Annotated in this window: 121 protein-coding genes and 1 tRNA gene (2 of these 122 running past the window's edge); 61 read left to right on the top strand and 61 right to left on the bottom strand. The window is 63.5% G+C overall.

All coding sequences use genetic code 11. The features are described 5' to 3' along the window. Together MAFF_RS13165 and MAFF_RS13170 are read right to left on the bottom strand one after the other, a co-directional pair. A protein-coding gene (locus MAFF_RS13165) for a zinc-binding dehydrogenase (RefSeq protein WP_044548315.1) crosses the window boundary here: on the bottom strand, positions 1-726 show its 5' portion. Its footprint begins 312 nt before the window's first position; only the first 726 of its 1,038 coding nucleotides appear in the window; its start codon is at positions 724-726; its stop codon lies off the left edge, out of view. A gap of 52 nt (positions 727-778) precedes the next feature. Beyond that, the gene (locus MAFF_RS13170) at positions 779-2,020 is read right to left on the bottom strand and encodes an acyl-CoA dehydrogenase (RefSeq protein ID WP_032931613.1); all 1,242 of its coding nucleotides are present in this window, start codon (positions 2,018-2,020) and stop codon (positions 779-781) included. A gap of 114 nt (positions 2,021-2,134) precedes the next feature. Between MAFF_RS13170 and MAFF_RS13175 the strand changes: the two genes are divergently transcribed. The 6 genes from MAFF_RS13175 (at position 2,135) to MAFF_RS13200 (ending at position 6,494) form a co-directional block, all read left to right on the top strand. After that, complete coding sequence (locus MAFF_RS13175; RefSeq protein ID WP_010911412.1) at positions 2,135-2,950, top strand: SDR family oxidoreductase; 816 nt, start codon at positions 2,135-2,137, stop codon at positions 2,948-2,950. Between the two features lie 39 nt (positions 2,951-2,989). Beyond that, entirely contained in the window at positions 2,990-3,475 is a 486-nt protein-coding gene (locus MAFF_RS13180; RefSeq protein WP_010911413.1) for a MaoC family dehydratase, read from the top strand. Then, positions 3,472-4,506 (top strand): phosphotransferase family protein, encoded by a 1,035-nt coding sequence (locus MAFF_RS13185; RefSeq protein WP_010911414.1) that lies wholly within the window; start codon positions 3,472-3,474, stop codon positions 4,504-4,506. The genes MAFF_RS13180 and MAFF_RS13185 overlap by 4 nt, the downstream gene beginning before the upstream one ends. Positions 4,507-4,518: 12 nt before the next feature. Continuing rightward, positions 4,519-5,295 (top strand): SDR family NAD(P)-dependent oxidoreductase, encoded by a 777-nt coding sequence (locus tag MAFF_RS13190; protein ID WP_010911415.1) that lies wholly within the window; start codon positions 4,519-4,521, stop codon positions 5,293-5,295. Positions 5,296-5,410: 115 nt separating this feature from the next. Continuing rightward, complete coding sequence (locus tag MAFF_RS13195) at positions 5,411-6,055, top strand: TetR/AcrR family transcriptional regulator (RefSeq protein ID WP_010911416.1); 645 nt, start codon at positions 5,411-5,413, stop codon at positions 6,053-6,055. A gap of 190 nt (positions 6,056-6,245) precedes the next feature. Continuing rightward, a complete protein-coding gene (locus MAFF_RS13200; RefSeq protein WP_010911417.1) occupies positions 6,246-6,494 on the top strand; it encodes a DUF680 domain-containing protein in 249 nt (82 codons plus the stop codon). A gap of 49 nt (positions 6,495-6,543) precedes the next feature. Here MAFF_RS13200 and MAFF_RS13205 read toward each other — a convergent pair whose 3' ends face one another. From MAFF_RS13205 to MAFF_RS13240, 8 genes are all read right to left on the bottom strand, one after another. Next, complete coding sequence (locus MAFF_RS13205; RefSeq protein ID WP_010911418.1) at positions 6,544-7,593, bottom strand: Gfo/Idh/MocA family protein; 1,050 nt, start codon at positions 7,591-7,593, stop codon at positions 6,544-6,546. Positions 7,594-7,609: 16 nt separating this feature from the next. Then, the gene (locus tag MAFF_RS13210; RefSeq protein ID WP_010911419.1) at positions 7,610-8,395 is read right to left on the bottom strand and encodes a ThuA domain-containing protein; all 786 of its coding nucleotides are present in this window, start codon (positions 8,393-8,395) and stop codon (positions 7,610-7,612) included. Positions 8,396-8,472: 77 nt separating this feature from the next. Further along, a complete protein-coding gene (locus MAFF_RS13215; protein WP_080511854.1) occupies positions 8,473-8,703 on the bottom strand; it encodes a hypothetical protein in 231 nt (76 codons plus the stop codon). Positions 8,704-8,762: 59 nt separating this feature from the next. Further along, positions 8,763-9,347 (bottom strand): sarcosine oxidase subunit gamma, encoded by a 585-nt coding sequence (locus MAFF_RS13220; protein WP_010911421.1) that lies wholly within the window; start codon positions 9,345-9,347, stop codon positions 8,763-8,765. Then, positions 9,340-12,333 carry a sarcosine oxidase subunit alpha gene (locus tag MAFF_RS13225; protein WP_010911422.1) on the bottom strand — a complete coding sequence of 998 codons (2,994 nt, stop codon included), beginning with the start codon at positions 12,331-12,333 and terminating at the stop codon, positions 9,340-9,342. The genes MAFF_RS13220 and MAFF_RS13225 overlap by 8 nt, the downstream gene beginning before the upstream one ends. After that, positions 12,330-12,626: a sarcosine oxidase subunit delta gene (locus MAFF_RS13230; RefSeq protein ID WP_010911423.1), complete on the bottom strand. Its 297-nt coding sequence runs from the start codon at positions 12,624-12,626 to the stop codon at positions 12,330-12,332. The genes MAFF_RS13225 and MAFF_RS13230 overlap by 4 nt, the downstream gene beginning before the upstream one ends. Before the next feature lie 11 nt (positions 12,627-12,637). Beyond that, positions 12,638-13,060 (bottom strand): hypothetical protein, encoded by a 423-nt coding sequence (locus MAFF_RS13235; RefSeq protein WP_010911424.1) that lies wholly within the window; start codon positions 13,058-13,060, stop codon positions 12,638-12,640. After that, positions 13,060-14,313 carry a sarcosine oxidase subunit beta gene (locus MAFF_RS13240; protein WP_010911425.1) on the bottom strand — a complete coding sequence of 418 codons (1,254 nt, stop codon included), beginning with the start codon at positions 14,311-14,313 and terminating at the stop codon, positions 13,060-13,062. The genes MAFF_RS13235 and MAFF_RS13240 overlap by 1 nt, the downstream gene beginning before the upstream one ends. Positions 14,314-14,528: 215 nt before the next feature. Here MAFF_RS13240 and MAFF_RS13245 point away from each other — a divergent pair, with 215 nt between their 5' ends. The 8 genes from MAFF_RS13245 (at position 14,529) to MAFF_RS13280 (ending at position 20,579) form a co-directional block, all read left to right on the top strand. After that, the gene (locus tag MAFF_RS13245) at positions 14,529-14,897 is read left to right on the top strand and encodes a DUF2568 domain-containing protein (protein ID WP_010911426.1); all 369 of its coding nucleotides are present in this window, start codon (positions 14,529-14,531) and stop codon (positions 14,895-14,897) included. 109 nt (positions 14,898-15,006) lie between these two features. Continuing rightward, complete coding sequence (locus MAFF_RS13250; RefSeq protein ID WP_044550890.1) at positions 15,007-15,777, top strand: SDR family oxidoreductase; 771 nt, start codon at positions 15,007-15,009, stop codon at positions 15,775-15,777. Positions 15,778-15,887: 110 nt separating this feature from the next. Further along, positions 15,888-16,274, top strand: a complete 387-nt coding sequence (locus MAFF_RS13255; protein WP_010911428.1) for an SET domain-containing protein — start codon at positions 15,888-15,890, stop codon at positions 16,272-16,274. A 176-nt stretch (positions 16,275-16,450) separates the two neighbouring features. Next, the gene (gene rpsU / locus MAFF_RS13260; protein WP_010911429.1) at positions 16,451-16,717 is read left to right on the top strand and encodes a 30S ribosomal protein S21; all 267 of its coding nucleotides are present in this window, start codon (positions 16,451-16,453) and stop codon (positions 16,715-16,717) included. A 143-nt stretch (positions 16,718-16,860) separates the two neighbouring features. Then, complete coding sequence (locus MAFF_RS13265) at positions 16,861-17,703, top strand: tetratricopeptide repeat protein (RefSeq protein ID WP_010911430.1); 843 nt, start codon at positions 16,861-16,863, stop codon at positions 17,701-17,703. 208 nt (positions 17,704-17,911) lie between these two features. Next, entirely contained in the window at positions 17,912-18,388 is a 477-nt protein-coding gene (locus tag MAFF_RS13270) for a DUF992 domain-containing protein (RefSeq protein WP_010911431.1), read from the top strand. 87 nt (positions 18,389-18,475) lie between these two features. Further along, a complete protein-coding gene (locus tag MAFF_RS13275) occupies positions 18,476-18,961 on the top strand; it encodes a DUF992 domain-containing protein (protein ID WP_032931626.1) in 486 nt (161 codons plus the stop codon). 181 nt (positions 18,962-19,142) lie between these two features. After that, complete coding sequence (locus MAFF_RS13280) at positions 19,143-20,579, top strand: MFS transporter (RefSeq protein ID WP_010911433.1); 1,437 nt, start codon at positions 19,143-19,145, stop codon at positions 20,577-20,579. 23 nt (positions 20,580-20,602) lie between these two features. Here MAFF_RS13280 and MAFF_RS13285 read toward each other — a convergent pair whose 3' ends face one another. From MAFF_RS13285 to kdpF, 7 genes are read right to left on the bottom strand one after another with little or no spacing between them, the layout of a single operon-like run. Then, positions 20,603-21,292, bottom strand: a complete 690-nt coding sequence (locus MAFF_RS13285) for a response regulator transcription factor (RefSeq protein ID WP_010911434.1) — start codon at positions 21,290-21,292, stop codon at positions 20,603-20,605. Further along, positions 21,289-24,012 (bottom strand): sensor histidine kinase, encoded by a 2,724-nt coding sequence (locus MAFF_RS13290; RefSeq protein WP_010911435.1) that lies wholly within the window; start codon positions 24,010-24,012, stop codon positions 21,289-21,291. The genes MAFF_RS13285 and MAFF_RS13290 overlap by 4 nt, the downstream gene beginning before the upstream one ends. Before the next feature lie 57 nt (positions 24,013-24,069). Then, positions 24,070-24,633 carry a potassium-transporting ATPase subunit KdpC gene (kdpC, locus tag MAFF_RS13295; protein WP_010911436.1) on the bottom strand — a complete coding sequence of 188 codons (564 nt, stop codon included), beginning with the start codon at positions 24,631-24,633 and terminating at the stop codon, positions 24,070-24,072. Positions 24,634-24,644: 11 nt separating this feature from the next. Next, positions 24,645-26,738 carry a potassium-transporting ATPase subunit KdpB gene (gene kdpB / locus MAFF_RS13300; protein ID WP_010911437.1) on the bottom strand — a complete coding sequence of 698 codons (2,094 nt, stop codon included), beginning with the start codon at positions 26,736-26,738 and terminating at the stop codon, positions 24,645-24,647. Continuing rightward, the gene (locus tag MAFF_RS13305; RefSeq protein ID WP_080511855.1) at positions 26,735-26,968 is read right to left on the bottom strand and encodes a hypothetical protein; all 234 of its coding nucleotides are present in this window, start codon (positions 26,966-26,968) and stop codon (positions 26,735-26,737) included. Before MAFF_RS13305 ends, kdpB begins: the two co-directional genes overlap by 4 nt. Continuing rightward, the gene (kdpA, locus tag MAFF_RS13310) at positions 26,952-28,655 is read right to left on the bottom strand and encodes a potassium-transporting ATPase subunit KdpA (RefSeq protein WP_010911438.1); all 1,704 of its coding nucleotides are present in this window, start codon (positions 28,653-28,655) and stop codon (positions 26,952-26,954) included. The genes MAFF_RS13305 and kdpA overlap by 17 nt, the downstream gene beginning before the upstream one ends. 20 nt (positions 28,656-28,675) lie before the next feature. Beyond that, a complete protein-coding gene (gene kdpF, locus MAFF_RS13315; RefSeq protein WP_019861144.1) occupies positions 28,676-28,765 on the bottom strand; it encodes a K(+)-transporting ATPase subunit F in 90 nt (29 codons plus the stop codon). 432 nt (positions 28,766-29,197) lie between these two features. On the opposite strand from kdpF, the gene MAFF_RS13320 reads away from it, so the two are divergent. Then, positions 29,198-29,695, top strand: coding sequence for a ferritin-like domain-containing protein (locus MAFF_RS13320; protein ID WP_032933756.1), 498 nt, complete (start codon positions 29,198-29,200; stop codon positions 29,693-29,695). Positions 29,696-29,869: 174 nt separating this feature from the next. Here the strand turns inward: MAFF_RS13320 and MAFF_RS13325 are convergent, their stop codons facing one another. After that, complete coding sequence (locus MAFF_RS13325) at positions 29,870-30,589, bottom strand: Crp/Fnr family transcriptional regulator (protein ID WP_032933757.1); 720 nt, start codon at positions 30,587-30,589, stop codon at positions 29,870-29,872. Between the two features lie 222 nt (positions 30,590-30,811). On the opposite strand from MAFF_RS13325, the gene MAFF_RS13330 reads away from it, so the two are divergent. Further along, on the top strand, positions 30,812-31,048 hold the full coding sequence (locus MAFF_RS13330) for a DUF6894 family protein (protein WP_010911441.1): 237 nt from the start codon (positions 30,812-30,814) through the stop codon (positions 31,046-31,048). Between the two features lie 151 nt (positions 31,049-31,199). After that, a complete protein-coding gene (locus tag MAFF_RS13335; RefSeq protein ID WP_010911442.1) occupies positions 31,200-31,397 on the top strand; it encodes a hypothetical protein in 198 nt (65 codons plus the stop codon). Positions 31,398-31,545: 148 nt separating this feature from the next. Here MAFF_RS13335 and MAFF_RS13340 read toward each other — a convergent pair whose 3' ends face one another. The 5 genes from MAFF_RS13340 to MAFF_RS13360 all read right to left on the bottom strand — a co-directional run bounded on the left by MAFF_RS13340 (position 31,546) and on the right by MAFF_RS13360 (position 34,203). Then, complete coding sequence (locus MAFF_RS13340) at positions 31,546-31,848, bottom strand: DUF982 domain-containing protein (RefSeq protein WP_010911443.1); 303 nt, start codon at positions 31,846-31,848, stop codon at positions 31,546-31,548. A gap of 212 nt (positions 31,849-32,060) precedes the next feature. Next, positions 32,061-33,320 carry an acyltransferase family protein gene (locus MAFF_RS13345; RefSeq protein WP_044548316.1) on the bottom strand — a complete coding sequence of 420 codons (1,260 nt, stop codon included), beginning with the start codon at positions 33,318-33,320 and terminating at the stop codon, positions 32,061-32,063. A 232-nt stretch (positions 33,321-33,552) separates the two neighbouring features. Next, positions 33,553-33,732: a hypothetical protein gene (locus MAFF_RS13350; RefSeq protein ID WP_010911445.1), complete on the bottom strand. Its 180-nt coding sequence runs from the start codon at positions 33,730-33,732 to the stop codon at positions 33,553-33,555. Positions 33,733-33,759: 27 nt separating this feature from the next. After that, positions 33,760-34,002 carry a hypothetical protein gene (locus MAFF_RS13355; protein ID WP_010911446.1) on the bottom strand — a complete coding sequence of 81 codons (243 nt, stop codon included), beginning with the start codon at positions 34,000-34,002 and terminating at the stop codon, positions 33,760-33,762. A gap of 111 nt (positions 34,003-34,113) precedes the next feature. Beyond that, a tRNA-Ser gene (locus tag MAFF_RS13360) sits at positions 34,114-34,203 on the bottom strand. A 367-nt stretch (positions 34,204-34,570) separates the two neighbouring features. Between MAFF_RS13360 and MAFF_RS13365 the strand changes: the two genes are divergently transcribed. The 4 genes from MAFF_RS13365 (at position 34,571) to MAFF_RS13380 (ending at position 37,503) form a co-directional block, all read left to right on the top strand. After that, positions 34,571-35,290 (top strand): hypothetical protein, encoded by a 720-nt coding sequence (locus MAFF_RS13365; RefSeq protein ID WP_244420784.1) that lies wholly within the window; start codon positions 34,571-34,573, stop codon positions 35,288-35,290. A 132-nt stretch (positions 35,291-35,422) separates the two neighbouring features. After that, positions 35,423-35,746, top strand: coding sequence for a hypothetical protein (locus MAFF_RS13370; protein WP_010911448.1), 324 nt, complete (start codon positions 35,423-35,425; stop codon positions 35,744-35,746). Between the two features lie 218 nt (positions 35,747-35,964). Further along, positions 35,965-36,954 carry a BMP family lipoprotein gene (locus tag MAFF_RS13375; RefSeq protein ID WP_010911449.1) on the top strand — a complete coding sequence of 330 codons (990 nt, stop codon included), beginning with the start codon at positions 35,965-35,967 and terminating at the stop codon, positions 36,952-36,954. An 87-nt stretch (positions 36,955-37,041) separates the two neighbouring features. Beyond that, a complete protein-coding gene (locus MAFF_RS13380) occupies positions 37,042-37,503 on the top strand; it encodes a GNAT family N-acetyltransferase (RefSeq protein WP_010911450.1) in 462 nt (153 codons plus the stop codon). Here the strand turns inward: MAFF_RS13380 and MAFF_RS13385 are convergent. Together MAFF_RS13385 and MAFF_RS13390 are read right to left on the bottom strand one after the other, a co-directional pair. Then, entirely contained in the window at positions 37,498-37,896 is a 399-nt protein-coding gene (locus MAFF_RS13385) for a hypothetical protein (protein WP_010911451.1), read from the bottom strand. The two genes, MAFF_RS13380 and MAFF_RS13385, sit on opposite strands and share 6 nt — an antisense overlap. Positions 37,897-37,918: 22 nt before the next feature. Continuing rightward, on the bottom strand, positions 37,919-38,125 hold the full coding sequence (locus MAFF_RS13390; protein ID WP_169627215.1) for a SlyX family protein: 207 nt from the start codon (positions 38,123-38,125) through the stop codon (positions 37,919-37,921). 218 nt (positions 38,126-38,343) lie between these two features. Between MAFF_RS13390 and MAFF_RS13395 the strand changes: the two genes are divergently transcribed. The 6 genes from MAFF_RS13395 to deoA all read left to right on the top strand — a co-directional run bounded on the left by MAFF_RS13395 (position 38,344) and on the right by deoA (position 44,705). Then, positions 38,344-39,876 (top strand): ABC transporter ATP-binding protein, encoded by a 1,533-nt coding sequence (locus tag MAFF_RS13395; RefSeq protein ID WP_010911453.1) that lies wholly within the window; start codon positions 38,344-38,346, stop codon positions 39,874-39,876. Next, positions 39,873-41,012, top strand: a complete 1,140-nt coding sequence (locus MAFF_RS13400; protein ID WP_032931644.1) for an ABC transporter permease — start codon at positions 39,873-39,875, stop codon at positions 41,010-41,012. Before MAFF_RS13395 ends, MAFF_RS13400 begins: the two co-directional genes overlap by 4 nt. Before the next feature lies 1 nt (position 41,013). After that, positions 41,014-41,985 carry an ABC transporter permease gene (locus tag MAFF_RS13405; protein ID WP_010911455.1) on the top strand — a complete coding sequence of 324 codons (972 nt, stop codon included), beginning with the start codon at positions 41,014-41,016 and terminating at the stop codon, positions 41,983-41,985. A gap of 168 nt (positions 41,986-42,153) precedes the next feature. Continuing rightward, positions 42,154-42,546 (top strand): cytidine deaminase, encoded by a 393-nt coding sequence (gene cdd, locus MAFF_RS13410; protein ID WP_010911456.1) that lies wholly within the window; start codon positions 42,154-42,156, stop codon positions 42,544-42,546. 30 nt (positions 42,547-42,576) lie between these two features. Continuing rightward, a complete protein-coding gene (locus tag MAFF_RS13415; RefSeq protein WP_010911457.1) occupies positions 42,577-43,386 on the top strand; it encodes a purine-nucleoside phosphorylase in 810 nt (269 codons plus the stop codon). Next, entirely contained in the window at positions 43,386-44,705 is a 1,320-nt protein-coding gene (deoA, locus tag MAFF_RS13420; RefSeq protein ID WP_010911458.1) for a thymidine phosphorylase, read from the top strand. Before MAFF_RS13415 ends, deoA begins: the two co-directional genes overlap by 1 nt. Here deoA and MAFF_RS13425 read toward each other — a convergent pair whose 3' ends face one another. The 3 genes from MAFF_RS13425 to MAFF_RS13435 all read right to left on the bottom strand — a co-directional run bounded on the left by MAFF_RS13425 (position 44,706) and on the right by MAFF_RS13435 (position 47,116). Continuing rightward, complete coding sequence (locus MAFF_RS13425) at positions 44,706-45,269, bottom strand: TIGR02281 family clan AA aspartic protease (RefSeq protein ID WP_010911459.1); 564 nt, start codon at positions 45,267-45,269, stop codon at positions 44,706-44,708. A 116-nt stretch (positions 45,270-45,385) separates the two neighbouring features. Beyond that, complete coding sequence (gene upp, locus MAFF_RS13430) at positions 45,386-46,015, bottom strand: uracil phosphoribosyltransferase (protein WP_010911460.1); 630 nt, start codon at positions 46,013-46,015, stop codon at positions 45,386-45,388. A 126-nt stretch (positions 46,016-46,141) separates the two neighbouring features. After that, the gene (locus MAFF_RS13435) at positions 46,142-47,116 is read right to left on the bottom strand and encodes an adenosine deaminase (protein ID WP_010911461.1); all 975 of its coding nucleotides are present in this window, start codon (positions 47,114-47,116) and stop codon (positions 46,142-46,144) included. A 134-nt stretch (positions 47,117-47,250) separates the two neighbouring features. On the opposite strand from MAFF_RS13435, the gene ubiE reads away from it, so the two are divergent. The 3 genes from ubiE to coaBC all read left to right on the top strand — a co-directional run bounded on the left by ubiE (position 47,251) and on the right by coaBC (position 51,230). Then, positions 47,251-48,027, top strand: coding sequence for a bifunctional demethylmenaquinone methyltransferase/2-methoxy-6-polyprenyl-1,4-benzoquinol methylase UbiE (gene ubiE, locus MAFF_RS13440; RefSeq protein ID WP_010911462.1), 777 nt, complete (start codon positions 47,251-47,253; stop codon positions 48,025-48,027). Positions 48,028-48,094: 67 nt separating this feature from the next. After that, positions 48,095-49,669 carry a 2-polyprenylphenol 6-hydroxylase gene (gene ubiB / locus MAFF_RS13445; RefSeq protein ID WP_010911463.1) on the top strand — a complete coding sequence of 525 codons (1,575 nt, stop codon included), beginning with the start codon at positions 48,095-48,097 and terminating at the stop codon, positions 49,667-49,669. A 91-nt stretch (positions 49,670-49,760) separates the two neighbouring features. Next, entirely contained in the window at positions 49,761-51,230 is a 1,470-nt protein-coding gene (gene coaBC / locus MAFF_RS13450) for a bifunctional phosphopantothenoylcysteine decarboxylase/phosphopantothenate--cysteine ligase CoaBC (RefSeq protein WP_044548317.1), read from the top strand. A 59-nt stretch (positions 51,231-51,289) separates the two neighbouring features. Here coaBC and MAFF_RS13455 read toward each other — a convergent pair whose 3' ends face one another. Continuing rightward, positions 51,290-51,868, bottom strand: a complete 579-nt coding sequence (locus MAFF_RS13455; protein ID WP_044550905.1) for an invasion associated locus B family protein — start codon at positions 51,866-51,868, stop codon at positions 51,290-51,292. Positions 51,869-52,158: 290 nt separating this feature from the next. Between MAFF_RS13455 and MAFF_RS13460 the strand changes: the two genes are divergently transcribed. The 3 genes from MAFF_RS13460 (at position 52,159) to MAFF_RS13470 (ending at position 56,037) form a co-directional block, all read left to right on the top strand. Then, positions 52,159-52,497 (top strand): hypothetical protein, encoded by a 339-nt coding sequence (locus MAFF_RS13460; RefSeq protein WP_010911466.1) that lies wholly within the window; start codon positions 52,159-52,161, stop codon positions 52,495-52,497. Between the two features lie 128 nt (positions 52,498-52,625). Continuing rightward, positions 52,626-53,102: an NUDIX hydrolase gene (locus MAFF_RS13465; protein WP_010911467.1), complete on the top strand. Its 477-nt coding sequence runs from the start codon at positions 52,626-52,628 to the stop codon at positions 53,100-53,102. A 460-nt stretch (positions 53,103-53,562) separates the two neighbouring features. Beyond that, entirely contained in the window at positions 53,563-56,037 is a 2,475-nt protein-coding gene (locus tag MAFF_RS13470; RefSeq protein WP_044548318.1) for an EAL domain-containing protein, read from the top strand. Between the two features lie 23 nt (positions 56,038-56,060). On the opposite strand, the gene MAFF_RS13475 is transcribed toward MAFF_RS13470, so the two are convergent. Next, positions 56,061-56,600 (bottom strand): GNAT family N-acetyltransferase, encoded by a 540-nt coding sequence (locus MAFF_RS13475; protein ID WP_010911469.1) that lies wholly within the window; start codon positions 56,598-56,600, stop codon positions 56,061-56,063. A gap of 125 nt (positions 56,601-56,725) precedes the next feature. After that, positions 56,726-56,956, bottom strand: coding sequence for a YdeI/OmpD-associated family protein (locus tag MAFF_RS13480; RefSeq protein ID WP_010911470.1), 231 nt, complete (start codon positions 56,954-56,956; stop codon positions 56,726-56,728). Between the two features lie 271 nt (positions 56,957-57,227). Between MAFF_RS13480 and MAFF_RS13485 the strand changes: the two genes are divergently transcribed. Continuing rightward, a complete protein-coding gene (locus tag MAFF_RS13485; protein ID WP_044548319.1) occupies positions 57,228-57,683 on the top strand; it encodes a DUF2214 family protein in 456 nt (151 codons plus the stop codon). On the opposite strand, the gene nth is transcribed toward MAFF_RS13485, so the two are convergent. Next, entirely contained in the window at positions 57,671-58,483 is an 813-nt protein-coding gene (gene nth / locus MAFF_RS13490) for an endonuclease III (protein WP_032931658.1), read from the bottom strand. The two genes, MAFF_RS13485 and nth, sit on opposite strands and share 13 nt — an antisense overlap. Before the next feature lie 22 nt (positions 58,484-58,505). On the opposite strand from nth, the gene MAFF_RS13495 reads away from it, so the two are divergent. After that, a complete protein-coding gene (locus tag MAFF_RS13495) occupies positions 58,506-59,000 on the top strand; it encodes a DUF2244 domain-containing protein (RefSeq protein ID WP_010911473.1) in 495 nt (164 codons plus the stop codon). A 2-nt stretch (positions 59,001-59,002) separates the two neighbouring features. Here the strand turns inward: MAFF_RS13495 and MAFF_RS13500 are convergent, their stop codons facing one another. After that, positions 59,003-59,818, bottom strand: coding sequence for a class I SAM-dependent methyltransferase (locus MAFF_RS13500; protein WP_010911474.1), 816 nt, complete (start codon positions 59,816-59,818; stop codon positions 59,003-59,005). A 115-nt stretch (positions 59,819-59,933) separates the two neighbouring features. On the opposite strand from MAFF_RS13500, the gene MAFF_RS13505 reads away from it, so the two are divergent. The 8 genes from MAFF_RS13505 (at position 59,934) to MAFF_RS13540 (ending at position 66,125) form a co-directional block, all read left to right on the top strand. Beyond that, positions 59,934-60,812 carry a methylated-DNA--[protein]-cysteine S-methyltransferase gene (locus MAFF_RS13505; protein WP_032931663.1) on the top strand — a complete coding sequence of 293 codons (879 nt, stop codon included), beginning with the start codon at positions 59,934-59,936 and terminating at the stop codon, positions 60,810-60,812. A gap of 219 nt (positions 60,813-61,031) precedes the next feature. Further along, entirely contained in the window at positions 61,032-61,502 is a 471-nt protein-coding gene (locus tag MAFF_RS13510) for a hypothetical protein (RefSeq protein ID WP_010911476.1), read from the top strand. 20 nt (positions 61,503-61,522) lie between these two features. Next, entirely contained in the window at positions 61,523-61,915 is a 393-nt protein-coding gene (locus tag MAFF_RS13515) for a hypothetical protein (RefSeq protein WP_032931664.1), read from the top strand. Then, positions 61,882-62,409 (top strand): hypothetical protein, encoded by a 528-nt coding sequence (locus MAFF_RS13520; protein WP_010911478.1) that lies wholly within the window; start codon positions 61,882-61,884, stop codon positions 62,407-62,409. The genes MAFF_RS13515 and MAFF_RS13520 overlap by 34 nt, the downstream gene beginning before the upstream one ends. After that, a complete protein-coding gene (locus MAFF_RS13525) occupies positions 62,384-62,866 on the top strand; it encodes a hypothetical protein (protein ID WP_010911479.1) in 483 nt (160 codons plus the stop codon). Before MAFF_RS13520 ends, MAFF_RS13525 begins: the two co-directional genes overlap by 26 nt. A gap of 184 nt (positions 62,867-63,050) precedes the next feature. Next, entirely contained in the window at positions 63,051-63,971 is a 921-nt protein-coding gene (locus tag MAFF_RS13530) for a ribokinase (protein ID WP_010911480.1), read from the top strand. Next, complete coding sequence (locus MAFF_RS13535; protein ID WP_044548320.1) at positions 63,958-65,403, top strand: amidase; 1,446 nt, start codon at positions 63,958-63,960, stop codon at positions 65,401-65,403. Before MAFF_RS13530 ends, MAFF_RS13535 begins: the two co-directional genes overlap by 14 nt. A 107-nt stretch (positions 65,404-65,510) precedes the next feature. After that, positions 65,511-66,125 carry a LysE family translocator gene (locus MAFF_RS13540; RefSeq protein ID WP_010911482.1) on the top strand — a complete coding sequence of 205 codons (615 nt, stop codon included), beginning with the start codon at positions 65,511-65,513 and terminating at the stop codon, positions 66,123-66,125. Positions 66,126-66,292: 167 nt separating this feature from the next. On the opposite strand, the gene MAFF_RS13545 is transcribed toward MAFF_RS13540, so the two are convergent. Further along, positions 66,293-67,234: a nucleoside hydrolase gene (locus MAFF_RS13545; protein WP_010911483.1), complete on the bottom strand. Its 942-nt coding sequence runs from the start codon at positions 67,232-67,234 to the stop codon at positions 66,293-66,295. 254 nt (positions 67,235-67,488) lie between these two features. Here MAFF_RS13545 and MAFF_RS13550 point away from each other — a divergent pair, with 254 nt between their 5' ends. Together MAFF_RS13550 and MAFF_RS13555 are read left to right on the top strand one after the other, a co-directional pair. Continuing rightward, positions 67,489-67,914: an Hsp20 family protein gene (locus MAFF_RS13550; RefSeq protein WP_032931669.1), complete on the top strand. Its 426-nt coding sequence runs from the start codon at positions 67,489-67,491 to the stop codon at positions 67,912-67,914. A 64-nt stretch (positions 67,915-67,978) separates the two neighbouring features. After that, the gene (locus MAFF_RS13555; protein ID WP_032920755.1) at positions 67,979-68,236 is read left to right on the top strand and encodes a DUF1150 family protein; all 258 of its coding nucleotides are present in this window, start codon (positions 67,979-67,981) and stop codon (positions 68,234-68,236) included. 70 nt (positions 68,237-68,306) lie between these two features. Here the strand turns inward: MAFF_RS13555 and ptsN are convergent, their stop codons facing one another. The 6 genes from ptsN to lptC all read right to left on the bottom strand — a co-directional run bounded on the left by ptsN (position 68,307) and on the right by lptC (position 73,579). Then, positions 68,307-68,771, bottom strand: a complete 465-nt coding sequence (gene ptsN, locus MAFF_RS13560) for a PTS IIA-like nitrogen regulatory protein PtsN (RefSeq protein WP_010911486.1) — start codon at positions 68,769-68,771, stop codon at positions 68,307-68,309. Between the two features lie 58 nt (positions 68,772-68,829). Then, positions 68,830-69,414 (bottom strand): ribosome hibernation-promoting factor, HPF/YfiA family, encoded by a 585-nt coding sequence (hpf, locus tag MAFF_RS13565; protein WP_010911487.1) that lies wholly within the window; start codon positions 69,412-69,414, stop codon positions 68,830-68,832. 266 nt (positions 69,415-69,680) lie between these two features. Next, positions 69,681-71,207 (bottom strand): RNA polymerase factor sigma-54, encoded by a 1,527-nt coding sequence (rpoN, locus tag MAFF_RS13570; RefSeq protein ID WP_010911488.1) that lies wholly within the window; start codon positions 71,205-71,207, stop codon positions 69,681-69,683. 254 nt (positions 71,208-71,461) lie between these two features. Then, on the bottom strand, positions 71,462-72,280 hold the full coding sequence (gene lptB / locus MAFF_RS13575) for an LPS export ABC transporter ATP-binding protein (RefSeq protein WP_010911489.1): 819 nt from the start codon (positions 72,278-72,280) through the stop codon (positions 71,462-71,464). Beyond that, complete coding sequence (locus MAFF_RS13580) at positions 72,280-72,879, bottom strand: LptA/OstA family protein (RefSeq protein WP_010911490.1); 600 nt, start codon at positions 72,877-72,879, stop codon at positions 72,280-72,282. The genes lptB and MAFF_RS13580 overlap by 1 nt, the downstream gene beginning before the upstream one ends. Further along, the gene (gene lptC, locus MAFF_RS13585) at positions 72,866-73,579 is read right to left on the bottom strand and encodes an LPS export ABC transporter periplasmic protein LptC (RefSeq protein ID WP_010911491.1); all 714 of its coding nucleotides are present in this window, start codon (positions 73,577-73,579) and stop codon (positions 72,866-72,868) included. Before lptC ends, MAFF_RS13580 begins: the two co-directional genes overlap by 14 nt. 359 nt (positions 73,580-73,938) lie before the next feature. Between lptC and sppA the strand changes: the two genes are divergently transcribed. The 4 genes from sppA to MAFF_RS13605 all read left to right on the top strand — a co-directional run bounded on the left by sppA (position 73,939) and on the right by MAFF_RS13605 (position 76,667). Then, positions 73,939-74,895, top strand: a complete 957-nt coding sequence (sppA, locus tag MAFF_RS13590) for a signal peptide peptidase SppA (protein WP_010911492.1) — start codon at positions 73,939-73,941, stop codon at positions 74,893-74,895. 80 nt (positions 74,896-74,975) lie between these two features. Continuing rightward, the gene (locus tag MAFF_RS13595; RefSeq protein WP_006200394.1) at positions 74,976-75,260 is read left to right on the top strand and encodes an integration host factor subunit beta; all 285 of its coding nucleotides are present in this window, start codon (positions 74,976-74,978) and stop codon (positions 75,258-75,260) included. Between the two features lie 36 nt (positions 75,261-75,296). Then, positions 75,297-75,665 (top strand): DUF1049 domain-containing protein, encoded by a 369-nt coding sequence (locus MAFF_RS13600; RefSeq protein WP_010911493.1) that lies wholly within the window; start codon positions 75,297-75,299, stop codon positions 75,663-75,665. A gap of 36 nt (positions 75,666-75,701) precedes the next feature. After that, positions 75,702-76,667, top strand: a complete 966-nt coding sequence (locus MAFF_RS13605) for an ornithine cyclodeaminase family protein (protein WP_010911494.1) — start codon at positions 75,702-75,704, stop codon at positions 76,665-76,667. Positions 76,668-76,706: 39 nt separating this feature from the next. Here MAFF_RS13605 and MAFF_RS13610 read toward each other — a convergent pair whose 3' ends face one another. The 3 genes from MAFF_RS13610 to MAFF_RS13620 form a co-directional block, all read right to left on the bottom strand. After that, on the bottom strand, positions 76,707-77,105 hold the full coding sequence (locus tag MAFF_RS13610; RefSeq protein WP_010911496.1) for an EVE domain-containing protein: 399 nt from the start codon (positions 77,103-77,105) through the stop codon (positions 76,707-76,709). Then, positions 77,102-77,497, bottom strand: coding sequence for a VOC family protein (locus MAFF_RS13615; protein WP_010911497.1), 396 nt, complete (start codon positions 77,495-77,497; stop codon positions 77,102-77,104). The genes MAFF_RS13610 and MAFF_RS13615 overlap by 4 nt, the downstream gene beginning before the upstream one ends. Before the next feature lie 77 nt (positions 77,498-77,574). After that, complete coding sequence (locus MAFF_RS13620) at positions 77,575-78,264, bottom strand: helix-turn-helix transcriptional regulator (protein ID WP_010911498.1); 690 nt, start codon at positions 78,262-78,264, stop codon at positions 77,575-77,577. A 135-nt stretch (positions 78,265-78,399) separates the two neighbouring features. Between MAFF_RS13620 and MAFF_RS13625 the strand changes: the two genes are divergently transcribed. From MAFF_RS13625 to MAFF_RS13655, 7 genes are all read left to right on the top strand, one after another. Beyond that, positions 78,400-79,479 carry a class I SAM-dependent rRNA methyltransferase gene (locus MAFF_RS13625; protein WP_044548321.1) on the top strand — a complete coding sequence of 360 codons (1,080 nt, stop codon included), beginning with the start codon at positions 78,400-78,402 and terminating at the stop codon, positions 79,477-79,479. Then, positions 79,480-80,337, top strand: a complete 858-nt coding sequence (locus MAFF_RS13630; RefSeq protein WP_032931675.1) for a TrmH family RNA methyltransferase — start codon at positions 79,480-79,482, stop codon at positions 80,335-80,337. It abuts the gene before it with no gap. 13 nt (positions 80,338-80,350) lie between these two features. Continuing rightward, positions 80,351-80,857, top strand: a complete 507-nt coding sequence (gene lspA / locus MAFF_RS13635; RefSeq protein WP_010911501.1) for a signal peptidase II — start codon at positions 80,351-80,353, stop codon at positions 80,855-80,857. Between the two features lie 57 nt (positions 80,858-80,914). Continuing rightward, the gene (locus MAFF_RS13640) at positions 80,915-81,904 is read left to right on the top strand and encodes an MDR family oxidoreductase (RefSeq protein WP_010911502.1); all 990 of its coding nucleotides are present in this window, start codon (positions 80,915-80,917) and stop codon (positions 81,902-81,904) included. A 145-nt stretch (positions 81,905-82,049) separates the two neighbouring features. Then, the gene (locus MAFF_RS13645; protein ID WP_010911503.1) at positions 82,050-84,332 is read left to right on the top strand and encodes a PAS domain-containing hybrid sensor histidine kinase/response regulator; all 2,283 of its coding nucleotides are present in this window, start codon (positions 82,050-82,052) and stop codon (positions 84,330-84,332) included. A gap of 287 nt (positions 84,333-84,619) precedes the next feature. After that, a complete protein-coding gene (locus MAFF_RS13650) occupies positions 84,620-85,495 on the top strand; it encodes a GNAT family N-acetyltransferase (protein WP_010911504.1) in 876 nt (291 codons plus the stop codon). Between the two features lie 4 nt (positions 85,496-85,499). Beyond that, complete coding sequence (locus MAFF_RS13655; protein WP_010911505.1) at positions 85,500-85,901, top strand: MmcQ/YjbR family DNA-binding protein; 402 nt, start codon at positions 85,500-85,502, stop codon at positions 85,899-85,901. Here the strand turns inward: MAFF_RS13655 and MAFF_RS13660 are convergent. Next, the gene (locus MAFF_RS13660; RefSeq protein ID WP_044550909.1) at positions 85,859-86,491 is read right to left on the bottom strand and encodes a trimeric intracellular cation channel family protein; all 633 of its coding nucleotides are present in this window, start codon (positions 86,489-86,491) and stop codon (positions 85,859-85,861) included. The two genes, MAFF_RS13655 and MAFF_RS13660, sit on opposite strands and share 43 nt — an antisense overlap. A 118-nt stretch (positions 86,492-86,609) precedes the next feature. Then, positions 86,610-87,242: a nucleotide exchange factor GrpE gene (gene grpE / locus MAFF_RS13665; RefSeq protein ID WP_010911507.1), complete on the bottom strand. Its 633-nt coding sequence runs from the start codon at positions 87,240-87,242 to the stop codon at positions 86,610-86,612. A 238-nt stretch (positions 87,243-87,480) separates the two neighbouring features. On the opposite strand from grpE, the gene MAFF_RS13670 reads away from it, so the two are divergent. After that, positions 87,481-87,681: a hypothetical protein gene (locus MAFF_RS13670; protein WP_010911508.1), complete on the top strand. Its 201-nt coding sequence runs from the start codon at positions 87,481-87,483 to the stop codon at positions 87,679-87,681. 89 nt (positions 87,682-87,770) lie between these two features. Beyond that, positions 87,771-88,793 carry a fatty acid desaturase gene (locus MAFF_RS13675; RefSeq protein ID WP_010911509.1) on the top strand — a complete coding sequence of 341 codons (1,023 nt, stop codon included), beginning with the start codon at positions 87,771-87,773 and terminating at the stop codon, positions 88,791-88,793. A 171-nt stretch (positions 88,794-88,964) separates the two neighbouring features. Here the strand turns inward: MAFF_RS13675 and MAFF_RS13680 are convergent, their stop codons facing one another. The 7 genes from MAFF_RS13680 to cysG all read right to left on the bottom strand — a co-directional run bounded on the left by MAFF_RS13680 (position 88,965) and on the right by cysG (position 96,311). Next, entirely contained in the window at positions 88,965-89,585 is a 621-nt protein-coding gene (locus tag MAFF_RS13680; RefSeq protein WP_010911510.1) for a DJ-1/PfpI family protein, read from the bottom strand. 184 nt (positions 89,586-89,769) lie between these two features. Continuing rightward, positions 89,770-91,377 (bottom strand): GMC family oxidoreductase, encoded by a 1,608-nt coding sequence (locus MAFF_RS13685; RefSeq protein ID WP_010911511.1) that lies wholly within the window; start codon positions 91,375-91,377, stop codon positions 89,770-89,772. A gap of 95 nt (positions 91,378-91,472) precedes the next feature. Then, positions 91,473-92,003: a DUF934 domain-containing protein gene (locus tag MAFF_RS13690; RefSeq protein ID WP_010911512.1), complete on the bottom strand. Its 531-nt coding sequence runs from the start codon at positions 92,001-92,003 to the stop codon at positions 91,473-91,475. Positions 92,004-92,114: 111 nt separating this feature from the next. Beyond that, on the bottom strand, positions 92,115-92,879 hold the full coding sequence (locus MAFF_RS13695) for a phosphoadenylyl-sulfate reductase (protein ID WP_010911513.1): 765 nt from the start codon (positions 92,877-92,879) through the stop codon (positions 92,115-92,117). Beyond that, positions 92,854-94,524, bottom strand: a complete 1,671-nt coding sequence (locus MAFF_RS13700) for a nitrite/sulfite reductase (protein ID WP_010911514.1) — start codon at positions 94,522-94,524, stop codon at positions 92,854-92,856. Before MAFF_RS13700 ends, MAFF_RS13695 begins: the two co-directional genes overlap by 26 nt. A 45-nt stretch (positions 94,525-94,569) precedes the next feature. Next, positions 94,570-94,863 carry a DUF2849 domain-containing protein gene (locus MAFF_RS13705; RefSeq protein ID WP_010911515.1) on the bottom strand — a complete coding sequence of 98 codons (294 nt, stop codon included), beginning with the start codon at positions 94,861-94,863 and terminating at the stop codon, positions 94,570-94,572. After that, a complete protein-coding gene (gene cysG, locus MAFF_RS13710) occupies positions 94,860-96,311 on the bottom strand; it encodes a siroheme synthase CysG (RefSeq protein WP_010911516.1) in 1,452 nt (483 codons plus the stop codon). The genes MAFF_RS13705 and cysG overlap by 4 nt, the downstream gene beginning before the upstream one ends. Before the next feature lie 385 nt (positions 96,312-96,696). On the opposite strand from cysG, the gene MAFF_RS13715 reads away from it, so the two are divergent. Both MAFF_RS13715 and MAFF_RS13720 read left to right on the top strand, forming a co-directional pair. Next, the gene (locus MAFF_RS13715; RefSeq protein ID WP_010911517.1) at positions 96,697-97,146 is read left to right on the top strand and encodes a host attachment protein; all 450 of its coding nucleotides are present in this window, start codon (positions 96,697-96,699) and stop codon (positions 97,144-97,146) included. 210 nt (positions 97,147-97,356) lie between these two features. Continuing rightward, positions 97,357-99,141, top strand: coding sequence for a cation:proton antiporter (locus MAFF_RS13720; protein ID WP_010911518.1), 1,785 nt, complete (start codon positions 97,357-97,359; stop codon positions 99,139-99,141). On the opposite strand, the gene MAFF_RS13725 is transcribed toward MAFF_RS13720, so the two are convergent. Further along, positions 99,142-99,948 carry an AraC family transcriptional regulator gene (locus tag MAFF_RS13725; protein WP_010911519.1) on the bottom strand — a complete coding sequence of 269 codons (807 nt, stop codon included), beginning with the start codon at positions 99,946-99,948 and terminating at the stop codon, positions 99,142-99,144. Positions 99,949-100,049: 101 nt separating this feature from the next. Between MAFF_RS13725 and MAFF_RS13730 the strand changes: the two genes are divergently transcribed. Next, a complete protein-coding gene (locus tag MAFF_RS13730) occupies positions 100,050-100,970 on the top strand; it encodes a zinc-binding dehydrogenase (protein WP_010911520.1) in 921 nt (306 codons plus the stop codon). Positions 100,971-100,995: 25 nt separating this feature from the next. Here the strand turns inward: MAFF_RS13730 and MAFF_RS13735 are convergent, their stop codons facing one another. From MAFF_RS13735 to MAFF_RS13770, 8 genes are all read right to left on the bottom strand, one after another. Next, positions 100,996-101,748: an SDR family NAD(P)-dependent oxidoreductase gene (locus MAFF_RS13735; protein ID WP_010911521.1), complete on the bottom strand. Its 753-nt coding sequence runs from the start codon at positions 101,746-101,748 to the stop codon at positions 100,996-100,998. A gap of 90 nt (positions 101,749-101,838) precedes the next feature. Then, positions 101,839-104,106 (bottom strand): transglycosylase domain-containing protein, encoded by a 2,268-nt coding sequence (locus MAFF_RS13740; protein ID WP_010911522.1) that lies wholly within the window; start codon positions 104,104-104,106, stop codon positions 101,839-101,841. A 94-nt stretch (positions 104,107-104,200) separates the two neighbouring features. After that, positions 104,201-104,389: a hypothetical protein gene (locus MAFF_RS13745; protein ID WP_010911523.1), complete on the bottom strand. Its 189-nt coding sequence runs from the start codon at positions 104,387-104,389 to the stop codon at positions 104,201-104,203. 25 nt (positions 104,390-104,414) lie between these two features. Next, positions 104,415-105,482 (bottom strand): cyclic nucleotide-gated potassium channel, encoded by a 1,068-nt coding sequence (locus tag MAFF_RS13750; RefSeq protein WP_010911524.1) that lies wholly within the window; start codon positions 105,480-105,482, stop codon positions 104,415-104,417. A gap of 182 nt (positions 105,483-105,664) precedes the next feature. Further along, positions 105,665-106,735: an adenylate/guanylate cyclase domain-containing protein gene (locus tag MAFF_RS13755; protein WP_010911525.1), complete on the bottom strand. Its 1,071-nt coding sequence runs from the start codon at positions 106,733-106,735 to the stop codon at positions 105,665-105,667. A 3-nt stretch (positions 106,736-106,738) separates the two neighbouring features. Beyond that, a complete protein-coding gene (locus tag MAFF_RS13760) occupies positions 106,739-107,233 on the bottom strand; it encodes a Rab family GTPase (protein WP_032933769.1) in 495 nt (164 codons plus the stop codon). 11 nt (positions 107,234-107,244) lie between these two features. Further along, a complete protein-coding gene (locus MAFF_RS13765) occupies positions 107,245-110,310 on the bottom strand; it encodes an OmpA family protein (RefSeq protein ID WP_044548322.1) in 3,066 nt (1,021 codons plus the stop codon). 7 nt (positions 110,311-110,317) lie between these two features. Beyond that, positions 110,318-110,350: the end of a hypothetical protein gene (locus tag MAFF_RS13770; RefSeq protein WP_032933771.1), read on the bottom strand. The gene runs 633 nt beyond the window's last position; 33 of the gene's 666 nt are visible here — the last part of the coding sequence; its start codon lies off the right edge, out of view; its stop codon occupies positions 110,318-110,320.

The raw sequence follows: 110,350 nt of genomic DNA on the forward strand, positions 1-110,350 counted from the left end.
GGCCAGCGGCCCGGTGACCGCATCGAGGAAGATGCGCGGTTGCTCCGCCTTCATCACCTCGCGCAGCGTGGCCTCGAAATCCGGCGCTTTCTCGTTGAGCACATGGGCAGCGCCAATGTCCTTCAGCAGCGCGATCTGCTCATCGCGGCGCACGGTGACGATAGGCCGGAACCCTTCTTCCTTGGCCAGGCCGATGATCAGCTTGCAAAGCTGGCTGGCGCCGGCGGTCATGACGAAGGCCTTTTCGCCCTCCTGCTTGACGATGTCGAACATGGCGATCGCGGTAAGCGGATTGACGATCATCGCAGCGCCGTCTTCGTCGCGCACCGTGTCGAGCAGCGGAATGCAGGCCGCCGCTTCGGCGACGGCATATTCAGCCCACGAGCCCCAGTTGCTGAGGCCGGTGGCGAAAGCAACGCGCTTACCGACGAGGCTCTTGGCATAGGGCTCGTCACCGCCGGCGACGATCGTGCCGACCCCCTCGAAGCCGGCCGGCCGGCCCTTGACGCGCGGCTGGCCGTACTGACCCTTGATGAAGGCGACATCGGATGGGTTGATAGAGGCCAGGTTGACCTTGATCAGCACCTGGCTCGGTCCGGGCGCCGGCACCGCGATGCGGCCCTGCTCGAGATAGGGCTCCATCGCCTCGAGCGCACTGCCGCTCGGCGTCTTGGTGTAGCCGTCGCCGACCAGGAGCAACGCCTTCATTTCGGAGGGAATGGTCATCGGTGACACTCCTTGGTTGTCGACAGAAGGCTCATGGTAGAGCCGCGGCTGCTCAGAGCTTCTCCTGCGTGTACTTCTTCAGCTCCGTCCGCGCCACCTGCCGGCGATGCACGGCGTCCGGCCCGTCGGCGAGGCGCAATGTCCTCAGATGCGTCCACGACCGCGCCAGCGGCGTGTCCTGGCTGATGCCTTGCGCGCCGAACATCTGCACCGCCTCGTCGGTGATCCTCAACGCGACGCGCGGCGCGATGACCTTGATCTGGCTGATCCAGGGCGCGGCGGCGCGCGCATCGCCCTGGTCGATCATCCACGCCGCCTTGAGGCAGAGCAGCCGGGCCATCTCGATCTCCATGCGGCATTCGGCGATGATGTCGAAATTGGCGCCGAGTTTGGCCAGCTTCTGGCCGAAGGCCTCACGGCGCACGGAGCGCTGGCACAGCATCTCCAGCGCCATCTCGGCCTGACCGATGGCGCGCATGCAGTGATGTATGCGGCCGGGACCGAGCCGCCCTTGCGCGATCTCGAACCCCCTGCCCTCGCCGAGGATCAGGTTCGAGGCGGGCACACGCACATTGTCGAAGCGCAGGTGCATATGGCCATGCGGCGCGTCGTCGTCGCCGTAAACCTGCATGGCGCGGAGCTTGGTCACGCCTTTCGTGTCGGAAGGCACCAGGATCATCGAATGGCGGCGGTGCTGCGGCTCGCCGTCGCCGCCGGTCCGCACCATGACGATGTAGATGGCGCAGCGCGGGTCGCCGGCCCCCGAGGCCCACCATTTCTCGCCATTGAGCACATAATCGTCGCCCTGCCGCTCGCAGCGCATCCCAATGTTGGTGGCGTCGGACGAGGCGACATCAGGCTCGGTCATCAGATAGGCCGAGCGGATTTTTCCATCCAAAAGCGGCTCGAGCCACTCCTTCTTGTGGTCGGCCGAGCCGTAACGCTCCAGCACCTCCATATTGCCGGTGTCGGGCGCCGAGCAGTTGAAGGTTTCGGCGCCGAGATGCGCCTTGCCCATCTCCTCCGCCAGATAGGCGTATTCGACGGTGGACAGGCCGTAGCCGCGTTCGGAGCCGGTCAGCCAGAAATTCCACAGACCGCGCTCCCTGGCGGTCTTCTTCAGCCCTTCGAGGATTTCACTCTGGCGTGGGCTGTACACCCAGCGGTCGCCCGCCTTGCCCACCTCGCCCAGGAATTCCTTGTCGAGCGGCATGATCTCGTCACGTACCATGGCCGCGACGCGCGCGTGGATCGGCTTCAGCCGCTCGGTCATGCCGAGATTCATCTCCGTCATCGGTCGCTAACCCTTCATAGAGGCCCGGCAATTTACCCGTGGCAAGGATGACCGTACTTCGGATAGCCTTGTCAACGCGAACTCTTTGCCCAGGGCAAGGCGCGGAGGATTGGAATGGCCTATCTGGACGAGCTGTTTTCGGTGGCCGGCAAGACCGCGCTGGTGACGGGCGCGGCGACCGGTATCGGCCGCATGGCGGCGGCAGCGCTGGTCAAGGCCGGCGCCAGCGTCATGATCGCTTCGCGCAAGGGCGAGGATTGCATCAAGGTCGCCAATGCGTTCAACGGGCTCGGCGCCCCTGGCCGGGCCGAGGGCTTTGCCGGCGACGTCTCCAGCGAGGCCGGCATCGCGGCACTCGTCGCCGAGGTCAAGGCGCGGACCGGCAAACTCGGCATCCTGATCAACAATGCCGGCGTTTCCTGGGGCGCGCCGCTGGAGAGTTTTCCCTATTCGGCATGGGCCAAGGTGCTCGGCGTCAATGTCACAGCCGTCTTCCACCTGACCCGCGAATTGCTGCCGCTGCTTGAAGCCGCGGCAAGCGACGCCGATCCGGCCCGGGTGATCAATCTGGGTTCGGTGATGGGGACGCAGCCATTGGCCGACGACGCCTATTCCTACACGGCCTCCAAGGCCGCGGTGCATCATCTGACGCGCACGCTCGCGCTCGAATTCGCCGCCCGCCGCATCACCGTCAACGCCTTTGCCCCCGGCCCTTTCCAAAGCCGCATGACGGCCTTTGCCACGGGTACGGATGAACAGGCCAAACATGTCGGCGGCCATGTTCCGATCGGCCGTATCGGCGCACCGGATGACATTGCCGGCGCAACGCTCTATTTGTGCAGCCGTGCAGGCAGCTATGTCACCGGCGCCATCCTGCCGATAGACGGCGGACAGTCGGTGCAGCATGGCTTGACCTTGTTCAAGGAATGACATTTTCCGGCCGTAGAAGCCGGAGGTGAACTGGAGGACATGAGCGTGGAACCGATCAGTCTCGATGTGCTTCTGGCCAGTGTCGGCAAGGAGGTTGGCGTTTCGCCGTGGCGGGTGGTGACGCAGCGCATGATCGACCAGTTCGCCGACGCCACCGACGACCACCAGTTCATCCACTGCGATCCCGAGCGGGCCAAGCGCGAGACGCCGTTTGGCGGCACCATCGCACATGGTTTCCTGTCGCTGTCGCTGCTCTCGGCAATGACCTTCGAGACCATGCCGCCGCTGGAAAACAGCAAGATGGGCGTCAACCACGGCTTCGATTCGCTGCGCTTCCTGGCCCCGGTGAAGACCGGCGCGCGCATCCGCACCCGTTTCGTGTTGGCCGATGTCAAGGTGAGACCCTCGGGCTGGGTGCAGACGGCGCACGACGTGACGATCGAGATCGAGGGCTCGAAGAAACCGGCCCTGACTGCCCGCTGGCTGACGCTGACGCTGATCGAACGCCAGCCCGAGACCGCATGAACGACCCCAACGCGCTCGACCAGGCAGCGCTTGCGCCTTACCTCGAGGCGGAAATCCCCGGGTTTTCCGGGCTTGCTTCCATCGAAAAATTCAAATCCGGCCAGTCCAACCCGACCTATCTCATCACGGCGGCCAGCGGTCGCTATGTGCTGCGCGCCAAGCCACCCGGGCAATTGCTGAAATCGGCGCATCAGGTCGACCGCGAATTCCGCGTAATGAAGGCGCTTGCCGGCAACGCCGTTCCGGTGCCCGAAATGCTGCACCTGTCGGCCGAGGACTCGCCGATCGGCCGCATGTTCTATGTCATGGATTTCCTCGACGGCCGTATCTTCTGGGATCCGGCATTGCCCGAGGCACGTGACAACGATGAACGCGCCGCCATCTACGACGCCATGAACGGCACGCTCGCGGCCCTGCACGATGTCGACGTCGACGCGGTGGGTCTTTCCGATTTCGGCCGGCCAGGCAACTATTTCGAACGGCAGCTGGCACGCTGGACCAGCCAGTATCGTGCTTCGGAAACCGGCGCCATTGCCGACATGGACCGACTGATCGCCTGGCTGGAAACGCACCGGCCCGCCGATGATGGCCTGATATCGCTGGTGCATGGCGACTACCGGCTGGACAATCTGATCTTCGCGCCAGACCAGCCAAAGGTCATCGCGGTGCTCGACTGGGAACTGTCGACATCGGGCCATCCCTTCGCCGACATCGCCTATCAATGCATGCAATGGCGCCTGCCGCATGCTTCCGGCTTTCGTGGCCTCGGCGGCATCGACCGCGCCGCGCTCGGCCTGCCTTCCGAGGAAGACTATGTCGCTGCCTATTGCCGGCGGCGCGGGCTCGGCGGCATCGGCAACTGGACGTTCTTCCTTGCCTTCTCCTTCTTCCGCTTGGCGGCGATCTGCCAGGGCGTCTACAAGCGCGCGCTGGACGGCAATGCCTCCAATCCCGAAAAGGCCAGGACCTATGGCGAGGCGGTGAAACTGCTTTCGCACCTCGCCGCCAGACTGATCGACACGCGGACATGACGGGGAGCCATAATGGGCCGCTTTGACGGAGCAACCGTGCTGATCACAGGTGCCGCCGGGGGGCTCGGCCGGGGTGCCGCGAAAGGCTTTGCCAGCGAGGGCGCGCGGCTGGTGCTGTCGGACATCGACGAAAAGGCGCTCGCCGATCTTGCCGCAACGCTGCCGGCCGAAACGGCGATCCTGGCCGGCAACGTAGCCGACGAAAAACTGTCCGAGGATCTGGTCAGGCTGGCGGTCGAAAAATTCGGCCGGCTGGATGTCACCGTCAACAATGCCGGCATCGTCCAGAGTTTCGTGCGCCTGCCGCAGGTTCCTTCGGACGAGGCGCGCCGCGTGCTTGAGATCGACCTGCTTGGCGTCTTCTATGCCATGAAGCACCAGATCCCGCAGATGGAGCGGCAGTTCAGGGCTACGGCCAAGGGCGGCGCCATCGTCAACATCGCCTCGGTTGCCGGACTGGTCGGCGCGCCGAAACTCTCGGTTTATGCCGCCGCCAAGCATGGCGTCGTCGGGCTGACCAAATCGGCGGCCGCCGAATATGCAACCAAGGGTGTGCGCATCAACGCCATCTGTCCGGCTCACACCAGGACGGCAATGGTGGACAGTTTCGTGCGCGCCTCCGGTGCGCCGGAGGCAGAGGCGTTGGCCGAACTGACACGCGGTGTGCCGATGAAACGCGTGGCGGAAGTCGACGAAATCACCACCGCCATCCTGTTCGCCGCCGACCCGGCCAACTCCTTCATGACCGGCCATGCGCTGGCCGTCGACGGCGGCGTCGGCGCCATCTGACCGCCGCGATCCTACCATGCCGTTTGGGAACTTCCCGTGCCCTTGTCCGTTTCCGTACAGCGTATATAATTTAGCCAGATACAACCACCCCCGTCACCCACCGAAAGGCACGGGCTTGCCGCCGAGCGTCCAGAAACGCCGCGAAAAACAGAAGGCCGAACTGCGTTCCGAGCTGGTCGCGGCCGCGCATAAGCTCGTCCAGGAAGAAGGTTATGAGGGCCTGACCATCCGCAAGCTGGCCAAGCGGGTCGGCTATGCGCCGATGTCGGTCTATTCTTATTTTGCCGACAAGCAGGACATCCTGTTCGCGCTGGCCGAAGACGCTTTCGAAACGCTTGCCCGCCGGATCGAAGAGCATCCGTCCGACGATCCGGTCGAGGCCTTGCAGGCGGTGATGACCGAATATGCCGCCTTCGGCCTCGGCAATCCCAATGAGTACCGCACCGTCTTCATGACCGAGAAGACCAGGCCGCCGGAAGGCCAGAGTTTTCAAGAAATGCACGAAGCCAACCCGGCGATGAAAGCGCTGATCACCCGCGTCGAGGCCTGCGTCGCCGCCGGAAAATTGCACGGCGATCCGCGCGCCATAGCCACCATGCTGTGGGCGGTCGGCCACGGCACAATCTCGCTGCTGATCACCTTTCCGTTCTACCCCTTCGGCGACCCGAATGCTTTCGTGAAACGTATGTGCGATTTTACGCTTGCCACACTCAGCACGCAGACGGTGCCGCCGCTGACCGACACACCGGTCAACTCCTGAACGCCAACTCCTTTTCGTTCACATGCCCCTCGCTACCTTCCCCCGGCCAAATCTGGGGCGAATTTCTTGGTTAACAAAAATCTACCGTACGCGTACGATTTCGGCTTGAACTTCGCGATTGGCGGACGTATTTGTACGTAGCACCGTACATGTACGGAAAGAATTCACCCGTCGAAAACGGAGACTGACGATGAAAAAGACACTCCTCACCCTCGCCGCCGTGCTGGCACTTTCCGGTTCGGCCTTCGCCGCAAGCGCCACCCAGCCGGTCAAGCATCAGCCGGCCGCTGCCTGCGTCGACACCAAGACCCATGTGAAGCTCGATTGCGCCTCAACCGGCTCGGTCGAGAAGAAGGGCACCACGGAAAACACCGCTGAAGGCAAAGGCCCGCGCCTTGGCATCAGCATCAATCCGTGGATCGTGCCGAGCGCACTCTAGGAAATTCAGAAAGCCAGTTCTGGCCGGCAGGAGCCGGCCAGGTGAGATGTCAGCCCATCGAGATCGGCAGCCTGCTCGCCGAACTCTCGAAGGCAGCGTCGATCAGCTTCTGCATGTCGGCGGCACGCCGGAAGGACGGATCGCCATTCTGCCCGGCATCCAGCGCGTCGACAAAACGCCGGGCGTTGCGCTTGACATCCGGCAGGGCCAGCTCTCGCCAGAGCTGAACATCGACGTCCTCTCCCAGGCACGCCGACAGCCGCGCTGCCTTGCCATCGGTTTCGACCTTGAGCGCGCCCTTGGTGCCATGCAGCGCCAGCGACAGGTCATTGCCATGGCCGGTTGTGTAGCGGCTCGCCATGATCGTCGCCAGCGCGCCGGATGCCAGCCGTGCCGTCATCGCCACACTGTCATTGGCGTCCAGCACATAGTCGCCGATCCGGTTGCCTTCGGCCTTCGGGAACGTCACCAGATCGGCGTGCAGGCCGACAATATCCTGGGCGGCGCCATAGGTGGCGAAGTCCAGGATATGGATGCCGACATCGCCCAGAACCCCGGTCGACCCGTGCCGGGTCGACAATCGCCACAGCCATTTGTCCTCGACGCGCCAGTCACCCCAGGACTTGCTGACCAGCCAGCTCTGCTTGTAGCTCGCCTCGACATGGCGCAATTCGCCGATCGCTCCCGCCAACACCAGACGCCGTGCTTCCTGGATCGCCGGTGAATTGCGGTAGGTGAGATTGACCATGTTGACGAGGCCGGCGGCCTCGGCGGCCTCGGTCATGGCAAGCGCATCGGCATGGTTCGGTGCCAGCGGCTTTTCGCAAAAGACATGTTTTCCCGCAGCCAGCAGCGCCAGCGTCGTCGCCTTGTGCACTCCGTCCGGAGTGGCGTTGATGGCGGCGTCGAAATCGCCCCAGGCGATCGCCGCTTCAAGGCTCTCGAAGGAAGCGCCGATCTCGTTGGCAGCGGCAAACGCCGCCGCGCGGCCAGGCAGTTGATCGACACAGGCGACAATGCTGCAGCCAGGAACCTTTGCGAACTCTTCGATATGATGTCCGGCGATCCAGCCGGTGCCGAGCAAGAGCAGGCGATGCATCAGATCAGGTCCCCCATCAACTCAACCCCTTGTCGCCATCGGCATGTAGGCGCAGGCCCTTCTGAACGATCTTTTCCTTGGCCTTGTCCGTCGGCACGTTCGGCGCATTGGTGATGCCCGACCATGCGGGCGCGGGATTGAGCGCCCAGTGCACGGCATTGCGCAGCACCTGCTGCACACCCTCATTGTGATAGATCGGATAGGTCTCGTGGCCGGGCGAGAAATAGAAGATGCGGCCCGCGCCGCGCTGGTAGGTCAGCCCCGAGCGGAACACCTCGCCGCCCTCGTACCAGGAGACGAACACCGTCTCCATCGGCTCCGGCACCGCGAAGGGCTCGCCATACATTTCCGTCTCGCCGATCTCCAGGCATTCGCCGATGCCTTGCGCGATCGGGTGGCCGCGGTTGATCGCCCAGACCCGCTCGCGCTCGCCCGCCTCGCGCCACTTTAGCGAGCAGGGCGTGCCCATCAGCCGCTTGAAGATCTTCGAGTAGTGGCCGGAATGCAGCACGATCAGCCCCATGCCTTCCCAGACCCGCTTCTGCACGCGCTCGACGATCTCGTCCTTGACCTCGCCGTGTGCGGCGTGGCCCCACCACAAAAGCACGTCGGTGGCGGCCAGGCGCTTCTCGCTCAGGCCGTGCTCGGGTTCCTGCAAGGTGGCGGTGGTCGCCTCGATGCCCTTGTCCTGGTTGAGCGCGGCCGCGATCGTACCATGCATGGTCAAGGGATAGAGGTCGCGGACGGCGGCATTGGTCTGTTCATGGACATTCTCGCCCCAGACAACAGCTTTTATCGGCATTTTTCCTCCTCCAAAGCGCTTTGAATACCCCAACTGGCGATAGCTTGGAAAGATGTCTTCGACCAAATTGCGGAAAATCAGGGCTTGCGGGATTTTCGCCCGGGCACGGTCTTGGCCTTGCCGGGCTTGGCCGGCGCGCCGGGGATCGCCGAACTGGTGATCGACACAGGATCGCTGGCCGGGAACGTGTCCTCCAGGCCTTCCTCAAGTTCCTCTTCGGCGCTCGACGCTTCGTGTTGCTCGTGCTCGAGCGAGCGGACGGCCGAGGTCTTTTTGAGTGGCAACTTCGGCGCGGACTTCGACGGCATCGACACTTCTCCCTCGACCTGTTGCCGCACAACGAACGTGGGCGGCAAAACGTTCCGGGTCAGCCAGCCGCGTCGCGGGCTCCCTCGGACAGGAAAGTAAAGACATAGTCCGAGAACGAACGCCAGCACTCGACCCGGAAGGCGTCGTCAGCCGTGCGCAACAGCACGATCTCGGCCTTGCCGAGGATGGTGCGCGAAGCCGCGCCCACCGGGAAGGCGTCGAGCGACAGGTCCTGCGGGCAGCCCGAATTGATCGTGGCTTCGGCCGCCGGACCGGTGACGGAGATCGCGATGTTACGATGCGAGATGCCGACGGCCGAATGCAGCGCGGTAACCTCTGCGCAATCGGCGAGCGGATCGTTTCCGCCCTCGTCGATGACAAGCCACTCGTCGGGGCCGAGCCACAGAGCAGTACGCCCTCCCTTCGACGCCGAAGTCTTCGGCTTGTTCGGCAAGGCCAGGCGAAGCGCCTTGGAAAGCGCCGTTACCGAAGCCTCCGGCGCGCGCAGCGAGATGCGCTCGGCTGGCGGCAGCACTTCAACCTTCACGCTGGTCGCCGTCGTACTGCGTCCAGCCAATGCCGGACGGCGGTCGACCGAAGGCGATGCGGCCGTTTCCGTCTTCTTTGCAGCAGCCTTAGCCATTGAGGCGGCCTCCCGTCTCGTCGAAGAACACCATGCCGGTAACCTCCACTTCGATCACTCCGTCCGGCATCGGCACATAGAGCGTGTCGCCCATCCGGTCGCGGCCGCCGGCGACTAGCGCCAACGCGATCGAACGGCCACAATTCTGCGACCAGTAGCTGGACGTCACGTGGCCGATCATCTTCATCGGGATTGCCTGCTTCGGATCCTCGACGATCTGCGCGCCTTCCTCCAGCACCACCTTGGGATCCCTGGTCTTAAGACCGACCAGTTGCTTGCGGCCCTTGGCGACCAGGTCCGACCGCGCCATGCCGCGGATGCCGACGAAGTCGGTCTTCTTCTTGCCAACCGCCCAGTCGAGACCGGCGTCGTTTGGCGTCACCGTGCCGTCCGTATCCTGGCCGACGATGATGTAGCCCTTTTCGGCGCGCAGCACGTGCATGGACTCCGTGCCATAGGCGGTGGCGCCATGCTTCTGTCCTTCGGCCCACAGCGCTTCCCAGACGGCCTGGCCGTAATCGGCCGGCACGTTGACCTCGAATCCCCGCTCGCCGGTGAACGACATGCGGAACAGCCTTGTCGGCACGCCGCAGATCTTGCCTTCGCGCACCGACATATGCGGCAGCGCCTCGTCGGACATGTCGATGCCTTCGACCAGCGGCGCGATGATATCGCGCGATTTCGGCCCCTGCACGGCGATGACCGCCCACTGCTCGGTGATCGAGGTCAGCCAGACATTCAGATGCGGGAACTCGGTCTGGAGATAGTCTTCCATATGGTTCATGACACGCGGCGCGCCGCCCGTCGTCGTCGTCACATGGAAGCGGTCCGGCGCCAGCCGGCCGACGACGCCGTCATCATAGATGAAGCCGTCTTCGCGCAGCATGATGCCGTAGCGGCAGCGGCCGGGCTCCAGCTTCTCCCACGGATTGGTGTAGAGCAGTTCCATGAACTTGGCCGCATCCGGCCCGACCACCTCGATCTTGCCGAGCGTCGAGGCATCGAACAGGCCAGCTGTCGTACGGACCGCGACGCATTCGCGGTCGACCGCGGCATGCATATCCTCGCCGGCTTTCGGGAAGTACCAGGCGCGCTTCCACTGGCCGACATCCTCGAAGACCGCGCCTTGCACTTCGGCCCACGGATGCGTCGCCGTCTTGCGCGTCGGGTCGAACAGCGGCCCGCGCGCATGGCTGACGATCGCCCCGAAGGTGACCGGCGTATAGGGCGCGCGGAAGGTCGTCAGGCCGACCTCGGGGATCGGCTTGCCCAGCGTTTCCGCGGCAATCGCCAGGCCGTGCATGTTGGAGGTCTTGCCCTGGTCGGTCGCCATGCCGTTGGTGGTGAAGCGCTTGACGTGCTCGATCGAGCGCATGCCTTCATGCACCGCCTGGCGGATATCCTTGGCGGTGACGTCGTTCTGGAAATCGACGAAGGCCTTCACGGTGGTGTCCGGGCCGGCGCCGGGCGCGGCGCCCAGCATGCCGCGCGACCAGCTTTCTGAGGCATCGACCTTCGGCTTCACACCCTTGGCAGTCTTCGCGCCGGAATCCTTGGCTGCCTTGGCGCCAGCCGCATAGGCTTCGTCCACTGTCGCCGCCAGCCCGTCGGTGCCGTTGCAGGCGCCCACCGAAACGCAATCCTGCGCATAGGTGCCGGGCACGAAGCGCTTGGTCTCGTCATTGAAGGCGACCTTGCCGCGCGACTGCGAGAACAGATGCACCGACGGTGTCCAGCCGGCCGACATCAGGATCGCGTCGACGGAAATGGTGCGCTCGCCGCCACCATTCTTCGGCTGCACGGTCATCGAGGACACGCGCAATTTGCCGCCGGCGCGGATCACCGCGCGGCCGAAATTGATTTCGATGCCGAGCGCCCGCGCCTCGTCGATCACCGGACCGGTCGGGTTGTCGCGCAGATCAACGATCGCCTCGATGTTGACGCCGGCCTTCTTCAGGTCGATCGCCGCGGCATAGGCCGAGTCATTGGCGGTGTAGACGCCGACATTCCTGCCGACCGCGACGCCATAATGGTTGAGGAAGGTACGCGCCGCGCCCGCCAGCATGATGCCCGGCCGATCATTGTTGGCGAACACCATGTGGCGCTCGATGGCGCCGGAGGCCAGCACCACGCGCTTGGCGCGTACTTGCCAAAGCCGCTCGCGCGGCAAGTCGTGGCCGGGGGCCTTCAAATGGTCGCTGACGCGCTCGACCAGGCCAACGAAATTCTGCGCGTAATAGCCGAAGGCCGTGGTGCGCGAGAGCACACGGACATTGTCCATGGCTGTGAGCTTCGCGATCGCCGCTTGCGCCCAGACGAAACCATCCTGGCCGTCGATTTTCGCCCCCGTCTCGAAACGCAAGCTGCCGCCGAACTCGGCCTGCTCGTCGGCGAGGATGACGCGCACGCCGCTCTCGGCCGCCGCCAATGCCGCCGCGATGCCGGCGGCACCGCCGCCCAGCACCAGCACGTCGCAATGCGCGTAGCGCGACGAATAATGGTCGGGATCGGGCTTGTCGGGCGAAACGCCAAGGCCGGCGGCTTCACGGATCTTCGGCTCGTAAAGGCTCTTCCAGGCTGCCTTCGGCCACATGAAGGTCTTGTAGTAGAAGCCGGCCGAAAACATCGGCGATGCCAGGTCGTTGACCGCGCCGACGTCGAAGGACAGCGACGGCCAGCGGTTCTGCGAATTGGCGGCGAGCCCGTCATAGAGCTCCTGCACGGTGGCGCGCACATTCGGTGTCTTGCGCGCGTCGTCACGCACGATCTGCACCAGCGCATTGGGTTCTTCCGCGCCCGCCGACAGGAAGCCGCGCGGCCGGTGGTACTTGAAGGAACGGCCGACCAGATGCACGCCATTGGCAAGCAGTGCGGAGGCCAGCGTGTCGCCCTCGATGCCGGTATAGGACTGGCCGTCGAAGCTGAACCGCGCGGTCTTGGCCTGGCTGAGGCGACCGGCTCTCGGGATGCGGAACGCGCCGCTCATTTGGCAACTCCCGGCAGCTTGGCGGGTTTGGGTTCGCCGGCCTTGTAGGTCATGACGAACTTGTCGGTGACGGTGTCGCGCACCGCATTGAAGAAGCGCGCGCAGCCATGCATGTGCCGCCAGCGCTCATAGATGGTGCCCTTGGGATTGGAGCGGATGAAGAAGAACTTTTCGAAGTCGTCGTCGCTCTCGCCCGCAATGTTGGCCGAGCGCGCAATATGCGCCTCGCCGGCGTTGCGGAATTCGAGCTCCGGGCGCTCTTCCTCGCAATAGGGGCAGCGGATGAGAAGCATTCTGTTTGTTCCTACAATTCGCCGTGGCCGACGCGGGCGCCGGGGGGTTGGTCGCAAAGCTTCTGGCCCATGGTCACAAACGGCGCAACGAGCCGCAGCCGCTCCTCGACGCCAGCGGAATCGCGAAACAAGGCGCGGTTGGCCATGTTGCCGAGCGTCAACTGCATCGGGTCGGTCGTGACGATGACGCCACGCGGTTTGAAATCCTCATCTTCGTCCTGGCCTTTCGGCCGGCTTTCGAAGAACATCACAACCTTCTGGCCGCCGCCCCACACGCAGGCGAGCATTCCCTCGTCGACCGAAAACGGCCATCCAGCCTCGTTGCCGGCGCGTGTGATCGGCTGCAGCCGCACCTCTTCAGCCGACGGCATGTGGAACATGCCTTGTTCCCCCGCCAGCATCAGCGGCATCGCGACAGCCATCTGCGCCATCATCAGTGCGCCACTGCCGCCGCCGCCGCCTCGTCGATCAGCCGGCCGGTGCGGAAGCGTTCGATGGTGAAGGGCGCGTTGATCGGATGCGGATCGTCCCTGGCGATGGTGTGGGCAAAGACATGGCCCGAACCCGGCGTCGCCTTGAAGCCGCCCGTACCCCAGCCGCAATTGACGTAGAGGCCGGGCACCGGCGTCTTGGCCAGGATCGGCGAGCGGTCGGGCGTCACGTCGACGATGCCGCCCCAGGAGCGCAGCATCTTCATGCGCGTGAAGATCGGGAACATCTCGCAGATGGCGTCCAGCGTATGCTGCAGAATGTGCAAGCCACCGGTCTGCGAATAGGAGACATACTGATCGGTGCCGGCGCCGATCACCAGCTCGCCCTTGTCGGACTGCGAGATATAGGCGTGCACCGTGTTGGACATGACCACACATGGCACCACCGGCTTGACCGGCTCCGACACCAGCGCCTGCAGCGGATAGCTTTCCAGCGGCATGCGCACGCCGGCCATGTTCATGATGACCGAGGAATGGCCGGCGGCAACCACGCCGACCTTCTTGGCGCCGATGAAGCCGCGCGTCGTGTCGACGCCCATGACCGCACCATTGGCCGCCCGCTTGACGCCGGTGACCTCGCAATTCTGGATGATGTGGACGCCGCGCGCCGAGGCGCCGCGCGCATAGCCCCAGGCCACAGCATCGTGGCGCGCCGTGCCGCCGCGGCGCTGCAGCGCCGCACCGACGACGGGATAGCGTGCATCCCTGGAGACGTTGAGCGGCGGGCAGAATTCTTTGGCCTGCTCCGGCGACAGCCATTCATTGTCGATGCCGTTCAGCCGGTTGGCGTGGACATGGCGCTTCAGCACCTGGATGTCATGCACATTGTGGGCAAGCATCATGACGCCGCGCGCCGAATACATGACGTTGTAATTGAGCTCCTGGGAGAGCCCATCCCACAGCTTCAGCGCATGGTCGTAAATGCCGGCGCTCTCGTCATAGAGATAGTTGGAGCGGATGATGGTGGTGTTGCGGCCGGTGTTGCCGCCGCCCAGCCAGCCCTTTTCCAGCACCGCGACATTGGTGATGCCATGCACCGTGGCAAGATAATAGGCGGTGGCCAGGCCATGGCCACCGGCGCCGACGATGATGACGTCGTATTCCTTCTTGGGCTCAGGCGAGGACCATTGTTCCTCCCAGCCCTTGTGGCCGCGCATGGCCTCGCGGGCGATGGCGAATACCGAATATTTTTTCAACGTCCCAGCCTCGCGCCAACAGATCTCGCGGATTGCAGCCGGGCTTTTGTTCGGCCCGGCGCGCGAGGTGTATCACTAGCGAAACAGCGCTTCCACCCTTGCGCTGTTTGCGACGGCGCTTGCCGTTTTGCGCCACGACGAAAAAGACCCACGTCGGCTGGCTGCCGTGGTTACATTCAGCCACATTGTCCGTCGCGCGATTCTGGAGGACGGAAATGGGTAATGCCTGGTGGAATCTGACACTGCGCTTCCTGCTGGAGCTTGCCGCCCTGCTCGGTCTCGGCATTGCCGGCTGGCACTTCTCCGAAGGGTGGTGGCGCTGGGTCCTCGCCTTGGCCTTGCCGCTCGTCGCGGCCGTGCTGTGGGGCACTTTCGCGGTGCTCAACGACCCAAGCCGGTCGGGCCGCGCACCGGTGCCGGTTCCGGGTACGGTGCGGCTGGCGCTCGAACTGGTCATCCTGTTCGGCGGCGCTGCCGGATTCTATGCCGCGGGTCACACGACCGCGGGCATCGTCATGGCGCTGCTCATCGCCATCAGCTACGCATTTTCGCTCGACCGGCTGGGTTGGCTGCTGAAGCAATAGTTCAGGACGACGCGGCCTTCGCAGGTATCGGGTGGTTCCTCGCCGCTCCATCTGCGACCAAGCATCCCGATTGCCGGCGAGACCGGCGCGAAAAACAGGGATGCAAAAAATGCTCGCACTCGCCAACAAGATCGCCATCGTCACCGGCGCCAGTTCCGGCATCGGCCGCGCCACGGCGAAACTCTTCGCCGAGGAAGGGGCCAGGGTCGTCGTCGCCGCCCGCCGTCAGGCCGAACTCGATACGCTTGTCGCCGAGATATCGGACGCGGAAGGCACGGCCGTCGCGCTTGCCGGCGACGTCAGGGACGAAGCCTATGCGAAGGCCCTTGTCGATCTGGCGGTCGAAAGCTTCGGCGGCCTCGACGTCGCCTTCAACAATGCCGGCGCCGTCGGCCAGATGGGGCCGATCTCAGGCCTGTCACTGGAGGGATGGCGCGAAACCCTCGACACCAACCTCACCAGTGCGTTTCTCGGCGCGAAATACCAGGTGCCGGCGATGATCGAGCGAGGCGGCGGCTCCCTGATCTTCACTTCCACCTTCGTCGGCCACACCATCGGCATGCCAGGCATGACCAGCTATGCCGCAAGCAAGGCCGGCCTGATCGGGTTGACGCAGGTGCTGGCCGCAGAACACGGCCCCCAGGGCGTGCGGGTCAACGCGCTGCTGCCCGGCGGCACTGACACACCTGCAAGCATCACCAACGCGCCGGATGCCGGACCGGAAGTGCTGGCTTTTGTCCAAGCCCTGCATGCGCTGAAGCGCATGGCGCAGCCGGAGGAGATTGCCCGCTCGGCGCTTTATCTCGCCTCCGATGCCTCGAGCTTCACAACGGGAACCGCGCTGTTCGCCGATGGCGGCGTCTCGATCAACCGGACGTGAAGGTTTTTTGCGGCGAACAGACCGGTTCGCCGCTTTGACGCAGGCAGCCGGTCTTGCTTTTTCCGCGCGATTTGGCGATTCCGTTCCCTGTCGAAACGGGTCCCGAAACCATGATGCTGATCCGAACCTATGTGGCCGCGAGCGCGATCGAGGGCGTTGGCATGTTCGCCGCCGAGCCGATCCGGAAAGGCGCCTCGATCTGGCGGCTTAACCCGGATTTCGACCGGCTGATCCCGATGGACGAATACGAGGCCGCACCCCAGCCTCTGAAGGAATTGCTCGACCGTTATGCCTATCCGAGCCCGGATAGGCCGGGCTTCATGGTCTATGAGGTCGACAATGGCCGCTTCATGAACCATTCGGCGACGCCGAATACCGACTTTTCGCAATATGGCGGCGCGACAGCGACCCGCGACATCGCCGCCGGCGAAGAGATCACTTGTGACTACGGCGAATTCTTCGAGGATTTCGAGCGGCTGCACCTGGCCACGGCGTAGTTGGCGCCCTATGTCGGAGCGACAGTGGCAATTTGGCTGTTGTCTTGCATTTCGACTGTGGACAGCGCGGCCTGATTCTGCTATCAGCCGCCACAATTCGTGGTGTCGACCGCCGCGGAGGCTAGTGGCTATGGCTACTTGCCTGTTGATATCAAACCCGAAAGACAGGATTGCCCGTGCAGGTACTCGTCCGCGACAATAACGTTGATCAGGCGCTTCGCGCGCTCAAGAAGAAGATGCAGCGCGAAGGCATTTTCCGCGAAATGAAGATGCGCGGTCACTACGAGAAGCCGTCCGAGAAGCGCGCCCGCGAAAAGGCCGAGGCCGTGCGCCGCGCCCGCAAGTTGGCCCGCAAGCGCGCCCAGCGCGAAGGCCTGCTGCCGATGACGCCGCGTCCGGTGGCTGCCGGTGGTGCTGCTGGCGCAGCGCGTCCGCCGCGCTGATATCGCCAATATTTCGTCCTTTTCGAAGGATACCAAGGTGGCGCGATGCGGAATCGCCGCCACCTTTTTATTTTGATTGTGACCCGGCCCGGAGGGGGGATCCGGACCTGAGCGACGCGGCTTGAAGTGAGGACAGGGCAGACATGAACGCAATGAGCGTGGAGCGCGGGACCGCATTGCGTGGTTTCGCCCTGACGGCAGCCCTGCTTTCCGGATTGTTGCTGGCCGGCTGCCAGACATCAGGCCCGACCGGCGAGTTCAACAACATCGACAAGGCGCAGGGGTCGAGCGAGAACATTTCCTCGCTGTCCGCAGTCATCCAGCGCAATCCCCAGGATCCCGAAGGCTACAATGTGCGCGGCTCGGCCTATGGCCGCGGCGGCCAGTATCAGGCGGCGCTCAAGGACTTCAACCAGGCCATCCAGCTCAATCCGAATTTCTACCAGGCCTATTCCAACCGCGCGCTCATCCAGCGCTTCCTCGGCAATCAGGCGGCCGCGCTCGGCGACTATAACAAGTCGATCCAGATCAACGGCAATTATGACGCCGCCTATATCGGCCGCGGCAATCTCTACCGCAAGGCGGGCCGCACCCAGGACGCCTTCAACGACTTCCAGAAGGCGATCCAGCTCGACACGACGGACGCTCGCGCCTACCACAATCGCGGCCTGATCTATCAGAGCCAGGGCCAGCACAAATTCGCCATCGAGGATTTCTCGACCGCCATCTCGCTGGCGCCGGATGCAGCCGAGCCCTACAACGGCCGTGGCCTTTCCTATCTGGCGACGGGCGACGAGGACAACGCCTTCTCCGACTTCAACATGGCCATCAAGCTCGACGGCCAGAACGCTGAGGCCTGGGCCAATCAGGCGCTCATCTACGAGCGGCGCGGCGACAAGGCGAAGGCCGCGAAATCCTATAAGGAAGCCGTCCGCCTCAACCCCAATTACCAGCCTGCCAAGGACGGCCTCGCCCGCGTCAGCTGATATCAGCTTTAGCAGATCCGGCTAAGCATTGTGGGGACGTTGGCGTGTCCGAAAGGACACGCAGCGCCGAAGATCGCCACCGATCCGGCAACCGCGCGTTAACCCCTGCAGCAAGCCGTTAACCCTTGCCTTGTTCGCGCCAAGTTTTCAGCGGAACGGTCTGGTCACTCAAGCCGTTATTCCCAGCGATTTGCGAAAGGACCCTCCCATGATCAAGAAACTCGTCTGCGCCGCTGCCCTTGCAACGACCGTGTTCGCTGCCGCCCCGGCCAGCGCCGGCAGGCTGCAGCTCGGCACGCTCGACTGCACCATCGACGGCGGCACCGCCTACATCGTCGCCTCCAACAAGGGCGTGTCCTGCGTGTTCCGTCCCTACCACCATGGCCCGTCGGAGATTTACACCGGCGTCATCTCCAAGATCGGTGTCGATGTCGGCCAGACGCATCAGGGCCAGCTCGTCTGGGCGGTTCTTGCCGCGACCCGTGACCGCGACGCGGGCGACCTTGCCGGCAGCTACTATGGCGTCAACGCCGAGGCGAGCGTCGTCACCGGCGGCGGCGCCAACGTGCTGGTCGGCGGCTTCGACAGCGCCTTCGTGCTGCAGCCGCTCAGCGTCCAGGCGCAGACCGGCGTCAATCTCGCCGTGGCCGTGACCTCGCTTCAGCTGATCCATTCGCTGAAGTGATCGAACGGAGCCACGCTCTCCTCTCTACCTTGCGGCGCGGAACCATATAGGATGGTTCCGCGCCGTTTGATTTTTGAGGGGGACGCCATGCCGAAGACAGCCATCGCCGCTGCCATGATTGCACTCGTGCTCAGCGCGACACAGACGCAGGCGCAGGACCGAGGCATCGAAGTCGGTACCCTTGAATGCGCCATAGGCGGCGGCACCGGCTTCATCTTCGGCTCGACCAAGGATCTGAGCTGCACCTTCACCCCGACCGACAAGAGCTTCGCGCCGGAAGCCTATTTCGGCGCCGTCAACAAATACGGCCTCGATATCGGCACGACCAAGCAGGCGGTGATGCGCTGGCTGGTGCTGACGCCGCTGAAGAACATCTACGCGCCGGGTGCGTTGGCGGGCGACTATATCGGTGCCAGCGCCGAAGTGACGGCGGCCGTCGGCGCCGGCGCCAATCTCCTGGTCGGCGGCTCCTCGCAGGCTTTCACCCTCCAGCCGCTCAGCCTGCAGACGCAGACCGGCATCAATCTCGCCATCGGCGTCAGCCAGTTCCAGCTGCGCAGCACCGAGAATTGACCTCTTGAAAAAACCGCTTGAGCTCAACCGCGGTTGAGGTCCTACAAGCCCAGCCCGACCGGACCGGCACCCCGATGGGCACGCTATCCGGCGCTATTGCCGCGCATGGTCCTGCCGGAAAGCCTTGTTGGCTTCTGGTGCCGTGCGCCGGCATCGAGATATGCAGAAGCATGGGATGGACATGACTGAAATCAGCACAAACAGGGTCGACTGGCGGGCATTGTGGGCGAGCGGCGACCTGGCGCGCTTCTGCTTCATCAGCCTCGGCATCCTGCTGCACGCCACCAACGAGACGATGGTTGCGACCGTCATGCCGGCCATGGTCGGTGAACTGGCCGGGGTGCAACTCGTCGGCTGGTCATTGGCGATCTACGAGCTCGGCGCCATCGTCGCCGGTGCCGCCGCCGGGCGGCTGGTGAGCTATGTGGCGCTGCGCACCAATATGGTGGTCGCGGCCCTGCTCTACGCGGCCGGTGCGCTGATCTGCGCCACCTCGCCTTCCATGCAGTTGTTCCTCGCCGGCCGGCTGATCGAGGGACTGGGCGGTGGCGCGCTGGTGTCGCTCGCCTTCGTCTCGGTCGAGCGGCTGTTTTCGCGCGCCATCTGGCCGCAGCTCTTCGGCATCATGTCGGCGATCTGGGGCGTCGCGGCGTTCAGCGGCCCGTTGCTGGGCGCGCTCATGACCGAATTCCTGTCGTGGCGCTGGGCCTTCGGCGTCTTCACCCTCGGCGGCGCCACCATGGCGCTGGCCAGCTTCCTCGTGCTCAACACGCCGGAGGCGAAGAAACCCAGCACGAGCGCCGGCAGGACCCCGCCTTTCCCCTTCGCCGCCCTTGCCTGCCTTGCCGTCGCCGTGGTGCTGATCGCCTCGGCCGGCGTCGACATCGCCTTGCTGCGCTCTTCGCTGCTGATCGTGCTGGGCCTCGCCGGGCTCGCGCTGTTCTTCTATATCGACGCGCTAAGGCCGCGCTCGCGACTATTTCCGGCGCGGCTGTTTTCGTGGCGCACGCCGGTCGGCGCCGGGATGACAATGGTCGCCGCCTTTTCCGTCGCGACCTGTTCCTTCGGCGTCTACGGGCCGCTGCTTTTGACCAGCCTGCACGACATTCCGCTGCTGACCACCGGCTATATCATCGCCGCCGAATCGATCGCCTGGTCGATCCTGTCGATCCTCGTCGCCAACGCGCCGCCGCAACGTGAACGGCTGATCATTGTCACCGGTGCGCTCATGATCGCGGCGGGCATCGCCGGCTTTGCCTATACGATACCCCTGGGCTCCATCCCGCTGATCCTGATATGCGCCTTGCTCCAGGGCGGCGGCTTCGGCATTGCCTGGCCGTTCCTGACCCGCGTCATCGTCGCCTCCGCTCCGGATGACGAGCAGACCATTGCTTCCGCTGCGGTGCCGACCATGCAGCGCATCGGCTATGCCGTTGGTGCCGCCCTCGCCGGCATCGTCGCCAATGCCAGCGGTTTTTCGCAAGGGCTGAACCATGACGCGGCGGCCAATGTCGCGAGCTGGCTGTTCCTTGCCTTCGTCCCGCTTGGCATCCTCGGCTGTCTCGCCGCCTTGCGGACGTCGGCGGCCGCAAACCGGCCGCTGGAAGCCATCGGCTGACAAGAGTTCAATCGAGCGCTGTCTCAGTCGACACGCAGCCGATAGCCGACACCGGTCTCGGTAGTGATGTAGCGTGGCTGGTCGGGGGTCTTCTCGATCTTCTGCCGGAGCTGCCTGACATAGACCCGCAGATACTGCACGTCGGTCGAATCATCCCAGATCTGCTTCAGGATGAAATGGTGGGTCAGCACCTTGCCGGCATGCTGCACCAGGATGCGCAATATGTCGTATTCCTTCGGCGAGAGTTTTATCTCCTTGCCCTCGACCTTGACGATGCGCTTGACCAGATCGACGCTGAGATCGCCGCTCTGGAAGACAGGCTTTTCGCCCTGTTGCTGGAACTTGTGCCGCAACGCCACGCGGATGCGCGCCACCAGTTCGTTCATGCCGAACGGCTTGGTGACATAATCGTCGGCACCGAGCTCGAGCGCATTGACGATGCCGGCCTCGTCGGTGCGGCTGGAGAGGATGACGACGGGAATGTCGAGACCCTCGTCCCGCCATTTGCGCAGGAGCTCATGGCCGCCCATGCCCGGCAGGCCGAGATCGAGCAGCACCAGATCCGGCTTTTCCTGTTCCATCAGCTCGATCGCCACCTTGGCGTTCGGCGCCTCGCTGATCGCATAGCCCTGGCTGCCAAGGCCGACCCGAAGCAGCTTGCGGATCGGCGGCTCGTCATCGACAACCAATATCCTGACATTCGAGTTTGTCATGAAGGCCGATCCATGCTGGTCTCTTCGCCGCGATCGGGCGCTTCGGTCGGCACCGGCATCCTGATGGTGAACGCGGCACCGGGGCGGTCGGTCCGGTTGGCGGCCGAGATGGTGCCGCCCATCGATTCGACAAAGCCGCGGCAGATCGACAGGCCAAGGCCGGTGCCGGCGCGCACCTGATCGCCCTTGCGCACCCGGTAAAACGTGTCGAACACACGTTCCAAATCATGCGACGGAATGCCCGGCCCCTCATCCATGATCTGCACGATGACGGATCCATTATCGGCCCATCCCTGCAGGCGGATCGTCGAGCCGGGCGGCGAATATTTCGACGCATTGTCGAGAAGGTTGAACAGAACCTGCTCGAACAGCACGGGATCGAGCTTCAGCATCGGCAGGTCGGGCGGAATATCGACCTCGATCTTGTGTTCGCTGGTGATCTTGCGGGCGCGGTTGAGCGCCGTGCCGACAATATCGCCGACATAATGCAGAGCATAGTTCGGCTCCATTGCCCCGGACTCGATCTTGGTCATGTCGAGCAGATTGGCGATGAAGCGGTTCAGCCGTTCCGATTCGTCGATCACCGTCGACAAAAGCTCCGCCCGGTCCTGCTCGGGCAGATCCGGCGCGAATTCCTTGAGCGTGCCGGCCGCTCCCATGATGGCCGAGAGCGGCGTTTTCAGATCATGCGAAATCGAGGTCAGCAGGGCCGAGCGCAGCCGGTCGGCTTCGGCAGCAAGCTTGGCGCGGTCGACATCGGCGACCAATTGGATGCGCTCGATCGCCACCGCCGCCTGGTCGGCCAGCGCGTCGAGCAGACGCTGCTGCTCAGGCGTCAGCAGCGGGCCTTGCTTGTCATTGTCGAGGCCGATGACACCGATCGCCGTGCGCCCTGTCCGCAAAGGCAGGTAGAGACGCTTGGCGCCGGGCAGCGTATCGGCGCCGCGCCCGGCGGCGCGGTTGTGTTCCCAGGCCCAGCGGGCGGCGGCAATGTCGGCCTCGGCCAGCGTATCGTCGGGCGGATAGCCTGCCTTGACGGTGATGGTGCCGTCTTCGGGCAGAAGCAACACCACGCGCAGCTTCAGCATCGAGGCGATCTGGAAGGCGGTGGCCCACAGCACATCGTCGAGCGTGCCGGCGCCGGCGAGCTTCTTGGAGAAGAGATAGATGTCCTCGGTGGCCCGTGCCCGCGAGCGGGCGGCGACGGCCTGGCGCTGCATGCGCGCGGCGAGATTGCTGGCGATCACCGCCACGGCAAGGAAGACGGCGAGCGCCACGATGCTCTCGGGGTCCCGGATCGTCAGCGTGTAGCGCGGCTCGAGAAAGAAATAGTTGAAGGCAAGGGCGCTGAGGAAGCACGCATAGAGCGCCGGCCAAAGGCCGCCGGCCACCGCCGATGTCAGCACCGCCAGGAGGAAGACGATCGCCAGATTGCGAACGTCGAGAAACTGGTCGAGGACGGCGCTGAGGGCCAATGAGCCCGCGACATAGGTGGTGGCGAGCAGATAGGGCCAGATCTGGAACTGCTTCTGCTCGGCCGCCGCCTTGACCCTTCTCGAGGCCGCCTCGGCATCCCGCTCGGTTCCAGAAATGACGTGGACACTGATGTCGCCGGCATTGCGGATCAGATCATAGGTGAGCGAGCCCTCGATCAGTTCGCGCCAGCGCGATCGGGTCGGCCGGCCGACCACGATATGGGTGAAATTGTTCGCCGTCGCATGGCGCACAATGTCCTGCGCGACGCTCTGGCCGGGAATGGTCGTCACCTCGGCGCCGAGCTGCTCGGCAAGGCGCATCAGCGCGGCGAGCCGGTCCTTGTCTTCCTCGGACATGCCAGCCGAGCGCGGCGTATCGACATGCAGCGCCGTCCATGGCGCGCGAAGCCGGTCGGCCAGCCTGCGTGCGTAGCGGATGCGGGCCGCACCGCCTGGACGCGCGTCGACGCAGACGAGCACCCTCTCGCCCGCGGCCCATGGACCCTGGATAGCGTGGGACTGCATGTGATTGAGCAATTGCTCGTCGACACGCTGGGCGGTGCGGCGCAGCGCCAGTTCGCGCAGCGCCGTCAGATTGCCCGACGAGAAATAGTTCTCGATGGCGCGCTGCGCCGTGTTGGGGAAATAGACCTTTCCCTCTTCCAGCCGCTTGATCAGGTCGTCGGGCGTCAGGTCGATGATTTCGACGTCGTCGGCCTGGTCGATGATCGAATCGGGAACCGTCTCGCGCACCCTGACCCGCGTGATCTGCGCGACGACATCGTTCAGGCTTTCGACATGCTGGATGTTGAGCGTCGTGTAGACGTCGATGCCGCGCGCCAGGATCTCCTGGACGTCGAGATAACGCTTGGGGTGGCGGCTGCCGGGCGCGTTGGTGTGGGCGAGTTCGTCGACCAGGACCAGTGCGGGGCGCCGGGCAAGGATGGCGTCGATGTCCATCTCCTCGAGGACGCGCCCCTTGTAGTCGACCTTGCGGCGGGGGATGACCTCATAGCCCTCGACCAGCGCCTGTGTTTCCCGGCGGCCATGCGTCTCGACGACGCCGATCACCACGTCGATGCCGTCGGCCAGCCTGGCACGGCCCGACATCAGCATTTCGTAGGTCTTGCCGACACCGGGCGCGGCGCCGAGGAATATCCGCAAACGGCCGCGTCCCTCCCGCTCGGCATGCTCGAGCAGCGCGTCGGGGGAAGGTCGGTTTTCGTTGCTTCTGTCGTCCGGCATCGGGATCGATCATGGAGAGGTCCGGGGATGCTGTCGATCCCCGGCCCTCGCCATCACCTATTTGGCGGCGTCCAGCGCCAGGTTGAGCGCCAGCACGTTGACAACAGGCTCTCCCATGAAGCCGAGTTCCCTGCCCTCGACCTGGCCGTCGACAAGTGCCTTGACCTTGGCCTCGTCGATGCCCCTGGCCTTGGCGACGCGCGGAACCTGGAAATAGGCGGCCTCCGGGCTGATCTGCGGATCGAGACCGCTGCCCGACGTCGTCACCAGGTCCATCGGCACGGGCTGGTTCGGATTCTCCGCCTTCAGCTTCTCGGCACCGCCCTTGATGCGCTCGATCAGCTTCGGGTTGGTCGGGCCGAGATTGGAACCGCCGGAGGCGCCAGCGTCATAGCCGTTGCCGGCGGCCGAAGGCCTGCCATGGAAATACTTGTCGCTGGCGAAGGCCTGGCCGATCAGTTCGGAGCCGATGACCTTGCCGTCCTTCTCGATCAGGCTGCCATTGGCCTGACGTGGGAACAGCGCCTGCGCTATGCCGGTCATTCCCAGGGGATAGACCAGGCCGGTCAGCACGGTGAAGAAGACGATCATGACGATCGCGGGTCTGATTTGCTTGAGCATCGGAATGATCCTTATGCAAGGCCAAGGGCCGTGACGGCCATGTCGATTATCTTGATGCCGACGAACGGCACGATGATGCCACCCAGGCCGTAGACGAGTAGGTTGCGGCTGAGCAGCGCACCGGCGCCGATCGCCCGGTATTTGACGCCGCGCAGCGACAGCGGGATCAGCGCGATGATAATCAGCGCGTTGAAGATGATGGCCGACAGGATGGCGCTCTGCGGCGTCGCCAGATGCATGATGTTGAGCGCCTGCAGCGGACCGGTGGACTGGCCCGGCGCGACGTAGAAGACGGCGAACATGGCCGGGATGATGGCGAAATACTTGGCCACGTCATTGGCGATCGAGAAGGTGGTCAGCGAGCCGCGCGTCATCAGCAGCGCCTTGCCGATCTCGACGATCTCGATGAGCTTGGTCGGGTCGCTGTCGAGGTCAACCATGTTGCCGGCTTCACGCGCGGCGACCGTGCCGGTGTTCATGGCGACGCCGACATCGGCCTGCGCGAGCGCCGGCGCATCGTTGGTGCCGTCGCCGCACATGGCGACCAGCTTGCCCTTGGCCTGCTCGTCGCGGATCAGCTTGAGCTTGTCCTCGGGCGTGGCCTGGGCCAGGAAGTCGTCGACGCCAGCTTCCGCCGCGATGGCGGCCGCCGTCATCGGGTTGTCGCCGGTGATCATCACCGTGCGGATGCCCATCTTGCGCAGCTCGGCGAAACGCTCGCGGATGCCGCCCTTGACGATGTCCTTGAGGTGGACGACGCCGAGCAGCCGCCCGTCGCGCTCGACCGCCAGTGGCGTGCCGCCGGACTTGGCGACCTCGTCGGCGATCGCCTGCAGATCCCTTATCGTGTCGCTGTTCGGCCGCGTCGCGTGGCTGGCCACTGTCGACTGGTTGACATGGGCGAGCACCGAATCGACGGCGCCCTTGCGCACCGAGGAGCCGTCGATGTCGACGCCGCTCATGCGGGTCTGCGCGGTGAAAGGCACAAAGGTGGCGTGCAATGTCGCCATGTCGCGGGCGCGGATGCCGTATTTCTCCTTGGCCAGGACGACGATCGAACGGCCCTCCGGCGTTTCGTCGGCAAGCGAGGCGAGCTGCGCCGCGTCGGCCAGTTCCTGTTCGGTAACGCCCTTGACCGGCCGGAAATCGGTGGCCTGGCGGTTGCCGAGCGTGATGGTGCCGGTCTTGTCGAGCAGCAGCGTGTCGACGTCGCCGGCGGCCTCGACGGCACGGCCCGACATGGCCAGCACATTGAAGCGCACCAGGCGGTCCATGCCGGCGATGCCGATGGCCGACAGCAGCGCGCCGATGGTGGTCGGGATCAGGGTGACGAACAGGGCGACGAGTACGGTCACCGAGATGTAGCCGCCGGAATAGGACGCAAAGCTCGGAATGGTGGCCGTGGCCAGCACGAAGATCAGCGTCATGCCGACGAGCAGGATGTTAAGCGCGATCTCGTTCGGCGTCTTCTGGCGCTCGGCGCCCTCGACGAGCGAAATCATGCGGTCGAGGAAAGTGTGGCCGGCGGCGGCGGTGATGCGTACGCGGATCCAGTCGGACAGCACCTGCGTGCCGCCGGTCACCGCCGAGCGGTCGCCGCCGGATTCGCGGATCACCGGCGCGGATTCGCCTGTTATTGCCGCCTCGTTGACCGAAGCCACGCCCTCCACCACCTCGCCGTCGGACGGGATGATGTCGCCGGCTTCGACCAGGACGATGTCGCCGACCTTCAGGCTGGTGCCGGGCACGAGCTTGAACTTGCTCCTGTCCTCGCCGGCCAGGAGCTTGGCCTGGGTCTCGGTGCGCGCCTTGCGCAGCGAATCCGCCTGCGCCTTGCCGCGCCCCTCGGCGACGGCCTCGGCGAAATTGGCGAACAGCACCGTGAACCACAGCCAGATGATGATCTGCAATGTGAAGCGCAGGTCGCCGCCGCCGGTGATGAGGTCCCTGAGGAACAGTACCGACGTCAGCGCCGAGACGATGGCGACGACGAACATCACCGGATTGCGGGCCAGCGTGCGCGGGTCGAGTTTGCGGAAGGCACCGCCAAAGGCGGGCCACAGGATGCGGGCATCCATGATCGCGCTTGATTTTAACTGGCTCATTTTGAAGCTCCGGCTTCAGAGTTGTTGGGCGGCACCGGGTGATTGGATGCCGAAAAGGGTGGGCCGTAGACCAGCAGCCAGATCACGATCATGACTGCCGCAATGCCCAGGAATGTGGACACGGTGGGGAAGGGAGGAGGCTTTGCCTCCCCCTCGTTGCCGGCCGGCGGCCGGGCCTTGCGACGCTTGCTGCTGAACAAGGGCATGGCGGCCTCAGAAGGTTTGCCCATGGATCATCGCCAGGTGCTCGATGATCGGCCCGACGGCGAGCGCCGGGAAGAAGGTCAGGCCACCGACGATCACGATGACGCCGATCAGCAGGCCGACGAACAGCGGCCCATCGGTCGGGAAGGTGCCGGCCGAAGCCGGCACGGTCTTCTTCGCCGCCAGCGAGCCGGCGATGGCGAGCGCCGGGATGATGACCAGGAAGCGGCCCATCAACATGCCGATGCCGATGGTGATGTTGTACCAGGGCGTATTGCCGCTGAGGCCGCCAAAGGCCGAACCGTTGTTCGCCGCCGCCGAAGTGTAGGCATAGAGCACCTCGGAGAAGCCATGCGGACCGCCATTGGCAATCGAGGCCACGGCGCTCGGCAGGACGACGGCGATCGCCGTGAAGATCAGCATGGCAAGCGGCAGGCACAGGATAGCCAGCATCGCCATCTTGACCTCCTTGGCCTCGATCTTCTTGCCGAGATATTCGGGCGTGCGGCCAACCATCAGGCCGGCGACGAAGACGGCGACGACGATGAACATCAGGATGCCGTAGAAGCCAGCGCCAACGCCGCCGACGATAACCTCGCCAAGCTGCATGTTGATCAGCGGGATCATGCCGCCGAGCGCGGTGAAGCTGTCATGCATGGCGTTGACCGCACCGCAGGAAGCGGCCGTCGTGATGACGGCGAACAGCGCCGACAGAGCGATGCCGAAGCGGGTTTCCTTGCCTTCCATGTTGCCGCCGTCGAGGCCCAGCGCATGGACCAGCGGATTGCCCGCGGCCTCCGCCCAGTAGCAGACGGCGACGCCGGCGATGAACAGCGCGCCCATCGATGCCAGGATCGCCCAGCCCTGGCGCTGGTTCCCGACCATGCGGCCGAAGACGTTGGTCAGCGCGGCACCCAGCGCGAAGATCGTCACCATCTGGATCAGGTTGGAGATAGCGTCGGGATTTTCGAACGGATGCGCGGCATTGGCATTGAAGAAGCCGCCGCCATTGGTGCCGAGCATCTTGATGGCCACCTGCGAGGCGACCGGGCCGAGCGCGATGGTCTGCTTGGCGCCTTCCAGCGTGGTGGCGTCGACATAAGGCCCAAGCGTCTGCGGTATGCCGAGCCAGACATAGACCAGGGTGAGCACGATACAGAGCGGCAGGAGCACGTAGAGCGTGCAGCGGGTCATATCGACCCAAAAATTGCCGATCGATTTGCCCGAGGCGCGGGCAAAACCGCGGATCAGTGCGATGGCGATGGCGATGCCGGTGGCCGCCGAAACGAAATTCTGGACGGTCAGCCCGGCCATCTGCAGGAGATAGGACATCGTGCTCTCGCCGCCGTAGTTCTGCCAGTTGGTGTTGGTCACGAAACTGGCGGCGGTGTTGAAGGCGAGCGCCGGGTCGACCGCGCCCATGCCGGCGGGATTGTAGGGCAGACTGCCCTGCAGGCGCTGCAGGGCATAAAGCACCAGGAACCCGGCAAGGTTGAACAGCAGCAAAGCCACCGCATAGGCGGTCCAGTGCTGTTCCTCGCGTTCACTGGTGCCGCAAATGCGGTAGAGCCCGCGCTCGAGCGGGCCGAAGATCGGTGAAAGCGGCGTGCGATCGCCGTTGAAGACGCGATGCATGTAGAAGCCCAGCGGCTTCGTCAGCAAACCGATGATCCCGCAGAAGACAAGGATCTGTATCCAACCGTTCAGTGTCATGGCTGTGGCTTTCCGTGCCTTCAGAAGCGTTCTGGACGAACGAGGGCGTATGTGAGGTAGGCAAGCAGGAACAAGGTCACGCCGCCGCCGAGGATGTAATCGAAAAGCATGGTGCGATCCCTTAACTCAAATTCTGTCGCAGGCTTTGACGTAGGCCAAGGACAGGACAAAAAACAAAACCCCTACCCCGAGAACAATGACGTCCATTGTGCTTGTTCCTTACTTCAATCTTTCTACCGGGAACCTGCTGTAGGCAGGCCGGTAATATATGAAAACGGCGCGCTACATTCCGATTGGCGGCGTCCGACGTTTTTCCCATGCGAAATATGGACCCGATCGCCATAAAGGTTCGAGACGGCGCGGGGCGGAAAGAAATAGGAATTTCATAAAGGTTTTTGCCGGCCCGTCCGTGTCGGAGGAGATGGTGTCTCGATGAGGATTTGTCGGGTTGGATCGCTGGACCGCGCTGTGCGGCGCGGATGGAACGAATCATCCTGCGGGAGATTGTCGACCTGAGGGTTCACGCATCAGAGGATATGACGATGGCAAAGCAGAAAATGCTCGACGACCTGTTTCACGACACGCTGAAGGACATCTATTTCGCCGAAAAGAAGATATTGGCGACACTGCCGAAAATGGCCAAGGCCGCGCAAAGCGCCGAGCTGAAGGCCGCCTTCGAAAAGCACCGCACCGAGACCGAGGGCCACGTCGCCAGGCTGGAGAAAGTCTTCGGCGTGATCGGCAAGAAGCCGGTCGGCAAGACCTGTGCGGCCATCATGGGCATCACCGAGGAAGGCGCCGAGATCATGGAGGAGTACAAGGGATCTCCCGCGCTCGATGCCGGTCTGCTGGCCGCCGCGCAGGCGGTCGAGCACTACGAGATCTCACGCTATGGCACGCTGAGGACATGGGCCGGTGAACTCGGCCTGAACGAAGCCGTGACGCTTCTCGAAGCAACGCTGAAGGAAGAGAAGGCCACGGACGAGGCCCTGACCAAGATCGCTGAGACGGCGGTCAACGTAGCAGCCGAAGCAGCATAAATCCGCAAGATCGGAGAACGCACTGATCGGCCCAAGGCGTGTCGAGATTCAGGTCAGGTCGCGGCGAAAACGATGGCTTTCGAGAACCGGAGCGGAGCGTACTTAAGTACGTGAGCACCGGAAGCGCAGAAAGCTATCGTTTGCAGGCCGACCTCACCTGAATATCGATACACCTTAGCGCGGCTCCCGCATCATGCTGAGATAGGTGGGATCGAACTCGGCGATTTCCTGCAGCCGGTGCCAATCCAGAATGGTCACCGTGTGGTTTGCCCAGCTGACGACTCCGACCTTGCGCAAGGCGCCGATAACCCGGTTCATGTGCACCACCGACAGGCCCAGCACATCGGCCAGTTCAGCCTGCGAGAGCGGCAGGTGAAAGCTCATGCCGTTGGTCCGCTGCACCACCTGCAGCCGCACGAAGAGTTCACAGACGAGATGGGCCAGATGCGAGGTCTTGGACCGCCGCCCCATGGCGACGATCCACTCGCGATGGATGGCGCCGTCGACCAGCGTGTCCAGCCACAACAACCGGGTCAGGTGCGGCGCCTGCTCGGTGATGGTGCGAAGCCGGCTATGGTCCGCGAACATGACATGACAGGGCGACAGAGCGACGATGCCGTGATCCATGGTCTTCAGCAGGAAAGCGTGGAGATCGACGAAATCGCCGGACACCTGCAATGAGGTGAACTGCCGGCCGCCATTCTCCAGCACCTTGTAGCGCGCCGCCAGCCCGTCGAGGATCAGCGTCGAATAAGTCGGCCGCGACCCCGATGCGACGATGTCCTGGCCGGTGGCGAAATGCCTCTCGAACGTCATGGCGCCGGCCAGCAGCGCCTTCTCGGCGTCCGACAGGGCGTCATGCTGTCCCAGGTTCAGATAGAGGGATTCAAGCACCGCAATCTCCGGCGAAAGGGCTTTGGCAGCCGATCGCCATCTTATTCTGTCGGAAGCAAAGGCGGCTTCGGCTGCCCTAAGCCTTTCGCCGCTGATAGGCATTAACATTTGTTAAGGCCTGCTTGTTCCACGGCAAATGCCACCTCTGATGGAACAACTGGCTGGTCCGCGAATTGTCGGTCGAATATCTCGCCATTTCATCAGTCTGAGGTTCAGCCCATCATGCCTCGATATTATCTTGACCTCTACAATGGCGACGGTCTGACGGTCGATGATGACGGTCAGGTCTTCGAGACGCGCGAACGCATGCGGCGCGAGGCGATCCGTATTCTGCCTGACATCGTACGCGACGAGATCATCGAAAACGACCACACCGCCATCACTGTGAAGGTACGCGACGAGGACGGACACCAGGTATTCGAGGCATCGCTCGTCATCTCGTCAGGTTGGTGTGACTGATATCGCTCTATCCGGGCATCGATGACAAAAGTTTTCCGACCATCATTTGTAATCGCCGCCCCCGCCGCAACGCTGCACCATGGGGGCCGGAAGATGATGGAGGCGGCGATTGTTCCCAACCAACGCCGTCTCGGAATGGAGTTAGCAGCACATGGTCCGTGCAAAAGTCGACACCCAGCGTGACGAGCGCGCCAAGCGTGAATCGCAGATCGTGATCGATGCCGAGCGGGCGGCCCGCGAGGCAAAGACAGCAAGGCTGAGAGAGCTGCGCCTCGCAGCGCAGTCATCGCAAGAGCCCGATCCGACAATGCCCAAGCCGACGCGTCGGCGCGCGCCTTCGAAAGGTTGATCGCCCACAACCGCTGGGCAAACATCGTCGGTAGATGACAGCGATCCTTGCAATCTTCGTGCAATAAGCGAAAGCCCGGCTCGGGAGGGCCAAGCCGGGCTTTCGGTGGTGGCGGCGTTAGCCGCCACGACGGGAGGTGGCCTCAAACTCAGGCGGCGTAGCCGCCATAGCCGCGCGCGACGGCGCGCGCCACGATGACCGGCTCGATCTCGGGCCAGAGGATGCCGGTTGCTTGTGCGAATTCGACCAGCGCATGGCGCGCCTCATCCCGGGTGATACAGCCTTCCAGCGCAAGGCCGCACGCCTCGACGGCATTGCGATGGAGCGGGCCACGGCGCGAGGTCGTCCAATCGGTCAGGAAATCGTGCATTTCGGCCAGCGAGGCAATCTCGCGCTTGAAGCCGAGGCCGACAGTCAGTGCGACCGGTGAATGAAACAGCTTGTCGTGCATGAAGCAGGCTCCTGATTATAGCAGCGCCAGGAGAAATATCCGGGCTGGTCCACGGACGGGACGCCGTGAAACGCGCTGCGGGCCAAGAGGTTCCGGGCCGGGAGCTTTTATGTGAAATGCGGCGGTCGCGCTCTGATCGCCATGCCCGCACAACCCCCCATCTTTCACGCCAGCCCAGGCCGATCAGGTCGAGCGTTCGAATGGCCCGGAAATCATCGCTCCTGGGCGGTGTGCGCGGCCTGCAGACTGTCTTGTGGAACGTCCCGGATGCGCCAGGCCTGCGCTGCGTCAGCGGATGTCGTCTCACGCACCTCGCGCTGCGTCGACAAGCGAAGAACTGCCGCAAGACGGTTTCCCAGCGAGACGCCGGGCTTTTCAACAACAAGGTGCGCGACCAGCGCCATGAGGACCAGAAGCACCATCGCAATCAAAATCACGAGCCAATATTGGGCGGCGTTGTCCATGGCGAAGGTCCGTAGCGGCGCGATGGAGAATATCGAGACGAAGGCAAGCCCCTGCAAGAGATAGATACCAAAGCTGATCTCGCCCAGCCGCACCGAGCGGGAGGTCGTCAGGAGACCAAAGAAATCAGCGCCCGTCACGACCAGGAAGAAGCTGGCAATGCACAGCAGCATCGGCCCCGGCGCGTAGGCGGTCTTGTAGATGGCAAAGATACACACCAGCATCGCCAGGGCGACGGCGGACAAGGCGTGCCGGTGCCACTTCACCACCAGGCCGTTTGCTTCAAGCGTCGCGCACAACATTCCGCCCGCGAAAAGTCCGAGATAGCCGTAGGCGGTGCTGCCTCCGCTCACTGACATGAGGATTGAAAAAGCCAGGAGAACGGCTGGCAAGCCTATGCGGGCCACCGGATGTCGGCTGAATATCGCCGCGATCGGCAGGCTGAAGTACAACAGCCATTCATAGGGCAAGGTCCAGGTTACACAGGCCAATACGCAGATGCGGGAACTCGAAAGCGGGACGTAGCCGAAGACACCGAACAGCAGATTGAAAAATGCCCGCTCGTAAGTGGCGAAGGCCGAATAGTCGATCCCGCCGTCGGCGACCTCCAAAGCCATCGCTGTGCCGACGGCCACAACATAGAGCGGCCCGATCCTGAAAGCCCGCTTGAGCAACAGGGTCGGAAAATCCACGGAGGATTTTGCCGACAGCAGTTTCCCCCAGAACAGATAGGCGGAGATGATGAAGAACAGAGACACTCCCACCTGTCCCAGTGGGCCATAGAAATCCGAAGGCGGATGCTTCCATGCGCCGGTCGCCAGCATTTCATGGTAGATGACGGCGTGGTGAAGCGCGACGGCAAGCGCCAGATAGCCTCGCATTCCGTCTATTGCCCGCACCCTGGCGGAGTTCGTTTCGAAACCTACCCTCTGAAACAGCGGCATGCCCGCCAGCGGCCAAAGCAGCGCGACGACCACAAACGCGGGCCAGATGTCATAAAGTCCAACCACGATAGCTCCGAGCCGATGCGCACGGCACGCTTGAGTCGCCTTGTTGGACTATGCAACCTTGCCCAGAGCCCGCACAAGCGCCCGCCACCATCCGCCTGACGCTTTCCGGCGGGCGGCAACTATCTCTGGCCTTCCTGGCGGAAGCCTTCAAGCGTATGCACGACAACCGGGATCGGCAATTGTGGAAGCGTTGGCCGGTCGCGCTGTCGCCGATCACACGTGACGGTAGGCCCTATCGCCGGACCAACGCGTTTGCTTCGGCCAACGTGGCCAGCATTTGCTCGACGTTCTGCGCCGAGGCGTCCGTGCGCTCGATATGCCGCATCACTTGCTGCGTCAGCATCGCAAGCCTTGCAGCGCGATAGACGTCGCCGTGTCTCGCGGTTTCCATATCGAAGGTCGCGATCATCATGGCCGACAATCCCAAAACTATGGTGCGCTAGAACTCGCTGGCAGCTCGTGGATCGATCTTCGTCAGGCGCTCTCTGGCCTCGATGACACGCCGCTGAGCGGCCCTTATCCTGCCGCAGAGCGCAATATTGATTCCGACTCCGCAATCTTCGTCCAGCATTTCCTTGGCGCGCCTGAGAGTGACCTCCGCCCGCTGTCTGGCCTTGGCCAGTTCCAAGATCATAAGATCGGCCATCGCACCGCGTCCGTTGTGCTCCAGAGTGTACATCATGAAGTGCTAACTCATGACGGAGCGGATCGTTCCCCTGAGGCCCGGGGATACCCTCGAGGTTGCAAGCCCTTGGATCGCTTGTGGTTGAGATCAAATCAGCGATTGGAACGCTGGCGGAGAGAGCGGGATTCGAACCCGCGTTACGGTCTCCCGTAAACACACTTTCCAGGCGTGCGCCTTCAACCACTCGGCCACCTCTCCGTCCGTGCCTTCGCGCCGGCCGGTTTCGCCGCGCGGGTTGGGGAGATGCATCTCCTTGGGGCTGCGGCGCGGAATGTCCGCGCCATGGACGCCGCCCAACCAGCGGACATCCTTCCCCGGCACCTGAGCCGTCGAAGCAACAGGCGCGGGGCTCATCTAGTCGATCCCGCGCCGAATGCCAAGCCATAAGCGCAGTCTATTCGCTTTGCCGGCCACATGGCGGTTCGCGAGGCCGCCGTCGCACCCGTTTGCGGGGCGCCGGCGCCGAATGATGTGCACAGACCAGGCCGCAAGACCCGCCGCGCTTGACTTCGCCGCCGGCCGCCTGTCGAGTGAGGCAGAGGCTTTGCGGGGGCATCGTCCGGCCATGACATCGAGCAGCGAACAACCGGACAATGGGCAGGCGCCGGCCAGCCGCCCGGGTGGCGACCTTTTTTACGTCCCGGTCGGCTGGCTCATCTTCGTCATGGCCTGGTCGGTCTATGGCCTGGCGTCGGCATGGTGGCTGGTCGGCAATTCCAGCCTGCCGGACAAGATCTTCTATTTCCTCATTGGCGGGCTCGTCGCCAATGTCATTACGATCCTTTGGGGGCTTTACCTGCTCGGCCTCGCCTTCGGCCGCTCGGGGCGTTTCCCCCGCCATTTCACCATCTGGCAGATCGCCACCATCGTCTGGGTGCTGGCGAGACAGGCCTATGTGCTGACCGTGCCGGAATTCGTCTTCTCCGCCAGGAGCCTCGGCATCACCGCCATCGAGATCGGCATCGGCCTGCTTTGCATCTACCTGCTGCGCCCCGGCTCCGGCGCCGGGACCGTCTACGCCAGGCCGCAAACCGAAGCGCCGTCGGTCTTCGTTTCCATCATCGCCGCCTTGCTCGGCATCATTCTCGGCGCCGTCATCGGTGCCCTGGTCGGCTTCTTCGCCGGCTCGGTGATCGCCGATGTCGCAAAGGTGAGCTGCTTCGAAGGCGGCTGCGGCTACTTCGCCGCCTTCATCGGCCTGGCCGGGCTGGTGGTCGGCGCCATTGGCGGCGGGATTCTCGCCGTCTGGCTCGTCCATCGGCGCAGGCGCAGGCCTGTGGCATAAGGACAGAAAAGCGCGGGCCTTCAAATTCGCGTATCGCGGTTGCGGGCAGGCCAGACAAATTCTATTTCTCGTTCGGGACACGTGCCGGAGATCCCTTGGGAAGCATCCAGGATCGGCCGGGGGAGAGCCTAGATGTTTCGCTTCATTTTCCGCCTTGCCGCGATGGTCGCGCTGTCGGTCTCCGTCATCATGGCGGTGATCGACACGACGCGCACGGTGGCGGCTTCGGCGCTTGTGCTGACCCCGCTCAATGTCAGCTGGCTGGCGGTCTCGCCGGACACGCGGGCGGCCTTCGAAACCTTCGTCCGCGCCAAGGCCAGTCCGCTTTTGTGGGATGGCGTCATCGCCTGGGTACTCGACCAGCCGGGATTTGCCGTCTTCGCGGTGCTGGCCTTCCTGCTCTACGCCATCGGCTACAGGCGCCAGCGGCGCACCGGCCAATTCGCCGCCAACTGATCGGCAAGGGTCGACAGGCAAGGATCGAGCTGGGCGCAGCCTGCCCGTGGCACGCTTTTCCAAAAGGTCAAAATTCCGCGTGAATTTTGTTTCGGGCCGTGCCAGATTGCCGCCGAGCGGGAGGGGAATACACTCCTGGCTGACGTCGCATGCCGGCCGCAGAACCGGGCAGGCAGGCGGGGCGTAACGGAAAAAATAACCGACAGGGTGTGGATCACATGAAACGTATCGTTCTCGGCCTCCTGGCCGCAACCGCAATGGTTCTTCCGGCTTTCGCCGCGGATGTCCAGCCGGCCATCCTCTATGATCTGGGCGGCAAGTTCGACAAATCCTTCAACGAGGCTGCCTTCCATGGCGCCGAGAAGTTCAAGACCGAGACCGGCACGCCCTATGTCGAGTTCGAAGTGTCCAACGCCTCGCAGCGCGAGCAGGCGCTGCGCCGCTTCGCCGAGGACGGCCACAACCCGATCGTCATGGCCGGCTTCGCCTGGGAGGATGCGCTGAAGAAGGTCGCGGCCGAATATCCCGATCTCAACTTCGCCATCATCGACGATGCCGTCGACCTGCCCAACGTCCGCTCGCTGGTGTTCAAGGAGAATGAAGGCTCCTACCTCGTCGGCATCATGGCCGCGATGGCATCGAAGTCGAAGAAGGTCTCCTTCATCGGCGGCATGGACATCCCGCTGATCCGCAAGTTCGAATGCGGCTATGTCGGCGGCGCCAAGTCGGCCGGCGCGACCGACGTCATCCAGAATATGACCGGCGACACCCCGGCTGCCTGGAACGATCCGGCCAAGGGCGGCGAAATCGCCAAGACGCAGATCGACCAGGGCTCCGACGTGGTCTACGCCGCGGCCGGCGGCACCGGCGTCGGTGTGCTGCAGGCGGCGGCTGATGCCGGCAAGCTCGGCATTGGCGTCGATTCCAACCAGAATGGCCTGCAGCCCGGCAAGGTGCTGACCTCGATGATGAAGCGCGTCGACGTTGCCGTCTACACCGCCTTCATGGATGGCAAGAACGGCACCTTCAAGGGTGGCGTCGAGAATCTCGGCCTCAAGGAAGGCGGCGTCGACTACGCCATGGACGACAACAACAAGGCACTGGTGACCGACGAGATGAAGGCTGCCGTGGAAAAGGCCAAGGCCGACATCATCGCCGGCAAGATCCAGGTGCACGACTACACGACCGACAACGCCTGCCCGTATTGATCGGAAGATACTGATTTGCGAACCGCCGGGCCTTGTCCCGGCGGTTTTGTTTTTGGAAGACTCTGACGGACGAGCACCGAGGCTGGAGTGACGCCGATCATTGAACCGATGACCGAATGCGACGTCGAGGCGGTGGCACGATTGCGCGTTGCCGCCTTTTTCGAGGGCAGCGCAAGGACGCCGGACGAGGACGCCGCCGGTTTACGCACGCTGCTGGCAGGCGACGGCTTCGAAACGGCGCTGGTGGCCCGGATCGACGACATATCGGTCGGTACATGCCTGCTGGTTCGCCACGAATTGGAACCGGCGCACGACCTCACGCCATGGCTGGCCGGCCTGGTCGTCGATCGCAACCACCGCAATAAAGGGATCGGCCGTGCACTGGTCGCGGCCGTCGAAGCCCATGCGGCGTCGATAGGCGTGGAGAGGCTCTACCTCTATACCTGGGAAGCGCGTGATTTCTATACCGGGCTCGGCTGGGTGGTCGTCGAGCAGTTCGAGCAGGACGGCCACCCGATGCTGTTGGTGGCGCGCGAGCTCCGGCTATAGCCGACCCACGAGATAGCCAAGCGCGAAGACCGCAATCAGCACAATGGCGACGACAAATCCGCGCCGGCCGCCAAGTGAATGCACGCCAACACCGTATGGTGACCGGGACAGGCTTCGGATCACCGTTCGCGGTTTGGCATCATTGCCGAGCCCAACGCTGCGCATCTGTGGCAACTCGGCGAGGCGTTGCGTCACCAGCGCCCAATGATTAGCAGGCACGGCAGGTTTTTCGGCGCGGTCGAAAACATGCATGCGTTCGGCAAGCTGCAGCACCGCGTCGCGGAAGGCAGGGTCTATCTCCAGATCGCGCTCGGCCCGTTCGCGATCGGTATCGTTCATCAGGCCGAGCACGTAGTCGCCGGCTCGCGCGATACGATCCCTTTCACCGACCATGGCTTGTACCCTCCCCTCGTCCTCACCAATGCGGCGGCTTGGTCACCGGCACGTCGGGCGCCGCCTGCTCCTCCAGCGCCAGGAAGCGATCGGTCAGCGCGTCGAGCTTGCGCTGCATGCGCTCGATCACCGTCCACTGCTCGGCGATCTGTCCCGACAGTTCCTCGATGGTCCTTTCCTGCTCGGCGGCGCGGATTTCGAGCGTCGTCAGCCGGTCGGCGGGCATGATCATTCGCAGTCCCTGATCTTGCACCACAATGCCTTGCGTCGTGATGCGAATTTCGACGCCGTCATATTAGCGAATATGAAGCCTGCGGACACGTTGGAAATTGACAAGCGCACCGGGATTTGCCGAGAGTGGATACTGCTCCGGCCAATTGGCACGGGCGGGGCGTCATGCTAGGCATTTTGACCAAGCGATAAAAAAATAAGAGTGGGACTGGCTGCATGGCGCAAGCCGCAATCGAACTGATCGGCATCAACAAGAGTTTTGGCGCCGTGCGCGCCAACCGCGACATCAATCTGGAGATCGCGCGCGGCACCATCCACGGCATCGTCGGCGAGAACGGCGCCGGCAAGTCGACGCTGATGTCGATCCTCTACGGCTTCTACCAGGCCGACAGCGGCGAAATCCGCGTCGGCGGCAAGCCGGCATCGATCAAGACCCCCAATGACGCGATCGCGCTCGGCATCGGCATGGTGCACCAGCATTTCATGCTGGTCGACAATTTCTCGGTGCTGGAAAACATCATTCTCGGCGCCGAAAGCGATGCCCTCTTGAAAAGCAGCATCGCCAAGGCGCGCTCGGAACTCGAGCGGCTGGAGCGCGAATACGGGCTCGAAGTCGACCCCGACGCCATCATCGAGGAATTGCCGGTCGGCCTGCAGCAGCGTGTCGAAATCCTCAAGGCGCTCTATCGCGGCGCCGAGATCCTCATTCTCGACGAGCCGACAGGCGTCTTGACGCCGGCCGAGGCCGACCACCTTTTCCGCATCCTCAAGCAATTGAAGGAACAGGGAAAGACGGTGGTGCTGATCACCCACAAGCTGCGCGAGATCATGGCCATCACCGACAATGTCTCGGTCATGCGCCAGGGCACGATGGTGGCGACGCGCGAAACCAGCAAGACGACGGTGGGAGAACTGGCCGAACTGATGGTCGGGCGCCGGGTGCTCCTGAGGGTCGAAAAGGGCGAAGCGGAAGCCGGCGCCGTCAAGCTCGCGGTCAAGAACCTGACAGTGAAGGATTCGCGTGGCGTCACCATGGTCGACGACATCTCCTTCGACCTGCGCGCCGGCGAGATCGTCGGCATCGCTGGCGTCGCCGGCAACGGCCAATCCGAACTGCTCGAGGCGATTTCCGGCATCAGGCATGCCGTTTCAGGCTCGGTCATGCTCGACGGCAAGCCGATCGACCTCACGGGTGCCGCCGATCCGGGCGAATTGCGCGACCGAGGGCTGGCGCACGTGCCGGAGGACCGGCACCATGTCGGGCTGGTGCTGGCTTTCGAGGAGAACGAGAATTCCATCCTCGGCTATCACGACGACCCCCGCTATCTCAAAGGGCCATTCCTCAACGTCGATGCCATCATGGCCGACGCCAAGGACAAGATCGAGAAATACGATATCCGGCCCGGCAATCCGCGCCTGAAGACGGCGAACTTCTCCGGCGGCAACCAGCAGAAAATCGTGCTGGCGCGGGAGATGGAGCAGGATCCAGGCGTGCTGATCGTCGGCCAGCCGACGCGCGGCGTCGATGTCGGCGCCATCGAATTCATCCACAAGCGCCTGATCGCCATGCGCGACCAGGGCAAGGCCGTGCTGGTGGTCTCGGTCGAGCTCGACGAGATCCGCTCGCTCTCCGACCGCATCCTGGTGATGTTTGCCGGCCGCATCGTCGGTGAGCGCGGTCCGGAAGCGACCGAGGGCGAGCTTGGCCTGCTGATGGCCGGCGTCGAGCGCCAGGAGGCAGCACTTTGAGCACGCCATACGCCAAACTGCCGGCCTGGGCCGATTATGGGCTGATCCCGCTGATCAACCTGGCGGTGGCCTTCATCGTCGCCGGCTTCGTCGTGCTCCTGGTCGGCGAGAACCCGTTCCGCGCCGCCGTCATCCTGGTCGAGGGCGCCTTCGGCAAGGGGACCGGCATCGCCTTCACCCTCTTCTATGCCACCACCTTCATCTTCACCGGCCTTTCGGTGGCGGTGGCGGCGCATTGCGGCCTGTTCAACATCGGTACCGAGGGACAGGCCTATATTGCGGGCCTGGGCATCGCCATCATCTGCCTGTCGTTCGACAGCGTGCTGCCCTGGTGGCTGACATTTCCGATGGCAATAGTCGCTTCGGCGCTTGTGGGCGCCTTGTGGGCGCTCATCCCCGCCTATCTGCAGGCCAAGCGCGGCTCGCACATCGTCATCACCACCATCATGTTCAACTTCATCGCCGCCTCGATCATGGTCTATCTGCTGGTCGGACCGCTGAAGCCGGCGGGCTCGCAGGCACCGCAGACCCGCAACTTCCTTGCCGGCGCCGAGCTGCCGAAACTCAACTGGATCATCGAACTGTTCGGCGCCAAGATCCGCTCGGCGCCGCTCAACGTCACCTTCTTGCTGGCGCTGCTCATGGCCTTCCTGGTCTGGCTGCTGATCTGGCGCACCAAGCTCGGCTATGAGATGCGCACCTATGGCCACAGCCCCAAGGCGGCGCGCTATGCCGGCATTTCGGAAACCCGCATCATCATCACCGCGATGATGATCTCGGGCGCGCTCGCCGGCATGATGGCGCTCAATCCGGTGATGGGCGACCAGCACAATGTCGCGATCGACTTCGTCTCCGGCGCCGGCTTCGTCGGCATCGCCGTGGCGCTGATGGGGCGCCTGCATCCGGTCGGCATCGTGCTGGCGGCGGTCCTGTTCGGCATGCTCTATCAGGGCGGCGCCGAACTCGCCTTCGAAATGCCGGCCATCAGCCGCGACATGATCGTCATCATCCAGGGCCTGGTGATCCTGTTCGCCGGCGCGCTCGAACACATGTTCAGGCCTTACATCCAGGCGCTGTTCGCCTCGTTCAGTCCGCGGTCGGTCGGCATGGAAGCGGTCAAGGGAAAGGGCGCCTGACATGGATGTCTTTATCGCCATCGTGCAGATACTCGACTCGACCATCCGCCTGTCGGTGCCACTGCTGCTCGCCTGCCTCGCCGGCCTCTTTTCCGAACGTTCCGGCATCTTCGACATCGGGCTGGAAGGCAAGATGCTGGTTGGCGCCTTCGCCGGTGCCGCCGCTGCTTCCGTGTTCCATTCGGCCTTTATCGGCCTCGGCATGGCGATCCTGATCTCGGTCGCCTTCGCCATGGTGCACGGCTTCGCCTCGATCACCCACCGCGGCAACCAGATCGTTTCCGGCGTGGCGATCAATTTTATCGCCGCCGGATCGACCATCATCCTCGGTCAGGCCTGGTTCCAGCAGGGCGGGCGCACGCCGGCGCTGCAGCCGGGCGAACGGTTCGACGCGATTGTCTGGCCCGGCGCCGAGGCGGTCAGGGACGTGCCGATCATCGGGCCGATCTATGCGGAGCTGATCTCGGGCCATTCGCTGCTGGTCTACCTCGCCTTCCTGATGGTGCCGTTCACCTGGTGGGTGCTGTTCCGCACCCGCTTCGGCCTCAGATTGCGCGCCGTCGGCGAGAACCCGGCCGCCGTCGACACCGCCGGCATTTCGGTCGCCTGGCTTCGCTACCGGGCGCTGATCTGCACCGGCATCCTCACCGGCGTCGCCGGCGCCTATCTGTCGATGGTGCAGAATGGCGGCTTCGTGAAGGACATGACCGCCGGCAAGGGCTATATCGCGCTGGCAGCACTGATCTTCGCCAAGTGGAAGCCCGTCAACGCCATGTTCGCCTGCCTGCTGTTCGGTTTCCTCGACGCGGCGGCGATCCGTCTGCAGGGCTCACCGCTGCCGATCATCGGCAAGGTGCCGGTGCAATTCATGCAGGCCTTGCCCTATATCCTCACCGTCATCCTGCTCGCCGGCTTCATCGGCAAGGCCATCCCGCCGCGAGCCGGCGGCGTGCCCTACGTCAAGGAACGCTGATGCATGTCGCCCAAAAGTGACCTCGGTTTTGGGAGAACGACATGCATAAAACAAAGAGTTAAAGCGCGTCGCCTGAATCCGTTTCGACGCGACGCGCTTTAAGGGCCGACGGCCCGGCGCGTGCCTCGCGCCGGGTTTTGGACACGATCATCGGAGAGAACAACAGAAATGTCGCATGATCTGTTCGAAGCGGCCAGGACCGCCATGGCCAAGGCCTATGCGCCCTACTCGAAATTTCCGGTGGGCGCCGCCTTGCGCACCGAGGACGGACGCGTCTTCACCGGTGCCAACATCGAAGTCGCCTCCTATCCTGAAGGCTGGTGCGCCGAGACCACCGCGCTCGGCCACTACATCATGGGCGGCGGCGGCAAGATCGTCGAAATCGCTGTCCTTGCCGAACGCATGGCCAAATGCTCGCCTTGCGGCGGCTGCCGCCAGCGGCTGGCCGAATTCTGCCAACCGGACACGAAACTCTACCTCTGCGACAATACGGGCGTGGCCGAGACCGTAACCATGGGCGACATGCTGCCCTATGGTTTCCGCGGCGACATCCTGAAATGAGGAATTGGCTCAAATGAAGAGTGGGCTGCAATGACCGAAAAGGCGGTGGACCATCTGATCGAAAGGCTGGACGGCCTGGCGCCGTCGACGGCGCTGGTGCTGGGGTCGGGCCTCGGCGTCCTTGTCGACCGGATCGAGCACCCGATCCGCGTCCCCTATGCCGACCTGCCCGGGTTCCCCCGGAGCGGCGTCAGCGGCCATGCCGGCGAAGTGGTGGCGGGCCTGTTTGGCGGAAAGCCGGTGCTGATGCTGTCCGGCCGCGCCCATTATTACGAGCATGGCAACGCGGCGGCGATGCGCCCGGTGCTGGAAGTGCTCGCCGGCATCGGCATCACCAAACTGATCCTCACCAACGCCGCCGGTTCGGTCGACCCGGACATGCCGCCGGGCTCGGTGATGATGCTCACCGACCATATCAATTTCTCCGGCAGCAATCCGCTGATCGGCGAGCCCAGCGACCGCCGCTTCGTCGGCCTGACCGAAGCCTATGATGCCGGCATCCGCAAGGCGATCGAGCGCGCCGCCAAGGCGACCGGTACCGCGCTGCACAAGGGCGTCTATATGTGGTTTTCCGGCCCGTGTTTCGAAACGCCGGCCGAAATCCGCATGGCGCGCGTCATGGGCGCCAACGCCGTCGGCATGTCGACCGTGCCGGAAGTCATTCTTGCCCGCTTCCTTGGCCTGCGCGTCGCCGCCTGTTCGGTCATCACCAATCTGGCGGCCGGCATGACCGGAGCCGAGCTTTCGCATCAGGAGACCAAGGACATGGCGCCAGTCGGCGGGTCGCGGCTGGCAACGGTCCTGCACAGAGTGTTCCGCGACGGACTGCTGGAGAGCTGATGCTTCCGCAGGAAATCATCCGCCACAAGCGAGACGGCCACAGGCTCTCGGCCGGTGAAATCGCTGCCTTCATCGGCGGCGTTACCTCGGGCGCCGTCACCGACGGCCAGGCCGCGGCTTTCGCCATGGCGGTGTTCTTCAACGGCATGAATCGCGACGAGGCCGTGGCGTTGACGCTGGCCATGCGCGATTCCGGCGACGTGCTCGACTGGTCGGACCTGCCCGGCCCGGTCACCGACAAACATTCGACCGGCGGCGTCGGCGACAATGTCTCGCTGATGCTGGCGCCGATCGTCGCCGCCTGCGGCGCCTATGTGCCGATGATCTCAGGCCGTGGCCTTGGCCATACCGGCGGCACGCTGGACAAGATGGATGCGATCCCCGGCTACATCAGCCAGCCCGATATCGCGTTGTTTCGCCAGGCGGTGCTGGAAACCGGCTGCGCCATCATCGGCCAGACCGCCGATCTGGCGCCCGCCGACCGCCGTCTCTATGCCATCCGCGACGTCACCGGCACCGTGGAATCGGTGCCGCTGATCACTGCCTCGATCCTGTCGAAGAAGCTGGCCGCCGGACTGGGCTCGCTGGTGCTCGACGTCAAGGTCGGCAATGGCGCCTTCATGGAGAGGTCGCGCGACGCGACCGCGCTCGCCAACAGTCTCGTCGAGGTCGCCAGTGGCGCCGGACTGAAGGTCTCGGCACTGATCACCGGCATGAACGAACCGCTGGCCTCGGCCGCCGGCAATGCCGTCGAGGTGCACAACGCCGTCGATTTCCTGACCGGCCGCCTGCGCGACCGACGGCTGGAGGACGTGACGCTGGCGCTGGCCGCCGAAATGCTGCAGTCGACGGGACTGGTGTCGTCCAACCAGGACGGCTTGCGGCGCGCCACCGAGACGCTCACCAGCGGCCGCGCCGCGGCCACTTTCGCACGTATGGTGGCGGTGCTTGGCGGCCCCGCCGATTTCATCGAGAAGCCGGAAAAATATTTGGCCGTGGCGCCAACGGAATTCGCGGTCAGGGCGACGACGGACGGCTTCGTCACCGGCATCGCCACGCGCGACATCGGCCTTGCGGTGGTCGGCCTGGGCGGCGGGCGCACGAGGCCTGACGACAAGATCGACCCCAGCGTCGGTATCACCCGGCTGCTGCCCATAGGCGCGGAAGTCCATGCCGGAGACGCGCTGGCACTGGTCCACGCCCGCTCACCCGCCGATGCCGAGGCGGCGGCCGCGACTGTGGTTTCGGCCTATGCGATCGGCGCCTCGAAACCAGCGGCGGACAAAACCGTCATGCGGCGGATCCTGCCGCGCGGTTGATTACTGGACGAGCAGCAGCGTACCGTTTTCGGCCTGATATTTGCCGAGCCGGTTGAGAAAGCTCATGCCGATCAGGTTGGTGCTGAGCGCCTTGTCGTCAAGCACGATGGCCTGCACGTCGTCGACACTGATGCTGCCGATCTGCAGCCGGTCGATCGTCACCACGGCCGCCTTGATCGAGCCGTTGGCGGTGTTGACCTCATGGCTGAAATCGGACGGATTGAGCGACAGCCCGATCCTGCGTGCCGTCGACGTATTGACCGCGACCAGCGTCGCGCCGGTGTCGATCATCCCGTCGACCTGACGGCCGTTGAGTTTGAAGGTGGTCGAGAAATGTCCGCGCCCGTCCGCTGTGACGGCGACCTTGCGGCCGGTCGGCAGCGGCGCGGCCGGTCTGTCGGGAACCGACGCCAGGCTGACCTGCGGTTGTGCCTCGACCTCGGGCTTGGCCGTCACCGTCGATTTCAGCAGGTTTTCGAATATCTGCGGATTCGACTGATAGATGACCGGGATCGATGCCGATGTCCCGGCAAAGACGCTGAGGATGAGAAGCTTGCGCAGCATGGATCGGCCTTTGTGAGAGCCGATTCATTATCGCCGGATGGTGTTCGCCGCTTTAACGGGCGCCGAAACCATGTCTTTGCGTAAACGCTTGGTAAATCGTACCAGGCAACCTGTTACTACTTCGTCCCGTACATGCGGTCGCCGGCGTCACCAAGGCCGGGCATGATGTAGCCCTTCTCGTTGAGCTGGCGGTCGATGGACGCGGTGAAGACCGGAACGTCCGGATGCGCCTTGGTGAAGCGCTCGATGCCTTCGGGTGCCGCCAAAAGGCAGAGGAAGCGGATATTTGTGGCGCCGCGCCCTTTCAGCTTGTCGATCGCCGCGATCGCCGAATTGGCGGTCGCCAGCATCGGGTCGACGACGATCACCAGCCGGTCGGCGAGATCGCTCGGCGCCTTGAAGAAATATTCGACCGCTTCCAGCGTCTCGTGGTCGCGATAGAGGCCGATATGGGCGACGCGCGCCGCCGGCACCAGGTCGAGCAGGCCTTCCAGCAGACCGTTGCCGGCGCGCAGCACCGAAGCAAACACCAGCTTCTTGCCCTCCAGCGTCGGCGCTTCCATGGTCTCGATCGGCGTTTCGATGGTTGTTGTCGTCAGCTCGAGATTGCGCGTGACCTCGTAGCCGAGCAGCAGCGATATCTCGCGCAACAGCCGCCTGAAACCGGCCGTGGACGTCTCCTTCTTGCGCATGATGGTCAGCTTGTGCTGGACAAGCGGATGGTCGACGACGGTGACGCCCTTCATGATGTTCTCCTGATGCGTGTCGCCCGGCGCGCGGACGCGCTTCAGGCAGCTGGAACGACCCTAGCGACTATGGACCGGCCAAGGAACCGCTTGGCCGCCATCGACCACAGCTTTGTCGGAAGAAAATCAGCGCGCCGCGCCGTTCAGCCGGGCAAGAAGTGCCGCCTTGGTCTTCCTGTCGACAAAGGCGGCTTCGATGGCGGTTCTGGTGACGGCGGCAAGCGCCTTTTCGTTCATCGCAAAATGCTCCGCCGCGATATCGTATTCGCGCTTCAGCGAGGTCCAGAAATAGGGCGGGTCGTCGGAGTTGAGCGTCACCTTGCAGCCGGCGGCCTGCAAGGCCGGGAGCGGATGGTCGGCAAAACTGTCGAACACCTTGAGCGCGATGTTGGAGCCGGGGCAGCACTCCAGAACGATGCCTTCGTCGGCGATGCGGCGGACAAGGTCCGGGTTCTCGATGGCGCGCACGCCGTGGCCGATGCGCGAGGGGCGGATATGGTCAAGCGCCGCCTGGACAGTCTCCCAGCCCGTCAGTTCGCCGGCATGGATGGTGATGCCGAGCCCGGCCTCTCGCGCGATCTCGAAAGCCCTGACATAGTCCTCCATCTCACCCACGCGCTCGTCGCCGGCAACGCCGAAGCCAGTGACCAGCGGATTGCCGCAGCGCGCCGCGAAGCGCGCCGCCCGTTCGATCGATTCCACGCCGACATGGCGCACGCCGGTGACGATCATGCGGCCCTCTATGCCGGTCTTGGCCTTGGCGCGCAGCATGCCTTCGCCCAGCGCATCGGTATAGGCCTTGGGCGAGAGCCCGGCTTTCGTCGCATGGTCCGGCGAGGTGAAGACTTCGGAATAGATGGCGCCATCGCGGGCAAGGCTGGTCAGGTAGTGATCGGCCAGCCGGGCGTAATCCTCTTCGGTGCGGAACAGTTCGGCGGAAAAATCGTAAGCCGCGAGAAAGGACGTAAAATCGTGCCAGACGAAGGAACCGTTTTGGATATAGGGCGCGGTGTCCTTGCCGTATTTCTGCGCCTGGCGGATGACGAGTTCGGGCGCCGCTGCCCCTTCAATGTGGCAGTGCAGTTCCGCTTTCAAAGGCATTCAAACATCCCGTCGGTCAGTCCAGGTCTTGAAAACCCACCACCTGGAAGCGCGGCTGAACACCGCGCCTTAAACAATAGCGCCCACAGCATCGATCGGCTATGGTCCCGCCGGTTTTATGACGGATCAAAAAAATGTCAGTTGAGAGAACCACGGCCGCGGGCGGCATGGAAACCTCCTATGGTTTCAAGCGTGTGGGGGAAGGCGAGAAGCAGTCCCTGGTCAACGATGTTTTCCACAAGGTCGCCAACCGCTACGACCTGATGAACGACCTGATGTCGGCCGGCCTGCATCGGCTGTGGAAGGATGCCATGGTCACCTGGCTCAACCCGCCGAAGCGGCCGGGCTGGAAGGTCCTGGACGTGGCCGGCGGCACCGGCGATATCGCCTTCCGCATCGTCGACGCCAGCCACGGCAATGCGCATGCCACGGTGCTCGACATCAACGGCTCGATGCTGGGTGTCGGCCGCGATCGGGCGCAAAAGAAGGGCCTGTCCGGCAACACCGATTTCGTCGAGGCCAATGCCGAGGAACTGCCCTTTGCCGATGCTACCTTCGACGCCTACACCATCGCTTTCGGCATCCGCAACGTGCCACGCATCGATGTCGCGCTCAGCGAGGCGTTTCGCGTGCTGAAGCCGGGTGGCCGGTTCCTGTGCCTGGAATTTTCCGAGGTCGAGATGCCGCTGCTCGACAAGGCCTATGAAGCCTGGTCGTTCAACGCCATCCCCAAGATCGGCAAGATGGTCACCGGCGACGGCGAGCCCTATTCCTATCTGGTTGAATCGATCGCGAAATTCCCCAACCAGCAGAATTTCGCGGCGATGATTTCCCGCGCCGGTTTCGACCGCGTTTCCTTCCGCAATTATTCCGGCGGTATTGCCGCGCTTCATTCGGGCTGGAAGCTTTGAGGCTGGCCCGCATTTCTCATCCCCGATATGGCTCATGCCGGTCGCGAGAACCGGCCTGGGTGCGGCCATGAGCAGCGTCGGCGCTGGTTTCAGGCTCGCGCGGGCCGGCTGGGTGCTGGTGCGCGAGGGCGTTATCGCCGCCCTACCGGGCGAGGAACTGTCCGGTCTGCCGAAATTCGGCTGGCAACTGGCGCGGCTGTTCACCCGCCGCCGCGCGCTCGCCTATCAGCGCAGCGACCGGCTGGCCAAGGCCGTGGTCCGGCTCGGCCCGTCCTATGTCAAGCTCGGCCAGTTCCTGGCAACACGGCCCGACGTCGTCGGCAACGACATGGCGCTCGATCTCGCCATGTTGCAGGACAAGATGCACACCTTCCCGAAGGCCGAGGCTGTCGCGGCCATCGAAGCCTCGCTCGGGCGCAAGGTGCGCGATCTCTACGCGGAGTTCGGCGACCCGGTCGCCGCCGCTTCCATCGCCCAGGTCCATGCCGCCGAAGCCATCCATGATGGCGTTGCCACCAAGGTCGCGGTGAAGGTCATCCGGCCCGGTGTGCGCCGCCGGTTCTTCCAGGATCTCGAAAGCTATTTCCTCGCCGCCCGCCTGCAGGAGAAGTACATCCCGTCCTCGCGCCGGCTGCGGCCTGTCGAGGTGACCGAGACGCTGGCGCAGACCACCAAGATCGAGATGGATTTGCGCCTCGAGGCGGCGGCACTCTCCGAACTTGGTGAGAACACCAAGGACGATCCGGGCTTCCGCGTGCCATCCGTCGACTGGGAACGCACCGGCCGCGACGTGCTGACCATGGAATGGGTCGACGGCGTCAAGATGAACAACATCGCCGGCCTGGAGGAGGCCGGCCATGATCTGAAGGCGATCGCCGCCAATCTCATCCAGTCGTTCCTGCGCCATACGCTGCGTGACGGTTTCTTCCACGCCGACATGCACCCCGGAAACCTGTTCGTCGAAGCCAACGGCACCATCGTCGCCGTCGATCTCGGCATTGCCGGACGTCTCGGCAAGAAGGAGCGCCGCTTCCTCGCCGAAATCCTCTACGGCTTCATCACGCGCGACTATCTGCGCGTCGCCGAAGTGCATTTCGAGGCCGGCTACGTGCCGCGCCAGCACAATGTCGCGGCCTTCGCGCAGGCGATTCGCGCCATCGGCGAGCCGATTCACGGCCAGCCAGCCGAGACCATTTCCATGGCCAAGCTCCTGACGCTGCTGTTCGAGGTGACCGAACTCTTCGACATGGCGACACGGCCGGAGCTGATCCTGCTGCAGAAGACCATGGTCGTGGTCGAAGGCGTGGCGCGCACGCTCGATCCAGCCTTCAACATGTGGAAGACCGCCGAGCCGGTGGTCGGCGGCTGGATCGCCGGAAACCTTGGCCCGCGCATCATGATGATCGATGCGCGCGACGGTGCCAAGGCGCTGCTGACGCTGGCCCGCCAGGCGCCGGAGCTTGCCGCGCGCACCGACCGGCTGTCGCGCGAGATCGACCTGATGGCCGAGCACGGCCTGCGTTTCGACGAGACCACGGCGCGTGCCATCGGCAAGGCCGAGGCGCGCTACAGCCGCTCCGGCCGCGTCGCGCTGTGGGTGATCGCATTGACGCTGGTCTATATCGCCTGGAAGATTCTCTAGGCCTGGAAATCGAAGCTCGAGCTGACAACTTGCGGCGAGTTGATTGCATTGCTATCATTGCTATCGGTCAGCATGAGCAAAGTGCAATCACATGGCAAGCATCACGATCCGCAACCTTGACGATGAGGTCAAGGAGTTGCTGCGCCGGCTGGCGGCGGAAAACAACCGCTCCATGGAAGAACAGGCGCGGGTGATGATCCGGGCCGCTGTCGACGGCCAGATCGGGCCCGGCCGCATCGACCAGATCGAAAAGACCTTGCGCGAACTGACCAGCACGCACAATGCGGCGACCCCGGTTGCGACCCCTGCAGGCAGGACCCTTCCGCAGGGTACGCTTTCCGGCAAGCGCATCCTGCTCATCATCGGCGGCGGCATCGCCGCCTACAAGGCGCTCGACCTGATCCGCCGGTTGCGCGAGCGCGGTGCGGCGGTGCGGGTGGTGATGACAGCGGCTGCACGGGAATTCGTCACCACCCTGTCGGTAGGCGCGCTGTCGACCGACCACGTCTTCACCGAACTGTTCGACCGCAATGACGAGCATGATGTCGGCCATATCAGGCTGTCGCGCGAGGCTGATCTTCTGGTCGTGGCGCCCGCCACCGCCGATCTGATGGCCAAGCTCGCCAACGGCCATGCCAACGATCTCGCCTCCACCGTGCTGCTGGCCACCGACAAGCCGGTGCTGATGGCGCCGGCGATGAATCCGAAAATGTGGTCGCATGCCGCGACCCGCCGCAACCGTGCGACCTTGGGCAAGGACGGCGTCACTTTCGTCGGCCCGGCCAGGGGCGAGATGGCCGAAAGCAATGAGGCAGGCGAAGGCCGCATGGCCGAACCGCTGGAGATCGTCGCCGCGGTCGAGGCGCGGCTCGATGCCGGCCCCAGGCCGTTGGCAGGGCGCAAGATCATCGTCACCTCCGGCCCGACGCACGAACCGATCGACCCGGTGCGCTATATCGCCAACCGTTCCTCCGGCAAGCAGGGCCATGCCATCGCCGCGGCGTTGGCGAGGCTTGGCGCCGATGTGCACCTCGTCTCCGGTCCTGTAAGCATCGCCGACCCAGCCGGTGTGAAGACCATTCATGTCGAGCGCGCGCAAGAGATGCGCGATGCGGTTGAACAGCTTCTGCCCGCCGACGCCGCGGTGTTCGTCGCCGCCGTCGCCGACTGGCGCAGCGAGAATTCGGCCGACGAGAAGATCAAGAAGGTGGCGGGTGAAGGACCGCCAGTGCTGCGCATGATCGAGAACCCCGACATCCTTGCCGGCGTCGGCCATCACAGCCAGCGGCCCGGCTTGGTCGTCGGCTTCGCCGCCGAGACGCAGGATCTTTTGCGCAACGCCCAGGCCAAGCTCGCGAAGAAAGGCGCCGACCTGATCGTCGCCAACGATGTGTCGCACGAAAGCGGCATCGGCCCTTCAGGCGTCATGGGCGGCGATCGCAACCGGGTGCGGATCGTGTCGAAGGCCGGCGTCGAGGAATGGCCTGAGATGACCAAGGACGAGGTGGCGGCGCGGCTCGCCACCTTCATTGCCGAGCGGCTGAAAACGATCGTCGTTTGAACTGTATTGGACGCGCGGTGCCAGTTGGGCGCCGCGCGTCAAATTCCGGCCTCAGGCCGTCAGTTGGACAAAAGTTCCGCCGTGCGGGCGAGCGCGCCACCGAAGCCGTTGAGCGGAATGGAGAAGCTCACCGCTTGCCCGGTATCGGCCGCGAAGGCGTCGATCTTCAACGTGGTGCCGTTCTTGAGCAGCGGCGTGACATTGGCGTCGAACGCCACCGGCACCAGGCAGCCGACGACTTGGCAAGTGTTGAACGCCAGGCTGCCGTCCAGCTTCTGGTCGTCAATGGTTAGGGTGACGCCCTTGGCGAGCGCCAGCCCGAATGGCAAGGCAAGGGTGCCGGTGGCACCTTCGCCCGTCTTGCTCGACAGTTCGATCGCCAGCAGCCGCTGGTTGCTTTGCTTGTTGAACTGCTGGTGCGACAGGCTGCAGACCTTGTTCGTGCCCGATATCTGGCAATTGACCGTCCAGTCGCCATGGGTTTCGGACAAGGCCGATGCCCCGCCGGGCAGTTGCGGCGCATCAGCCGCGGCGGGCGGCGCCGCCACCTTGTCGCCCTTGGTCTGCGCGGCCATCGCCGGCACACCGGCGATACAGGCCACAGCCAGCATCGCAACCAAATGCGCGTATTTCCTCATCAAGACCTCTCCCGCCCGGCTCCGTCTCGAGCCAGCCTGGAAACTGACCGTGAGAGACGCGCTGACTGCATTCTGTTTGACCGTTTCCCCGAAGGCGCCGTTGTACCTGACGAACATGCCGACGCCACTGACGCCATTCAGCTCGAGGCCGGCGCCGACCCGATAGAGCGGCGAATCGATCGCTTCCGTCAAGTGCAATGCGAGGTTGCCGGGCAGATTCTCTACCGCCGCGAAGCGGTGACCGATGGACCAGCCATGGCATCGCCAGACAAACACCCTATATTGCGGAAATGAACAGGATTTTTCGCAGGAATGCGCCAATGTTGGCGCGTCGACTATCGATGAGATTTGCATCGGCGGTGCTGGCCACGACTCTTGTGGCCGGCTTTGCGCTGCCCGCTTCCGCGCAAGTGGCCAATCCCGCGATCAACAGCAACACGCTGATCCAGCAGAACGATCTGCAGGCCTTGCAGAGCCGCATCCAGCGGCAGCAATTCCAGCAGCAGCAACAGCAGTATCGCGACCAGGACCGCGTGATCGTCCAGCAGCCACCGCCGGTCGTGCCGCAAGTCAGGTCGGGCTGCCAGACGCGGATAATCGGCACCACCGCCGTCAGCACCTGCCGCTGACTGCCGGCCCGCTCTTTTATTTAGCCGACTTACATGATAGGCACCTTCTGGTGCCCCTGCGGCAGTTTGGGTTTTGCAAAGGCGCCGCATCGCGATATGGGGGCACTGCACCCGACTGGATTTGACGAATGGCAGCCACCAAGAAGAAGGCCGTGCGCAAGGCTAAGAAAGGCGAGCGGATCCGCCAGGTGGCGGCGATCCCCTTTCGGTTGACCGCGGGTGGGAATTTCGAGGTGATGCTGGTCACGTCGAGGACGACGAGACGCTTCATCGTCCCCAAGGGATGGCCGATGAAAGGCAAGAGCGGACGCAAGGCAGCCACCATCGAGGCTATGGAAGAAGCCGGCGTGCTTGGCAAGACCCTGAAGCAGCCTGCCGGCACCTATTCCTACTGGAAGCGGCTGACCAACCGCTTTATCCGTGTCGACGTCATCGTCTATCTGCTTGAGGTGACCGAGGAATTGGCCAACTGGCAGGAAGCCAAGCGGCGGCAGCGGGCCTGGCTGGCGCCGGCCGACGCGGCGATGTTGATCGACGAACCTGATCTTTCGACGCTGGTTGAGACCTTGACGCTTCCCCAGTCTGCGCCGACTGGCGCGGCCTGATGCAATTCCTCAGGCGCGCGTACCGCCCTCTTCGGGAAGAGGGCGCACCGGCGTGCCGGTATAGGCCCACAACCATTTGCGCGGCAGCGGCCCGCGCTGCCCGCGCTACCCGCGCCTTCGGCGAGGATGCCTTGATGCTTGAACAGGCAAGTCTTGCGGCGGAGGCGCCGCCCTAACCCGCGCGGTTACAGGTCCGAACAGGGCCGACAAGCTTCGAATACAAACTGATTCAACTTGAAGCAGTCACTTGACGTTGCGTAATATTCAGCCACCCAAATCAAGAAAAGGCCTCATAGAGAACGGAACTATTTATTTGCTGTTAAGTCCCTCGTGATACCCGGTTGTTGTCGCCATTTGCGACATAAGGGGAAGAAAGTCGTCTCAACCGACGGGTGAAACAGTCGGACAGGCGCGCTGACAGGATCATGGCACGTCCGTGAATTCGAAGAAGCCGTCATCGATGGAAGTCAGCCCCCGCCTTCTCGGGCTCGTCTGGCCGTTCATCGCCGTCGTCCTCATCCAGGCGCTGGTCGCCAGCCTCAGCCTGTACACGCTTTCGGCGGTTCGCGCCTATGTCGGTGGGGAAAGCCAGTGGTCCAAGGGGCAAAAGCACGCCATTTATTTCCTCAGCCTCTATGCGGACACCGGCAATGAGGAGTTCTTCACCGAGTATCGCGAAGCGATCGCCGTTCCGCTGGCCGACCGCTCGGCCCGCCTGGCGCTCGAGCAGCCCGAGCCCGATACAGAGGCAGCGCGCGCAGGCTTCCTGCAAGGTAGAAACCACCCGGACGACGTCGCCGGGTTGATCTGGCTGTTCCATAATTTCCGGAACTTCAGCTATCTCGATACCGCTATTCGGCACTGGGCGGCAGCCGACACGATGATCCTCGCCATCCAGCGGCTCGGCGACACGATGCATGCGACGCTGGGCAAGGGGCCGGCGTCGACGGCCGAGATCAGCACCTGGAAGGCGGAAATTCATCGGCTCGATCGTCAGGTCACCCCATTGTCCAAGGCCTTCTCGGACAGCCTCGGCGAGGGATCGCGCTTCATCCGGATGCTGCTTACCTTTGCCAATCTCGTCACCGCCGCCTTGTTGATCCTGCTTGCCGTGTTGCGCACGCGCAAGCTCCTGGCGCAGCGCCAGGCCTTCCAGCTGGCGCTGAATGCCGAGCGCGAGCGCGCCCAGATCACACTGGCTTCGATCGGCCAGGCCGTCATCAGCACCGGCCGTGACGGGCGGCTCGACTACATGAACGCGGTCGCCGAGAAGCTGCTGGCCTGCCCGTTCGGCGCTACCAGGGGCAAGCCGATCGCATCGCTCTTTCGCCTGGTCGACAAGGACACCGGCGTTGAAGAAACGCAGTTGGTCGGGCGTCTGCTGGCCGGCGAAGCGCGCCGTTCCAGCGCCCGTCCGCAATTGCTCCAGCGGCCTGACGGCTCCGTTGTTCCAGTCGCGCTGACCGGCGCCCCGCTGCTCGTTTCCGGTGATGTCGTCGGCGCCGTGCTCGCCTTCCACGACATGACGCGCGAAGAGGATTACATCGAGCGGCTTTCGTGGCAGGCTTCGCATGATGCGTTGACCGGGCTCGCCGACCGGCGCGATTTCGAAAGCCGGCTGGAAAGGACCATCGTCGAATTGCGGGGCCAGCCCCGGCAGCACGCCTTGATGTATCTCGATCTCGATCAGTTCAAGCTGGTCAACGATACGTGCGGCCATGCGGCGGGCGACCAGTTGCTGCGCCAGATCTCGGCGCTGCTGACCTGCGAATTGCGGCCGGGCGACGTGCTGGCACGATTGGGCGGCGATGAGTTCGGCGTGCTGCTCGTCGATTGTGAAGCCGACGAAGCATGCGACATCGCCGAACGGCTGCGCGCGGCGGTGCAGAACCTGCATTTCGTCTGGGATGGTAGGCCGCTCAACACCAGCGTCAGTGTCGGCATGGTGGAGATCGCCAATGCGCAGGTGACGATCGAGGAAACGCTGCGGGCCGCCGACGTCGCCTGCTACATGGCCAAGGAAAAGGGCCGCAACCGCGTCCAGATTCACAGCGACTGCGACGTGGACTTGCGCGAGCGTTTCGGCGAGATGGCCTGGGTGCAGCGCCTGCACGCCGCGCTGGAGCAAAACCGTTTCCGGCTTCATGCGCAGGAGATCTGGCCGCTCAACGACGACATCGTCGAGGCGGGAGCGCATATAGAGATCCTGTTGCGGCTGACCGACGAAGACGGCAGCTTCGTCACCCCACAGAGTTTCATTCCAGCGGCCGAGCGCTATGGCCTGATGCCATCGATCGACCGCTGGGTGGTGCGTAACACCTTCCGCATCCTGGCCGCCCGGCAGGCCGATCCGCGCACATCGCCGATCACAACTTGCGCCATCAATCTTTCGGGCGCGACTTTTGGTGACGAGAGCTTTCTCGGCTTCCTGAGCGAACAGTTCCTCATCCACGGCATTTCGCCTGCCATGATCTGCCTGGAGATCACAGAAACCAGCGCTATCGCCAATCTCACCAGTGCCATGCGCTTCATTGCCGATCTGCGCGGGCTGGGCTGCCGCTTCGCGCTCGACGATTTCGGCTCCGGCATGTCGTCCTTCGGGTATCTGAAGCACCTGCCGGTCGACTACCTCAAGATCGACGGCAGCTTCGTCAAGGACATGCTGGACGACCGCATCGACCGCGCCATGGTCGAGATGATCCACCACATCGGCAAGGTCATGGGCAAGCTTACCATCGCCGAGTTCGTCGAGAGCGACGGTATCGCCGCCGCTCTGAAGACCATCGGCGTCGACTATGCCCAGGGCTATGGGATCGCCAGACCGACGCCGTTCGATGCCTCGACGGTGCTGCTAGGCCGGGGCGTCACGCCGGCCGCCGAAAGCGTCGATCCATGGGCCGATCTGGCGCGGAAGCTGCGCCGTAAGGCGGGCTAGTCTAGGGGAGTTGCAATCCCGGTTCAGGACAGCCGCTCCAGCAGCACGGTCGGGGCGTCGTGATAGGTGGTCCGCAACACCTCGCGATAACCGACCTTGCCAGCGACGTTCAACGAGGCGGTATTCTCGGGATCAATGATGCAGACGGTTTTCACCCGTCCGAAGGTTTCTTCGCCCCAGGCCAGCACACGGCCGACGACCTCTGTGGCAAGACCTACCCCATGCACGGCCGGCGCCAGTGCCCATCCGGCCTCGGGAATGCCTTCGATCGAAGGTTCCATGTCGCGCTTCAGATCGTGAAACCCGGCCTCGCCGACGAAGCGGCCCGTCGCCTTCTCCTCGATCGCCCAGAAGCCGTAGCCGAGCAGCGACCACAGGCCGGCATGACGCAGGAAGCGCATCCAGCTTTCCTCGCGCGTGCGCGGCTTGCCGCCGATGAAGCGGGTGACGGCCGGGTCGGCCCACATCGTTGAATAGGCGTCGAAATCCGCCAGCCGGTGTGCCCGCAGAATGGTTCGCTGCGTCTCGATGACAGGGGCGACGGTCACTTGGCGGTTGTTCATGGGATTTGCCTCGCTGCAGGTGCCCGCGCTTAGCAAATCGGTCCTGCGGTGCAAGGGCCAGTTGAAGACGCGCCATCATCCAGAACCGCAGTGTGCAAGGTTCTGCAGCAGCCCGTAGCAGATCTTCAGCCGCGCCAAACCATGTTCATGTAGACGCCGCCACGTTGCAATTCGTCCAGCATCTGGTCGAGCCGCTTCTGCCTTGTGTCCGGGCGCTTGGCGCGGGCAATCCAGCCGAGATAGTCGTTCTTCTGGTAGTCCGGCCGGGCCTCATAAGCCGTTGTCAGGCCACGCTCCACCAGGGCGGCGTGGATCAGGTCAGGCATCGGATTAAGGGGGCGTTTCAGTCTGGTCATGCTTGCAAACCTAGAGCAATTCCAGGAAAAGTGTGAGCGGCTTTCCGTCCGGAATTGCGTCAAAACAAAGAGTTAGAGTGGTTCGCCGTTTCCATGAAACGGTGAAACGCTCTAACGTGCCCGGATCGGGCGTCGACGCAACCTGTGGTTAGGGACCAGCTTTCTATGGGAATTCTGCCCGACGGTGTTATTTTCCCGGCAGGCTGATTCAGCACATTTGCGGCGCGACCTTTTCAGACGCGGGGCTGGTGCTCAAACCCAGGGAAAAAGTATGGACACGACCGACCTTGTGCTTGCCATTGTCCATCATCTGCTGGTGTTTTCCCTGGCAGGAATCATCGGCGCCGAATTCGTGCTGATCCGCGGCGACCTGCCCGCCGTAACCCTCAAGCGGCTCGCCGGCATCGACCGCCACTATGGCATCATCGCCTCACTCATCATCATCGTCGGCATCGCCCGTGTCTTCTGGAGCCTCAAGGGATGGGAGTTCTACGTTTACAACTGGATGTTCTGGGCCAAGATGGCGGCATTCGGCATCGTCGGCCTGCTGTCGATCATCCCGACCGTGCGCTTCATTTCCTGGAACCGGCAGGCCGGCGCCAATCCCTCCTTCTCCGTGCCGGCGGGCGAACTGGCCTCGGTGAAGACCTATATCCGCGCCGAGGCGCTCGTCTTCCTGCTGATCCCGGTTTTCGCGGCGGCGATGGCGCGCGGCTACGGTATCTGATCGCCAACGGCCACGGCTTCAAGCGGAGCGATCGGCACCAGCGGCGCTGGAATGCTGCTCGTCTTCTCCTCAGCCTTACAGATGTCAGCGATGACGCAGGCCGGGCAATCCGGCTTGCGTGCCTTGCAGACATAACGGCCATGCAGGATCAGCCAGTGATGCGCATGGCGCATATATTCGTCCGGGATGATCTTCAGCAGCCCTTGCTCGACCTGTTCGGGCGTCTTGCCGGGCGCCAGGCCGAGCCGGTTGCCGATCCGAAAGATGTGCGTGTCGACTGCCATCGTATGCTGGCCGAAGGCCATGTTCAGCACGACATTGGCGGTCTTGCGCCCGACGCCAGGCAGCTTGACCAGCTCGTCACGACCGTCAGGCACCACGCCGCCATGATCGCGGATCAGCGCTTCCGACAGCGCGATGACGTTCTTGGCTTTGTTGCGCCACAGGCCGATGGTCCTGATATAGTCGCCGACCTTGGCCTCACCCAGCGCCAGCATCTTCCGCGGCGTATCAGCGACCTTGAATAGCGCGCGCGTCGCCTTGTTGACGCCGGCGTCCGTCGCCTGTGCCGAAAGCACCACCGCCACCAGCAGCGTGAAGGCGTTGACGTGTTCGAGCTCGCCCTTCGGCTCCGGCCGCTGGACCGAAAAACGGCGGAAGATCTCGTGCACCTCCGCCGGACTGTAGCGCGGAGTCCGCCGCACCGGCCGTGGGCGCGGCTTGGCGTTCGAGCCGTCGCGTCGTCCGGCCGGTAGGTCTTTTTCGGGCATGGAAGAATCTTTGGACTTGGGGCTCGCCATTTCCCTCCTATAATATCCCGTCATGAGCGACACAAACGCCTCGTTCCAGGCTGACGAGCCCTTCTTTCACGCATTGCTGACCCCACACCGGTCGCTGGGCAGGAAGGGCTTCCTGGTCCTGATGGGCGCGCTGTCGTTCGGCTGGCTGGGGACCGGCGCGTTCTTCCTGTCGCGCGGCGCCTGGCCGGTATTCGGCTTCTTCGGCCTTGACGTGGTCGCCGTCTACATCGCCTTCCGCGCCAACTACCGCGCCGCCCGCGCCCGCGAAGAGGTGTCGGTCTCGCGTACCACCCTCGACATCCGCAAGACGGCCCCTTCGGGAAAATCGGAGGCCCACCGCTTCAACCCGTTCTGGGCACGGTTTTCGGTCGCTCGTCACGCCGAGATCGGCATCACCAGAATGACGGTTGAAGGCCAAGGCCAGAACGTGCCGATCGGCGGTTTTCTCGATCCCGAGTCCCGCGAGAGTTTTGCGACGGCTTTTTCACGCGCGCTGGCGACCGCCAAGGCGCGCTGAATCTAGAATCGATAGCGCAGAAGCCTGCCGACCTTGCGCAGCGCCGGAATGTGTTTCCACAGGCGAACGAAGAGTTTGGCCGACCAGCCCATGCGGGCGGCGTGTTCGGGCATGTAGGCGGAAATATCCTCGACGAACCGCAGTTTCGGAACCGCCAGTTCCAGCTCGTGCGGATCGTCGATCGCCCAGTGAACCTCGGCGCCCGTCGCCTTGATGGTCGGACTGAGACGAAGCAGCGTCAGGCCGAAACGGCTGTAGGCGTCGAACATCAGCTCGCCGCCGGCAAGATGCGAGACAAGCCGCGAAACCAGGCGCAGCCCTTCGTCGGCGGGAAGATAGGGTGTCAACCCTTCCGCCACCACCATGGCCGGGCGGTTGCGGGGCACTTCGGCCAGCCAGCCGGGCTCGGTCACCGACGAAGCGATGAGATGATAATGGTCGCGGGGCGGGTAAAGCTTTCGCCTGAGTTCGATGACCTGGGGATAGTCGGCATCGAACCAGTCCACGCCTGGTGGCGGATCGACACGGAAGACGCGCGTGTCGAGCCCGCAGCCCAGATGCAGCACGATGGCGCCGGGATTTCTGGCCAGAAAATCCTCGACACGAACGTCCAGTGTCTTGGCCCGGATCGCCAGGCCGATGCCGAGATTCTCGTCGACCTTGAGCCTGGAGAAGTCATAGTCGATCTTACGCACCGCCTCGTCGGCGAAATGATCCCCAAGCAGCGAATGGGGCAGCCGGCTCTCCAGCGCCTTGCCATAGAGCGTCATCAGCAAGGTTTCTTTTGCCCCGGTCAGATGCACTTTCTCGCCAGTCATGAGCGACTCCTGGGCAAGAAGCCCGAGTCTATCTGGGTATGCGCGGCAAGAAGGCAAGTTTCGGGTGGCGATCGGCGCCCCAAGGGGCGATATTCCTGGCCAAGGAGACAGTTCGATGAGCACACAGACAGCCGTCCTCAAGAAGGACATCACGCCGCAAGGCAGCGACTACGAGATCGTGCGCCGCGCCATCGAGAAGATCAGCCTCGACTATCGCGACCAGCCTTCGCTCGAGGAGCTTGCCGAGGAGGTCGGCGAGACGCCGACCGGCCTGCAGAAACTGTTCACCCGCTGGGCCGGCCTGTCGCCGAAAGCCTTCCTGCAGGCGGTGACGCTCGACCATGCGCGCCGGCTGCTGGACTCCGGCATGCCGCTGCTCGAAACCTCGTTCGAACTGGGCATGTCCGGTCCCGGTCGGCTGCATGATCTGTTCGTCACCCACGAGGCAATGTCGCCGGGCGACTACAAGACGCGCGGCGCCGGCCTCACCATCCGCTACGGCTACCATGCCTCGCCTTTCGGCACCGCCCTGATCATGGCCACCGACCGTGGGCTTGCCGGCCTCGCTTTCAGCGACCCCGGCGAGGAGCGCGCCGCCTTCGCCGACATGTCCAGCCGCTGGCCGAACGCCATCTATGTCGAGGACCTGGCCGCGACCGGTCCTTACGCCGCGCGCATCTTCGACCCGACGCTGTGGCGCCCCGACCAGCCGCTGCATGTCGTCATGATCGGCACCGACTTCCAGGTTCGCGTCTGGGAGGCGCTGCTGCAAATCCCGATGGGCAAGGCCCGCACCTATTCCTCGATCGCCGCCAGCATCGGCGCGCCAAGCGCCAGCCGCGCGGTCGGCGCCGCCAATGGCGCCAACCCGCTTTCCTTCGTGGTGCCTTGCCATCGCGCTATCGGCAAGTCCGGCGACCTCACCGGCTACCACTGGGGCCTGACCCGCAAGCGCGCCATCCTCGGCTGGGAGGCGGGCCAAGTGTCGTCATAAATATCGTTTTTCCAGTTTCCGGCGAAGAAATTTACAGATCTTGATTATCGAAAAGTATTACTTGGACTTTATCCGAAATTCAGGGCACAACCGAGGACAACCTTTGGTTTTTTGTAAGGCGTTATTTCTGCGAATTATTTAAGTTTACGCTAAATTAACCACGATGAAGCGATCATGACTCCTGTTAATTCGGGCGATCCGACTTAATAGGAGGCCTCTATGAAGTTGTTTCGCACCGCCTTGGGTGCAGCCTTGCTGGGCGCATGTCTGGGCCAGCCTGCATTGGCTACGACGCAAAATGTCATTTTCAATGGCACGATCTCCCCGACCTGCACGCTTGTCATTGCCACCAATGGCACGATGACGGTCAGTCCCGACCTTCAGACCCTCAGCTCCCACAACAGCGGCGGCTCGGCCGGAACCGTCACGCTGACGACGACAGGCGGCGTGTCGCTGAGCGTCGATCCGGTTACCACCACGACGGTGCCGTCGGCCGACACGACATCGACCACCTGGACGCCAACCTACTCTTCCGCCGGTGCCCATTCCATCGTCGAGACCGGCTCGGCGACCGCCATCAGCACACCTGGCGCCGACGTTGTCTCGGTCCATCTCGCCGGCACCAAGGGCGGCAGCAACCGCTTCGCCAACGGAAACTATCAGGCAACGGTAACGCTGCGCTGCGAGTAGCGCCCGGGAAGGAGGCATCCTTGACACTTTTTCGAACCCTGGCGACGGCGCTGGCTGTCGGCCTGATCCCCGTTGCCGCAGCGGCCCAGTCGATGTCGCCGATGCGCGGCGAGATCAACAGCTTCACCGACGTCTTCGCGGTCCGCGTATACCCGGCCAATCCATACGACCAGAAGATCAAGGTCGAAATCCACGTCTACGATCAGGATTTCCAGCCGGTGGACGCCAGGATCTCTCCGAGCGTGTTCCAGCTGGGTTCCCAGGCTTCCCGTCCTGTCCTTGTGGTCGTGCCCTTCGGCGGCGCCGCCGAGCGTAAAGTGCGTATCTGTACCGAAAGCATCCCCTTCCCCAATCAACAGACGCAGATAAGGGCACAGATATGCGGAAAGTTCTTTGGACACCGCAAGTCCTGACGCTGGCACTCGCGGCTGCAGTGATAAGCACCGCTCCAACCCAGGCCCAGGACCAGATCTACAATCTCAACCAGAACGAGAACGGCTTCAATTTGCCCGGTGTCACCTTGCCCCAGGGCCAGGACGAGGTTCATGCCGCGGACGGCACCACTTGCCGCTCCGCCGTTTCCGGTTCCGGTGCCTATGTCGATCTCGGCGTTATCAGGGGCAACAACCAGACAGATAATGGCGTCGCCACCTACGGCCGGGTGGTGATCCCGATCGGGCGTACGCCGAAGCGTCTCGACTGCAGCCGGCTATATGAACTGGAGGTCCAGCGCCTGCAGATGGAGCTGAAACTGCTCAAAATGGGTCTCGGCGGCGACGGCACGACGGGGAGCGTGGCCGCCAGCGCTGCCGCTCCCGCCGCCGCGACCGCATCACCCGGATGGGCCAATGAAGGCTGGACCATCAGGACCGGAAACAGCGATGGCAAGAAAAAGAAGAAGAAATAGCCGCGCGCTGCTTACGATGGCAGCCCTTGCCGGCTTCAGCCAGCCCGCGCCGGCGGCAATCATCGGCACTTGCACCATCATGGTCGGGGCATCGGGAACGATGACCGCAAATCCCGGCCTCAACGTGTTCGGCTCCAAGCAGGCCGGCGGATCGAGCGCGGGCGCCACCATCACCGCCAGCTCGCTGCTTTGCACCCTGCTCAACCTGCTCGATTGTTATTCCGTTTCCGCACCGGCGCCCGCATCGTTCTCGTCGGCGCCAAGCGGCGGCGGCACCAATGTCAACTTCAGCACCGTCTACCGCCTCGACGGCACCGGCGTCGACACCTCCGGAAGCGTGCCGCAGCGCGTCGTCAACGGCACCCACACTATCCAGGTTGACCTCACCGCCACCAAATCATCTGGCATCTTTCCGGCCGGCAACTACCAGGGCACGGTCACCGTGCGCTGCGAGTGAGGCGACAAATCGCCTTTTGATAGCCACATGGTCTGGCAACTCATCGCATGACGCGCTAGCTTCCCGCGCAATCGGGGTGACGGCGCATTCATATTGATGCACCAGCTCCGCCATCTTCGATCCACATCGTGCTTTCCGAAAGTCGATCCTGATTTCCGGCCAGCGCTGGCAGGGAGGTACTTTCTTGATAGTCGTCGTCGGCTCGATCAATCTCGACCTTATCGCCAAAGTCGACCGCTTGCCGAGCCCCGGCGAAACGGTGAGGGGTTCCGGTTTCTCCACGGCGCCCGGCGGCAAGGGCGCCAACCAGGCGCTGGCCGCCGCGCGCGCCGGTGTCCCGGTGCGCATGGTCGGCGCCGTCGGCAAGGACAGTTTCGCCGGCGAGGCGCTGGCATTGCTGCGCGAGGCCAAGGTCGACCTGTCGGGCGTGGCGGAAACCTTTGCCTCGACCGGAACGGCACTGATCATGGTCGGTGACGACGGCGAGAACATCATCGCCGTGGTTTCCGGCGCCAATGCGTCCGTGGTGACCGGCGACCTCTCCAAGGCCTTCCTGAAAAAGGGCGACGTCGTGCTGCTTCAGCACGAGATCCCGCTGGCGACCGTCGATGCGGCACTCGACCAGGCACGCGCGGCCGGCGCCATCACCGTGCTCAACACCGCTCCTTTCCAGGGCGACGCGACGGCTTTCCTCGGCAAGGCCGATTATGTCGTCGCCAACGAGACCGAGTTCGACCTCTATGGCGAGGCGCTGGCGCTGAACGGCCGCGACCGTGCGGCACGCATGCGCGACTTCGCCGCGAAAACCGGCCGCAGCATCGTCGTCACCCTCGGCGGCGACGGCGTCATGGCGGCGACGCCGAGCGATTTCCTGACCGTTGCGGCCATGAAGATCACGCCTGTCGACACGGTCGGCGCCGGCGACACCTTCTGCGGCTACTTCGCTGCCGGCCTGTCGTCCGGCCTTGCGCTCGACCAAGCGCTGGCGCGCGCCGGTGCGGCAGGCTCGCTCGCATGCCTGAAGCCTGGCGCCCAGCCGGCGATCCCGCTGGCCAAGGATGTCGATCAAGCCTTGCAGGAAGTCAGCAGAAATGATGCGCCCTGAGACCAAGCATGCCGTGCCGCGGGCCGGCGATGTCTGCCGCCTGTCCGCCGTCGAGCTGGCCGGCGCCATTCGCCGCAAGAAACTGTCCGTGCGCGAGGTGGTGACGGCCTTCCTCGACCGCATCGAAACGGTCAACCCGCTGGTCAACGCCATCGTCTCGTTGCGCGAGCGCGGCGATATCCTGCGCGAGGCCGATGCAGCCGATGCCAGGCAAGCGAGTGAAACCGGGAAGCTCTTCGGCCTGCCGATCGCCATCAAGGACCTCGCCTCGACGACCGGGCTCAGGACCTCCTTCGGCTCGCCGATCTTCGCCGATTTCGTGCCGCAGGAAGACGATTTCTTCGTCGAGCGCATCCGCAACGCCGGCGCCATCATCATCGGCAAGACCAATGTCCCCGAATTCGGGTTGGGATCCAACACCTACAACAATGTCTTCGGGCCGACGCTGAACGCTTTCGATCCGGCGCTCACCGCCGGCGGCTCGAGCGGCGGCGCGGCGGTGGCGCTGGCGCTCGACATGGTCCCCGTCGCCGATGGCAGCGACTTCGGCGGCTCGCTGCGCAATCCGGCAGGCTGGAACAATGTCTACGGTTTCCGGCCGTCGCAAGGGCTTGTTCCCGCCGGACCCGATCTTGAGGTCTTCCATGCGCAGATGGGCATCGAGGGTCCGATGGGCCGCAATGTCGCCGACATGGCGCTGCTGCTCGACGTACAGGCGGGCTACCATCCGCAGGCGCCGCTGTCCTATGAGAAACCGGGCTCGTTCCTCGAAGGGCTTGCACCGCCCTCGACCGGCGGCCGCGTCGCCTGGCTCGGCGACCTCGGCGGCCATCTGCCGATCGAAGCGGGCATTCTCGATCTGTGCCAGGCGGCACTCGGCCGGTTCTCGGACCAGTCCTTCGCGGTTGAACCCTTGCTCCCGGATTTCGACTTCGAAGCGCTCTGGCAAGCCTTCGTGACGCTGCGCCAGGCCAGCAGCGGCTGCGCCCTCAAGGTCCATTACGACGACCCTTCCAGGCGTGGCATGCTGAAGCCGGAAGCCATATGGGAAATCGAGAACGCCATGCGGCTGACGGCGCCGCAGATCCGCGCGGCGTCGGTCGTGCGCACCTCCTGGCATCGGATGCTGCTGTCGATCTTCGACCGCTTCGACCTCATAGCCCTGCCCACCGCGCAGGTCTTCCCCTTCGAAGTCGGCATGCACTGGCCAAGCGAGGTCGCTGGACGGCCGATGGACAGCTATCACCGCTGGATGCAGGTTTCAGCCTTCGCCACGCTTGGCGGCTGCCCGGCGGTCAACGTACCGGTCGGCTTCGACGACAAGGGCCGGCCAATGGGCATGCAGCTGATCGGCCGGCCGCGTGGCGACCTCGCGGTGCTACGGGCGGCGACCGCCTATGAGGCGACACTGCCCTGGCAGGCCGGCGCCTGACGCGCGCGCAACGGCGCGGTGTTTCGCGTCTGGCTTGCGCAGAGGCTACCACCATGCATTGATTGTCCCCTGCCACGCCGCATTGGCGGGACTCCAAGGGAAAAACCATGTCGCTGGAACTCTATGCCGCTTATGTTCTCGCCTGCATCGTCATCATCCTGGTGCCGGGACCGACGGTCACACTGATCATCGCCAACAGCATCCGCCACGGAACCCGCGCCGGCCTCGCCAATGTCGCCGGCACGCAGGCCGGGCTTGCCATCATGATCGCCATTGTCGGCATCGGCCTCAACACGCTGATCGCGGGCATGGGCCACTGGTTTGAATGGGTCAGGCTGATCGGCGCCGCCTATCTGATCTGGATGGGCGTGCAGATGTTCCGCTCCAAGGGCACGCTGAATGCCGACGGAACCGCTAGGAAGCCGCGCGGCGGCTTCTTCCTGCAGGGCCTGCTGGTGGCGCTGAGCAATCCCAAGACCCTGGTGTTCTTCGGCGCCTTCTTCCCGCAGTTCATCGCGCCGCAAGGCAACTATTCGCTGCAAATCGTCGTCATGGGCCTGACCGCCATGATCTTCGCCGCCATGTCGGATTCGACCTACGCGCTCGCCGCCGGCCGCGCCGGACGCCTGCTGTCGGCCAGCCGCATCAAGCTCATGTCCAGGATCAGCGGCAGCTTCTTGGTCGGTGGCGGCCTGTGGCTGGCGTTTTCGAGGTCGAAGTAACGCCTCTTCCTTCTCCCCTTGCGGGAGAAGGAAGATCGGCGCGCAGCGCCGAGACGGATGAGGGGAGCGTGACGGAGTGAGGCGTTGGCGTTCCCTGGATCACCCCTCATCCGACCTCGCTTCGCGAGGCCACCTTCTCCCGCAAGGGGAGAAGGTAAAAAGACCCCCTAAAGCCGCCCCAGCCTCTCCACCAGCAACGCGAAGAAGCCGTCATGGTCGATTTCGCGCATCACCATGGCGTTCTTTTCCCGCTTGGTGACACCCCACCAGTCGATCACGGTCATGCCCATGGTCAGTTCCGAGGCGGTCTCAACGCTGACATTGCAGTTGCGGCCCTTGAACAGCTCCGGCTTCAGGAGATAGGCGATGACGCAGGGGTCGTGCAGCGGGCCGCCATCGGTGCCGTATTTGCCCTCGTCGTAGCGCTCGAAGAATTCCAGCATCTCGGCGGTCGCGATACCGACCTTGGTGCCGAGCGCGCGGAAGGCCTGCGTGCGCTTGGTGGTGGTCAACGCCTTGTGGGTGACGTCGAGTGGCATCATCACGATCGGGATGCCGGACTTGAACACCAGATCGGCGGCCTGCGGATCGACATAAATGTTGAATTCGGCCGCGGGCGTGACGTTGCCGCCCTCGAAGAAACCGCCGCCCATCAGCACGATTTCCTTGATGCGCGGCGCGATCCGTGGTTCGCGGATCAGCGCCAGTGCGATGTTGGTCAGCGGCCCGAGCGGGCAGAGCGTAATGGTACCGCTCTCCTCCTTCATCAGCGTCTCGACGATGAAGTCGACGGCATACTGCTCCTGCAGTTTCATCGTCGGTTCGGGCAGCTGTGGGCCGTTGAGGCCGGTCTTGCCATGCACTTCCTCTGCGGTGACCAGTGTGCGCGCCAGGGGGCGGATGGCACCGGCATAGACTTTCATTTCTGGCCGGCCGGCCAGTTCGCAAATCTTGCGGGCATTCTTTTCGGTAAGCTTCAGCGGCACGTTGCCGGCAACGGCGGTGATGCCGACGATCTCCAGTTCGCTGCTGCCGAGCGCCAAGAGAATGGCGACGGCATCATCCTGGCCGGGATCGGTGTCGATGATGATCTTGCGTGGTTGGGGCATTTCAATTCCTTGTTTGGGGCCGTGAACTCACCGGATCGATCGCACGCCTGAAGGACGACCGCAGCGCTTCTCCTTGCATCCGCGCGTCGTTTCAAGCGCCATGTCGATTATTCCTGTGAGTCCAAGGCCTGGTCTTTTTGGGCGGGTCTTGTGGTGGCTTGAACTTGGTCGCGGGGCGGACCATATCAAGACCATCGGGAAAAATGCCATCCGGGTTTTTCCAGTTTATGTCGCTCTTGAGAGGACAGTGTAACATGAGCCGAATGACGCCTTTCTCCAGCCCGCTTCTCCTTGGTTTCGACGCCATGGAAAAGACCTTGGAGCGCCTGGCGAAGTCCGGTGACAGCTACCCTCCCTATAACATCGAGCGCCTCGGCGGTGCCGACGGCAAGGCCGAAAGGCTGCGCATCACGCTCGCTGTCGCCGGTTTCGCCGAAAGCGATCTCGATGTGACAACGGAGGAAAACCAGCTGGTCGTGCGCGGCCGTCAGACCGACGACACCGAGCGCGAATTCCTTCATCGCGGCATCGCCGCGCGCCAGTTCCAGCGCTGTTTCGTGCTGGCCGACGGCATGCGCGTGATCGCGGCGGAGCTGAAGAACGGCCTTTTGTCGATCGACCTCGATCGGCCGGAGTCCGAGCGGCTGGTACGGAAAATAAATATATCGGTGAAAGACTGATCTTTACCGATGGCTCTCATGCGGGATGGCCTTGAGCGGCGTCCTCGCGCCAAGGAGGCTTGAAATGACCAGAACTGACGAGAATATCACCATGACCAGCGGTGAATTCGCCCATCTGGGCGAAGGCTCGGTCGCTTATCTGCGCAAGGTCTCGAGCGATGAATTGCTCGGCCGCTTCCCCAACATCGGTGAAATTGCGCCCGGCCTGGAATTGTGGGCGCTGTTTGCCGCCAATGGCCAGCCGATCCTGCTTTCCGACGCGCGTGACCGCGCATTGGCCGGCGCCATGGAAAACGACCTGACCACCGTCGCCATTCACTAAAGCGACCGGTTGGCTGAAACGAAAAGGGCCGCTTGCGGCGGCCCTTGGCAGTCTTTCTCAAAATCCAACTTCAGGCGGCGTGCGAGGCCTGCGTGTCCGACAGCAGCGCGTGGATCGCCGTGGCGTCGCGCGTCCCCCTGATCTTGGCCACCGTGTCAGCGTCGCGCAGCACGCGTGCGATGCGCGACAAGGCCTTCAGATGATCGGCGCCCGCCCCTTCCGGCGCCAGGAGCAGAAACACCAGATCGACAGGCTGGTCGTCCAGCGACTCGAAATCGACCGGTGTTTCCAGCCGGGCGAAAACACCGGCGATGCGCTTCACGCCGGCGAGCTTGCCATGCGGAATGGCGATGCCATTGCCGACGCCCGTCGAGCCCAGCCGCTCACGCTGCAGGATGGTGTCGAACACTTCCCTCTCCGGAATGCCCGAAATCGCCGCCGCCCGCTCGGAAAGCAATTGCAGAAGCTGCTTTTTGGAGTTCGCCTTCAACGCCGGCAAAATCGCCGGAACGCTGATAAGATCGCTCAGATCCATGCTTGAAAATCCCTTGTTCGCCTGCCGTCGCCAGTCCCCACCCCTCGTGCGGCTGGCTTTATCCCTGTGCGACCTTGGTCGTGGACGGGTCGATCCAGCCAATGTTTCCGTCGGGCCGGCGATAGACGATATTGAGATGATCGGTTCCGGCGTTGCGGAAAACGAACACCGGACTGTCCTTGGTATCGAGCTCGATGACCGCGGAGGCCACCGACATGGTCTTCAGCGTCATGGTCGATTCGGCAACGATGGCCGGCGCGAAATCCTCCGGGATCTCCTCGTCGTCATCGGCGAGCGGCGCCATCACCGTATAGGCGATGTCGGTCAAATCGCCGTTGCCATTGCCTGAATTGTGCGATTTGAGACGGCGCTTGTAGCGCCGAAGCCGGGTCTCCAGCCGATCGGCTGCAGCCTCGAAGGCGAGCGTCGGATCCTGGGCATCGCCCGTGGCCTGCAGCGAGGCGCCGGAATCCAGCCGGATCATGCAATCCGCCGAATAGCGCGAGCCCGATTTGATGACGGTGACGTGTCCCGCAAAGCCGCGATCGAAATATTTGCCGATCGCCTCGCCGACACGATCGTTGATGCGTGTGCGGAACGCATCGCCGATATCCATATGTTTTCCCGATATGCGCAGATTCATCTGAAAACTGACCTTCCTTGCTCAGGCTTCAAACTGGCCCGAGTTTATACTCGTGATCCGTGCGCACAAGCTTTGCGGCGTCACTCGCGCCGATTTAAATCCGAACTTTCCGGTTGATCACAAGCCGCCTTTTGACCGTCCCGAGGCCATTGTCGTGACGGACCATCCGCTAGCGGGCATCTGGCCCGTCTCATGCGGGCGGGCTTCTAGCCACTTCCCCGCGGCTTGTCAATGAAGCTCGAAAGCTGTGGAAAATAGCTGGGGCATTAGCGCCCGGCGCTGGCGAGCGCCCGCTTCTCGCGCCGGCGCTGCACCGACGACGGAATATTCATGCCTTCCCGGTACTTGGCGACCGTGCGCCGGGCGATATCGACACCGCTTTCCTTGAGCATGTCGACGATCGCGTCATCCGAAAGTACATCGACGGGTTTCTCCTCGTCGATCAGCTGCTTGATGCGGTCACGCACCGCTTCCGAGGAATGCGCGTCGCCGCCGCCCGACGCGGCGATCGAGGCGGTGAAGAAATAGCGCAGTTCGAACACGCCGCGCGGGGTCAGCATGTATTTGTTGGCGGTGACGCGGCTGACGGTCGATTCGTGCATGCCGATGGCGTCGGCCACCGTGCGCAAATTGAGCGGCTTCAGCTGGCGCACACCATGGACCAGGAACGCATCCTGCTGGCGCACGATTTCCGAGGCCACTTTGAGGATCGTCTTTGCCCGCTGGTCGAGGCTTCGCGTCAGCCAGTTGGCGTTCTGCAGGCATTCGGCCAGGAAATCCTTTTCCGCCTGGTTCTTCGCATGCGGCGACACCTGGGCGAAATAGATATGGTCGACCAGCACGCGCGGCAGCGTTTCGGCATTGAGTTCGACGGTCCAGCTGCCGTCATTGGCCGCGCGCACCTCGACATCGGCGACGATGGCGTCGCTGGCGCCGCCCGAAAACGCCATGCCCGGGCGCGGATCGAGTGCCCGGATCTCCGCCAGCATGTCGAGTAGATCCTCCTCGTCGACGCCGCAGATCCGCTTCAGCGTCTGGAAATCACGCCGCGCCAAAAGCTCGAGATTGGCGACCAGGGCTTTCATCGCCGGGTCGAGACGGTCGCGCGCGGCAAGCTGCAGCGAAAGAGATTCTGCAAGGTCGCGGGCGAACAGGCCGGTCGGTTCAAAAGTCTGGCACACCGCCAGCACCTCGGCCACGCTCGCTGTATCGGTGCCCAGACGCGTGGCGACCTCCTCGAGATCGGCCCTGACATAGCCAGTCTCGTCCAAGCCATCGGCGAGTTCGCCTGCGATCAGCCGCGCCGCGGGATCGACGAAGGCGAGCGCGATCTGCTCGCCGACATGGTCGCGCAAAGTGATGGCGCTCGCCGCCATGTCACCGGCGTCGAGCCCCTCGGACGAGGAGCCGCCGCCATTGCCGGAAGCCGATTTCCATTGCGCAGTCAGGTCGGGTCCGAGCCGCTCGCTGGTGCCGGGATCGTCGGGAAACAGGTTCTCCAGCGAAGTGTCGAGTTTTTCCGAGATCGCCTCGGCGCTCCACCCCGCCTCGTTCTCGAACCAGTCGCCCTCGGCGGCGGCTTGCGGCTCGGCATCGATCTTCTGCACCTGGTCGCTCGCGGCGTCGTCCTGCGGCTCGGCGCGCTCCAAAAGCGGGTTGCGCTCGATCTCCTCGTCGATGAAGTGCTCAAGCTCGACATGGGTGAACTGCAGCAGCCGAATCGACTGCATCAGCTGCGGCGTCATCACCAGCGACTGCGACTGTCTGAGCTGTAGTTTCGCCGCCAACGCCATGGTTCGGTTTCAAACGCCTCCTCTACGCGTCCGCGCTTCCCGAAATGAATTCGGCAGCCGGCCATAAAAACTGGCCCGGCTTTTGCTTGTCAAGGCAAAGCCTAGCAAAAGCCGCTTACCGGAGCGTTATCCTGGAGCAAAATCGCGGAAAATCAGCCCGCGACGCGCAAAAAATCGTGTCAGGAAACAAATTTCACGCCTAAGGCAAATTTCCGGAAACGGTTCCTCCGCCCGGAATTGCATGAGAAAAAAGGTCAGAGCGTAAACCCCTCGCCGAGATAAAGCCGCCGCACATCCGGGTTCGCCACCACTTCGTCGGCGCGGCCGTGGGTCAGCACCTGGCCGGCATGGATGATGTAGGCGCGGTCGATCAGCCCGAGCGTCTCGCGCACATTGTGGTCGGTGATGAGCACACCGATGCCGCGCGCCGTCAAATGCCGCACCAGTTGCTGGATATCGGCGACGGCGATCGGATCGATGCCGGCAAAGGGCTCGTCGAGCAGCATGTAGGCCGGGCGCGTGGCCAGCGCGCGTGCGATTTCCAGGCGCCGCCGCTCGCCGCCGGAGAGCGACATGGATGGCGCCTTGCGCAGATGGCTGATGTGGAATTCCTCGAGCAACTCATCGAGATTGCGCTCGCGCACCTTGCGGTCCTTTTCGACCACTTCGAGCACGGCGCGGATATTCTGCTCGACGTTGAGGCCGCGGAAGATCGACGCCTCCTGCGGCAGATAGCCGATGCCGAGGCGGGCGCGACGATACATCGGCATCGAGGTGACGTCGAAACCGTCAATCTCGATCGTGCCTTCATCCACCGGCACCAGGCCGGTGACCATGTAGAAACAGGTCGTCTTGCCGGCGCCGTTGGGGCCGAGCAGCCCGACGGCCTCGCCGGCACGCACGCCCAGCGTGACGCCGCTGACCACCTTGCGGCCCTTGTAGCTCTTGGTCAGGCCCTTGGCGATCAAGGTTCCCTTGAACTTCGTCTTGTCGACGGTGATCGTGGCCGGAGCCGAAACCTTGGCTGCGGCGCGCCCCGGAAGACGCGCCGTCAGCGATGACAGGCTGGCCATCAGGGGTTCGTCGCTCCCGCCTTTGGCGCATCCGATTTCGGCGGAGTCATCGACATGATGACACGACCGCCGCAACCATCGACATTCGCCAGGCCAGTCTTCATTTGCACGGTCAGCTTGCAGCCCTTGAGCACGTTGGGGCCTTGCGACAGCACCACTTCCTTGCCGGACAGGACCAGCACCTGCGTCTTCATGTCGAAGGTGCCATTGTCGCCGGTCGCAACCTGGTCATCGGACTTGATGTAGACCTTGCTGCTGACTTCCAGGTGATCGATGTTGGCGGAGCCGGTCATCGCGGCACCCGCCGCCTCGGTACCCTTGGCGGCCGCGTTGGGATCCTTGACATAATAGACCATCATCTTGCCGGCCTTGAGCAGGGTTGGCCCCTGGACGACGGTGACGTTGCCGGTGAACACGGCGAGGTTCTCAGCCTGCCGCACCTCCAGCTTGTCGCTTTCGATCTGGATTGGCTTGTCGCCGGACAATTTGAGCCCGGACACCTGGCTGCTGGCACCCGACTGCGCCAGCGACGGCACAAGGCCCAGCAGGAGCAGCGCCGAAGTTGCGGCCGCAAGCCGTGTCAAACTATTGTGCCACATTCGCTTCTTCGCCCTTTGCCTCAGCCGCCTTCACGCTGGCGGGATCGATGTTGACGCGCACCCTCTTCTCGAACACCAGGATCTTGCCATTGTCCTGGACCGACAGGGAATCCGCTGTGATCTGCGACCCGCCACTGCTGACGTCGACGGGATCGTCCGTCTTCATAGTGCCTTTGCCCATGTCGAGGAAGACCGATTTGAACTTGGCTTGCATGCCGTCGGTCGTGGTGATCATGACGTCGCTGGTCATTTTCATCGTGTTGCCGTCGCGATCGTAGATACCGTGCGAGGCTTTGATCGCGGCGACATTGTCCGGCCCGACCGGCACCTTGGCGTCTATGCCTTCGAGCTCGATAATGCCTTGCGTGTTGACATCCTGTATCGCCCGCAGGGCCGTCATCGAATAGGGCTGCTTCTGCTTGGTGAACCCGTTGAGCTTGGGATTGGCCATCACCAGCTTGCCGTTGGAAAAGGCCGCGCCTTCCGACTGCACCGCGACGGAGACGGGTGCGGCCAGATAGGAATAGACCGGGAAGGCGACGGCGATCAGCCCTGCGGCCAGCGGCACGGCGAATTTGAGCACGCGCACGCGGCGCGAATGACGCTGGGCGCGGTCGAACGCGTCGCCCCGCGTCCAGCCATCCGCCGGGGGAGCCAACTCCGTCTCGGGGCTGGTCGGTTCATTCGATCGCGCTAACATGACTGCTTTCTTCTAGACCCTGCCCGTCAGGGAACACCGCCTATAGGTGGGGGGCCGGCACTCTCAAGCAAGCACAAGCCCACGAAAACCGCAAAAATGTGACAACTGTGGTTGTGCAAACGCAAACGAGGTGGGCACAACAGCCGGTACTTCATAGCAGAAATGGGCGCGTCTGCGCCTTTTTTTCATCACCGCTGTTCCTGCCCTTACCTCGCGTCCCTTGCGCAGGCCAGTCACAAAACTGACAGTGGTCGGGATCGACGCGGGCGGATTGCCGCGCCATAGGCAAGACGAACTGCTTCCCGATGAAGACATCATGGTCTAAAAGCGTCTCTTCCCGCCGACTGTGAGGCTGAACCATGGCATTGAGAGCCGACGACCTGATCGACCGCCGCCGTTTGCGGCGCAAGCTGACATTCTGGCGTGTTGCGGCCATCGGCATCGTCGCCCTCGGAGTGATCGCGCTGTCGGCCTGGTTCTATCGCGACGATCTCGGCGGCTCGACTGTCGACCATATCGCCAAGGTCAGGATCGAAGGTACGATCACCGAGGACGAGGAACTGATCAAGCGTCTGGAAGACATCCGCAAGTCGTCGAAGGTGAAGGGCGTGATCCTCGCGATCGATTCCCCCGGCGGCACCACCGTCGGCGGTGAATCGATCTATGAGGAAGTGCGCAAGGTGGCTGCCGACAAGCCGGTCGTGGCCGAAGTCGGCACGCTCGCCGCATCGGCGGGCTATATGATCGCAAGTGCTGCCGACCACATTGTCGCCCGCAAAACCTCGATCGTCGGTTCGATCGGCGTGCTGATCCAGTATCCTGACGTCAGCGGCCTGATGGACAAGCTCGGCATCAAGCTGGAGGAGGTGAAATCCTCGCCGCTCAAGGCTTCACCTTCTCCCTTCAAGCCGACCAATGACGACGAGCGCGCCATGGTCCGCAAGCTCATCCTCGACAGCTACGACTGGTTTGTCGGCATCGTCGCCGAACGCCGCAAGATGACCCACGAACAGGCGCTGGCGCTTGCCGACGGATCGATCTTCACCGGCCGCCAGGGTGTCACCAACGGGCTGATCGATGCCGTCGGCGGCGAAACCGAGGCGATCGACTGGCTGGCGACCAAGGGCGTCGACGCCAAGCTCAAGGTGGTCGAATGGAAGGACACGGAGCGCCGCGGCAGCTTCCTGTGGTCAAAAGCCATGGTGAAAACGGTCGGCAGCGCGCTCGGCCTGCCGGGCTACAGCAGTGATGTCATCCACGAACTTGGCGCCGACCGCTTGTTTCTTGACGGCCTCGTTTCTGTCTGGCACCCTTGAGCGCCGTTTGGAACAGCTGAAAAAGCCAATAAAATCATCCTCATAATTTCGACCGAACTGCTTTCACGGGGACCCGTCTGATGATCAAGTCCGAACTTGTGCAGATTATTGCCACGCGCAATCCGCATCTTTTCCTGCGCGACGTCGAAAACATCGTCGGCGCGATCTTCGACGAGATCACCGATGCTCTTGCCGAAGGCAACCGGGTCGAACTACGCGGTTTCGGCGCTTTTTCGGTGAAAAACCGTCCCGCCCGCACCGGCCGCAACCCGCGCACCGGTGAATCCGTCGAGGTCGAGGAGAAGTGGGTGCCGTTCTTCAAGACCGGCAAGGAACTGCGCGAAAGGCTGAACGGCGGCAAGTAGGCGCGGCTTCAGCGCCAACTTCCGACGGAAAACATAATGCTCAATCGTTTCATGCTCATCGTGGTCTTCGTGCCCCTGGCGATCATCCTGATCGCGCTGGCCGTCGCCAACCGCGAACTCGTCGCCTTCACGCTGGACCCGTTCAATCCCGGCAATCCGAAGCTGACGCTCACCTTGCCCTTGTTCATCTTCCTGTTCCTGGCGCTTGCCATCGGCATGATCGTCGGCAGCCTGGCGACGTGGGTCAAGCAGGGCCGCTACCGCAAACTGGCGCGCCAGCGCGGCGTCGAGGCGGAAAACCTGCGCCAGGCGGTCAGCCGCGCGCCGTCAGCGCCGCAAGGATCAGTTCAGGGATCGGTCCAAGGGTCGACCCAAGGGTCGGCATTGCCAAAGCCGACCAATTAAGCCGACCCCGGTGCCTTTCGTTCCACGGAGCCTTTCATGCTGACCATTTCGGCCGCCGAGGTCGATCGTGCATTGACCTTTCCCGGACTGGTCGAGACGTTGCGCACGGCATTCCGTGAGGGCGCAGTGCAGCCGGTCAGGCATCATCACGCTGTCGAACGGCCCGATGGTGCGGCCTCGACCTTGCTGCTGATGCCGGCATGGACCGATTTCAACGCCGCCGGCACGTCTTCCGGTGGCCATATCGGCGTCAAGATCGTCACCGTCTCGCCCGACAACAACGCCATCGGCAAGCCCGCCGTGATGGGGCTCTATCTCCTGCTCAATGGCGCCACCGGCGAACCGGAAGCCCTGATCGACGGCCAGCGGCTGACGCAGTGGCGCACCGCCTGCGCCTCGGCGCTGGCGGCATCCTACCTCGCCCGCGACGATGCTTCGCGGCTGCTTGTGGTCGGCGCCGGTGCCCTGTCGCCGTTCCTGGCCAAGGCACATTCGGCCGTACGGCCGATCAAAACCATCCGCATCTGGAACCGCACCCCGGCAAACGCAGAGAAGGTCGCGGCCGATTTGCGCACCGACGGCTTTGCGGCCAGCGCCGCTTCCGATCTGGATGCGGAGCTTGGCGAGGCCGATATCGTCTCCTCGGCGACAATCACCACCACGCCGCTGATCAAGGGCACGCTGTTGCGACCAGGCACCCATATCGACCTGGTCGGCGGCTTCACCCCGACGATGCGTGAAAGTGATGACGACGCCATCGTGCGCGCCCGCGTCTATGTCGACACACGCGCCGGCGCTACCAAAGAAGCCGGCGACATCGTCCAGCCGCTGGCCTCCGGCGTGCTGAAGCCGGACGCCATCGTCGCCGACCTGCACGAACTGGCGCGCGGCCAGGGCGAAGGTCGCCGAAGCGCTGACGAGATCACGCTGTTCAAGTCGGTTGGCGCGGCACTCGAGGACCTCGCCGCCGGCATTGCCGTCTACAAGGCTCTCAAGCCGTAGCCTCGGCAAGCGTCTTCGGGGCACCCATCGCCTCTGCGATCAGACGAAAATCGTGATCGGTGATTTCGAACAGGCCGAAGCGCAGGTGATACCCCCAGTTCGACTTGCCAGCGGTGAAGTCCAGCCGGTCGAGCAGTGGCTTGATCGGCGCTTCTTCAGCCACCGCCCATTCGACATCGCGCCGGAACGGCGTGAAGCCGCCGCCCATTTCGCCTTGATAGGGCTCTCCTTCCCGTACCGTACCGTACCGATTGCCGTGAAAGCCTGCAGGCCATCTTTTTCGCCCAAAATTGTGGTCGGCGAATAGTAAACGATGCCGTCGCCGGGCTTGACGCGGCGCAGCGGCGCCGCCTTGCCGTGATTGACCTGCATGAAGCCGTCATTCCGGCCGCGCCGCACATGCTGCGCCGACGCCACCGCGATCCAATACGCGCTCATTTCTGTTCCCCATCGGCCTGTTGCCCGTCGGACAGCCAGTAGACGCGCAGGCGGTGATTGTCGGGATCGAGCGCAACGAAAGTGCGGCCGAAATCCAAGTCGGTCGGCGTCTGCAGTATCCTCAAGCCGCGCCCCGACCAGTCGGCATGGGTAGCGTCGACCGCGTCCGGCGTCTCCAGCGCAAACACGATCTCGCCGCCGCCACCGGCCGCTTCCGCCGCCGGCTCCACCGTATGGCGCGACCAAAGGCCGAGCTTGAAGCCGTTGTCGAGCACGAACAGCACGAAGGTCGGCGCGCTCTCGACCGGCTCGCGACCCAGCAGGGCGCTGTAGAAGGCGCCGCTCTTGAGTGGCTGATCGACATAGAGGATGACGAAATTCGGGGTGGCCATATCTGCTCTCCAAGCTGTTTCAACGTTTCGACTTGGCGAACCTAGGATACCATACTGTCAGATTCTGGCAGTAGCCTTCATGAGTCACGCTGCTTGTCGAGCGTCGCGCGCCACTCCTTGAGCAGCGCCTGGCGGCGACGCGGATAGCGCGCATCGATGGCGTTGAGGGCGGATATGCGATCGGCGCGAAAATGCCGGAAATCCTGCCGCATCTCGCACCACGCCACCACCACCCGCACCTTGTCGAAGAAGCCGAGCGCGAATGGCCAGACGACACGTTGCGAAGCAGCACCCCCGGCATCGCGGTAGAGAAAGCCGAGTTTTCGTTCGTTGCGGATGGCCTGCCGCACGACGCCAAGATCTATGCCCTCTATGGCGTGCGCCGGCGGCCCGACCAGCAGGGTCGAGGCATCGAGATCCTCACGCAGATCATCCGGCAGTACGGCCGCGATCTTGGCCAACGCATTGGCGGCAGCGGCCGACAGGCGCTGGTCCGGCTGCTTGGCGACCCAACGCGATCCGAGCACGATGGCCTCGATCTCCTCGTCGGTGAACATCAGCGGCGGCAGGATGAAACCGGGTTTCAGCACATAGCCCAGCCCCGCCTCACCTTCGATCGGCGCGCCTTGCCCCTGCAGCGTGGCGATGTCGCGATAGAGCGTGCGGATCGAAATTCCGAGTTCATCGGCCAACGCTTGTCCGCTCACCGGCCGGCGATGCCGGCGCAGGCACTGGATGAGGTCGAGCAGACGTTCGGAGCGGGACATGGGGCAGATTTGCCTGTTTCTTTGACATTGGTCCATCGCTGGCCGACATGAACAGCAGCGTTGGCTGTCGCAGACTTGGTTGCACCGCCGCTGTCCTCATGCCAAAAGCGGCACGCCGCTCGGAGATGCTCCCGCTTGAAGTCTTTTCGCGACAAACGCCGCGACAACCGCCCCACCGCGAAAAGCGGAACCGGAGAGGTGCGTCCGCACGAGACGCGTGGGCGGCCGGACGCCAGGCCGCGCGAGGCGCGTGACGCGAAACCGGACAGCCAGCCCGCACCGAATTCAGCCCCGCGCATCCTTGCCCGCCGTGACGGCGCCCTGCCCGCCGAGCAGCTTCCGCTGATCCTCGAAGTCGCGCCCAACGCCGACTATGCGCTGCTGGACAGCGGCGCCGGCCAGAAGCTCGAACAATACGGCCCCTACCGCATCGTGCGGCCCGAGGGCCAGGCGATCTGGCAGAAAGCCTTGCCGGCGAAGGACTGGGAGCGTGCCGATGCCATCTTCACCGGCGACACCGACGAGGAAGGCATCGGCCGCTGGCGGTTCCCGAAGATGCCGCTCGGCGAGACCTGGCCGATGAAGCATGACGGCATCGATTATCTCGGCCGTTTCACCTCGTTTCGCCATGTCGGCGTCTTCCCCGAACAGGCCTCGCACTGGGACCACATGGCCGGGCTGATCGCGGCCGCCAAACGGCCGGTCAAAGTATTGAATCTGTTCGGCTATACCGGGCTCGCCTCGCTGGTGGCGGCCCGCGCAGGCGCAGAGGTCACCCATGTCGATGCCTCGAAGAAGGCGATCGGCTGGGCCCGCGAGAACCAGGAAATGGCCGGGCTCGGCGGCAAGCCGATCCGCTGGATCGTCGACGATGCGGTGAAATTCGCCGAGCGCGAGGAGCGCCGCGGCAGCCGCTACGACATCATCCTGTTCGACCCGCCGGCCTATGGCCGCGGCCCCAAGGGCGAGGTCTGGCAATTGTTCGAGGATTTGCCTGCCCTGACCGATCTATGCCGGACGATCCTGACGCCGAAACCGCTTGCCGTGGTGTTGACCGCATATTCGATCCGCGCCTCCTTCTTCGCTATCCACGCTTTGATGCGCGACACCTTCGCCGGCATGGGCGGCAGGGTTGAATCGGGCGAGCTGATCATCCGCGAAAAGTCCGCCGGCAGGGCGCTTTCGACCTCATTGTTTTCGCGTTGGGTGGCCTGAATGAACGAACGGCATGTCGGCGCACCCGGCCAGGTGAAGGAAGTCACCAGCCTCGCCAATCCACTGATCAAGGACATCAAGGCGCTTGCCCTGAAGAAATTCCGCGACCAGCAGAACGCCTTCATGGCCGAGGGGCTGAAACTCGTCATTGATGCGCTCGACCTGGGCTGGCAGATCAGGACGCTAGTGTTCGCCAAGGCCGGACGCGGCAACCCAGCGGTGGAAAAGGTCGCGGCGCGCACGGTTGCCGCCGGCGGCACGGTGCTCGAAGTCTCGGAAAAAGTGCTTGTCGCCATCACCCGCCGCGACAATCCGCAAATGGTGGTCGGCGTCTTCTCGCAGAAATTCCTGGCCCTGAAGGACATCCGCGCCGACAATGGCGATGTCTGGGTGGCGCTCGACCGGGTGCGCGATCCCGGCAATCTCGGCACCGTCATCCGCACCGTCGATGCCGTCGGCGCCAAGGGTGTCATCCTGGTCGGCGACACCACCGATCCATTCTCCGTGGAGACGGTGCGCGCCACCATGGGTTCGATCTTCGCCGTGCCGGTGGCCAAGGCAACGACCGAGGCCTTCCTTGCCTGGCGCGGCGGCTTTTCGGGCCTTGTCGCCGGCACGCATCTGAAGGGTGCGGTCGACTACCGCTCGGTCGATTTTTCCCGTGGGCCGGTGCTGCTGATGATGGGCAATGAGCAACAGGGCCTGCCTGAAAGCCTGGCGGCGAGTTGCGACCGGCTGCTCAGGATCCCGCAAGCGGGCCGCGCCGATTCGCTCAATCTCGCCGTCGCCACCGGCATCATGCTGTTCGAGATCCGGCGGGGCGCGCTGAAGCTCGAACCAATCGCCGACCAGCAATGAAGGTTGCCCGCCCGTGAGATCATGGTCCCCCTACGCGCTGCTCGTCGTCGCGGCCATCGCGCTCGATCAGTGGATCAAACATCTGGTCGAGACCGGCCTGCCCTTCCAGGAAAAGCTCGATCTGGTGCCGTTCCTGGCGCTGTTTCGCACCTACAACACCGGCATCGCCTTCTCGATGTTCTCCTCCTTCGGCGACACGGGCCTGGTGGTGATCGCCGTTCTGGTCGTGGCTTTCGTGCTCTACCTCGCCACGCGAACGCCATCGGGCCATGTCATCGCCCGCACCGGCTTTGCCCTGATCATCGGCGGCGCGCTGGGCAATCTGATCGACCGCGCCGTCTACGGCCACGTCATCGACTACATCCTGTTCCACACGCCGGTCTGGTCCTTTGCCATCTTCAACCTCGCCGACGCCTTCATTTCCGTAGGTGCGGCACTGGTCGTCTTCGACGAACTCATCGGCTGGCGCCGCGAGCCTTCGAACGCCAAGCCTTCCAAAGCCAAGCCTTCCAAAGATTGACCCCACGCGGCCGCCGCCGCACAGTCCAGGACGCCAAGCAAGCGCGCGGAGAAAAAGATGTCCGAAACCTTCAAAGCCATCCTCGTCTCGCGCGACGCCGACAAGAAACAGTCGGTCGCCGTGACCGACCTCACCGAAGCCGACCTGATGGAGGGTGAAGTCACCGTCGCGGTCGAGGCAACGACGGTGAACTACAAGGATGGACTGGCGATTACCGGCAAGGCGCCGGTGGTCCGCCGCTGGCCGCTGGTGCCGGGCATCGACTTCGCCGGCACGGTCATCTCGTCCTCGAATCCCGACTGGCGCAAGGGAGACAAGGTCATCCTGAATGGCTGGGGCGTCGGCGAGACGCATTTCGGCGCCTATGCGGGGCGCGCCCGTGTCAAGGGCGATTGGCTGGTGCCGCTGCCGGAAGGCATCAGCGCCCATGACGCGATGGCGGTCGGCACCGCCGGCTATACCGCCATGCTCTGCGTCATGGCGCTGGAGCGGCACGGCATCCTGCCCGATCGCGGCCCGGTGGTGGTGACAGGTGCTGCCGGCGGCGTCGGTTCGGTCGCGGTCTCCATCCTGTCCAGCCTCGGGTACCACGTCATTGCGTCGACCGGACGCAATGCCGAAAGCCCCTATCTGATCAATCTCGGCGCCGCCGAGGTGATCTCGCGGGACGAGCTCAGCCAGCCCGCCAAGCCCCTGGCCAAGGAACGCTGGGCCGGCGGCATCGATTCGGTCGGCAGCCACACGCTGGCCAATGTGCTGTCGATGACCTCCTATGGCGGCGCGGTCGCGGCCTGCGGCCTGGCCGGCGGCATGGACCTGCCAGCGAGCGTGGCCCCCTTCATTCTGCGCGGCGTCTCGCTGCTCGGTATCGATTCGGTGATGGCGCCGAAGGCCGTGCGCCTCGAGGCCTGGCGGCGCATCGGCGCCGATCTCGACCTGCAGAAGCTCGCCAGCCTGTCCACGACCATCGGCTTCGACGGCATCATCGATGCCGCGCACGACATCGTCGACGGCAAGATCCGCGGTCGCGTCGTCGTCGACATGTGACCGCATCGCGGGTCGCAGGCAAGGAGCGGACGGATCGCCTAATCCCGGTGGCGAATCCGCTGCTGTCGGGACAAAAACGCCTATCCGCTAAAATTCGAACGATCCGCCGCAATTTTCCATAATCTTCCTCTGGCAAGGGTTTCGCATGATCGCGGAATCCGACAGCCAACAGGCAAACAAGGGCGACGATGCGGTTGCCGCGCCGGCGGCGGCGCGGCGGTTCATCGCTGCGCCGCCGCTGGTGCCCGAGCAGCAATTGGCCAGGCGGGAAGGCCTGCCGCTGCTCACCTTCGTTGCCATCATGGTCCTGGCGGGCCTCGCGCATCTGACCGGGGCGCCGATCTTCATCAGCCTCGCCTTGCTGGCAACCGGCCTCGCCGGCCTTGCCTTGCATCTCCATGCCAGACGCAGCGTCCACCGTACCGTGGTGCTGCTGGACGAGACCACCGCCCGAAGCCGCGCCGAGATCGAGACGCTGGCCGACCGCATGTGGGAAATGCAGGAAAGCGAGGAGCGCTTTCGCGGTCTCATCGATGCGCTGGGCGATCTCGTCATCCATCGCGATCGCGACGGCTACATCGTCTATGCCAACAAGGTGTTCGCCGATCTCGTCGAAACCGATCAGCGCGATCTTGCCGGCAAGACCTTGGCCGAACTCGGCATCGAGGTCGGCATCGTCCCGGACGCCGCCTTTTCCGACCATGAGTGCCTGAGTTCCACCGATGTCGCCATCCGCACGCCGGGCGGCCCGCGCTGGTTCTCCTGGATCGAACTGTCGGTGCGCGACAAGGACAGCGGCGCGGCATCGCATCGCGCCATCGCCCGCGACATCACCGCCCGCAAGCGCGCGGAATCCTCGCTGATCACCGCGCGCGAGCGCGCCGAATACGCAAGCCAGGCCAAATCGCGCTTCCTCGCCACGGTCAGCCATGAAATTCGCACGCCGATGAACGGCATCATGGGCATGGCCAGGCTGCTCGCCGATACCAGCCTGTCGCCGGAACAGCAGACCTATGTCGGCGCCATATCGACCTCGGCCAGCGCCCTGCTCGCCCTGATCGAGGACCTGCTCGACTATTCCAAGATCGAGGCGGGTCGCTTCGATCCGGAACCGCAGCCCATGTCGGTTCGCGAGATCGCCGACAACATCATCGAATTGCTCGCCGCGCGCGCCTTCGCCAAGGATATCGGTCTCGGCTGCCACGTCGAACCGGATGTACCGCAATTGATCACGGCCGACCCTGGCCGGGTCAGGCAGGTGCTGCTCAATCTCATCGGCAACGCCATCAAGTTCACCGACGGCGGCGGCGTGCTGGTCAGCATCGCGCGCGCCCGGAGCGAGACCAGCGACCGCATCTGCTTCACCATCACCGACACCGGTCCCGGCCTGCGCGAAGAGGACATGGAGCGCATCTTCGAGGAGTTCGAACAGGCCGACGGCACCTCGACGCGCGCACATGGCGGGGCGGGGCTCGGACTTGCCATCTCCAAGCGCCTGGTGGCTGCCATGGGCGGCACGATTTCGGTCTCCAGCCGGCTTGGCCAAGGGTCGGAATTCGTCTTCGAAATCCCGGCCACGGAGGCCACCGAGGCGCCCCAGGGCCGGCAGAACGTGCTTGCCGGCAGGCGCGCGGTGATCCTGTCCAGGAACGCCGTCGAGGCCGACGCCATCGCCCGCACCATCCGCGCCAATGGCGGCACGGCCGGCATAGCCACCACCGTGGCGCAGGCCGCGCCGCTGGCCGAGGGCTGCGACGTGCTGCTGGTCGACGCGGCCATGGAGGAGAGTGACGGGAGAGTGCTCAAGCGATTGCGCCAGAGTGGTTTCACCGATTGCGAAGCCATCACCCTGATCGCACCGACCGACCGAGGCATGCTTGGTGAGTTCCGCGCCAGCGGCTACGCGACCTTCCTGGCCCGGCCGGTGCGCGGTGGAACACTTTTGCGTGTTCTTTTGACCAGCCACGCGCCGGCCCTTGCCCAGCCGCAGCCGGAAAAGCGCCGCACCCCGGCACTTCGCGCCTCAAGCGACCGCCAGCAGGGCCTGTCCGTGCTGATCGCCGAAGACAACGACATCAATGCCATGCTGGCCCGCGCCACGCTGTTGAAGGCGGGGCACCGCGTTAAGGTCGTCGGCAACGGCAAAGCCGCCGTCGAGGCCGTCACCGGCGCCGGGCACAAGCACCGCTTCGACGTGGTGCTGATGGACCTGCATATGCCTGTTATGGACGGGCTGGACGCCATTGCCGCGATCCGCCGCCATGAGGAGGAGACATCGGCGCCGCCCGTGCCGATCATGGTGCTGTCGGCCGATAGCCAGGAAAAGACGCGCCATGCGGTGCTTGCCCACGGCGCCAGCGGCTTCGTCACCAAGCCACTCGACCCGGATGCGCTTGTCAACGCCGTCGAGGGCCAGGTTGCAGCTTGATCTGCTTTTTTCCAGCCGCGCCTCTGACGCATGCCGGCTCAAAGCCGCCCCGATTCGCCGAGGGCGACATCCATGAAAACAAGGGTTTGGGGCGCAGTGACTTGATCCGTGAAGACCAGGCGCGCCTCGCCCCTCCTCACCTAAGGTAGCCGGTTGACCGTTTTCGCCAGCCGACGAAGTATTGCCCGCGACGCCTTATCACGGTACTGTCACAATCCTGTTGCACCTACACCGTATCCCCGTGCCAAGAGGGATGGCTCGAAGGAGAATCACTCGTGCATACAGTTATGCCGGAATGTGACACTCGGCCGAACGCCAGCAGCGCCTTGCTCGCCGGACGTAATGTCGATTCCGTCATAAAAGGCGCAGCGCTCGGCCGTATCGGCAATCTCGAAGTGCGGCTCGCCCGCAACGAGGCCGAGATCGCGGCCGCGCAGGAAGTGCGCTACCGCGTATTCTACGACGAGCTTGGCGCCCGCAAGGACCTGTTCCAGGTGCAGGACCGCCGCGACGCCGACCGGTTCGATCCGCTCTGCGATCATCTGCTGGTCTTCGACAATTCGATTTCCGGCCCCGAACACCGCCGCATCGTCGGCACTTACCGGCTGCTGCGGCAAGAAATCGCGGCCGCCGCCGGCGGCTTCTATTCCGAAGGCGAATTCGAGCTGACCAAGCTCATCGCCCGCCATCCCGGCCAGCGTTTCCTCGAACTCGGCCGTTCCTGCGTTTTGCCGGAATACCGCTCGAAGCGCACCATCGAGGCGCTGTGGCAAGGCATCTGGGCCTACATCAATCACTACGAAATCGGCGTGATGACCGGCTGCGCTTCCTTCCACGGCACCGTGCCGGCGGCGCATGCCGAGGCGCTCACCTATCTCGCCCATCACTGCCGCACGAATTCGGCCTGGGATGTGCGCGCCGTGTCCGGGCGCTATTGCTCCATGGACTTGATGCCGATCGAGGCGGTCAACACCAAGGCGGCGATCGCGGCGATGCCGCCTCTGGTCAAGGGCTATCTGAGGGTTGGCGCCCGCATCGGCGATGGCTGCGTCATCGACCGCGAATTCTCGACGGTCGATGTGTTCGTCGTCATGCCGGTCAAGGAAATCGGCGCCCGCTACGTCAATTATTACGGCGGGGAAGCCCAGCGCTTCGCAGCGTGAAACGGTGAGCGACGAGCTTTCCACCGTTTTCGAAGCATTGCGACGTGCTGCGAGCGGCTTGCCGGACATCATCGAAACGACATCTTATGGCACGCCGGCGCTGAAGGTTGGCAAGAAATTGCTCGCCCGCGTCAAGGACGCCGACACGGTCGTCCTGATGTGCCCGCTCGACGAGAAAGAGATGCTGCTGGAAGCGGCGCCCGCAATCTATTTCGAGACGGATCACTACAAGGGCTGGCCGGCGATCCTTGTCAGGTTGAGCCAAATTCCGCCCGAAGAATTGCGCCATCGGCTCGAACGGACATGGATCCGACAAGCGCCCAAAAAGCTGATGGACGCTTTGGCAGGCAGCGAAGGCCTGATTCACGGAATATCTTCCGGCCGTCGGCCGGGCCGGCTCTTGTAGGACGGAAACGCCCAGCCGAAACGCAGCGCGCCGCCGCGCACGGCGAGCGCCACGACGAAGCCGGCCAACCCCGAGACAAACTGCGGCAATCCGGCGACGTCACCTAATGTGAAGATGGCCGCGCCCGCCAGGGCGGCCGTGACGTAGATCTCCGGCCTCAGCAGCACCGACGGCTCGCCGGCCAGCAGATCGCGCAATATGCCGCCAAAGGTCGCGGTCAGCATGCCGGTGATGATCGAAACCACCGGCGAGCCGGTGATGCCAAGACCCTTGGCCGCGCCCATCACCGAAAAGGCGGCGAGCCCGATGGCGTCGAGCCACAGCAGCAGCTTGTATCGGGATTCGACGCGATGCGCGGTGAAGAAGACCAGGACCGCCACCACGGCGCAGATCAGCACATAGTCGCGGTTTCCCACCCAGAAGACCGGCACGTTGAGGATGAGGTCGCGAAACGTGCCACCGCCAATGCCAGTGACGCTGGCCAAGAACAGGAAACCGATAATGTCGAGTTGCTTGCGCGAGGCAGCCAACGCCCCGGTCGCCGCAAAAACGGCGACGCCGGCATAGTCGAGAAGGGCGATGGGGTTCAAGGGCATGAGGCAGTAGGGATTGGGAATTGGGGCGTATGAATAGCACGAAGCCGCGCGATTCATACGACTGCCTTATTCCCTACTGCCTACTGCCTACTGCCTACTGCCTAACCCCTAACTACGCATCCTTCTCCGCCTGCTCATTCACCGGCCCCGGCTCGACCGGCGCCTCGGCGGCAATCTTCGGGCCGCCCTTGGCGACGCCGACCATGGCCGGACGCAGCACGCGCTCGCCGATCGAATAGCCCGGCTGCACGACCTGGACCACGGTGTTGGCCGGGACATCGGGATTGGGCACTTCGAACATGGCCTGGTGGAAATTGGGATCGAACTTCTCGCCTTCCGGCGCGAGCTTCTTGACCCCATGCCGTTCCAGCGCCGACAGCATGGCGCGCTCGGTCAGATCGACGCCTTCGATCAGCGCCTTGAAGCCGGCGTCGCCCGAGGCCTTGGCCTCCGCCGGAATGGCGTCCAGCGCGCGGCGCAGATTGTCCGACACCGACAGCATGTCGCGGGCGAAATTCGCAACCGCATAGGTGCGCGCGTCGTGCACGTCGCGCGCGGTGCGGCGGCGCAGGTTCTCCATCTCGGCCGCAACGCGCAGCGCGCGGTCCTTCAGCTCTTCATTTTCCTTCAGCAGTCGCACAAGCGCTTCATAGTCGCCGTCGATGCTGCCTTCCGTGCGCTCGGCATTGGCCTCGGCCGCCTCGGCTTCACTGGGCGCGCGTTCGTCTTTTGCCTGGTCGCTCATCGCCGTTTCCCGTCATCTCGAATGGTATGGATTTTGTGCCCGATATCGAGGTTTGGCAGCCAAAAATCAAGGGGCAAGCGACCATTGAGCCTTTGGCCGGACCTGGGTCATGATCAATGGCGATGCTTAGATTTTAATTCAAAGTTTACTGTACTTGCCGGCTTGGCTTGCCACGGAAGCGTGATGCGGGAACCATTCCCCTACTGGAGGAGTTTCGGAGCCAACACAGGATTTTGAAATGATGACCCGCAACAAGGCTGAAAAGGGAGAAAGGCTCGCCGCCGAAGTCAGGCGCCAGTTTGGTGCCGAGGCGATGACGCGTTTTCTGCGTACCTTGCCGGCTTTCCACATCGAAGCCGATACTCACGACCGTTTCAGGCAATTGCTCGATCGCCTCGATCGGGCCGAGGCTGGCGATAACAGATTACGGCGGCAGTAGCTCTCGGCACTCTTTACGCGACAATTACGCACAGTAATTTTGCGTGATGGCTGCCTTGCGGTAGCCACACGCCGCGCCTATGCTTCCTGATGAACATGATTTCCCCCGATGCGGCCGCCAACAGCAAGCGTGCCTGGCTGAAGATCCTCGCGCGCTACAAGAAGCCGGACCGGCGACGCAGCGCCGTCGAACTTGCCATCACCCTCATCCCGTTCGCCACGCTCTGGGCGCTGTCCTCGGCCGCCTATGCCTATGGCCATTGGTGGGGGCTGATCCTGATCCTTCCGGCGGCCGGGTTCTTGGTGCGCATCTTCATGATCCAGCACGATTGCGGCCATGGCTCCTTCTTCGCCAACCGCTATGCCGACGACTGGATCGGCCGCGCGCTCGGCGTCCTGACTTTGACGCCCTACGATTGCTGGCGGCGCGCCCACGCGACGCATCATGCCAGCGCCGGCAATCTTGACGAGCGCGGCATGGGCGATATCAGGACGCTGACCGTTGCCGAATACCGGCAATTGTCCTGGCGCGGGCGCCTCGCCTACCGCCTCTATCGCCATCCGCTGGTGATGTTCGGGCTTGGACCGATCTGGCTGTTCATCTTCTCGCAAAGGCTGCCCATCGGCATGATGCGCGGCGGCCTGACGCCCTGGGTGTCGTCCATGACCACCAATCTCGCCATCGCGCTGGCTGCGGCCCTGCTTATCTGGGCCGTCGGCCCCGGTGCTTTCCTGGTCGTCCATCTGCCGATCGTCATCCTTGCCGGCTCGGCCGGAATCTGGCTGTTCTATGTCCAGCACCAGTTCGAGGAGACGGAATGGGCTAAGGATGACGACTGGGAGTTTCAGCATGCCGCCTTGCACGGCTCGTCCTATTACGACCTGCCGCCGGTGCTGAACTGGTTCACCGGCAATATCGGCGTCCATCACGTCCACCATCTCTCCGCCAAGGTGCCGGGCTACCGGCTGCAGGAAGTGCTGCGCGATTATCCGGAACTGCGCGGCATCGGTCGCGTCACGCTGCTCGACAGCCTGCGCTGCGTCAAACTGGCACTATGGGACGAGAACCGCCGCAAGCTGGTGTCGTTCCGCGAGGCACGGGCGACGATGTAGAGCAATTCCAGGAAAAGTGTGAGCGGTTTTCCCGGGAAAAGCGCGTAGCGCTTTCCCTTGGGAATTGCGTCAAAACATAGAGTTGGAGCGGTTCGCCGTTTCCGTGAAACGGGGAACCGCTCTAGAACGACCACCGCCGCGCCGTAGCGCGGCGGCGGAAGCAACCCCCTGTCAGGCGGCCTGGCGCTCTTCGCGCATCAGGATCTCGCCATGGCGGATCTCGGTGCCGAGCACCTTCAAGCACTCACGGATGAAGTTGGACAGGCCTGGCCAACCCTTGGCTGACACCAGATTGCCGTCGACATGGGCACCGGTCGGCGCGACGTCGATGTAGATGCCGCCGGCCAGCGTCACTTCGGGCTCGCAATAGTGGAGAGCAGCCACTTCCCTGCCCCGCACCACGCCGTCGACCGCGATCAGGATCTGCACGCCATGGCAGATGGTGAAGATCGGCTTGCCTGCCTCATGGAAATGCCGCACCAGCGCCTGCACACGCTTGTCGATGCGGATGTATTCGGGACCGCGCCCGCCCGCCGCATAGACAGCGTCATACTTGGCTGGGTCCACCTCGGAAAACGTCTTGTTGAGGATGTAGTCGTGGCCGAGCTTTTCCGTATAGGTCTGGTGGCCTTCGAAGTCGTGCAGCGAGGTCTTGAGGACATCGCCGGCCTTCTTGTCCGGGCAGACGACATGCACGGTGTGGCCGACGGCATGCATGGCCTGTTCGAAGACGAAAATCTCATACTCCTCGCTGAACTCGCCAACGAGCATCAATATTTTCTTGCCAGCCATTCCCGGTTCCTCCCTTGTGGCTATATTTATTTCGGGTGACGAAATAATGTTCCCTATCCTAAAGGCAGGAGGGTCAAAGGGAAAGCGCAAATCGCCAAATTGGTATGACCAGATTTGCACCTTCTCGACCGAGAGCGCTTCCCGGCAGACGAAAATAGCTTCGCTGGTTCGACCAGAGCGGCAGTCAGGCGGCTGCCTTGATCATATCCGCCGCCTTCTCGGCAATCATGATGGTCGGAGCGTTGGTGTTGCCGCCGATCAGGGTCGGCATCACAGAGGCGTCAACAACCCGCAAGGCTTCAAGCCCGTGCACCCGCAATTGCGGATCGACCACCGCCAGCTCGTCGACGCCCATCTTGCAGGTGCCGGCCGGGTGATAGATCGTGTCGGCGCGGGCACGGATGTGGGACATCAAATCCGCGTCGCTCGAAACACCGGCGGTGTAGATTTCCTTGTGGCGATACCTGGCCAGCGCCGGCGCCTCCAGGATGCCGCGCATCATCCTGACCCCCTTGAGCAAAAGCTCGGCGTCGCGTTCGTCCGAAAGAAAGCGAGGATCGATGCGCGGCGGTGCCATGGGATCATGAGTCGACAGCCCGACCTCGCCGCGCGAATGCGGCCGCAGCACGCAGACATGGCAGGAAAAGCCATATCCCATATGCAGCTTGCGGCCATGATCATCCACGATCGCGATGCAGAAATGCAGTTGCAGGTCGGGCCGTTCTATCGCCGGATCGGATTTGAGGAAGGCACCACCTTCGGCATAGGGCGTGGCGATCATGCCGCCGCCATCTTTGCGCCAGCGCAGCATGTGCCGCAGCAGGCCAGGCAGGCCGCGCAGGCCGATGCCCATCATGTCGGCATCCTTGGACGTCCAGCCCATGATGAAATCGAGATGGTCTTGCAGGTTCTTGCCAACACCGGGCAATTCATGAATGACCGGAATGCCATGCATGGCAAGCTCGGCAGCCGGGCCAATGCCCGACAGCAACAGGAGTTGAGGCGAACCGAAGGCGCCACCACAGACGATCACCTCACGCCTGGCTTTCGCGACGGCTTCGTCCTTCCCCGCGCGATACCGCACGCCGGTGGCGCGCTTGCCATCGAGGATGACCGCCGTGGCGTGCGCTCCGGTGATGACGGTAAGGTTCGACCTGTTCATGGCCGGTTGCAGATAGGCGGCGGCCACCGAGCAGCGCTCGCCATTGCGGCGTTCGCCCCAGAATTGCGTCACCTGATAAAGGCCGGCACCTTCCTGTTCGACGCCGTTGAAATCATCGTTGCGGCGGATCTGGTTTTCGCCGCAGGCCTCGACAAAGGCCCGGGAGAGCGGGCGTGGCTCTTGCTGCTCGGCAACCCGCAGCGGCCCGTCACCGCCATGCAGGGCATCAGCGCCGCGTTGATTGCCTTCCGCCCGCCGGAAATAGGGCAGCACCTCGTCCCATGACCAGCCGTCGCAGCCGAGGTCGGCCCATTCGTCATAGTCGCCGCGGTGCCCGCGCGTATAGAGCATGGCATTGATGGCGCTGGATCCGCCCAGCGCCTTGCCGCGCGGCTGGTAGCCCTTGCGGCCGCCAAGACCTTGCTGCGGCACCGTCTCGAACGCCCAGTTGTTGATTTTCGGCCGGCCCGGCAACAGTGCGATGATGCCTGCCGGCGCGCGGATAAGCAGGTTGCTGCCCGCGCCGCCGGCTTCGATCAGGCAGACCGTTTTCGACGGATCTTCGGACAGACGCGCGGCAAGCGTGCAGCCGGCGGACCCGCCGCCGGCGATGACATAGTCGAAATCCATGACTTCCTCCCTCGCACCCGGCGGATGTTTCCGTCCGGATGACCAAGAGAAGGCTCGATTACGGCCTATGTAAAGATGGTAGAATTACCGCAGCGTCAGCTGCGAACGCGCCGCCAGGAATATTTCGGGCCCTTGGGCTCCGGCACGGCGGCTGGCTGGTAGTAAAGCCCCAAGCCGCCGGTGCGGTCCTCTTCCAGGCGCTTCAGCAGCACCGGGTTGGAGATCTCGAACTCGTCGAAGCCGAGACGCAGCATGTGCGGCAACGGGTCGACCAGCACCTGGCCGGTGGCCCGAACGGCACCCTCGAAGTGGTAGCGGCTGCGCAGCAGTTCGGCCTTGGAGAAGGAGCGCCCATCGCTGAAGGCCGGGAAGACCAGCGCCACCAGCGACAGCTGGTCAAGCAGGTCGGCTATCTTCTCGAGCTGATCGCCAGGCTGCAGCTCCACGCCAAGCCGCTCCTTGGCGGACAGGCGCACCTCCGGATCAAGGTCGAGGAACGCCTGCAGCGGCAGGATGAAGCGGCCATTGCCGCACAGCTCGTCCGCATTCTCGGCATGAGCCCACTCGTCCTCGCGAAAACCCTGCGGGGTCCAGAGCCGGGTCTCCGGTGTCGTCGTTTCGGTCATCAAAATTCCTAAAGCCCCAAGATCCAAGTCCGCTGAAAGCCCCTCCCGCACAAAACCGGCGGCCTCCGGGTGGAGGTCGCCGTTCGCAGGCCGGCTGGATATCAGCATACCCTATAGTGATGCGTCGGTCAGCGACACTTCCAGCCCCGACAGGTGAATGCCGCATTCGGTCTTGGCATGACCGGCCCAGCGTCCGCTGCGCGCATCCTCGCCCGGCTGCACCGGTTGCGTGCACGGGAAACAGCCGATCGACAGATAGCCATAGGCGACCAGCGGATTCTCGCGCAGCGCATGCGCCCGCATGTAGTCGGCCTGGTCCGATGTCGTCCAGTGCGCCAGCGGATTGATGCGGATGCGCGCGCCGACCGCCTCGAACACCGGCAGCGCTGCCCGCGTCGAGGCCTGAAAACGCTTGCGGCCGGTGAACCAGGCACGGAACGGCGCCACGCCCCGTGCCAGCGGCTCGACCTTGCGCACGTCGCAGCAGGCATCGGTGTTGCTCTGGTGCAGATTGCCCGTCGGGTCGATCCGCGCGAGCGCGGCTTCCTCGGGCTTGATGACCTGGATGTTGGTCAGCCCGAAATCAGCGACAAGCGCGTCGCGATAGCCGAGCGTCTCCTCGAAATGCTTGCCGGTGTCGAGGAAGATGACCGGCAGCGTGCGGTCGATCTCGGCAATCATGTGCAGCAGCACCGCCGAATCCGCCCCGAAGGACGACACGGCAGCGATCTCGTCGTGAAACAGTTCGCGGGCCGAGCGTTCGATGATCTCGAGCGGCTTCAGATGGCCGTACAGCGCATCGAGCCCCGCCGCCTTGGCGGCGACGCCGTCATCTGCATCGCCGATATGGTCAAGCGGCCTTGGTTTCGCCAGCATAGAGCGCCTCCTTGAACGGCGCGGGACCGACACGGCGGTATGCGTCGATGAATTTTTCCTGTGGGTTGAGCCGGAGGCCGAGATAGGTTTCGACGATCTGCTCGATGGCGTCGGTGATCTCTTCCGACGAGAAGCCGCGGCCGATGATCTCGCCGACCGACGTGTTCTCATCGGCCGAACCGCCCAGCGTCACTTGATAGAGCTCGGAGCCCTTCTTCTCGACGCCGAGGATGCCGATATGGCCGACATGGTGATGGCCGCAGGCATTGATGCAGCCGGAGATCTTCAGCTTCAGTTCGCCGATCTCACGCTGCCGCTCCAGCGAGGCGAAGCGTTGCGAGATTTCCTGCGCGATCGGGATCGAGCGTGCGGTGGCCAGCGCGCAATAGTCGAGGCCGGGGCACGAGATGATGTCCGATATCAAATTGGAGTTGGCCGTCGCCAGCCCGATATCGACCAGCGCGTCGTAGACCGCCTTGAGGTCGGCGCGCGCCACATGCGGCAGGATCAGGTTCTGCTCATGGCTGACGCGCAGCTCGTCGAAGGCGTATTTCTCGGCGATGTCGGCAATCGCTTCCATCTGGCTGTCGGAAGCATCGCCCGGCACCTCGCCGATGCCCTTGAGCGAAATCGTCACCGCCGCATAATCGGGATGGCGGTGCGTCACCACATTCTGGTCGAGCCACTCCGAGAAGCCTTTGGAATCAAGACGCGCCAGCTTGACCGCCTGGTCGCCTTCCGGCCGATCAGCCAGTTCCGGCGGCGCGAAATAGGCTTGGATGGCGCGGATATCGGCATCCGGCAGCTTCAGCTCGGCGTCCTTCAAGTCCTGCCATTCGGCCTCGACCTGGCGGGTGATCTCCTCGACGCCGGTCTCGTGCACCAGGATCTTGATGCGTGCCTTGTACTTGTTGTCGCGGCGGCCATAGAGGTTGTAAACGCGCAGGATCGCCGTGCAGTAGGACAGAAGGTCGGCTTCCGGCAGGAAGTCGCGGATCTTCCTTGCCACCATCGGCGTGCGGCCCTGGCCGCCACCGACATAGACAGCGAAACCGAGCTCGCCGGCGGCGTTCTTCTTCAGGTGCAGGCCGATATCGTGCGTCTGGATGGCAGCGCGGTCGCGCTCTGCCCCGGTCACCGCGATCTTGAATTTCCTGGGCAGGAACGAGAATTCCGGATGCACCGAGGACCATTGCCGCAGGATTTCCGCATAGGGACGCGGATCGGCGACCTCGTCGGCGGCGGCACCGGCAAAGTGGTCGGCGGTGACGTTGCGGATGCAGTTGCCGCTGGTCTGGATGGCGTGCATCTCCACACTTGCCAGATCGGCGAGGATCGCCGGAATGTCCGACAGCGCCGGCCAGTTGAACTGGATGTTCTGGCGCGTGGTGAAATGGCCGTAGCCCTTGTCGTATTTGCGGGCGATGTGGCCGAGCATGCGCAGCTGCTTGCCGTTCAGCGTGCCGTAAGGCACCGCGATACGCAGCATATAAGCGTGAAGCTGCAGATAGACGCCGTTCATCAGCCGCAGCGGCCGGAACTGGTCCTCTGATATCTCGCCGGACAGCCGGCGCTGGACCTGGTCGCTGAACTCGGCGACGCGGGCCTGAACAAAATCGTGGTCGAACTCATCGTAACGGTACATGCTTCGTCTTTCAGGGCGCGTCCGCCCGTTTCACTCAAATCCTGACTATGCCGCCCGCTCGGCCTGCTTGCCGAGATCGCCGCGGATGGTCGGGCCGGCGGCGCGGATCTTTTCACGCAACCGCACCGGCTCGACGACACCGTCGACGACATCCGCGTCGATCAGATTGACGTCGACCACTTCATTGTCGGCATAGGCCTTGGCGCCGATCGCCTCCAGGCGATCCTCGGCTGCCTTGTCATGGGCAAGGTCGGCCCGGCCCACCGTCTCGGCCCAGCCGCCATCGGCGTACCAGACGGCGATGCCGTCGGTCAGGCGGTTGGCGGTCAGTATCTTCATGGCTGAACTCTCTCTGCGGCAACTTTGGCCGCGCCTTCATTCCTATGTGCGGCGAGCGGCTCGGACCGTTCAAAATTGGCGCCGGCAACAGCATCGCCGATGATCGTCATGACCGGCCCGGAAAGATCGCCACGCGCTTCCAGCGACGGCAGGTCGGCCAACGTTCCGTGAAAGCGGCGACGGTTGGCCAGGCTGGCATTCTCGACCACGGCCACCGCCGTGTCCGGCGACAGGCCGGCCTCGATCAGCCGGCCGGCGACTTCGGCCGCCACCGAGCGGCCCATATAGACGGCGACCGTGGCGCCAGAAATCGCAAGCTTGGCCCAGTCGGGCAATGAATTGCCCTTGAGGTCATGGCCGGTGGTGAACACCATCGACGAGGAGACGCCACGCAAGGTCAGCGGCAATTCGAAATCGGCGGCGGCGGCAAAGGCCGCGGTGACGCCCGGAACCACCTCATAGGCGATGCCGGCATCGCGCAGTGCCGCCATCTCCTCGCCGGCGCGACCGAACACCAGCGGATCGCCCGACTTCAGCCGCACCACGCGCTTGCCCTGGCGGCCGAGCTCGACCAGCAGCGCGTTGATCTCGGCCTGGCTCTTGGTGTGGCAGCCCTTGCGTTTGCCGACCGGAAGGCGCTCGGCATCGCGGCGGCCCATGGCGACGACCGCCTCCGGCACCAGCGCATCATGGACGATGACATCGGCCTCCATCAGCAGGCGATGCGCCCGCAACGTCAGCAGATCCTCGGCGCCCGGACCGGCACCGACCAGGGCGATGTGACCCGAAGCCGGCGCGTTCGACAGCAGCAGATCGACGGCGGCGTCATGCGCCTGCGACAGCTGGCCGGCTTCCACGGCATGGGCAGGTGCACCTTCGAAAAAACTGTTCCAGAAGCGGCGGCGGGCATTGCCTTTCGGCAGCAATTTCTCGGCTGCCCCACGCAGCGTGGCGGCGAGCGTCGCCAGCGAACCGAGCGATGGCGACAGCATCTGATCGATGCGGCCCCGCAACATCTGGGCCAGCACCGGACCGGCGCCTTCGGTTCCGATGGCGATGGCGACCGGCGCGCGGTTGACCAGCGCCGGGGTAAAGAAGTCGCAGAGCTCCGGCCGGTCAACGGCATTGACCGGAATGCCCAGTTCGCGCGCGTCGGCCGCGACACGGCGGTCGAGCGCCTCATCGCCGCTGGCGGCAAACACCATGACCGCGCCCTCGAGCTGCGAGGCGTCGTAGGCCGCCGCGACATGGCTGGCGCCGGACTGACCAATAAAGGCAAGCAGCTCCGGCTCGGCATTTTCGGCGATGATGCGCAGCACCGCGCTCGACTGTCCAATCAACCGCGCTTTGGCCAGGGCTTCGTCGCCACCGCCGACAATGGCCACGGCTTCGCCCTCGACCCGCACGAAGACGGGGAAGGCATTGAGCTTGGCATTGGCCTGCGGCATAGGAAAAGCAATCCGGGGAACAGTGTCGCAGTTTTACGCTCGGGCGCGAAAAACCAGAAGCAAAGCACTCGCGCATCCTGTGGTGGCAGGCAATCGCTTTTTCGCAACTGCGAAAGGCAGGAGAAAAATATTCCACATCCAAGGTGCGGACGGATTCAAGCTGCTGAAGCGGGCCTTGATTTCAGGTCTTTTTAGCCACCTGCCCTTTATCTAGCAAAACAGTTTTTTCTAATTTCTACCAATTCAGTAGATTAATGTCGCCCACTTACCGATCGCCTGTTCAACCGCCGGCGGCACCCCCGTCGCTTCGCAGTAGGGAGGTGGGAACGTTGCCGGGTTGAAACGCGTTCCGAAGCGTAGCCATTCATCAAAAAGGAGCGCTTTCATGGAAACGATCAAACTGAGGCACGGCATCTGGGTCCTGGTGGCCGACGGTGAAAAAGCGCTCTTGCTCAAGAATGCCGGCGACAACAAGTTTCCAAATCTCGAAGTCGTGCAGGTGATGGAACAGGACAACCCGCCCACCCGCGAACAGGGAAGCGACAGCCCCGGCCGGTACAATGACGGCCCATCCGTGCACCGCAGCGCCGTCGAGGATACCGACTGGCACCGTATCGGCAAGGAACGCTTCGCGGAAGAGATCGCGGCCCGCCTCTACAAGCTCGCCCATGGTGGTGAGTTCGACAGCATAGTGCTTGTCGCCCCGCCGGTGATGCTCGGCGCCATGCGCAAGAAGCTGCACAAGGCGGTCGGTGACAAGGTGACGGCTGAAATTCCAAAAACCATGACCAACCACGCCATCTCCGAGATCGAGGCCATGCTGCAAGCAGCCTGACTACTGGCTATGGATCCCAAGGCCAATGCCAGTGAGCGCAAACCGGACCGGCGGCCTCTCGGCCGCCGGTCGAGCATTTGCCGCCGAACCGTCGATTTTCGCACCCTGCGGGTTGCATCACCGTCACCACTTCCACCATATTGCAAAACAGGCGGCGGCCTCGGGCGGCGCACATCCGACATCCCCAGCTTGAAAGGCGCTCCATAGACAATGCCGCATGACACGCCCCTTATCGCCACCATCGTCGCCGGTCTGGGGCTGGCTTTCGTCTTCGGGGCTCTCGCCAACCGTTTCCGCATTCCGCCGCTGGTCGGCTATCTCGTAGCCGGTGTGCTGGTCGGGCCGAATACGCCCGGTTTCGTCGCCGATGCCGGCCTTGCCAATGAACTGGCCGAGATCGGCGTCATCCTCTTGATGTTCGGCGTCGGCCTGCATTTCTCGCTGAAGGACCTGCTGTCGGTTCGCGCCATCGCCGTGCCCGGCGCCATCGTCCAGATCGGCTTTGCCACGGCACTCGGCGCCGGACTGTCCTGGATGCTCGGCTGGTCGATGGGCGCCGGGCTGGTGTTCGGCCTGGCACTGTCGGTCGCCTCGACCGTGGTGTTGCTGCGCGCGCTTCAGGAACGCCGGCTGATCGAGACCGAACGCGGCCGCATCGCCGTCGGCTGGCTGATCGTCGAGGATCTGGCCATGGTGCTGGCGCTGGTGCTGCTGCCGGCCCTTGCCGGCGTGCTCGGTGGCCAGGAACAGGCGGATGTGCAGTTGAGCGGCCTGCTGTCGCTGCCCGCCAGCTACGGCATCTGGGGCGTCGTCGGCATCACGCTCGCCAAGGTCGCGGCCTTCGTCGTCGTCATGCTGGTGGTCGGCCGCCGGGTTATTCCGTGGATCCTGCACTACGTCGCCCATACCGGGTCACGCGAACTGTTTCGTCTCTCGGTGCTGGCCATTGCGCTCGGCGTCGCTTTCGGCGCGGCGAAACTATTCGGCGTCTCGCTGGCGCTCGGCGCCTTCTTCGCCGGCATGATCATGAGCGAATCCGAGCTCAGCCACCGCGCGGCCGAAGAATCGCTGCCGCTGCGCGACGCCTTTTCGGTGCTGTTCTTCGTCTCCGTCGGCATGCTGTTCGATCCGTTCAGCCTGCTCAGCAACGGCCTGCCGATCCTGGCGACACTGGCCATCATCGTCATCGGCAAGTCGTTGGCGGCGTTCGTCATCGTCGTCGCCTTCGGCTATCCCCTGGCGACCGCCTTGATGATTTCGGCCAGCCTTGCCCAGATCGGCGAATTCTCCTTCATCCTGGCCGAACTCGGCGTCGGGCTGAAACTCTTGCCCGAACAGGGCCGCGACCTGATCCTGGCCGGCGCCATCCTGTCGATCGTGCTCAACCCGCTGATGTTCCTGGTCGTCGACTGGATGAAGCCGTGGCTGGAGGCCCGCGCCGCAAGGAGCGCACCGCCGGCGGACGCCAAGCCGGTCGGTCCGGCGACCGAGCCGGGCCAGGTGGCCTCGGTCGCCGCGGCAGCCAAAAAGGAAGACGGCCCGCCGCCGAAGACGGCGCTTACCGGCCATGCCATCCTGATCGGCTATGGCCGTGTCGGCGGCCTTGTCGGTGCGGCGCTGAAAGAAGCAGCCCTGCCCTTCCTCGTCATCGAGGACGCCGACAAGACGCTGGCCAAGCTGAAGGCCGACGGTGTCGAAACCGTCGCTGGCAATGCCGCCAACGCCGAAGTGTTCGCTGCCGCCAATCCCGAAGACGCCAGCCGGCTGATCCTCGCCATCCCCAATGCCTTCGAGGCCGGCCAGATCGTGCTCAGGGCGCGCGCCGCCAATCCCGGCATCAACGTCGTCGCCCGCGCTCATTCCGACGCCGAGGTCGAGCATCTCAAGGGACTCGGCGCCGACACGGTGATCATGGGCGAACGCGAAATCGCGCGCGGCATCGTCGAAGAGGTGCTCGGTCGCAAGCCATCCGCGACTGAACCGTCCGCCGCCTGATCACGCCACGAAGGCGGAGCCGCCATTCCGTGCGATGCTGCTGAGATACTGTGCGGGAGGCTTGCCGAGCGCCTTCTTAAACATGGTGATGAAGGCTGTCACCGACTCGTAGCCGAGATCGCCCGAAACGCGCTGAACACTTGCGCCCGAAGCCAGTTCCCTTATCGCAACGATCAAGTGCAATTGCTGGCGCCAGCGGCCGAAGCTCAAGCCGGTCTCCTTGACGACGAGACGAGCAAGGCTGCTCTCGCTGAGCGCGACGCGTTTTCCCCATTCGGCCAGCGTGCTGCGATCGGCAGGATCGTTCGCCAGTGCTTCCGCGATCCGCTTGAGGCGCGGCTCGGAAGAGATCGGCAGATGCAATTGCTGGACAGGCATATCAGGCAGTTCGGCAAGCAGGACGCTTCCCAGGAAAGCGCATCGCGCGTCATCAGGCGCGCAGTCCGACAATTCGATGATCAGCTCGCGCAGCAGCGGCGAGATCGAAAGCGTACAGCACCGGTCCGGCAGCTCAGCCGCGCCCGGCTCGATATAGACGAAGAAAATCCGCGCGTTGGCCGTCGCGATGTTGCTGTGCTGCATGCGGCTTGGCACCCACACGCCGCAATGCGGCGGCACCATCCAGAGGCCGCTGGGAACACGGCAGGTGACGCTGCCGCTGAGCGCGAAGACGAGTTGCCCTTTGCGGTGCCAATGCTGCGACACCTCGGCCTTGGTCTCGGTGACGTCGACGCGAATGGCAATCGCCGGAGCAAGGACGTCATCGACGTCGAAATCGAGCCATGGGTAGCGGAGCGGCTGTCTCATGATTGACCGCTTTTAGCGATCAATTGCCTTTACATCTAGATTATTCGTCAACGTAGATCGGTAGGCTCGGGTCGTTCTCGCCAATTGGCCAAGGTGTACCCATGCTCGCCCTCACCATCTCTTCCGACAGCGCTGCCAGATTGAAACTCGCCGAAGTGGACGAGCCACAGCCTTGCGCGAACGAGGCTCTGGTCGCCGTCCACGCAACGTCGCTGAACCGCGGCGAACTGCGCCTGCTCACCATACGCCCGGACGGCTGGATACCCGGCCAGGACATCGTCGGGATCGTCGAACAGGCGGCAGCCGATGGCTCCGGGCCAGCCAAGGGCGCCCGCGTCGTGGCTTTGGTCGACGAGGCCGGCTGGGCCGAACGTGTTGCCGTTCCGACCGACCGTCTCGCCGTCCTGCCGGATGAGGTCAGCTTCGTTTCCGCCGCCACGCTCCCGGTGGCGGGCACGACGGCGCTGAGGACGTTGCGCCAAGGCGGTGACCTCGCCGGTCAACGGGTACTGATCACCGGCGCAAGCGGCGCGGTCGGCCGTTTCCAGATCCAGATCGCCCGCGAACAAGGTGCCTCGGTGACCGCGGTCGCCGCCGCCCGGCATGCCGGGGATCTGCGCGATCTCGGAGCCGAGCAGGTCGTCGAGGCGATCGAGCTGGCCGAGGGACCATTTTCGCTGATCACCGAGTCGGTCGGCGGCGAAAGCCTCGCCCGCGCGATCGAACGTGTCGCGCCCGGCGGGACGATCGCCATGTTCGGTTCAAGCAGTGGCCAGCTCACGCCCATTGGCTTCCGCCAGTTCGTTCCGGGCCATGAGGGGGCGAGGCTTCAGACCTTCGCCTACTACACCTCGGGCTTTGGCATTGGCGCCGATATTGCCGCGCTGCTCGCCCTGGTCGCAGCCGGCCGGCTGGAAACCCGCGTCGCCTTGACCGTGCCGTGGACGGATATCGCCCAGGCTCTGGACGCACTGCGGCAGCGCAGCTTCAGCGGCAAGGCTGTTCTCACCATGGCCGGATGAGCAATCCCGGCCGAAGTCGGCTTGCTCACACGTGCTGGCCGCCATTGATATGGATTTCCGAGCCGGTCACATAGGAGGCCTGCTGCGAGCACAGGAAGAAGATGATGTCGGCGACCTCCGCCGTGGTGCCGAGGCGCCTGAGCGGGATCGTCTCGACGATCTTTTCCGTGCCCGGCGACAGGATCGCCGTGTCGATCTCGCCAGGCGCGATGGCGTTCACACGAATGCCGTGCGGGCCGAAATCATGCGCCATCTCGCGCGTCAGCGAGCCGAGAGCCGCTTTCGATGTCGCATAGGCGGTGCCGGCGAAGGGATGCACGCGGGTGCCGGCGATCGAGGTGACGTTGACGATCGAGCCCTTGGCCGTCGCCAGTTCCTTGAACAGGCCGCGCGCCAGCATGATCGGCGCGAAGAAATTGACCTGGAACACGTCGCGCCAGACATGCATCGGCGTGTCGATCGAGTTCATGCGGCTGTTGCCGTCCTTGAGCTTGGGCGAAATGCCGGCATTGTTGACCAGTGCATTGAGCTGGCCGCCATGCGCTTCCAGCCGATGGCGGATTTCCGAGACGGCGATGCCGACATCTTCCTGATCGGCAAGATCGACCTTGATGTGGTCTTCCGGCCCGGCCGGCCACGGGCAATCCTCGGCAAAGGCCTGGCGCGAACAGGTGATGACGCGCCAGCCCTCGCGCGAAAAGCGTTTGACCGTGGCATGGCCGATGCCGCGGCTGGCGCCGGTCAGCACGATGGTTTTTCTGGTGTCGAATTCAGCCATGTCGCGGTCTCCGGCCGGAGGTGTAGCCGAACAGCGTGGCGCTGGCGAGAGGCGGATTGACGCCGCTGCGAACCGCCGGGGCGACAGCCTTCAGCCGCCGCCCAGAATATCCAGGATCGAGGTCTGTTTCTTCTTCAGCGGACCGCCAACATTGCCCGGCGGCACCGGATGGCCGACCGAAGCAGTGGTGCCGTCATCCGCTGGCATGTTGAAGCCATCGGCATCGACGGTCTGGGCAGGCCGCGCCACACGGGCCGGCGCTGCCGCCTGGGTCGGCTGTGTTGACGGCGCCTTCTGGCCAACCGACGCGGACGGGACCGGCGCTGGCTGGTTGTTGTCGGCCGAAGGTATGTCGTCGGGCACGATCGTGTCGGCCGGCGTCGATTTCCAGGTGCCGGGCAGCGGCCGCACCGGCACGCCCTCGTGTGCGGCGACCATGAATTCGTGCCAGGCCTGCGCCGGCAGCGCGCCACCGGTGACCTTCTTCATCCCCGTGCCGTCATCATTGCCGAACCACACACCGGTGGTGAGATTGGCGGTGTAGCCGACGAACCAGGCATCGCGCGAATTCTGGCTGGTGCCGGTCTTGCCGGCCGACGGCCAGGCGAAGGCCGCCTTCTTGGCCGTGCCGACCTCGACGGTGCCGGTCATCATCGAGTTCATCATGCCGACGATCTCGGGTTTCACGACACGCGGCGCGCTGCCACCACCGCTGTCGTAGAGCACCTTGCCCTCGGCGGTCGTGATGCGGCGGATGAAGTGGATGTCGGGCTTGTAGCCGCCATTGGCGAACGGCACATAGGCCGACGTCAGCTCCAGCGGCGTCACTTCCGAGGTGCCGAGCGCGATCGAGGTGTTGGCCTGCAGTTCGGACTGGATGCCCATGCGGTGCGCCGCTTCCACCACCGCGTTCGGCCCGACCTCCATCGTCAGCTGCGCGGCGACCGAGTTCAGCGACTTGGCCAGCGCCGTCGCCAGCGTGACCTTGCCAAAATATTTGCCGCCGTAATTGTCGGGCGTCCAGTTGCCGATCTTGATCGGCGCGTCGTTGCGGATGCTGTCGGGCGTGCGGCCGGCTTCCAGTGCCGCCATATAGACGAACGGCTTGAACGCCGAGCCCGGCTGGCGGCGCGCTTCCGAGGCGCGGTCGAACTGGCTGGTCGAATAGTCGTAGCCGCCGACCATAGCGCGCACCGCGCCGGAATCGTCGATCGACACCAGCGCGCCCTGGGTGACGTTGAGCTTCTTGCCGCTTTCGTCGATCAGCCGGCGGATCGACTGCTCGGCGAGCTTCTGCAGGTTCAGGTCGACGGTGGAATCGATGACGATGTCGCCGCGCACGTCGCCGATCAGGTCTGGCAGTTCTTCCATGATGGTGTCGGCGACATAGTTCTCCGAACCGGTCCAGTAGGACGGCGCGCGCGTCGCCGGCGCGCTGAGCGCCGTCTTCAACTCCTTGTCACTGATCTTGCCCTCTTCACGCATAGCCGCGAGCACAAGCTGCGAACGCTCCTCCGCGGCCTTGGGATCGCGCGCCGGCGACAGCCGCGACGGCGCCTTCAGCAAGCCCGCAAGCAGCGCTGCTTCCGAGAGCGTGACATCGCGCGCGCTCTTGCCGAAATAACGCCGCGAAGCCGCCTCGACACCAAAGGCGCCGGAGCCGAAATAGACCCGGTTGAGGTACATTTCGAGGATCTGGTCCTTGGTGTGCTTGTGCTCCAGCCACAGCGCCAGCAACACCTCCTGTACCTTGCGCTCCAGCGTGCGGTCAGGCTTCAGGAACAGATTCTTGGCCAATTGCTGCGTCAGCGTCGAACCGCCTTGCGAGAAATGCCCGCCGAGCAGGTTGGTCACCATGGCGCGCGACAGACCGATCGGGTCGACGCCGAAATGCGAATAGAACCGGCGGTCCTCGATGGCGATGACGGCTTCGGGAATGTAAGGCGACATTTCGTGCAGGCCGACGGCTTCGCCGCCGCTCATGCCCCTGTTTGCCAGCAACTGGTCATCGGCCGAGACGATCTTGATGTTGGGGGCGCGGTCGGGGATCGACCAGGTGGTGGCCGCAGGCATCTTGGCGCCGTAGTAGATAACGACGCCGGCCACCGCGATGCCACCCCAGATGGCGAGCACGAAGCACCAGTAGAAAAGCCGGCCAAGCACGCCGAACAGGCCGCGCCGGCTCCTGCCGCGCCCGCCGCGCGACGATTTCGCCTTCGATGATTTGCGTTTTGCGGAGGCTTTGCGGTTGCTTGGCACGACGCGGTCCTCTTCGCTCACCGAAAGACCCGGCTGGGATCGCGCCTGTGGCGGTCCCTCGAAACTGGGCTCGATGCGGCTGTCTCTGCGGTTCGCCATGCCTGCGCTTGCTGTCCCCGGTGCCTATGGCGCTCCGGTTGCAGAGTAGATGCGGCGATTTAAGGGCGGGTTAAATCGGAAAAATTCGAGGCGATTAGTAATCAATTGCTTGGTAGGGCCGGAGCGACCCAGGTCGCAGCTTCCGATAGGTGCTGCGCGAATGCGTCTCATAGATCGTGAGAAGCGACTTGATCGAGCCATCGAACTTCAGCGGATCGGCACGGTAGCCGGTGCGCCAGAGAAGCATTTCCGCCTGCAGGGAATAACATTTCGCCTTCAGCATTTCGGGCTGATCGCCGAGGAAACGGTCAAGCGCTCGCCGCAGCGCCGCGACGCTCGAGCGCGGTCTTGCGGAAGATTTCCGCGATCTCCGGGCTGCTGCTGCACAACATCTGGAAATCCGCCGAATGCAGCGACAGGAGTGAGACCGTCGTTGCGGCGCTGACGGTCGCCGAACGCGGTTCGCCGCTGATCAGCGCCATCTCGCCGAAGAAGGCGCCAGGGCCAAGCTCCACCGGATTCGGCGTCGCGACGCTGACGCTCCCCTCCACGACGAAGAACATCCGATCGCCGGGCTCGCCAATGCGGCAGATCACGGCGCCCGCCGGCACCGTGCGGGCTCTTAAGGCGCGCACGATCTCGACCAGCACGGCCGGGCCGAGCTTCTGAAACAACGGCACGGCGGCGACCAATTGCCAATTGCGGACGAAATCCCCGCGACGGACTTCTTGATAGAAGCCTGTGGCAAGAATGCCGGCCCAGAGTCCGAAGATGCCGATGCCACTCATCATGACCGCCCCGGCAAGGACGCGGCCGGCGAAGCTTTGCGGGATAGTGTCCCCATAGCCGGTGGTGGACAGCGTGACCACCGCCCACCACATTGCCTGGGGAATGCTGCCGAACTTTTCCGGTTGGATATCGCGCTCGATGACATAGGCTGCGAGCGCCACTGCGAACAGAACGACGCCGAAGAGCGTGGTGACGCCGATCAGATTGCGTGCTTCGTTGGCCAGGACCCTGCCCAGGACCGGGAAGAAAGTCGAGTCGCGCAGCGGTTTCAGCAGCCAGACAGCACAGTAGAGGCTCCAGTCAGGCGAGCCGTCGAGCAGAAATGCGGCGAGTGGAACCAAGACTGCGAGCACATCGATGGCGATTTTGGGCGTCCTGTCCCGTACGACTCCCGCCCGGCGCTTGAGCAGCGTCGCGGCCAGTTGCAGGAGATAGGCGCCCCAGATGACAGCGAGCAGGGCAGCCAGAGCCAGTCTGCTTCGTCCGGACATGTCCGGTATCGTGAGCGCAGCCACCGCCAGCAACCCAGGCGCAGCCAGCACCGCGTTGAGCGGCGCGTAAATTCTTAAGAAAGGCAGTACCGACATTGTATGCCCACGAGCGGCTACTATCCTCCAGAATAGGATGCCTTCAAGGCAAGCGCAAAGGGCTTGCTGTCGCTGCGATCTGCTTCACCCAGGGTTAACTCAGATCTCCGGGATCGCTTTGTGACCGGACGTCAACGGACAGACCACAAGATGCTAGCGGGTCGGCACTGCCAAGCGGCAAATCAAGCCGGAAGGCGCCACATTCGCACTCTTCCTGTACCACGCAGTTCCGTTTCCGCGAGTGGGTCACAAGCAAAATCTGGCCCAAGCAGTCTGCGTGTTGCATCCGAAATACGGATTTCATCGGGCTCCGCGGACGTTTGAATACGTGCGGCGAGATTAACGGTCTCGCCCCACAGGTCGTAAGCAAACCGCCTTTTGCCTATGACGCCCGCGACGATTGGTCCTGAGTGAATTCCAATTCTGAGCCTTAGCCGTTCTCCTGCGAAGCGTTCGTGCTGAACCGCCTCCCGCAGTTCAAGTGCATAGCGCGCGAGGGCTTCTGCATGATCGGGTCGCGCAGCAGGCAGGCCGGCGACCACCATCACACAGTCGCCGATTGTCTTGATCTTTTCGCAGCCGTATTGTTCCGACAGCCGATCCGCCGCTTTGAAGAAGTAATTTAAAATAGCGAGCGTCGTCACGGCTCCGACGCTCCGCGCTCTTTCCGTAAAACCGACGATGTCGGCAAAAAGCACACTTACCTCTGCGTGGTTGTCTGCAATTTGTTCGTCCGCTTTTAACCGCTCCGCGATCGACGCCGGAAGAATGTTGAGGAGCAGGGTTTCGGCGCGCTGGTATTCACGCTGCAATCCCTCTTGGCTCTCCCTCAACGCCTCGTTCATCGATTGTAATTTCTCGTTGAGTTGACGCTCCCTCTCTTGCAGGAGCGTCATTTCATAAGCCTTCTGTTGAAGCCGCTGCTTATTGTCGCGTTCGGCGGTGGCGTCGAGAAAGAGCAGCCACACGTAGGCATTGTCAGCAAAAAGATGAAGGTCCGCGACACGCCCGCTGGGCAGTTCGACCATGGCCATATGATATGGGAGCTCCGGGGAAGGCAGCAAACCTTCCATGAATTCAAGCTGATCGGCAACCGGCTGACCAATGCGAAGCGATGAGAGCCCGTAATGTTTAACGTTACCGCCCTTCGCAGCTACGCAAAGCTGGGCGTCAATTTTCAGATAAGCGATAGAGTGCTCGTTATAAAAAAAATTATAAATCCAGCTTCCGACTTCTTTTGGCAATCTATGCATGGTCTATTTGGCAACCATCGAAGCAAGTTGATGAAACGCATCATCAACATACTCACCAGAAAGCGCACTTGTTAAATAGATTTGCCATCCAAGCTGCCTCAGATTGTCAATGTCACCATCCGATATTTCCCACCGATCAGCAAGATCGGATTTGTTGAACAGCAATACAAACGGCATAGTGCCGAATTCAGCCTCGACTCGCTCACGCAGCGTGAGCGCCGCGGCAAGAGTAGCGGCACGGGTTCCATCAACGACAAGCACGAGCCCAGTCGCACCTCGCACATGGCTGACGCGGAATGAGCCGATATCGTCTTCGCCGGCCAAATCCCACAAAATCAGATCCACGGTTTTGTCCGGGAGTGCGACGCTCTTCTTGTCGATTTTCACTCCCACCGTGGTCAAGTAGGTTTCTGAAAAGATGCTTTGTACAAACCTGCGAACCAGACTCGTCTTTCCGACACCGAACCCGCCCAACATGCAGATCTTTTTTTGCAACATCTTGAGCTCCACTAGTCCAGGTTTACCGTAATCGAAACCCGGCGATTGGTGGAGCTCCCAGTTTGACTATTTTCAGGCACCAGCGGCTCAAAGGTGCCCGCGCCCCGAACCAGCAGCAGTTCCGGAGCGACGCCGCGCTTGTTGAGAAGCGCACGAACTGTCTCGGCGCGGGCTGCGCTGATCGACGCGTTGGCCGTCTCACGCCCCGTGGCGTCCGAATGGCCGGTTAACATGAACCGCGCTGTTACGCCTGACTTGCGGGCATTTTCGGCGAATTCCTTTATTTGATCCGCCAATCTGTCGAGAACCGGCGTCTGCTCTGGTCCCGGCACAACTTTGCCGGAATAGAAGAAAATATCGGTCGCCTGGATGGCCTCTCGCAAATCATTAAGTTCTGCAAGGTTCAGCTCCTGCAGCTGCGAGACATCCAGAACCACTCCGTCCGCCGAAAGTTGTTCGGCGGCGGCCCGCGCCCGGTTGATCCAGTTGGCAGGAGCCTCACCCACGACAACGATGCGACCCTGGATGATCGAAAGCAGAACCGATTTCGGCGGGGTCAGCGAAGCCTGCAACCGCTTCACCACGAACTTCGGATCAAGGCTCTGATAGAATTGCCACTGTGAATGAACGCGGGCGGGATCAACCTCCGTTCCGTGCAGCAGAGCTTGCGGGTCGGCGGCAAGCGGGTCTCTCAGGCCGGAAATGTAGAAATCTCCGCCCCTTTCCGTTTGCTGGGCGACGATGATTCCCGGTTGGGCCTCAAGTCGCGACACATAATACTGCCAATGCTCCGCCGCGCGCGCTTCGGGGCTTACATCACGAACCTTGGAGATGTCGAATTCCGGTCCGCCTGCCGAAAGCTGTCGGGCCGCCGCGCGCGCCTTATCTATCCAGGTGTCGGGAGCCTCACCCTCGGCAATGATGCGATCATTGACGATCGAAAATCGCACTGTATCCGGCGGATACAGCGACGCCGTCAGCCGCTTCAACACGAACTCCGGCTCAAGGCTCTGATAGAATTTCCACTGCGAATGAACGCGGGCGGGATCGACCTGCGTTCCCGACAACAGCGACTGCGGGTCGGCGCCAAGCGGGTCTCTCAGGCCGGCAACATAGAATTGGCCGTCGCGTATCTTTTGCTCTGCAACGATGATGCCCGGCTGGGTCTCCAGTCGCGACACATAGGCCTGCCAGCGCTCCGCCTCGCGTTCTTCGAGGCTTACATCACGGACCCCGGAGATATCGAACACCGGCCCGCCTGCCGACAGCTGCTGGGCGGCGGCCTGCGCCCGGCCGATCCAGGTGGCAGGAGCCTCGCCCTCGGCAACGATGCGATCCTTGATGATCGAAAGTCGTACTGTATCCGGCGGAGCCAGCGACGCCGTCAGCCGCTTCAACACGAACTCCGGCTCAAGGCTCTGATAGAATTTCCACTGCGAATGAACGCCGGCGGGATCGACCTGCGTTCCCGACAACAGCGACTGCGGGTCGGCGCCAAGCGGGTCTCTCAGGCCGGCAACATAGAATTGGCCGTCGCGTATCTTTTGCTCTGCAACGATGATGCCCGGCTGGGTCTCCAGTCGCGACACATAGGCCTGCCAGCGCTCCGCCTCGCGTTCTTCGAGGCTTACATCACGGACCCCGGAGATATCGAACACCGGCCCGCCTGCCGAAAGCTGCTGGGCGGCGGCCTGCGCCCGGCCGATCCAGGTGGCAGGAGCCTCGCCCTCGGCAACGATGCGATCCTTGATGATCGAAAGTAGTACTGTATCCGGCGGAGCCAGCGACGCCGTCAGCCGCTTCAACACGAACTCCGGCTCAAGGCTCTGATAGAATTTCCACTGCGAATGAACGCGGGCGGGATCGACCTGCGTTCCCGACAACAGCGACTGCGGGTCGGCGCTTAGCGGGTCTCTCAGGCCGGCAACATAGAATTGGCCAAAGCGTACCTTTTGTTCGGCAACGATGATGCCCGGCTGGGTCTCCAGTCGCGACACATAGGCCTGCCAGCGCTGCCCGGATTGCCAGGAAAGAAGGACCCAACCGCCTGCCGGAACTAAAAGCAGCAGGACTGCAACCACCACCAGCCACGGAAATCCCTGGTTTGCTTCCTCCTGCTTCAGCTCAACGCACGTCTGCAATTGCGCCTCTACGCCGGCCAACTGCGAACTGTCGCCGTCAAACTCCCCTAAAGCCTGTGAGCATTCCTCATGGATGCGAAGCAATACATCGCGAACTATTTCATGTAATTCCTCTGGCGGATTTCCTCGGATCACCGAAACCAAGGTCGCAAATTGTCCAACTTCTGACCAGAGACGAAGGTCGCCAAAACGAATAGTGTCCAGACTGCTCTGTTCTTTCTCGTTAAATGAGTCCTTCACAAAATCTTGAATTGCACTAAGCATCGAAGAAATGAGTTGAGGATCCTCGCTCGTCGCGTTGTCGGCAGCTACATGCGCTATCAAAAGTCCGGAATTTCGGCTAATAAGGAAGACATGCTCTACACGATAGACAAGAGAATGTTTAAGAACAACTTCCGAGAAGCTAGCACCGGTTCTCCAAGATTCAAATCTCCACTTGAGCCCATGCCAAGTAAATATATGCCTTAAAGTTTCATTCAGCGATTGAAAGGTCTGGTCGATCTTTTCCCCGATCGACTTGCGAATTGCCGGCAGAAACACCGGGTATAATATATCCGTCAGCGTGCGCGGGCTCTTCTGGATCGACCGTTGCACAGCCCTTTCGACAGCTGGCGCAAGGGCCTCGCCGAGTTGCGCATGAGGCGCTCGTGCGGCCGCACTGGGAAGAACGTCGCCCACGGCTGCCGCGAGCTGCTCCGGTTCGTCCAGCAGATGCGTAACTCGTGAAAGCTCTGAAATTTCGCGGCTGACCAGCAACTGGCGCAGCGTTTCCATACGAGGATCGGCGCTTGGAACTCCGTCGAAACGCGCACGGTAGTCCGGATCAACGTTCCGGGCAATTTCGATCAAAAGACGAGCCAGAGCCTCGCGATCAATCTCTGTATCGTTCGAGGCTGTTCTTTTCGGAAGGCTGATTGGGTCGACGGTCGACGTCAAGGTCCCATCAACTCGCTTTCCAACTACGGTCCGAGTTGCT

Origin of the sequence: Mesorhizobium japonicum MAFF 303099 (genome assembly GCF_000009625.1) — a bacterium.
Taxonomy (GTDB): Bacteria; Pseudomonadota; Alphaproteobacteria; order Rhizobiales; family Rhizobiaceae; genus Mesorhizobium; species Mesorhizobium japonicum.

Coding starts and splice junctions, on each gene's coding strand:
- MAFF_RS13170 (WP_032931613.1), bottom strand. CDS start 2,020: ATGACGGAGATGAATCTCGGCATGACCGAGCGGCTGAAGCCGATCCAC.
- MAFF_RS13175 (WP_010911412.1), top strand. CDS start 2,135: ATGGCCTATCTGGACGAGCTGTTTTCGGTGGCCGGCAAGACCGCGCTG.
- MAFF_RS13180 (WP_010911413.1), top strand. CDS start 2,990: ATGAGCGTGGAACCGATCAGTCTCGATGTGCTTCTGGCCAGTGTCGGC.
- MAFF_RS13185 (WP_010911414.1), top strand. CDS start 3,472: ATGAACGACCCCAACGCGCTCGACCAGGCAGCGCTTGCGCCTTACCTC.
- MAFF_RS13190 (WP_010911415.1), top strand. CDS start 4,519: ATGGGCCGCTTTGACGGAGCAACCGTGCTGATCACAGGTGCCGCCGGG.
- MAFF_RS13200 (WP_010911417.1), top strand. CDS start 6,246: ATGAAAAAGACACTCCTCACCCTCGCCGCCGTGCTGGCACTTTCCGGT.
- MAFF_RS13205 (WP_010911418.1), bottom strand. CDS start 7,593: ATGCATCGCCTGCTCTTGCTCGGCACCGGCTGGATCGCCGGACATCAT.
- MAFF_RS13210 (WP_010911419.1), bottom strand. CDS start 8,395: ATGCCGATAAAAGCTGTTGTCTGGGGCGAGAATGTCCATGAACAGACC.
- MAFF_RS13215 (WP_080511854.1), bottom strand. CDS start 8,703: ATGCCGTCGAAGTCCGCGCCGAAGTTGCCACTCAAAAAGACCTCGGCC.
- MAFF_RS13220 (WP_010911421.1), bottom strand. CDS start 9,347: ATGGCTAAGGCTGCTGCAAAGAAGACGGAAACGGCCGCATCGCCTTCG.
- MAFF_RS13225 (WP_010911422.1), bottom strand. CDS start 12,333: ATGAGCGGCGCGTTCCGCATCCCGAGAGCCGGTCGCCTCAGCCAGGCC.
- MAFF_RS13230 (WP_010911423.1), bottom strand. CDS start 12,626: ATGCTTCTCATCCGCTGCCCCTATTGCGAGGAAGAGCGCCCGGAGCTC.
- MAFF_RS13235 (WP_010911424.1), bottom strand. CDS start 13,060: ATGATGGCGCAGATGGCTGTCGCGATGCCGCTGATGCTGGCGGGGGAA.
- MAFF_RS13245 (WP_010911426.1), top strand. CDS start 14,529: ATGGGTAATGCCTGGTGGAATCTGACACTGCGCTTCCTGCTGGAGCTT.
- MAFF_RS13250 (WP_044550890.1), top strand. CDS start 15,007: ATGCTCGCACTCGCCAACAAGATCGCCATCGTCACCGGCGCCAGTTCC.
- MAFF_RS13255 (WP_010911428.1), top strand. CDS start 15,888: ATGATGCTGATCCGAACCTATGTGGCCGCGAGCGCGATCGAGGGCGTT.
- MAFF_RS13265 (WP_010911430.1), top strand. CDS start 16,861: ATGAACGCAATGAGCGTGGAGCGCGGGACCGCATTGCGTGGTTTCGCC.
- MAFF_RS13270 (WP_010911431.1), top strand. CDS start 17,912: ATGATCAAGAAACTCGTCTGCGCCGCTGCCCTTGCAACGACCGTGTTC.
- MAFF_RS13275 (WP_032931626.1), top strand. CDS start 18,476: ATGCCGAAGACAGCCATCGCCGCTGCCATGATTGCACTCGTGCTCAGC.
- MAFF_RS13280 (WP_010911433.1), top strand. CDS start 19,143: ATGACTGAAATCAGCACAAACAGGGTCGACTGGCGGGCATTGTGGGCG.
- MAFF_RS13285 (WP_010911434.1), bottom strand. CDS start 21,292: ATGACAAACTCGAATGTCAGGATATTGGTTGTCGATGACGAGCCGCCG.
- MAFF_RS13290 (WP_010911435.1), bottom strand. CDS start 24,012: ATGCCGGACGACAGAAGCAACGAAAACCGACCTTCCCCCGACGCGCTG.
- kdpC (WP_010911436.1), bottom strand. CDS start 24,633: ATGCTCAAGCAAATCAGACCCGCGATCGTCATGATCGTCTTCTTCACC.
- kdpB (WP_010911437.1), bottom strand. CDS start 26,738: ATGAGCCAGTTAAAATCAAGCGCGATCATGGATGCCCGCATCCTGTGG.
- MAFF_RS13305 (WP_080511855.1), bottom strand. CDS start 26,968: ATGGGCAAACCTTCTGAGGCCGCCATGCCCTTGTTCAGCAGCAAGCGT.
- kdpA (WP_010911438.1), bottom strand. CDS start 28,655: ATGACACTGAACGGTTGGATACAGATCCTTGTCTTCTGCGGGATCATC.
- kdpF (WP_019861144.1), bottom strand. CDS start 28,765: ATGCTTTTCGATTACATCCTCGGCGGCGGCGTGACCTTGTTCCTGCTT.
- MAFF_RS13320 (WP_032933756.1), top strand. CDS start 29,198: ATGGCAAAGCAGAAAATGCTCGACGACCTGTTTCACGACACGCTGAAG.
- MAFF_RS13330 (WP_010911441.1), top strand. CDS start 30,812: ATGCCTCGATATTATCTTGACCTCTACAATGGCGACGGTCTGACGGTC.
- MAFF_RS13335 (WP_010911442.1), top strand. CDS start 31,200: ATGGTCCGTGCAAAAGTCGACACCCAGCGTGACGAGCGCGCCAAGCGT.
- MAFF_RS13340 (WP_010911443.1), bottom strand. CDS start 31,848: ATGCACGACAAGCTGTTTCATTCACCGGTCGCACTGACTGTCGGCCTC.
- MAFF_RS13350 (WP_010911445.1), bottom strand. CDS start 33,732: ATGATGATCGCGACCTTCGATATGGAAACCGCGAGACACGGCGACGTC.
- MAFF_RS13355 (WP_010911446.1), bottom strand. CDS start 34,002: ATGATGTACACTCTGGAGCACAACGGACGCGGTGCGATGGCCGATCTT.
- MAFF_RS13365 (WP_244420784.1), top strand. CDS start 34,571: ATGACATCGAGCAGCGAACAACCGGACAATGGGCAGGCGCCGGCCAGC.
- MAFF_RS13370 (WP_010911448.1), top strand. CDS start 35,423: ATGTTTCGCTTCATTTTCCGCCTTGCCGCGATGGTCGCGCTGTCGGTC.
- MAFF_RS13375 (WP_010911449.1), top strand. CDS start 35,965: ATGAAACGTATCGTTCTCGGCCTCCTGGCCGCAACCGCAATGGTTCTT.
- MAFF_RS13385 (WP_010911451.1), bottom strand. CDS start 37,896: ATGGTCGGTGAAAGGGATCGTATCGCGCGAGCCGGCGACTACGTGCTC.
- MAFF_RS13395 (WP_010911453.1), top strand. CDS start 38,344: ATGGCGCAAGCCGCAATCGAACTGATCGGCATCAACAAGAGTTTTGGC.
- MAFF_RS13405 (WP_010911455.1), top strand. CDS start 41,014: ATGGATGTCTTTATCGCCATCGTGCAGATACTCGACTCGACCATCCGC.
- cdd (WP_010911456.1), top strand. CDS start 42,154: ATGTCGCATGATCTGTTCGAAGCGGCCAGGACCGCCATGGCCAAGGCC.
- MAFF_RS13415 (WP_010911457.1), top strand. CDS start 42,577: ATGACCGAAAAGGCGGTGGACCATCTGATCGAAAGGCTGGACGGCCTG.
- deoA (WP_010911458.1), top strand. CDS start 43,386: ATGCTTCCGCAGGAAATCATCCGCCACAAGCGAGACGGCCACAGGCTC.
- MAFF_RS13425 (WP_010911459.1), bottom strand. CDS start 45,269: ATGCTGCGCAAGCTTCTCATCCTCAGCGTCTTTGCCGGGACATCGGCA.
- upp (WP_010911460.1), bottom strand. CDS start 46,015: ATGAAGGGCGTCACCGTCGTCGACCATCCGCTTGTCCAGCACAAGCTG.
- MAFF_RS13435 (WP_010911461.1), bottom strand. CDS start 47,116: ATGCCTTTGAAAGCGGAACTGCACTGCCACATTGAAGGGGCAGCGGCG.
- ubiE (WP_010911462.1), top strand. CDS start 47,251: ATGTCAGTTGAGAGAACCACGGCCGCGGGCGGCATGGAAACCTCCTAT.
- ubiB (WP_010911463.1), top strand. CDS start 48,095: ATGAGCAGCGTCGGCGCTGGTTTCAGGCTCGCGCGGGCCGGCTGGGTG.
- coaBC (WP_044548317.1), top strand. CDS start 49,761: ATGGCAAGCATCACGATCCGCAACCTTGACGATGAGGTCAAGGAGTTG.
- MAFF_RS13455 (WP_044550905.1), bottom strand. CDS start 51,868: ATGAGGAAATACGCGCATTTGGTTGCGATGCTGGCTGTGGCCTGTATC.
- MAFF_RS13460 (WP_010911466.1), top strand. CDS start 52,159: ATGAACAGGATTTTTCGCAGGAATGCGCCAATGTTGGCGCGTCGACTA.
- MAFF_RS13465 (WP_010911467.1), top strand. CDS start 52,626: ATGGCAGCCACCAAGAAGAAGGCCGTGCGCAAGGCTAAGAAAGGCGAG.
- MAFF_RS13470 (WP_044548318.1), top strand. CDS start 53,563: ATGGAAGTCAGCCCCCGCCTTCTCGGGCTCGTCTGGCCGTTCATCGCC.
- MAFF_RS13475 (WP_010911469.1), bottom strand. CDS start 56,600: ATGAACAACCGCCAAGTGACCGTCGCCCCTGTCATCGAGACGCAGCGA.
- MAFF_RS13480 (WP_010911470.1), bottom strand. CDS start 56,956: ATGACCAGACTGAAACGCCCCCTTAATCCGATGCCTGACCTGATCCAC.
- MAFF_RS13485 (WP_044548319.1), top strand. CDS start 57,228: ATGGACACGACCGACCTTGTGCTTGCCATTGTCCATCATCTGCTGGTG.
- nth (WP_032931658.1), bottom strand. CDS start 58,483: ATGGCGAGCCCCAAGTCCAAAGATTCTTCCATGCCCGAAAAAGACCTA.
- MAFF_RS13495 (WP_010911473.1), top strand. CDS start 58,506: ATGAGCGACACAAACGCCTCGTTCCAGGCTGACGAGCCCTTCTTTCAC.
- MAFF_RS13500 (WP_010911474.1), bottom strand. CDS start 59,818: ATGACTGGCGAGAAAGTGCATCTGACCGGGGCAAAAGAAACCTTGCTG.
- MAFF_RS13505 (WP_032931663.1), top strand. CDS start 59,934: ATGAGCACACAGACAGCCGTCCTCAAGAAGGACATCACGCCGCAAGGC.
- MAFF_RS13510 (WP_010911476.1), top strand. CDS start 61,032: ATGAAGTTGTTTCGCACCGCCTTGGGTGCAGCCTTGCTGGGCGCATGT.
- MAFF_RS13520 (WP_010911478.1), top strand. CDS start 61,882: ATGCGGAAAGTTCTTTGGACACCGCAAGTCCTGACGCTGGCACTCGCG.
- MAFF_RS13525 (WP_010911479.1), top strand. CDS start 62,384: ATGGCAAGAAAAAGAAGAAGAAATAGCCGCGCGCTGCTTACGATGGCA.
- MAFF_RS13535 (WP_044548320.1), top strand. CDS start 63,958: ATGATGCGCCCTGAGACCAAGCATGCCGTGCCGCGGGCCGGCGATGTC.
- MAFF_RS13540 (WP_010911482.1), top strand. CDS start 65,511: ATGTCGCTGGAACTCTATGCCGCTTATGTTCTCGCCTGCATCGTCATC.
- MAFF_RS13545 (WP_010911483.1), bottom strand. CDS start 67,234: ATGCCCCAACCACGCAAGATCATCATCGACACCGATCCCGGCCAGGAT.
- MAFF_RS13550 (WP_032931669.1), top strand. CDS start 67,489: ATGAGCCGAATGACGCCTTTCTCCAGCCCGCTTCTCCTTGGTTTCGAC.
- MAFF_RS13555 (WP_032920755.1), top strand. CDS start 67,979: ATGACCAGAACTGACGAGAATATCACCATGACCAGCGGTGAATTCGCC.
- ptsN (WP_010911486.1), bottom strand. CDS start 68,771: ATGGATCTGAGCGATCTTATCAGCGTTCCGGCGATTTTGCCGGCGTTG.
- hpf (WP_010911487.1), bottom strand. CDS start 69,414: ATGAATCTGCGCATATCGGGAAAACATATGGATATCGGCGATGCGTTC.
- rpoN (WP_010911488.1), bottom strand. CDS start 71,207: ATGGCGTTGGCGGCGAAACTACAGCTCAGACAGTCGCAGTCGCTGGTG.
- lptB (WP_010911489.1), bottom strand. CDS start 72,280: ATGGCCAGCCTGTCATCGCTGACGGCGCGTCTTCCGGGGCGCGCCGCA.
- MAFF_RS13580 (WP_010911490.1), bottom strand. CDS start 72,879: ATGTGGCACAATAGTTTGACACGGCTTGCGGCCGCAACTTCGGCGCTG.
- lptC (WP_010911491.1), bottom strand. CDS start 73,579: ATGTTAGCGCGATCGAATGAACCGACCAGCCCCGAGACGGAGTTGGCT.
- sppA (WP_010911492.1), top strand. CDS start 73,939: ATGGCATTGAGAGCCGACGACCTGATCGACCGCCGCCGTTTGCGGCGC.
- MAFF_RS13595 (WP_006200394.1), top strand. CDS start 74,976: ATGATCAAGTCCGAACTTGTGCAGATTATTGCCACGCGCAATCCGCAT.
- MAFF_RS13600 (WP_010911493.1), top strand. CDS start 75,297: ATGCTCAATCGTTTCATGCTCATCGTGGTCTTCGTGCCCCTGGCGATC.
- MAFF_RS13605 (WP_010911494.1), top strand. CDS start 75,702: ATGCTGACCATTTCGGCCGCCGAGGTCGATCGTGCATTGACCTTTCCC.
- MAFF_RS13610 (WP_010911496.1), bottom strand. CDS start 77,105: ATGAGCGCGTATTGGATCGCGGTGGCGTCGGCGCAGCATGTGCGGCGC.
- MAFF_RS13615 (WP_010911497.1), bottom strand. CDS start 77,497: ATGGCCACCCCGAATTTCGTCATCCTCTATGTCGATCAGCCACTCAAG.
- MAFF_RS13620 (WP_010911498.1), bottom strand. CDS start 78,264: ATGTCCCGCTCCGAACGTCTGCTCGACCTCATCCAGTGCCTGCGCCGG.
- MAFF_RS13630 (WP_032931675.1), top strand. CDS start 79,480: ATGAACGAACGGCATGTCGGCGCACCCGGCCAGGTGAAGGAAGTCACC.
- MAFF_RS13640 (WP_010911502.1), top strand. CDS start 80,915: ATGTCCGAAACCTTCAAAGCCATCCTCGTCTCGCGCGACGCCGACAAG.
- MAFF_RS13645 (WP_010911503.1), top strand. CDS start 82,050: ATGATCGCGGAATCCGACAGCCAACAGGCAAACAAGGGCGACGATGCG.
- MAFF_RS13650 (WP_010911504.1), top strand. CDS start 84,620: ATGCCGGAATGTGACACTCGGCCGAACGCCAGCAGCGCCTTGCTCGCC.
- grpE (WP_010911507.1), bottom strand. CDS start 87,242: ATGAGCGACCAGGCAAAAGACGAACGCGCGCCCAGTGAAGCCGAGGCG.
- MAFF_RS13670 (WP_010911508.1), top strand. CDS start 87,481: ATGATGACCCGCAACAAGGCTGAAAAGGGAGAAAGGCTCGCCGCCGAA.
- MAFF_RS13675 (WP_010911509.1), top strand. CDS start 87,771: ATGAACATGATTTCCCCCGATGCGGCCGCCAACAGCAAGCGTGCCTGG.
- MAFF_RS13680 (WP_010911510.1), bottom strand. CDS start 89,585: ATGGCTGGCAAGAAAATATTGATGCTCGTTGGCGAGTTCAGCGAGGAG.
- MAFF_RS13685 (WP_010911511.1), bottom strand. CDS start 91,377: ATGGATTTCGACTATGTCATCGCCGGCGGCGGGTCCGCCGGCTGCACG.
- MAFF_RS13690 (WP_010911512.1), bottom strand. CDS start 92,003: ATGACCGAAACGACGACACCGGAGACCCGGCTCTGGACCCCGCAGGGT.
- MAFF_RS13695 (WP_010911513.1), bottom strand. CDS start 92,879: ATGCTGGCGAAACCAAGGCCGCTTGACCATATCGGCGATGCAGATGAC.
- MAFF_RS13700 (WP_010911514.1), bottom strand. CDS start 94,524: ATGTACCGTTACGATGAGTTCGACCACGATTTTGTTCAGGCCCGCGTC.
- MAFF_RS13705 (WP_010911515.1), bottom strand. CDS start 94,863: ATGAAGATACTGACCGCCAACCGCCTGACCGACGGCATCGCCGTCTGG.
- cysG (WP_010911516.1), bottom strand. CDS start 96,311: ATGCCGCAGGCCAATGCCAAGCTCAATGCCTTCCCCGTCTTCGTGCGG.
- MAFF_RS13715 (WP_010911517.1), top strand. CDS start 96,697: ATGGAAACGATCAAACTGAGGCACGGCATCTGGGTCCTGGTGGCCGAC.
- MAFF_RS13720 (WP_010911518.1), top strand. CDS start 97,357: ATGCCGCATGACACGCCCCTTATCGCCACCATCGTCGCCGGTCTGGGG.
- MAFF_RS13725 (WP_010911519.1), bottom strand. CDS start 99,948: ATGAGACAGCCGCTCCGCTACCCATGGCTCGATTTCGACGTCGATGAC.
- MAFF_RS13730 (WP_010911520.1), top strand. CDS start 100,050: ATGCTCGCCCTCACCATCTCTTCCGACAGCGCTGCCAGATTGAAACTC.
- MAFF_RS13735 (WP_010911521.1), bottom strand. CDS start 101,748: ATGGCTGAATTCGACACCAGAAAAACCATCGTGCTGACCGGCGCCAGC.
- MAFF_RS13740 (WP_010911522.1), bottom strand. CDS start 104,106: ATGGCGAACCGCAGAGACAGCCGCATCGAGCCCAGTTTCGAGGGACCG.
- MAFF_RS13745 (WP_010911523.1), bottom strand. CDS start 104,389: ATGCTGAAGGCGAAATGTTATTCCCTGCAGGCGGAAATGCTTCTCTGG.
- MAFF_RS13750 (WP_010911524.1), bottom strand. CDS start 105,482: ATGTCGGTACTGCCTTTCTTAAGAATTTACGCGCCGCTCAACGCGGTG.
- MAFF_RS13755 (WP_010911525.1), bottom strand. CDS start 106,735: ATGCATAGATTGCCAAAAGAAGTCGGAAGCTGGATTTATAATTTTTTT.
- MAFF_RS13760 (WP_032933769.1), bottom strand. CDS start 107,233: ATGTTGCAAAAAAAGATCTGCATGTTGGGCGGGTTCGGTGTCGGAAAG.